This window comes from Neptunicoccus cionae (assembly GCF_014643735.1).
GTDB classification, from domain to species: Bacteria; Pseudomonadota; Alphaproteobacteria; order Rhodobacterales; family Rhodobacteraceae; genus Amylibacter; species Amylibacter cionae.
In genome coordinates, this window is sequence record NZ_BMKA01000001.1 from 1 (window position 1) to 115,343 (window position 115,343).

94 protein-coding genes, 1 tRNA gene and 3 pseudogenes (1 of these 98 running past the window's edge) are annotated in these 115,343 nt (G+C 56.9%); 55 read left to right on the forward strand and 43 right to left on the reverse strand.

Features of this window, described 5'->3' with window-relative positions; translation table 11 throughout:
* Nucleotides 1-108: 108 nt before the first annotated feature.
* The 5 genes from IEX10_RS00005 to ugpB form a co-directional block, all read right to left on the reverse strand.
* The gene (locus IEX10_RS00005; protein ID WP_188669697.1) at nt 109-618 is read right to left on the reverse strand and encodes a DUF421 domain-containing protein; all 510 of its coding nucleotides are present in this window, start codon (nt 616-618) and stop codon (nt 109-111) included.
* A gap of 99 nt (nt 619-717) precedes the next feature.
* The gene (gene ugpC, locus IEX10_RS00010) at nt 718-1,728 is read right to left on the reverse strand and encodes a sn-glycerol-3-phosphate ABC transporter ATP-binding protein UgpC (protein ID WP_188669699.1); all 1,011 of its coding nucleotides are present in this window, start codon (nt 1,726-1,728) and stop codon (nt 718-720) included.
* A 2-nt stretch (nt 1,729-1,730) separates the two neighbouring features.
* Entirely contained in the window at nt 1,731-2,567 is an 837-nt protein-coding gene (ugpE, locus tag IEX10_RS00015; protein WP_188671526.1) for a sn-glycerol-3-phosphate ABC transporter permease UgpE, read from the reverse strand.
* Between the two features lie 17 nt (nt 2,568-2,584).
* Entirely contained in the window at nt 2,585-3,466 is an 882-nt protein-coding gene (gene ugpA, locus IEX10_RS00020; protein ID WP_188669701.1) for a sn-glycerol-3-phosphate ABC transporter permease UgpA, read from the reverse strand.
* A 43-nt stretch (nt 3,467-3,509) separates the two neighbouring features.
* Nucleotides 3,510-4,820, reverse strand: coding sequence for a sn-glycerol-3-phosphate ABC transporter substrate-binding protein UgpB (ugpB, locus tag IEX10_RS00025; RefSeq protein ID WP_188669703.1), 1,311 nt, complete (start codon nt 4,818-4,820; stop codon nt 3,510-3,512).
* 325 nt (nt 4,821-5,145) lie between these two features.
* On the opposite strand from ugpB, the gene acs reads away from it, so the two are divergent.
* Nucleotides 5,146-7,107 (forward strand): acetate--CoA ligase, encoded by a 1,962-nt coding sequence (acs, locus tag IEX10_RS00030; protein ID WP_229678374.1) that lies wholly within the window; start codon nt 5,146-5,148, stop codon nt 7,105-7,107.
* Between the two features lie 46 nt (nt 7,108-7,153).
* On the opposite strand, the gene IEX10_RS00035 is transcribed toward acs, so the two are convergent.
* Nucleotides 7,154-8,062: a LysR family transcriptional regulator gene (locus IEX10_RS00035; protein WP_188669705.1), complete on the reverse strand. Its 909-nt coding sequence runs from the start codon at nt 8,060-8,062 to the stop codon at nt 7,154-7,156.
* 100 nt (nt 8,063-8,162) lie between these two features.
* On the opposite strand from IEX10_RS00035, the gene IEX10_RS00040 reads away from it, so the two are divergent.
* The 4 genes from IEX10_RS00040 (at nt 8,163) to IEX10_RS00055 (ending at nt 12,587) form a co-directional block, all read left to right on the forward strand.
* A complete protein-coding gene (locus IEX10_RS00040) occupies nt 8,163-9,692 on the forward strand; it encodes a DUF2817 domain-containing protein (RefSeq protein WP_188669707.1) in 1,530 nt (509 codons plus the stop codon).
* A 4-nt stretch (nt 9,693-9,696) separates the two neighbouring features.
* The gene (locus IEX10_RS00045) at nt 9,697-10,689 is read left to right on the forward strand and encodes a TRAP transporter substrate-binding protein (RefSeq protein WP_188669709.1); all 993 of its coding nucleotides are present in this window, start codon (nt 9,697-9,699) and stop codon (nt 10,687-10,689) included.
* A gap of 71 nt (nt 10,690-10,760) precedes the next feature.
* Nucleotides 10,761-11,267 carry a TRAP transporter small permease subunit gene (locus IEX10_RS00050; RefSeq protein ID WP_188669711.1) on the forward strand — a complete coding sequence of 169 codons (507 nt, stop codon included), beginning with the start codon at nt 10,761-10,763 and terminating at the stop codon, nt 11,265-11,267.
* 9 nt (nt 11,268-11,276) lie between these two features.
* Nucleotides 11,277-12,587, forward strand: a complete 1,311-nt coding sequence (locus IEX10_RS00055; RefSeq protein ID WP_188669712.1) for a TRAP transporter large permease — start codon at nt 11,277-11,279, stop codon at nt 12,585-12,587.
* 429 nt (nt 12,588-13,016) lie between these two features.
* On the opposite strand, the gene IEX10_RS00060 is transcribed toward IEX10_RS00055, so the two are convergent.
* Nucleotides 13,017-14,381 carry a M10 family metallopeptidase C-terminal domain-containing protein gene (locus IEX10_RS00060; protein WP_188669714.1) on the reverse strand — a complete coding sequence of 455 codons (1,365 nt, stop codon included), beginning with the start codon at nt 14,379-14,381 and terminating at the stop codon, nt 13,017-13,019.
* Nucleotides 14,382-15,162: 781 nt separating this feature from the next.
* Here IEX10_RS00060 and IEX10_RS20075 point away from each other — a divergent pair.
* Entirely contained in the window at nt 15,163-24,294 is a 9,132-nt protein-coding gene (locus IEX10_RS20075; protein ID WP_268237019.1) for a calcium-binding protein, read from the forward strand.
* Between the two features lie 2,148 nt (nt 24,295-26,442).
* Here IEX10_RS20075 and IEX10_RS00070 read toward each other — a convergent pair.
* The 3 genes and pseudogenes from IEX10_RS00070 to IEX10_RS00075 all read right to left on the reverse strand — a co-directional run.
* Nucleotides 26,443-26,747 (reverse strand): annotated as a pseudogene (locus IEX10_RS00070) (transposase); the annotation flags it as partial.
* 92 nt (nt 26,748-26,839) lie between these two features.
* Nucleotides 26,840-27,269 (reverse strand): annotated as a pseudogene (locus IEX10_RS19900) (transposase); the annotation flags it as partial.
* Complete coding sequence (locus tag IEX10_RS00075; RefSeq protein ID WP_188669720.1) at nt 27,181-27,501, reverse strand: helix-turn-helix domain-containing protein; 321 nt, start codon at nt 27,499-27,501, stop codon at nt 27,181-27,183. The gene IEX10_RS00075 and the pseudogene IEX10_RS19900, both read right to left, overlap by 89 nt.
* 328 nt (nt 27,502-27,829) lie before the next feature.
* Here IEX10_RS00075 and IEX10_RS00080 point away from each other — a divergent pair, with 328 nt between their 5' ends.
* Nucleotides 27,830-29,305 (forward strand): calcium-binding protein, encoded by a 1,476-nt coding sequence (locus IEX10_RS00080; RefSeq protein WP_188669722.1) that lies wholly within the window; start codon nt 27,830-27,832, stop codon nt 29,303-29,305.
* On the forward strand, nt 29,302-29,562 hold the full coding sequence (locus IEX10_RS00085; protein ID WP_188669724.1) for a hypothetical protein: 261 nt from the start codon (nt 29,302-29,304) through the stop codon (nt 29,560-29,562). Before IEX10_RS00080 ends, IEX10_RS00085 begins: the two co-directional genes overlap by 4 nt.
* Before the next feature lie 586 nt (nt 29,563-30,148).
* Here IEX10_RS00085 and IEX10_RS00090 read toward each other — a convergent pair.
* Nucleotides 30,149-30,694 (reverse strand): hypothetical protein, encoded by a 546-nt coding sequence (locus IEX10_RS00090; RefSeq protein WP_188669726.1) that lies wholly within the window; start codon nt 30,692-30,694, stop codon nt 30,149-30,151.
* Nucleotides 30,695-30,774: 80 nt separating this feature from the next.
* On the opposite strand from IEX10_RS00090, the gene IEX10_RS00095 reads away from it, so the two are divergent.
* Nucleotides 30,775-31,386 (forward strand): Crp/Fnr family transcriptional regulator, encoded by a 612-nt coding sequence (locus IEX10_RS00095; protein WP_188669728.1) that lies wholly within the window; start codon nt 30,775-30,777, stop codon nt 31,384-31,386.
* Between the two features lie 594 nt (nt 31,387-31,980).
* Here the strand turns inward: IEX10_RS00095 and IEX10_RS00100 are convergent.
* From IEX10_RS00100 to truA, 4 genes and pseudogenes are all read right to left on the reverse strand, one after another.
* Nucleotides 31,981-33,053, reverse strand: a pseudogene (locus tag IEX10_RS00100) (IS110 family RNA-guided transposase).
* A gap of 171 nt (nt 33,054-33,224) precedes the next feature.
* A complete protein-coding gene (locus IEX10_RS20160; protein ID WP_188669730.1) occupies nt 33,225-33,554 on the reverse strand; it encodes an Arm DNA-binding domain-containing protein in 330 nt (109 codons plus the stop codon).
* A 359-nt stretch (nt 33,555-33,913) separates the two neighbouring features.
* On the reverse strand, nt 33,914-36,910 hold the full coding sequence (locus IEX10_RS00110) for an aminotransferase class III-fold pyridoxal phosphate-dependent enzyme (protein WP_188669732.1): 2,997 nt from the start codon (nt 36,908-36,910) through the stop codon (nt 33,914-33,916).
* 2 nt (nt 36,911-36,912) lie between these two features.
* Complete coding sequence (gene truA / locus IEX10_RS00115) at nt 36,913-37,689, reverse strand: tRNA pseudouridine(38-40) synthase TruA (protein ID WP_188669734.1); 777 nt, start codon at nt 37,687-37,689, stop codon at nt 36,913-36,915.
* A gap of 114 nt (nt 37,690-37,803) precedes the next feature.
* On the opposite strand from truA, the gene IEX10_RS00120 reads away from it, so the two are divergent.
* Both IEX10_RS00120 and IEX10_RS00125 read left to right on the forward strand, forming a co-directional pair.
* The gene (locus IEX10_RS00120; protein WP_188671530.1) at nt 37,804-39,225 is read left to right on the forward strand and encodes a YcjX family GTP-binding protein; all 1,422 of its coding nucleotides are present in this window, start codon (nt 37,804-37,806) and stop codon (nt 39,223-39,225) included.
* Nucleotides 39,222-40,223: a YcjF family protein gene (locus tag IEX10_RS00125; protein ID WP_188669736.1), complete on the forward strand. Its 1,002-nt coding sequence runs from the start codon at nt 39,222-39,224 to the stop codon at nt 40,221-40,223. Before IEX10_RS00120 ends, IEX10_RS00125 begins: the two co-directional genes overlap by 4 nt.
* On the opposite strand, the gene IEX10_RS00130 is transcribed toward IEX10_RS00125, so the two are convergent.
* Together IEX10_RS00130 and IEX10_RS00135 are read right to left on the reverse strand one after the other, a co-directional pair.
* Entirely contained in the window at nt 40,224-40,637 is a 414-nt protein-coding gene (locus IEX10_RS00130; protein ID WP_188671532.1) for a group III truncated hemoglobin, read from the reverse strand. It lies immediately after the preceding gene.
* Between the two features lie 5 nt (nt 40,638-40,642).
* Nucleotides 40,643-40,798 (reverse strand): hypothetical protein, encoded by a 156-nt coding sequence (locus IEX10_RS00135; RefSeq protein ID WP_188669738.1) that lies wholly within the window; start codon nt 40,796-40,798, stop codon nt 40,643-40,645.
* An 87-nt stretch (nt 40,799-40,885) separates the two neighbouring features.
* On the opposite strand from IEX10_RS00135, the gene IEX10_RS00140 reads away from it, so the two are divergent.
* Together IEX10_RS00140 and ileS are read left to right on the forward strand one after the other, a co-directional pair.
* Nucleotides 40,886-41,308, forward strand: a complete 423-nt coding sequence (locus IEX10_RS00140) for an RrF2 family transcriptional regulator (protein ID WP_229678377.1) — start codon at nt 40,886-40,888, stop codon at nt 41,306-41,308.
* Between the two features lie 227 nt (nt 41,309-41,535).
* Nucleotides 41,536-44,439 (forward strand): isoleucine--tRNA ligase, encoded by a 2,904-nt coding sequence (gene ileS / locus IEX10_RS00145; protein ID WP_188669741.1) that lies wholly within the window; start codon nt 41,536-41,538, stop codon nt 44,437-44,439.
* A gap of 84 nt (nt 44,440-44,523) precedes the next feature.
* On the opposite strand, the gene IEX10_RS00150 is transcribed toward ileS, so the two are convergent.
* From IEX10_RS00150 to rbfA, 4 genes are read right to left on the reverse strand one after another with little or no spacing between them, the layout of a single operon-like run.
* A complete protein-coding gene (locus tag IEX10_RS00150) occupies nt 44,524-45,033 on the reverse strand; it encodes a DUF1643 domain-containing protein (RefSeq protein ID WP_188669743.1) in 510 nt (169 codons plus the stop codon).
* Nucleotides 45,023-45,940, reverse strand: a complete 918-nt coding sequence (truB, locus tag IEX10_RS00155; protein ID WP_188669746.1) for a tRNA pseudouridine(55) synthase TruB — start codon at nt 45,938-45,940, stop codon at nt 45,023-45,025. Before truB ends, IEX10_RS00150 begins: the two co-directional genes overlap by 11 nt.
* Before the next feature lie 12 nt (nt 45,941-45,952).
* Nucleotides 45,953-46,705 (reverse strand): phosphodiester glycosidase family protein, encoded by a 753-nt coding sequence (locus IEX10_RS00160; RefSeq protein ID WP_188671534.1) that lies wholly within the window; start codon nt 46,703-46,705, stop codon nt 45,953-45,955.
* A 51-nt stretch (nt 46,706-46,756) separates the two neighbouring features.
* On the reverse strand, nt 46,757-47,161 hold the full coding sequence (rbfA, locus tag IEX10_RS00165; protein ID WP_188669747.1) for a 30S ribosome-binding factor RbfA: 405 nt from the start codon (nt 47,159-47,161) through the stop codon (nt 46,757-46,759).
* Nucleotides 47,162-47,289: 128 nt separating this feature from the next.
* Here rbfA and dapB point away from each other — a divergent pair, with 128 nt between their 5' ends.
* On the forward strand, nt 47,290-48,099 hold the full coding sequence (dapB, locus tag IEX10_RS00170) for a 4-hydroxy-tetrahydrodipicolinate reductase (RefSeq protein WP_188669750.1): 810 nt from the start codon (nt 47,290-47,292) through the stop codon (nt 48,097-48,099).
* Nucleotides 48,100-48,127: 28 nt separating this feature from the next.
* Here the strand turns inward: dapB and IEX10_RS00175 are convergent, their stop codons facing one another.
* On the reverse strand, nt 48,128-48,310 hold the full coding sequence (locus tag IEX10_RS00175; protein ID WP_188669752.1) for a DUF1674 domain-containing protein: 183 nt from the start codon (nt 48,308-48,310) through the stop codon (nt 48,128-48,130).
* A 133-nt stretch (nt 48,311-48,443) separates the two neighbouring features.
* Here IEX10_RS00175 and IEX10_RS00180 point away from each other — a divergent pair, with 133 nt between their 5' ends.
* The 10 genes from IEX10_RS00180 (at nt 48,444) to IEX10_RS00225 (ending at nt 61,619) form a co-directional block, all read left to right on the forward strand.
* Nucleotides 48,444-49,730: an RsmB/NOP family class I SAM-dependent RNA methyltransferase gene (locus IEX10_RS00180; RefSeq protein WP_188669753.1), complete on the forward strand. Its 1,287-nt coding sequence runs from the start codon at nt 48,444-48,446 to the stop codon at nt 49,728-49,730.
* A 56-nt stretch (nt 49,731-49,786) separates the two neighbouring features.
* Entirely contained in the window at nt 49,787-51,514 is a 1,728-nt protein-coding gene (locus IEX10_RS00185) for a heparinase II/III family protein (protein WP_188669756.1), read from the forward strand.
* A 70-nt stretch (nt 51,515-51,584) separates the two neighbouring features.
* A complete protein-coding gene (gene purH, locus IEX10_RS00190; RefSeq protein ID WP_188669758.1) occupies nt 51,585-53,177 on the forward strand; it encodes a bifunctional phosphoribosylaminoimidazolecarboxamide formyltransferase/IMP cyclohydrolase in 1,593 nt (530 codons plus the stop codon).
* Nucleotides 53,178-53,192: 15 nt separating this feature from the next.
* Nucleotides 53,193-53,666: a signal peptidase II gene (locus IEX10_RS00195; RefSeq protein ID WP_188669760.1), complete on the forward strand. Its 474-nt coding sequence runs from the start codon at nt 53,193-53,195 to the stop codon at nt 53,664-53,666.
* Nucleotides 53,667-53,715: 49 nt separating this feature from the next.
* Nucleotides 53,716-54,261: a DUF3035 domain-containing protein gene (locus IEX10_RS00200; RefSeq protein ID WP_188669761.1), complete on the forward strand. Its 546-nt coding sequence runs from the start codon at nt 53,716-53,718 to the stop codon at nt 54,259-54,261.
* A gap of 104 nt (nt 54,262-54,365) precedes the next feature.
* Nucleotides 54,366-55,712 carry a M16 family metallopeptidase gene (locus IEX10_RS00205; RefSeq protein ID WP_188669763.1) on the forward strand — a complete coding sequence of 449 codons (1,347 nt, stop codon included), beginning with the start codon at nt 54,366-54,368 and terminating at the stop codon, nt 55,710-55,712.
* Nucleotides 55,709-57,025: a M16 family metallopeptidase gene (locus IEX10_RS00210; protein WP_188669765.1), complete on the forward strand. Its 1,317-nt coding sequence runs from the start codon at nt 55,709-55,711 to the stop codon at nt 57,023-57,025. The genes IEX10_RS00205 and IEX10_RS00210 overlap by 4 nt, the downstream gene beginning before the upstream one ends.
* Before the next feature lie 97 nt (nt 57,026-57,122).
* Complete coding sequence (gene mutL / locus IEX10_RS00215) at nt 57,123-59,006, forward strand: DNA mismatch repair endonuclease MutL (RefSeq protein ID WP_188669767.1); 1,884 nt, start codon at nt 57,123-57,125, stop codon at nt 59,004-59,006.
* Entirely contained in the window at nt 59,003-60,214 is a 1,212-nt protein-coding gene (locus IEX10_RS00220; protein ID WP_188669769.1) for a DNA recombination protein RmuC, read from the forward strand. Before mutL ends, IEX10_RS00220 begins: the two co-directional genes overlap by 4 nt.
* Before the next feature lie 85 nt (nt 60,215-60,299).
* Nucleotides 60,300-61,619, forward strand: a complete 1,320-nt coding sequence (locus IEX10_RS00225; protein ID WP_188669771.1) for a DUF3422 family protein — start codon at nt 60,300-60,302, stop codon at nt 61,617-61,619.
* Here the strand turns inward: IEX10_RS00225 and IEX10_RS00230 are convergent.
* Nucleotides 61,616-62,266: a ChrR family anti-sigma-E factor gene (locus tag IEX10_RS00230; protein WP_188669773.1), complete on the reverse strand. Its 651-nt coding sequence runs from the start codon at nt 62,264-62,266 to the stop codon at nt 61,616-61,618. The genes IEX10_RS00225 and IEX10_RS00230 overlap by 4 nt on opposite strands.
* Nucleotides 62,263-62,832, reverse strand: a complete 570-nt coding sequence (locus IEX10_RS00235) for a sigma-70 family RNA polymerase sigma factor (protein ID WP_229678378.1) — start codon at nt 62,830-62,832, stop codon at nt 62,263-62,265. Before IEX10_RS00235 ends, IEX10_RS00230 begins: the two co-directional genes overlap by 4 nt.
* A 219-nt stretch (nt 62,833-63,051) precedes the next feature.
* Here IEX10_RS00235 and IEX10_RS00240 point away from each other — a divergent pair, with 219 nt between their 5' ends.
* Genes IEX10_RS00240 through IEX10_RS00265 form a run of 6 tightly spaced genes read left to right on the forward strand, consistent with a single transcriptional unit; the run spans nt 63,052 to nt 68,170 of the window.
* Nucleotides 63,052-64,338, forward strand: coding sequence for an NAD(P)/FAD-dependent oxidoreductase (locus IEX10_RS00240; protein WP_188669777.1), 1,287 nt, complete (start codon nt 63,052-63,054; stop codon nt 64,336-64,338).
* Complete coding sequence (locus IEX10_RS00245) at nt 64,329-65,093, forward strand: DUF1365 domain-containing protein (protein WP_188669779.1); 765 nt, start codon at nt 64,329-64,331, stop codon at nt 65,091-65,093. The genes IEX10_RS00240 and IEX10_RS00245 overlap by 10 nt, the downstream gene beginning before the upstream one ends.
* Nucleotides 65,090-65,638, forward strand: a complete 549-nt coding sequence (locus tag IEX10_RS00250; RefSeq protein WP_188669781.1) for a hypothetical protein — start codon at nt 65,090-65,092, stop codon at nt 65,636-65,638. The genes IEX10_RS00245 and IEX10_RS00250 overlap by 4 nt, the downstream gene beginning before the upstream one ends.
* Nucleotides 65,639-66,886 carry an MFS transporter gene (locus IEX10_RS00255; RefSeq protein WP_188669783.1) on the forward strand — a complete coding sequence of 416 codons (1,248 nt, stop codon included), beginning with the start codon at nt 65,639-65,641 and terminating at the stop codon, nt 66,884-66,886.
* The gene (locus tag IEX10_RS00260; protein WP_188669785.1) at nt 66,879-67,439 is read left to right on the forward strand and encodes a DUF3833 domain-containing protein; all 561 of its coding nucleotides are present in this window, start codon (nt 66,879-66,881) and stop codon (nt 67,437-67,439) included. The genes IEX10_RS00255 and IEX10_RS00260 overlap by 8 nt, the downstream gene beginning before the upstream one ends.
* Nucleotides 67,439-68,170, forward strand: coding sequence for an SDR family NAD(P)-dependent oxidoreductase (locus tag IEX10_RS00265; RefSeq protein WP_188669787.1), 732 nt, complete (start codon nt 67,439-67,441; stop codon nt 68,168-68,170). The genes IEX10_RS00260 and IEX10_RS00265 overlap by 1 nt, the downstream gene beginning before the upstream one ends.
* Here the strand turns inward: IEX10_RS00265 and IEX10_RS00270 are convergent.
* Entirely contained in the window at nt 68,167-69,240 is a 1,074-nt protein-coding gene (locus IEX10_RS00270; RefSeq protein ID WP_188669789.1) for a saccharopine dehydrogenase, read from the reverse strand. The two genes, IEX10_RS00265 and IEX10_RS00270, sit on opposite strands and share 4 nt — an antisense overlap.
* 204 nt (nt 69,241-69,444) lie before the next feature.
* On the opposite strand from IEX10_RS00270, the gene fdhF reads away from it, so the two are divergent.
* Nucleotides 69,445-72,225 (forward strand): formate dehydrogenase subunit alpha, encoded by a 2,781-nt coding sequence (gene fdhF / locus IEX10_RS00275; RefSeq protein ID WP_188669791.1) that lies wholly within the window; start codon nt 69,445-69,447, stop codon nt 72,223-72,225.
* A gap of 180 nt (nt 72,226-72,405) precedes the next feature.
* Nucleotides 72,406-72,825, forward strand: coding sequence for a hypothetical protein (locus tag IEX10_RS00280; protein ID WP_188669793.1), 420 nt, complete (start codon nt 72,406-72,408; stop codon nt 72,823-72,825).
* Nucleotides 72,826-72,876: 51 nt separating this feature from the next.
* On the opposite strand, the gene glyA is transcribed toward IEX10_RS00280, so the two are convergent.
* Nucleotides 72,877-74,202, reverse strand: a complete 1,326-nt coding sequence (gene glyA, locus IEX10_RS00285; protein ID WP_188669795.1) for a serine hydroxymethyltransferase — start codon at nt 74,200-74,202, stop codon at nt 72,877-72,879.
* Nucleotides 74,203-74,303: 101 nt separating this feature from the next.
* Here glyA and IEX10_RS00290 point away from each other — a divergent pair, with 101 nt between their 5' ends.
* On the forward strand, nt 74,304-75,200 hold the full coding sequence (locus tag IEX10_RS00290) for a LysR family transcriptional regulator (protein ID WP_188669797.1): 897 nt from the start codon (nt 74,304-74,306) through the stop codon (nt 75,198-75,200).
* Here the strand turns inward: IEX10_RS00290 and IEX10_RS00295 are convergent, their stop codons facing one another.
* A complete protein-coding gene (locus IEX10_RS00295; protein WP_188669799.1) occupies nt 75,201-75,917 on the reverse strand; it encodes a response regulator transcription factor in 717 nt (238 codons plus the stop codon).
* Nucleotides 75,914-77,851, reverse strand: a complete 1,938-nt coding sequence (locus tag IEX10_RS00300) for a PAS-domain containing protein (protein ID WP_373287415.1) — start codon at nt 77,849-77,851, stop codon at nt 75,914-75,916. The genes IEX10_RS00295 and IEX10_RS00300 overlap by 4 nt, the downstream gene beginning before the upstream one ends.
* A gap of 194 nt (nt 77,852-78,045) precedes the next feature.
* Between IEX10_RS00300 and IEX10_RS00305 the strand changes: the two genes are divergently transcribed.
* The 8 genes from IEX10_RS00305 to IEX10_RS00340 all read left to right on the forward strand — a co-directional run bounded on the left by IEX10_RS00305 (nt 78,046) and on the right by IEX10_RS00340 (nt 87,533).
* Nucleotides 78,046-80,013, forward strand: a complete 1,968-nt coding sequence (locus tag IEX10_RS00305; RefSeq protein WP_229678379.1) for an AMP-binding protein — start codon at nt 78,046-78,048, stop codon at nt 80,011-80,013.
* A gap of 2 nt (nt 80,014-80,015) precedes the next feature.
* On the forward strand, nt 80,016-80,825 hold the full coding sequence (locus IEX10_RS00310) for an ABC transporter ATP-binding protein (RefSeq protein WP_188669805.1): 810 nt from the start codon (nt 80,016-80,018) through the stop codon (nt 80,823-80,825).
* Nucleotides 80,826-80,861: 36 nt separating this feature from the next.
* Nucleotides 80,862-81,860: a branched-chain amino acid ABC transporter permease gene (locus IEX10_RS00315; RefSeq protein ID WP_188669807.1), complete on the forward strand. Its 999-nt coding sequence runs from the start codon at nt 80,862-80,864 to the stop codon at nt 81,858-81,860.
* A 94-nt stretch (nt 81,861-81,954) separates the two neighbouring features.
* Entirely contained in the window at nt 81,955-83,031 is a 1,077-nt protein-coding gene (locus IEX10_RS00320; protein ID WP_188669809.1) for a branched-chain amino acid ABC transporter permease, read from the forward strand.
* Between the two features lie 64 nt (nt 83,032-83,095).
* Nucleotides 83,096-84,382: an ABC transporter substrate-binding protein gene (locus IEX10_RS00325; RefSeq protein WP_188669811.1), complete on the forward strand. Its 1,287-nt coding sequence runs from the start codon at nt 83,096-83,098 to the stop codon at nt 84,380-84,382.
* Nucleotides 84,383-84,456: 74 nt separating this feature from the next.
* Nucleotides 84,457-85,278 carry an ABC transporter ATP-binding protein gene (locus tag IEX10_RS00330; RefSeq protein ID WP_069301001.1) on the forward strand — a complete coding sequence of 274 codons (822 nt, stop codon included), beginning with the start codon at nt 84,457-84,459 and terminating at the stop codon, nt 85,276-85,278.
* 89 nt (nt 85,279-85,367) lie between these two features.
* Nucleotides 85,368-86,594, forward strand: coding sequence for a phenylacetate--CoA ligase family protein (locus IEX10_RS00335; protein WP_188669813.1), 1,227 nt, complete (start codon nt 85,368-85,370; stop codon nt 86,592-86,594).
* Between the two features lie 123 nt (nt 86,595-86,717).
* Nucleotides 86,718-87,533: an acyl-CoA thioesterase gene (locus tag IEX10_RS00340; protein ID WP_188669815.1), complete on the forward strand. Its 816-nt coding sequence runs from the start codon at nt 86,718-86,720 to the stop codon at nt 87,531-87,533.
* 94 nt (nt 87,534-87,627) lie between these two features.
* Here the strand turns inward: IEX10_RS00340 and ykgO are convergent, their stop codons facing one another.
* Nucleotides 87,628-87,753 carry a type B 50S ribosomal protein L36 gene (gene ykgO, locus IEX10_RS00345; RefSeq protein ID WP_072746485.1) on the reverse strand — a complete coding sequence of 42 codons (126 nt, stop codon included), beginning with the start codon at nt 87,751-87,753 and terminating at the stop codon, nt 87,628-87,630.
* A gap of 71 nt (nt 87,754-87,824) precedes the next feature.
* Nucleotides 87,825-87,899: transfer RNA gene (locus IEX10_RS00350), tRNA-Val, on the reverse strand.
* 129 nt (nt 87,900-88,028) lie between these two features.
* On the opposite strand from IEX10_RS00350, the gene IEX10_RS00355 reads away from it, so the two are divergent.
* Nucleotides 88,029-88,889, forward strand: a complete 861-nt coding sequence (locus IEX10_RS00355) for an N-formylglutamate amidohydrolase (protein WP_188669817.1) — start codon at nt 88,029-88,031, stop codon at nt 88,887-88,889.
* A gap of 13 nt (nt 88,890-88,902) precedes the next feature.
* Here IEX10_RS00355 and IEX10_RS00360 read toward each other — a convergent pair whose 3' ends face one another.
* The 4 genes from IEX10_RS00360 to gloB form a co-directional block, all read right to left on the reverse strand.
* Nucleotides 88,903-90,138, reverse strand: coding sequence for an adenylate/guanylate cyclase domain-containing protein (locus tag IEX10_RS00360; RefSeq protein WP_188669819.1), 1,236 nt, complete (start codon nt 90,136-90,138; stop codon nt 88,903-88,905).
* Nucleotides 90,139-90,276: 138 nt separating this feature from the next.
* Nucleotides 90,277-92,598 (reverse strand): ATP-dependent Clp protease ATP-binding subunit ClpA, encoded by a 2,322-nt coding sequence (gene clpA, locus IEX10_RS00365; RefSeq protein ID WP_188669821.1) that lies wholly within the window; start codon nt 92,596-92,598, stop codon nt 90,277-90,279.
* Between the two features lie 260 nt (nt 92,599-92,858).
* Nucleotides 92,859-93,635 (reverse strand): hypothetical protein, encoded by a 777-nt coding sequence (locus IEX10_RS00370; RefSeq protein ID WP_188669823.1) that lies wholly within the window; start codon nt 93,633-93,635, stop codon nt 92,859-92,861.
* Nucleotides 93,636-93,663: 28 nt separating this feature from the next.
* Entirely contained in the window at nt 93,664-94,431 is a 768-nt protein-coding gene (gene gloB / locus IEX10_RS00375; protein WP_188669825.1) for a hydroxyacylglutathione hydrolase, read from the reverse strand.
* A gap of 65 nt (nt 94,432-94,496) precedes the next feature.
* On the opposite strand from gloB, the gene IEX10_RS00380 reads away from it, so the two are divergent.
* The 8 genes from IEX10_RS00380 to IEX10_RS00415 all read left to right on the forward strand — a co-directional run bounded on the left by IEX10_RS00380 (nt 94,497) and on the right by IEX10_RS00415 (nt 102,410).
* Entirely contained in the window at nt 94,497-95,264 is a 768-nt protein-coding gene (locus tag IEX10_RS00380) for a class I SAM-dependent methyltransferase (RefSeq protein ID WP_188669827.1), read from the forward strand.
* 149 nt (nt 95,265-95,413) lie between these two features.
* Nucleotides 95,414-96,598, forward strand: coding sequence for a multidrug effflux MFS transporter (locus IEX10_RS00385; protein WP_188669829.1), 1,185 nt, complete (start codon nt 95,414-95,416; stop codon nt 96,596-96,598).
* 453 nt (nt 96,599-97,051) lie between these two features.
* On the forward strand, nt 97,052-97,612 hold the full coding sequence (locus IEX10_RS00390; protein ID WP_188669830.1) for a F0F1 ATP synthase subunit delta: 561 nt from the start codon (nt 97,052-97,054) through the stop codon (nt 97,610-97,612).
* Nucleotides 97,612-99,147 (forward strand): F0F1 ATP synthase subunit alpha, encoded by a 1,536-nt coding sequence (gene atpA / locus IEX10_RS00395; protein WP_188669832.1) that lies wholly within the window; start codon nt 97,612-97,614, stop codon nt 99,145-99,147. The genes IEX10_RS00390 and atpA overlap by 1 nt, the downstream gene beginning before the upstream one ends.
* Nucleotides 99,148-99,179: 32 nt before the next feature.
* Nucleotides 99,180-100,052, forward strand: a complete 873-nt coding sequence (locus IEX10_RS00400; RefSeq protein ID WP_188669834.1) for a F0F1 ATP synthase subunit gamma — start codon at nt 99,180-99,182, stop codon at nt 100,050-100,052.
* A gap of 17 nt (nt 100,053-100,069) precedes the next feature.
* Entirely contained in the window at nt 100,070-101,494 is a 1,425-nt protein-coding gene (gene atpD, locus IEX10_RS00405; protein ID WP_188669836.1) for a F0F1 ATP synthase subunit beta, read from the forward strand.
* A 67-nt stretch (nt 101,495-101,561) separates the two neighbouring features.
* Nucleotides 101,562-101,951 carry a F0F1 ATP synthase subunit epsilon gene (locus IEX10_RS00410; RefSeq protein WP_188669838.1) on the forward strand — a complete coding sequence of 130 codons (390 nt, stop codon included), beginning with the start codon at nt 101,562-101,564 and terminating at the stop codon, nt 101,949-101,951.
* Between the two features lie 99 nt (nt 101,952-102,050).
* Nucleotides 102,051-102,410: an H-type lectin domain-containing protein gene (locus tag IEX10_RS00415; protein ID WP_188669840.1), complete on the forward strand. Its 360-nt coding sequence runs from the start codon at nt 102,051-102,053 to the stop codon at nt 102,408-102,410.
* Between the two features lie 10 nt (nt 102,411-102,420).
* Here the strand turns inward: IEX10_RS00415 and IEX10_RS00420 are convergent, their stop codons facing one another.
* Complete coding sequence (locus IEX10_RS00420) at nt 102,421-103,812, reverse strand: aminotransferase-like domain-containing protein (RefSeq protein WP_188669842.1); 1,392 nt, start codon at nt 103,810-103,812, stop codon at nt 102,421-102,423.
* A gap of 92 nt (nt 103,813-103,904) precedes the next feature.
* Between IEX10_RS00420 and IEX10_RS00425 the strand changes: the two genes are divergently transcribed.
* Complete coding sequence (locus IEX10_RS00425; RefSeq protein ID WP_188669844.1) at nt 103,905-104,138, forward strand: DUF1127 domain-containing protein; 234 nt, start codon at nt 103,905-103,907, stop codon at nt 104,136-104,138.
* Between the two features lie 65 nt (nt 104,139-104,203).
* Here IEX10_RS00425 and IEX10_RS00430 read toward each other — a convergent pair whose 3' ends face one another.
* A complete protein-coding gene (locus IEX10_RS00430) occupies nt 104,204-105,214 on the reverse strand; it encodes a ribose-phosphate pyrophosphokinase (RefSeq protein WP_188669845.1) in 1,011 nt (336 codons plus the stop codon).
* A gap of 147 nt (nt 105,215-105,361) precedes the next feature.
* On the opposite strand from IEX10_RS00430, the gene IEX10_RS00435 reads away from it, so the two are divergent.
* Together IEX10_RS00435 and IEX10_RS00440 are read left to right on the forward strand one after the other, a co-directional pair.
* Nucleotides 105,362-105,958: a 2-hydroxychromene-2-carboxylate isomerase gene (locus IEX10_RS00435; protein WP_188669848.1), complete on the forward strand. Its 597-nt coding sequence runs from the start codon at nt 105,362-105,364 to the stop codon at nt 105,956-105,958.
* A gap of 5 nt (nt 105,959-105,963) precedes the next feature.
* Entirely contained in the window at nt 105,964-106,755 is a 792-nt protein-coding gene (locus tag IEX10_RS00440; RefSeq protein WP_188669849.1) for an alpha/beta fold hydrolase, read from the forward strand.
* 73 nt (nt 106,756-106,828) lie between these two features.
* On the opposite strand, the gene IEX10_RS00445 is transcribed toward IEX10_RS00440, so the two are convergent.
* Complete coding sequence (locus IEX10_RS00445; RefSeq protein ID WP_188669851.1) at nt 106,829-107,881, reverse strand: threonine aldolase family protein; 1,053 nt, start codon at nt 107,879-107,881, stop codon at nt 106,829-106,831.
* Nucleotides 107,881-108,351, reverse strand: a complete 471-nt coding sequence (locus IEX10_RS00450) for a YcgN family cysteine cluster protein (protein WP_188669853.1) — start codon at nt 108,349-108,351, stop codon at nt 107,881-107,883. The genes IEX10_RS00445 and IEX10_RS00450 overlap by 1 nt, the downstream gene beginning before the upstream one ends.
* A gap of 62 nt (nt 108,352-108,413) precedes the next feature.
* Here IEX10_RS00450 and IEX10_RS00455 point away from each other — a divergent pair, with 62 nt between their 5' ends.
* Nucleotides 108,414-109,085, forward strand: a complete 672-nt coding sequence (locus IEX10_RS00455; protein ID WP_188669856.1) for a DUF2161 domain-containing phosphodiesterase — start codon at nt 108,414-108,416, stop codon at nt 109,083-109,085.
* 32 nt (nt 109,086-109,117) lie between these two features.
* Here IEX10_RS00455 and IEX10_RS00460 read toward each other — a convergent pair whose 3' ends face one another.
* From IEX10_RS00460 to IEX10_RS00470, 3 genes are all read right to left on the reverse strand, one after another.
* Nucleotides 109,118-110,062, reverse strand: a complete 945-nt coding sequence (locus IEX10_RS00460; protein WP_188669858.1) for a bifunctional riboflavin kinase/FAD synthetase — start codon at nt 110,060-110,062, stop codon at nt 109,118-109,120.
* Nucleotides 110,063-110,087: 25 nt separating this feature from the next.
* Complete coding sequence (locus IEX10_RS00465; RefSeq protein ID WP_188669860.1) at nt 110,088-110,543, reverse strand: MaoC family dehydratase; 456 nt, start codon at nt 110,541-110,543, stop codon at nt 110,088-110,090.
* A gap of 108 nt (nt 110,544-110,651) precedes the next feature.
* Complete coding sequence (locus tag IEX10_RS00470; RefSeq protein ID WP_188669862.1) at nt 110,652-111,530, reverse strand: TIGR01459 family HAD-type hydrolase; 879 nt, start codon at nt 111,528-111,530, stop codon at nt 110,652-110,654.
* A gap of 269 nt (nt 111,531-111,799) precedes the next feature.
* Here IEX10_RS00470 and IEX10_RS00475 point away from each other — a divergent pair, with 269 nt between their 5' ends.
* Entirely contained in the window at nt 111,800-112,558 is a 759-nt protein-coding gene (locus IEX10_RS00475; RefSeq protein ID WP_188669864.1) for an enoyl-CoA hydratase, read from the forward strand.
* A gap of 152 nt (nt 112,559-112,710) precedes the next feature.
* On the opposite strand, the gene IEX10_RS00480 is transcribed toward IEX10_RS00475, so the two are convergent.
* On the reverse strand, nt 112,711-114,867 hold the full coding sequence (locus IEX10_RS00480) for a Hint domain-containing protein (protein WP_188669866.1): 2,157 nt from the start codon (nt 114,865-114,867) through the stop codon (nt 112,711-112,713).
* Nucleotides 114,801-115,343 carry the 3' portion of a hypothetical protein gene (locus IEX10_RS00485; RefSeq protein WP_188669868.1) on the reverse strand. It continues 234 nt past the right edge of the window, so the window shows 543 of its 777 coding nt (coding positions 235-777); its start codon lies beyond the right edge, outside the window — the gene reads right to left on this strand; the stop codon is at nt 114,801-114,803. Before IEX10_RS00485 ends, IEX10_RS00480 begins: the two co-directional genes overlap by 67 nt.

Sequence of the window (115,343 nt, forward strand, 5' to 3'; positions counted from 1 at the left end):
AGAGTAAGTCACTGCCAAACCTAGTAAGTATTCGATAAAAAAATCTCTAAACGATATAAGAATCAACCTAAAGCCGCCCAAAAGGGGCGGCTTTTGACGTTCTAAGGCCTAGATCAGCTTAACACCTTTTAGCACATCGGTATCGTTCCCAAGCAACACCGATATATCGCCGGTGGTCTCTAGCACCGCAGCCGAGACGCTTTGAATGTCTGTTGCGCCTGCTTCCCGTAATTTCGCGATTAGATCGTTTTCTGTGACCCGCGTGCGTTCCAGTGCGTTGTAAAGGATGATCCCGTCTTTCATCAAAAACACCGGTGTGTTTTGCACCGCCTGATCGAACCACGGGAGGTTGTGGCGCAGTTTGGACACGGCGTACTGGATTATGAACAGACTGGCCATCGCTGCCATGCTTTGTAGAAAGCCAACCGAGTCTTTGGATTGGGAGGCACCGGCAAGTAGGGAGCCCATTGCGACAGTCGTGACGAAGTCGAAGTTGGTCATCTTTGAAAAGGACCGCAGTCCGACCACCCTGACCATCAGAATGATCCAGAACAGTCCTAAGATGCCAAGAATGTTGCCCTTGGCGAGTGCATCGAGGTAAGGGCCGTCGAAAAACATCGTACCTCCTTTTAATGTCCTTAACGCGGGTTAAAACTGTCCCGCATCAAAGGATTAACCCTCGGCCCCGCGGAAGGTTGCATAGGAGGTGCGTTAAGGTCAGCAGCGCTTTCCGTTTTGATCGAACAGCATCCCGTCGCGATCCTGCCAGTTTAAGCCGACTTCCGATCCTTCGGCTGCGGTTGGGTCGCTTGCGGCTTGTCGGGAGGTGATCATCGTGCCATCTGCGAGTTGCAGGTGCACCAGTGTTTCCGCGCCGAGTGCTTCTGTATACATCACCGTGGCGTTCAGTCGGCCCATGCCATTGCTCACGACTTCCAAATGTTCCGGCCTTATACCGAGCTTGGCAGCATTGGGCGTTTCAACCTCCGCTAGCCCTGCATTCACAAAGTTTGTGGGCGGAGAGCCTATGAAGCCGGCCACAAATTCGGTCGCGGGGTTTGCGTAAACTTCCAGCGGCGCGCCGATCTGATCCGCCACACCACCGTTCATGACGATCATACGGTCGGCGAGGGTCATGGCCTCAACCTGATCGTGGGTGACGTAAAGCGATGTCACCCCGAGGCGGCGTTGCAATTGTTTGATCTCTAGCCGCATCTGAACCCGCAGTTTGGCATCGAGGTTGGACAAGGGTTCATCAAACAGGAAAACAGAGGGTTTGCGCACGATGGCACGTCCCATTGCCACCCGCTGGCGTTGCCCGCCGGACAGCTCTCGGGGGCGGCGTTTCAGGTAGGGTTCCAGTTGCAGCAGTTTGGCGGCGGTATCCACACGCTCGATGATTTCGGCCTTGGGGGTGCCGGCGATCTTCAGACCGTAGGCCATATTGTCAAACACGCTCATATGCGGGTAGAGCGCGTAATTCTGAAACACCATGGCAATGTCGCGGTCCATCGGTTCGCGCTCATTCACCACCGCTCCGTCGATCTGCACCTCGCCGGATGTGACGGTTTCCAAACCCGCCACCATCCGCAGCAGCGTGGATTTCCCGCAGCCTGACGGACCGACGATAACGATGAACTCTCCATCTTGGATGTCGATGTCCACGCCGTGGATCACCTCGGTTTTGCCGAATGATTTCTTAAGGGAATCGAGTTTGACAGTCGCCATTCTTATTTCTCGCTATCTACAAGGCCACGGATGAACAACCGCTGCATTCCGACCACGACGATCACAGGCGGGATCATCGCAAGGATCGAGGTGGCCATAATGACGGGCCAGTCTGCAAAATCGTCGCCGGATGGGAACATTTGTTTGATGCCCATGACGATGGTGTTCATGGAGGGATCAGTGGTGATCAGCAGCGGCCAGAGGTATTGGTTCCAGCCGTAGATGAACAGGATGACGAACAGGGCTGCGATGTTGGTGCGGCTCATCGGCAAAAGGATGTCGCGGAAAAATTGCATCGGGGTTGCGCCGTCTACGCGGGCAGCCTCGGCCAGTTCGTCCGGCACGGTCATAAAGAACTGGCGGAACAGAAAGGTTGCTGTGGCCGATGCAATCAGTGGAAAGATCAGGCCGGAGTAGCTGTTAAGCATGCCAAACCCTGCGACCACTTCGTAGGTGGGGACGATGCGGACCTCTACGGGCAGCATTAGCGTCAGGAAGATCAGCCAGAAAAATGTGCGTCTCCCGGGAAAGCGGAAATAGACGATGGCAAAGGCGGACAGCAGCGAGATGACGATCTTTCCAAGGGCGATGCCAAGGGCCATCACCATCGAATTAACCATCATCCATGCCACAGGCGCGTTGATGCCGGACACCAGCGCTTTGCGGTAGTTTTCAAAGAAGTGATCGCCGGGCAGTAGGGGCATCGGCGGTTCCATAATGTCGGCCTGCGTCACGGTCGACGCCACCAGCGCCAGCCAGATCGGGAAGAAGACAAACAACAGGCCGACGATCAGTCCCAGATGTGTCATCCACAGGCCAAAGCCGCGCTTTTCTACCATGCCAGTCCGATCCGCCATCAGTAATGCACCCGTCGTTCGATGAATTTGAATTGCACGATGGTCAGAAGGCCGACGATGAACAGAAGGATCACCGATTGCGCTGCGGAAGAGCCGAGATCCTGTCCGACAAACCCGTCTGCATAGACTTTGTAGACCAGAATCGTCGTCGATTGCTGCGGTCCGCCGCTGGTGATTGTGTGGATCACGCCAAAGGTTTCAAAGAAGGCGTAGACGATGTTCACCACCAGCAGGAAAAACGTGGTGGGGGAGAGGAGGGGAAAGACGATTGTGCGGAAGCGGGTCCAGAAACGGGCACCGTCTATTGCGGCGGCTTCGATTACGGATTTCGGGATCGCTTGCAATCCGGCGAGGAAGAACAAGAAGTTATAGCTGATCCGCCCCCATGCCGAGGCGACAACCACAAGGCCCATCGCCTCTTCGCCGTTCAGCACGTGGTTCCAGTCATAACCAAGCAAGCCCAGATACCAAGACACCACGCCAACGCGGGTGTTGAACATAAACAGCCACAAGACCCCCGCTACAGCCGGTGCGACGGCGTAGGGCCAGATCAGCAGCGTGCGATAGACGCCTGATCCTTTGATCAACCGGTCCGCCAATACCGCCAGATATAACGCGATGCCCATAGACACCACCGTCACAAGGATCGAAAAGATCGCAGTCGTTACAAAGGATGCACGGTAATAGGGATTGCCAAGCAGGTATTCAAAATTGCCAAGCCCCACGTATTTCATCGACAGACCAAACGGGTCCGGGATGAACAGGGACTGCCAGATTGCCTGACCTGCGGGATAAAAGAAAAAGACAGCCGTGATGACGATCTGCGGCAAAACCAGCAGAAGCGGCAACCAGAGCCCTTTGAACGTGACGCGTTTTTCCATGCGGTTCAGGGGCACCCCCGCGCGGGCGGGGGTGCCCTATGCCTTAGCGGCTGGTTTGTTCAAAACGGCGCAGCAGTTCGTCGCCACGCTGTTTTGCGCTATCAAGGGCGGTTTTCGCGTCCTTGTCACCAGACCAGACAGCCTCTAGTTCCTCGTCAATGATCCCGCGGATCTGATCGAAGGACCCAAGACGCAAACCTTTAGAGTTTTCCGTTGGCGCATTGGTGGTCATCTGCTTAACAGCCACATCGGTGCCGGGGTTTTCATCATAGAACCCTTGCTCGCGGGTCAGGTCTGCAGCTGCTGAGGTGATCGGCAGATAGCCAGTGTCTTGATGCCATTTGGCCTGCACTTCGGCAGAGCTGAGAAAGTTCAGAAATTCGGCCACGCCTTTGTATTCTTCATCCGACTGGCCTTCCATCACCCACAGGGACGCCCCGCCGATAATGGTGTTTTGCGGCGCGTCTACAGCGCTGGCCCAATAGGGCAGGGGGCGGACTTCGAAGTCAAACTTGGCCTCGGATTTGATCCCCGCGTAACCGGCAGAGCTTTCGGTGAACAGCGCACAATCGCCGGAGCGGAAGTTCGCGCCACCTTCATTGCGACGCCCTGCATAGATGAACTTACCTTCCTTGGCCCAGTCCCCCATCGCCTGAATATGGGCCACCTGCACATCGCCGTTCAGCGCAAGTTCGGTGTCCACACCGCCAAAGCCGTTGGCTTTGGTCGCAAAGGGCGTGTCGTGATAGGCAGACAGGTTTTCAAGATGAATCCAGCTCTGCCACGCCGTGGTCATCGGGCATTCGCTGCCCGCTTCTTTCAACTTGTCGAGCACGCCACCCACCTGTTCCCAAGTGGACATATCCGTGTCGGGGTCGATCCCTGCCTCTTCCAGCGCATCGCGGTTTACCCACAATACAGGCGTGGACGAATTGAACGGCAGCGACAGCATTTCGCCTTCGCTGGTGGTGTAATACCCTTTCACCGCGCCGATATAGGCGTCCGAATCGAAATCTGCGCCCGAATCGGCCATCACTTCATAAACCGGTTTGATCGCGCCTTTCGCGCCCATCATGGTTGCGGTGCCCACTTCAAACACCATCAGGATGTCGGGTTGCTCCCCCGCACGAAAGGCCGCGATGCCTGCGTTCAGGGTTTCTGAATAGTTGCCTTTATGGGTCGCCTCGACCACATAATCGGACTGGCTGTTGTTAAAAGTTTCAACCTGCGCGGCAACCAACTCGCCCAAGCGACCGGTAAAGGCGTGCCAGAACTCCACTTGGGTTTGCGCCGCCACAGGGGCCGCAACGAGAACTGCCGTGGCGGATCCCAATAGCAAATGTTTCAGTTTCATAAAAAATTTCCTCCTAGAGTTATCGGTGCAACTGCGAAAACCTTACCGTTTGGTCAAAACAAAAAGCAAGCATTGTGAGTCTAGATTGCCTTTGCTTTGGACCCGGAAAGGTGCCGTGGGGCGCACCGGAGCGGGCTGATAAGCGGTACTTAAGTCATGTTTCTTACAGTTTTGTGACGGTTTCCGTCATTTCTTTTACAAAATTCTTCTTCAAAACCGTTGCATTACAGACAGATTGACAGTTTTTAGTTAATTTCTGGCAGGCACTTGCAGAAGGAGAGGGTCTGCAGCCATTAATGCGGGACTTGTTAGGAGGAGGCAAGCTATGTCAGCACACAACAGCCCTATGGAGAAACATCCGATCCCGGAAGCGATTGCACGGGATGCGCATGTGAACGCGGATCAGTACAAGGCGATGTATGAAGCCTCTGTCAATGATCCCGAAGGATTCTGGCGCGAACAGGGGGCGGCCCTGAAGTGGTCCAAGCCATTTACCAAAGTCAAAAATACAACATTTGCCCATCCCGATGTGTCGATCAAATGGTTTGAAGACGGGGAAATGAACGTCTGTGAAAACTGTGTGGATCGTCATCTGGACACACGGGGCGATCAGGTTGCGATCATCTGGGAACCGGACAGCCCGACCGAAGCATCCAAACACATTACCTATTCCGAGCTGCACCGCGAGGTCAGCAAGCTGGCGAATGTCTATAAAACTCTTGGTGTGGAAAAGGGCGACCGTGTTGTTCTTTACATGCCGATGATCCCCGAAGCCGCCTATGCCATGCTGGCCTGCGCGCGGATCGGTGCGGTGCATTCCATCGTCTTTGGCGGCTTCTCGCCCGATGCGCTGGCGGCGCGGGTCAAAAGCTGCGATGCCAAGCTTCTGGTGACGGCGGATCAGGCCCCCCGTGGGGGCAAGGCGACCCCGCTTAAGGTGAATGCCGATGCTGCGATGGAAGTTTGCGGCGACGTGCAAACGCTGGTGGTGGAACGGACTGGCGCGGATGTTGGCCTTAAGGAGGGCCGTGATCATTCCTATGCCGCGCTGATGGCACAGGCCTCTGAGGACTGTCCGGCGGTTGCGGTGAACGCCGAAGATCCGCTGTTCATCCTTTACACCTCCGGTTCTACCGGTCAGCCCAAAGGCGTTGTGCATTCTTCTGCCGGTTATCTGGTTTATGCTGCGCTGACCCATAAATATGTGTTCGACTATAAGGACGACGATATTTTCTGGTGTACGGCGGATGTGGGCTGGGTCACGGGACACAGCTATATCGTTTACGGCCCGCTCGCCAACGGGGCGACGACGCTGATGTTTGAAGGGGTGCCAACCTATCCCGACGCCAGCCGCTTCTGGCAGGTCTGCGACGAACATAAAGTGACGCAGTTTTACACGGCGCCAACAGCTATCCGCGCGCTAATGGGGCTCGGGGATGAGTTCGTGACCAAATGTGATCTATCGTCCTTGCGGATTTTGGGCACAGTGGGCGAGCCGATCAACCCCGAAGCGTGGAATTGGTACAACGAGATCGTTGGTAAGGATAAATGCCCAATCGTGGATACATGGTGGCAGACCGAGACCGGCGGCCATTTGATGACCCCGCTGCCAGGTGCGATCGAAACCAAGCCGGGGTCGTGTACCCTGCCGTTTTTCGGGGTGCAGCCGGTGATCCTTGATCCCCAAACAGGCGAGGAGATCACCACGACCGAGGCTGAAGGCGTTTTGTGCATTAAGGACAGCTGGCCTGCCCAAATGCGCACGGTGTACGGCGATCACGACAGGTTCGTTTCGACCTATTTCTCCGACTACAAAGGCTATTATTTCACTGGTGACGGTTGTCGGCGGGATGCGGATGGCTACTACTGGATCACCGGACGGGTGGACGATGTTATCAACGTTTCTGGCCACCGTATGGGAACCGCCGAAGTGGAAAGCGCGCTTGTCGCCCATGAAAAAGTCGCCGAAAGCGCTGTGGTCGGCTATCCCCATGACATCAAAGGGCAGGGCATCTACGCCTATGTCACCCTGATGTCCGGAGAGGAGCCCAGCGAAGAATTGCGCAAGGAACTGTCTGACTGGGTGCGCAAGGAAATCGGCCCGATTGCAAAACCGGACCTAATCCAATGGGCGCCCGGCCTGCCAAAAACCCGTTCTGGCAAAATCATGCGTCGCATCCTGCGCAAGATTGCCGAGGATGATTTCGGCGCACTTGGCGATACCTCAACCCTCGCCGACCCAAGCGTGGTGGACGACCTGATCGAAAACCGCATGAATCGCGGATAAACAATTCACCGCCGCAGGAGTCCTGCGGCGGTGAATTTTTCCGGTCTTAGCTGTCAGCTTCAAATTCAGCCAATTCCCTGGCGCAGCTGCGTAGCATTCTTATGAATGTCTCCCGCTCTAATTCGAGACCTCTTCGGTTGTGGGTCGCAAAGTAATAAGGGGTGCGGATTTTTGGTTCGAAGGGGCGGGCGGTGATCGTACTGGCTGGCCAGAACCGTGCGCTGAAGGGTTCGATTATTCCAATCGCAAGACCCTGTCCAATTAGCGAATAGGCTGTCAACGACGTGTCGATTTCGTAAGTGTCTTTAAATGGCACTCCCATGTCTTCAAGGGTTTGGAACACTTCGCTCCAACTGGCCGGACCGTCTGACATGATGCGCAATATCGTTTCATTTGCGAGATCTTGCGGGCGGATTGTTTCTTTCGCGGCCAGAGGGTGCGCCGAAGGGACCACGCAGACCTGCCGCACATAGCCCATAAGTTCGCGTTTGCTGCCTGGCACTTTGGGAATCTGGGAGCCGATTGCGATGTCCACAGAAACATTCTGCAAGCGTAGGATAATCTGGGACAGACGGTGGGAATGAACGACGACCTTAACGTCAGGAAAACGTGTTTTAAATGCCTTTAACACTGGGGGCAGCAGTGTCGCAGCAAGCGAGTGGGTCACTGCGACACGCAACACCTGCCCCCCGTCGCCACGGATATGGCGCGCAGTGTTCTCCAACCGCTGAATCCCCATAAAGCTCTCTTCGACGGCCGCAAAGAAGGTCAAACCGTTGGGGGTTGGGACAAGCGTTCCTTGTTTCCGGTTGAACAAGCTGAAGTTCAAATCGGTCTCAAGATCAGAGATAAGACGGCTGACTGCCGGCTGGCTGATGTGCATCGCAGCGGCAGCCGCAACCATCGAACCACCGGTCATGACATGATTGAACGCTTCGAGTTGTCTGAATTTCATCCCGCTCGTATATAATATTTAGGTATATCTTATCAATTAAAATAAATTGATAAGATACCGCCCATTGGGCAAGTATCAGGGCACACAATAGGAGATCGACGTGCCTGCCGCCGAAAACAGCTTTTCAGCCACTTACACTATTGCCCGCCAGCGCTTCGTTAGTGCTGCGTTGGAGAAGGGGTTGGCCCATGAGGCTGTGATGCACCCCGAGCAGGACAGCCTGTTGCCTGCTGCTGTGGTTGACATCGTGCGCATCGGACCGCGCGATGCGCGCAAGGTTCTGTTTGTAACATCGGGTGTGCATGGCACTGAACTTACAGCGGGGTCGGGCATTCAGCTTCAATTGATTGACGTGTTTTGCGAAGCGCTGCCAGATGATTGCGCGATGGTGTTGGTTCACGGGGTCAATCCAGTGGGTTGCGCGCGCCTCTCGCGGACTGACGAGAACAACGTCGATCCCAACCGCAACATGGTGACGTCCTTCAATGATCTGCCTGAAAACCCGGATTATGCCGCATTGCACGATGATCTATGTCCGGCAGATTGGTGCAATGACGTGTCCCTGCGCGATCAGGGGCTGTTGGACTTTGTTGCAAAAAACGGCGAGCGGGCGTTGGTGCAAAATGTCCTAAAGGGGCAACACAGCCATCCTGACGGCCTGTTCTTTGGCGGCACGGTCGAAAGCTGGACAGTGCGTAATCTGACCCGGATCGTACGTGACCACGGGCAGGGGGCAAAGCAATTGGGGATCGTGGATCTTCACACAGGCGTTGGCCCTTATGGCTTTGGCGAAGTTATGCGTATGGACAAGCCTCCGGTTGCGGGGGCTGAATGGGAAAAAATCGGTAATCTGGTCTGTGACGTTCTTGACCGTGTAGACGTCGCGCGCCCGCCGCTGAAGATTATCATGGAATACGGGACTTATCCGTTCGAGCGTGTGTTGAACAATCTGCGGGCGGACAATTGGTTGCGCCATCACGGATCTGTTCATACCCCGCAGGGGCGTGAAATCAAAAAGAACTTGCAGGACGCGCTGTTCGCGGATGATCCTAAATGGCTCGGCGATGTTTCGCGGCAGGGTATCGACGTTTGTCGCCAAGCACTGAACGAGCTATCTCAGCTTGACGAGGTCGTGCAAAAATTCGAGCAGGGCATTGCAGGGGCCGTATCTGCTGACGCAATATTCCAGCACCTTGAAGATGCGGCGCAAAAGCATGTGGGCGTGACGCTGTTTACCGTGATGGATTACGTTGCAGACCGCAACATGGGGCGGCGGTGCTTTACAAACGATCCGGACAATTACCCTGCTTCGGGGTGGATACCCTTGCAAGACAACGCTTGGTTCGATTGTGTTATCCGCAAACAAAAGACTTACGTTGCAAACGATGCGGACCAGATCACGCGGGATTTTGCGGATGCAGATTTGATCGCAAGCCTTGGATGTGGCGCAATCGTAAATCTGCCGCTGATCGAGAATGGTCAGGTCGTCGCAACGGTTAACCTGCTGAACAAGGCGGGGCATTTCAACAACCAGAAGCTTGAGGAGGTGCATCGTTTCCTGTTGCCCTTGGCACGCATGGCTTACCGAGCATCGAGCAGGCTCACTCAACCCAACCCAACAACGGAGTAACCCAATGTTCTATTCAACCACCTCGCGTTTCATCGCGGTGGCATTTGCCACAGCGATGGCCTTGCCGACGGCTGCCGACACCACGTTGAATCTGGCCAATGAATACCAAGACACCACCTTTGCCGCGGTAGCGGATAAGTTTTTCATCGAACGTGTTGGCGAATTGACCGAAGGGTCGGTCAAAATCGATTACTATCCGGGTGGCTCGCTTGGCTTTAAATCGGTCGATCACTACGATTCAGTTGGCGACGGCGCAATTGACATTGCGGATACCTACATTGGCCAATTGTCAGGCATCAGCCCTGTCTTCAGTCTGCCCTCGATGCCATTCCTTGCCACGTCGAAAGATAAAGCTCTTGCGCTGGAAGCGACTTTGCGTCCCCACTACGACAGCGTGTTTGGCGATGCGAACCAGATGTATCTGTTCAGCACGCCTTGGCCACCCTCCGGTATCTGGACCGGCGAAGCTCTGGACTCCCCTGCCGGTCTGGAAGGAATAAAGGTCCGCGTCGCTGACGTGACATCCATGCAAACCTTCAAAGAAGCCGGTGCGAACCCGTTGCAGATCAGCTGGGCCGATGTGGTTCCGCAGCTGTCCGCCAATGCAATCGACGCGGTTATTTCATCTGCCGAAGGAGGCACCAACATCAAGCTTGGGGAATTTCTGCCACATTACACCGCAGTCGATTACGTTATTCCCGTTAATGTCGTGCATATGAACCTGGACGCTTACAGCAATCTGAGTGAAGCCGAGCAGGCAGCCGTCATGCAAGCGGCTGCTGATACCTCAGAGTTTATCTGGGGCAAGCTGGAAGAACGGCTGAGCAACACCTACGACGATCTGGCCGCACTTAAGGTTAACGTCGAGCGGGAGCCAAACGCTGAACTGATGGCGACACTGGAGCAAGCCAGTGCTGGCGCGTTGGACGAGTGGCTGGAGAAAATGGGTCCTGAGGGTCAGAATATTCTGGACGCCTACACCGCCACAGCAAAATAATGCAGCTTGCGGGCGGCTTTGACAGTGGTCAGGGCCGCCCGTTTTGTAAATCCGAACAAGGAACCCTGCCCATGACCCGAATGCTTGGTCTCTACGCGCGTTTTACCAGCCGCTTGTCAGATGTGGCCGCCCACTTCGCGATGCTCGCCATCGTTTTAATGGCAGGACACATCTTGCTTGAGATCATCCTGCGGGCGGTCTGGTCCACGTCTACATTCGTGATGGATGAATTCGTGGGTTACGAAGTGGCGGCCATGACGTTTCTGGGATTGGGGGCAGCGTTAGACGACAAGGTTTTGCTAAGGGTGAATATCCTGCTTTTACCGCTGAAAGGCTGGGTGCGGGCAAGCGCGGAAATTCTGAATGCTGCCGTCGCGCTAAGCGTGTTCGGCTTTGTCACCTTCTTCCTGATCCGCCAACTGATCCGCAGTTATGAACGCGGGACCACCTCAATCTCTATTCTGGAGGTGCCTTTGTGGATACCGCAGGGATTGGTGGTGATTGGCCTTCTGGTATTCTGCATACAGCTAACGGGCTTGATCGCCCAAGCGCTGCATGCGCCAGAAAATATCGAGTGAGGTGTCGCAATGGGTCCCTATGAAATAAGCCTGTTCGTTCTTGTGCTGCTGGTTGTTACGCTGGGTTCAGGCATTTGGATTATGGCATCTTTGGTGATCGTTGGATTGGTCAGCCAGTTCATCATCGCCGACTTCAGTTTTGTAAAGATGGGTACGATCTCTGCCACAATCATCTCTCGCAATTCCATGTCGTGGGAACTGTCCGCGATCCCGTTGTTTATCTGGATGGGGGAACTTCTGTTCCGAACGCGGCTCTCGCAGTCAATGTTTGAAGGGCTGACGCCCTTCGTTAATCGTATTCCGGGGCGGTTGCTGCACACCAGTGTTCTGGGCTCGACCATGTTTGCAGCGGTGTCAGGATCAAGCGCTGCAACCACCACCACTGTCGGACGCATCACAGTAGGAGAGTTGTTGGACCGCGGTTATGACAGGGCGCTGACCACAGGTTCGCTTGCAGGGGCAGGGACCCTAGGGCTGTTGATCCCGCCTTCCATTATCCTGATTATCTATGGCGTCATTTCTGAAGTGTCGATTATCCGTCTGTTTGCAGCGGGTGTGCTGCCCGGCCTGATGATAGCGTTTCTTTACAGCGGCTACATCGTGATCCGCGCGGTGATCGATCCCAACATCGCACCCAAGCGGGACGTCACCTATTCCACCCGCGATCTGTTCATTGCAGCACGCAAATTGCTGCCTGTGATTATATTGATGATGGTCATCCTTGGTGCGATCTATTCGGGCGTTGCCACACCGTCAGAGGCTGCCGCGATTGGTTTGGCAGCGACCATTGTCATCACTCTGGTTCTGCGTCAGCTAAGCTGGGAGGTGCTGTACTTGTCGCTCAAGAGTGCGGTCAAAGTTTCGGCGATGATCACCAGCCTTGTCGTTTGCGCGGCTGTTCTGGCGTCTTCAATGAGCTACGTGCGATTGCCGCAATCTATCGCCGAAATCATCGTTGATCTCGCCCCGAGCGAGTTTCAGTTGATCTTGTTGCTCGCGATATTCTACATCTTCTTGGGCTTGTTTCTGGATGGGACCTCCATCACCGTCATGAGCCTGCCAATCACTATGCCAATCGTGATGGCTGCAGGTGTTGATCCGATCTGGTTCGGGATTTTCTTGGTCATTATGATCGAACTCGGACAGATCACGCCGCCTGTGGGCTTCAACCTCTATCTGTTACAAAGCCTGACAGGGGATAGTTTGCCAAAAGTAGCGCGCGCCACTTTGCCGTTTTTTCTGCTGCTCTGCCTTGGGGTCGCGATCCTCTACGTGTTCCCGCAAATCGTGCTGTGGCTTCCCGAACGCATATACGGATAGCGCGTCTGCCTGATACGAAGGACGGGGTGCCTCCGGCGGCCATATCGTCAAGGTGCCACCGCATATTATTTCTTAGTTGGAATGTTTCGTATACAGGGGTATCTACGATTTTATCTAACTTTTCGCGGTTGAAGATCTAGCTACGCGCTGCAGACGAAGTCTCATCCGCCTTCATTCTCGGACCGTCTTCTTGAATGGGCAGAAACGCGAATTTTTCCGTTGTTTTGCCATGTAGTCAATAACTCAGAGCTTACTTCTGACCTTGGCTGTGCTTTGTCTGTAGGTCTGCCGTGCGCTCATGGTAACCTTTAGTAGCCCTCACTCCCTGTTTATAGAAAAGAAGGTTAGGATCGGACTTTCCTCTTGGTTGTACGATGCAAGGCCTGAACCGTTGAAGCAGACGTTCGCAGCTGCAAACTGCAGGTTGCCTCAGCTAACGTAGATGTCGTCTACGAGGAGGCTGATATCAGTCAAACCTCTGATGGTGAGTATATCGCCGCCGCCAAAGTCGATTATGGTATTTCCAAGTGCAACATTCGCAAATGCCAGAACACCTGCAATCATGTCTGCATCTGTAGGGTCACCTGTTGCCAAAATTCCCGCCAGAGTGTTCGCATGAAACTCGATTGAGTCCACATCATCGGCGAAATCCACAATTTCGTCGGCCCCACGGCTGAACACGAATACATCTTGGCCGCTGTGGCCAATCAGAATGTCGTTGCCTTGGCCACCCTTCATGATGTCCTTGCCAAGGCCGCCGTGCAATGTGTCGTTTCCTGCCCCTCCGAACAATCTATCGGCTCCTCGACCGCCCTGTAGCCCGTCGTCTCCAAATCTGCCTTTTAGGGTGTCATTTCCCTGAGCGCCCCAAAGCCGGTTGCCTATATCATTTCCGATTATTCGATCTGATCCCTCTGCGCCTCGCGCATTTTCGATGACTGTGCCAAAAGCGATGGCAGCCACATCCTGTCCGTTTTCAGAAGAAAACGCGCCCTGACGGAGATCTATTTTTACTGGGTCCGATCCAAATTGGCGGATCTTGTCAACACCCCCTGCATCCCAAATGACTTTGATACCGCTATCCGCAAAAGGCTGGTGCAGAGTGGGACCAGCGTCAGCGATGCTGTTAGGGCCCCACCATTGTTGAAGTGCAGCTACGTCGTAGAGCATCAATTCCGCCGGTTTAGCTTTAGATTCGGGGTTTTGGTTGTAGGACATTACCGTGAACTTGAAGTTATCCTCAACTGGAGGCAAAAATGGTAGCTGAGGTAGAATTATCCCTGGAATGTCGTAGTTGCCTGGATGTTTCAGGCCTAGAGCGTGGCCAATTTCATGCAGGATCAGGTCGAAATACTTCTCCTTTGCAAGGTCAAAGGCCTCAACAAACACCACGGCACCATCCCATTCGTATTGCGCCGGGGTGTCTTTGGTCGGGGCAATGAATTCAAAGTCCCCGCGACCACTTCCAAATACTGAGCTATCTGTGAATATGTCGGGAGACCTGTAGAAGCTGAACATGGGGTCTTCTGGGCCGTTATCTTCGACAAAATCCACGTTCAGGACCGCCTCAAATTTACTGAGCGCGCGGCGAACTGCAGCCTTTTGCGGCTCGGTGTAACTGACCGGGGGCGCAACGTCGTCCCAATAGAAACCTTCTTCTGCTCTTGTTTCAAATCGATACGTCAAGGTCAGCGGAGCGGTTTGAAACGCGGGGTCCCACCGAGACACCCCGAAATCGTCGGCAACCAAAAGAGTGTCGATGCGCGACTGAAGATTGGCAAGCTTAAGTGGCATTAGAGGATTCCAAACCTTGGGATCAGCGGATTTTTGAGCGCGATCTTGAATTTCGGTAGAACATGCGTTGCACGGAACGGTCGAGTTAAGCAATCCTGATCTTGTTGAAGCCGCGCTCGAACCGACGGGAGAATGCTAATGCCCGCTCTGAATTCCAATCGGAATTCCTTAATATTTAACTGCATTTAGAAAGAATGTCCGAACGATTCGCACTATAATCGCGACAAGGCTGTCATGTGCTCAACTTAGAGGTGATCGACCTTTCGGATTGGTTTCCCAACGCACTGCTATGGATAACTCTGTCGTCGCCCAGCGAATTTCGCCGCATTGTGATTGTTGATTTGACCTTAAGTCAGCTTCTAGCAACAGAAAAACCTGTTTGAAGCGGGGTTTGTCAATTTAATGAGACATCTTAATACTTACAAAAAATCACTAAAAGAGTGAAGTAAGTTTGCAATTTGGAGGTGGTCGCGGAATTTCTGACCGGTCGTTAAGGTGGGTGGCATGACGAGTGAAGTGATCCTGGATGCATCTCTCCTTCATTCTAGCAAGGCTGCAAACTGGCCGAAGAACTTGGTCCACTGCTTTCCGCCAATTTTATCGTAAGGGGTGCGAGCGGCACAGCTTACATCGTCTTCGGTTCGTTTGGATATTTAACATTTTTACTTTAAAATAGTCTGGGAAAATTATGGCCGTCCAAAATACCTCATTAGTTTTTGCGACCTTTGATCAACCACTTTATCGCGATATGTCTCCCCAAAGGGTCGATACCGGCGAAGCCATGATTTTGAGCACTGGTGGTAAGCAGGTTCGTGAAATCTGGAACTTTGATATTGGGGTGGTGGAGTCCAACGCCTCGCTTTATCTGGACTTTAAGTTTGGACTACAGCCATGGGTCGAACTTGGCAGCACCGGGACTTGGAGCGCGGAATACGGGATCGACGTTAACGTCGATTTGCCCAACGCAGTTATCATACCAGCCTATGCGTCTGGCACCCCGTTGGAAGACCGTGTCGGCGCAACAATGGCATTTGATTTCTCTGACTACGAGGTGGTGTACGGCATCGTCCGGACCGTTGGGTTTAGCACCGATGAGGACGCCGAGGAAGATGACCCACGGGCGCAATCCGGAATAGATTTGATTGTCAAATTTTCGGCTGGCGTCGAAGACTTCTATCTCAATGGGCCGTTGCCGTCGGTCGCTGGTGTTGTTGGCGCTGTTATTGACGGAGTGAAGTCCATTGGTGGTGCTATTTCAAGTGTTGGAAGTAGTATAGGCAGCGCTCTTGGTTTTGGTATTTTTAGTGATGCAATCAATTATGATCCAGATGAATTCAGTGCGTCGAACGTTTCGTTCTTTGACGTATCGCTCCAAGAGACTCTCTTTAATGTAGAAGCTGGGGAAGAAGAGTTTCGTCCATCGATCCCCAAAATCGGCGACTTTCTTGAGTTTTATCTCAAAGCACCGACCGGCGCTGACACCTTTGGACTAGAAGAAGGGACAGGGACCGTCACGGCGCGGGGTTCATCAAAGGAACGGTTCACCGGAATCGAAGGCGACATCGACGCAATTTTGTTAGAACTGGCTGGAAAAATTCCTGAACCCAATATCAAAGCAGCGGTCAAAGCGTTAAAAGCTACCGTTTTTTGGGAAGGTAATGTCTTAAATTGGGCTGCCGAAAACAGCGAGATCGAAGGCATTCCCAAAATTCCGGACTCTCTGGCCAACTTTGATTTGACGGTCGTGGATTTAACAGCGGGTCTTGGCCTGACATTGGCAGAAGAATTCACTGTCGATATCAACGATCCCGAGACAGGGACTCCAGACGTCCTGGTCCATCTAGTTGGTGAAGATGGAAGCGAAGCGCGCGGCAAGCTAGGTGACACCCTTTTTCTGACATCGCCCAAAGAGAACTACGGCAAAACCAAGGTTACCGCGACTTACACCTTGGGCAAAGTACAGGCTGAACATACAGCCCACATCGATCTGGACTTTTATTTCAACGTCAAGATTCTTGAAGGCTCCATCAAGGTTCTCGGTAAAGAAATTACGAGCTTTGGCCCGCTTTACGACAAAGATGTTGTCGAGTTGGAGATTGCGACTTTGGGTGAAGGTTGGTCTGAAAAATATACGGTCGATGGCCTTAGTTTTGGCACCCAGAGAGACACCTACGAAGTTTTTTACGTCGAACACCGTCTGGCACCTGTCGGTTGGGATCCAGAGAGCGCCTCGTTTGAAAATGATCTCTATGCCTACTTTGAAGGGGCTTATGAACAGGTCGAGGCAATCTTTGCCACCTACGACGCGATGACGTTTGATTTCGAACGTCCAACGGACGAGACTGCGGTGCCTAGTGACCGGATTGTAAACCTTACTGGGGACGAAACGATCGGTGGAGTCTTCTACGATTATAGAGGCAAATCCGTTGGGTACGCCTGGTCTGGATTTTTTGACACAGATGTTCAGCTGACCCACGACAACGGCGCAAGTCGGGTGCTTGTCGGCGCACAAATTGTGCCCGGAGCAGGTGGTGCTCCGGACAGTGATAATGCACTTAAAAGTGTAAGCGGCCTAACAGATTCAGGCGATATGTCTTTTGCCAAAGTCTCTACGACAAGCCATTTTACCAGAAAATACAGCGCCCTGATTTCAGCTGACGATACGGCCAAAGTGCACTATGAGGCCAACAATGGAAAATTTCTTGAGACGCGAAATGTTACGGACGTGTTGGGCGGGGATCTTGGCGATGTCATGTATTATCACTACGATAATACCCGTGACAGCGCCGGCGGCACGTTCTTTGATGGAGGTGGAAATAAGTTAGGCACCCACGACTTGTTCATCGGTGATTTCAGCGACACTTCAAGTCCGTTCTACTGGGATATAGCTGCGGCTGTGAATGCCGAAAATGACGGTGATGCCAGAACAAAGGGCGGTGTCACCTTCAAAGATCGACTTGGCCAGGATGTCGTCGTCCGCAACATCGAAGCGGCATTTCTGATGACCGGATCAGGCGACGACTATCTGGTGGGTGGACGGTATTCCGACGGGTTCCTAACGGGTGGCGGCGACGATATCGTGCGCCTGACAGGGTATATCGAACATGCCGGCTCTGATCCCGAAACCTTTGGCCGTCAGGATCTCGCGGACGATTATGTCCGTTTGGGCAGTGGCAAAGACACAGCTTTGGTTGAATTCGGTGATGTTCCCGTGCCTCATACTAACGCGTTTACCGACTACATTTTCGGTGGGAAGGGAGCTGACCATTTGTATGTGCGCAATGGTGAGCAGGGACTGCGCTATAATTTCCAGGTCGAAACGTCTTCGAGTGACGTAATTTATGCATTTTCAGGCAACGGGATCGGGTTCGACGCCGACCACAATCTGATCGGTGCCTACTTACATCTCTTTTCTCGCGATTATGAAGACAATTTCGGCGTCTTTTCCGACGACGAATTCTACGCAAAACAGCATTACCTGATGTTGAATGGCGGTAAAAACCAAGGCCAGATCCAAATCGCGCAGGATGTGGAATATATCAACGTCATGACATCGTCTGACGGTGTTGACGGTAAGGGTGGCGGCACAGGCAACGGCGACGATCTTGTCATTTTCATGAACGGCAAGGTCTATCAGGGGGGCGAGGGAACAGATACGTTCGCAGCCGATCTGACGACAAACGAAGTCTATACCAACGACCGTGGAGGCATTTTCCTCAACGTGGATTCCGTAAGGGGCGACGTGCCACAGCAAGCCTATTTTGGCGACACGGAAATCAGCGGTTTTGAGCGCCTTTACGTGGTGGGTACATCCGTCGGGGATGTGCTCGGTGGTGGGCGCCTTGAAGATTATCTTGATGGGGGCAAAGGCAACGACTTTTTGCATGGTGGCTTTGATACGGTTGCGGACCAATTGTACGGCGGCAAAGGGGATGATGGCTTTTTGTGGCAAGGCGGTGGCGATGATCTGATCGACGGTGGTGATGGTCTGGACACGCTCTATATCGGTGCATTCAACTCCCCTCTCGGAGCGGGCGAGGAAACCTTCGAAATGCGCGGCTCAACCTCTTATACGCTGTTAGACGCCGGTGGAGATGAGACCGCGTCACTAAGATCAAGCATTTCGACAAACACCGTCAGTTTCCGCGACTCAGTGGTTGATTTCCTTGACAAGGTTAAGAGTGCAGACAGCATGGCCATCAGTGGCGGCGACGGCAGCGTTGCCACAGTGCGTAATGTTGAAGTGATAAATGTTATTGCTTCTGACAGTGGCAACGATGTGGTGCTCTATCAAGGTGGCTCAACTTATATCGGTGGTAAAAGCATTAGCGGCAAAGACCGCGACGCATTTGTTGCGGATTTCCGTGATCAGGACATCGGGATCGAACTGGACCTGAGCGGTGACAGCACGACAGGCGAGTCGACCGGGTATCTGTTGGCGAACAGTGTTTATATCGAAGAGATGGAGCAAGGGTTCATCCTTGCCGGCGACGGCTTCGATATTCTGTCTGGCGGTGGGCTTGGTGATCTGTTTCTAGGTGGCGGTGGCAACGACGTATTGTTGGGCAATGGTGGCAACGACTGGATCGAAGGCGGTCTTGGCAACGATACAGTTTTCTACGACAGCTTTGGCTATGACGTGCTGTTTGGCGGGACCGAAAAAGAAAACACATATGTCGACGGTCGGCTCGTTCAAAATGTGGTAGAGAACGATAATCTGGTCATTACCGGTGGCACTTACGATATCCGCGTACGGCCCTACGATGCCGATGGAAACCTGATCCTGTCGACCAAGAATGGAATTGCATTTGCCCATACGGACCGTGACGACCTTACCGAGTTGGCACAAGCATCGCAGTCTGTTTCAGAATGGCAGGTCTATACACGGACGCCGGGAAGCCTGAGAAACACCACTGACCCATCTTTGTTAAACGTCCGGTATTCAGAATTTGAAAGCGTCGATATCGCTGGTGTTGAGGGTTTTGACGACTTGATTGTCTATCAAAACGGCACTGGATACACCGGCGGCGAAGGCGATGGTGACACGGGGGAGGCAGACCTCTTCCTGGGAGATTTTCGTGCATATTCTGAGGATTTGTCGTTTGATGGAAAATCCGCGTCCGGTGAAAGTTATGATATCGGACAGGGTACTCGGATCGCGGATTTTGAACGTTTCCACCTCATCCTCGGGGCGGGCGACGATACAGTAGAGGGCGGCGATCTTGATGATGCGGTCTTTGCCGGCGGCGGCAGCGACGTGCTGATTGGCGGTGCAGGGAACGACCACTTCTTTGGGCAAGCTGGCAACGACACCTTTGAACATACTTACGGAAAAGACGTTTTTGATGGCGGCGCTGGGAGCGGCGATATCCTGACCATATCGGGCCGCGCTGACGCGTTGTCGGTTGAGATGTTTGCTGCTGACGGTGGCAGCCTTTTGAACCTTAGCATGGACAGTGCAACACCGAGCTTTGCAGAGTTTCGCGCAGCGTTAACAGCGGCACCGGAAACGATCACCATGAGCCACGGGTCCAATTCAGTTTCGGTTTCTGGAATTGAGGAGTATTTAATTGCCGGTAGCGAGGCCAATGACGTACTTATCGGCGGCACCACGCAAGGTGTGTTATTCGGGGGTGGCGGCAAAGACGCGCTGATCGGGCAAGGTGGAAATGACTTTATGTCCGGCGGCGCGGGTTCGGATATTTATGTCTTTGGCGCAGATTTTGGCCAAGACGTGATCTTTGGCGAAACCCGGGGCAGTTCCCGTCTGATCTTTACTGAATTGTTCAAGGATGACTTGGATTTCACGCTTGATGGGATTGATTTGATCGTGTCCGACGGTGTCAATTCTGTTCGCATCAAGGACTACTTTGCCGAAGATGACACGTTCGGTCTGAATTTTGCCTTTGAAACGGCTGACGGAACGTTCACCAAGGACTTTAGTGATCTCGGCGCGATAAGCCCCGGCGCGCGCGTCAAAGGAGTGTCGGAGTTTGGCACCGATGACGATGACAAAGGCAAAGGCTCGGCTGACGCTGATGTGTTCCGCGGCTTCTCCGGCGATGACAGCTATTCATACACAGGTGGCGGGGATCTGTTCGACGGCGGCGCAGGGCGCGACAGCTATAGTTTTTCCGGGGCCCCTACGGGCGGTATTGTCGATCTGTTGGCATTTACGGCCACGGTTGGCGCTGCGGCCGAAGATCTGCTGGTCTCGATCGAAAACATAAGTGGATCGTCACACAAAGACAAAATTACTGGCAACCAGTTTAGCAATGTTCTGGCCGGAAACGGCGGAAATGATAAGATTTTCGGCAATAATGGCGGAGATCTTCTGCTCGGTGGAGCTGGTCGCGATAAAATTGATGGCGGCGATGATGATGATCAGGTCTTTGGCGGCGAAGGCAAAGACAAAGTGCTGGGGCAGGACGGCGCAGATGTCCTGTTCGGTGGCGAGGGTAAAGACAAACTTAAGGGGGGTGACGGTGACGATCTGCTGAGCGGTGACAGCGGGAAAGATCGGATATTTGGGGGTGACGGCGACGACATCCTGATCGCCACAGAGGGACGCGATTACATGCACGGTGGTGCAGGCCGCGATACCATTAGCTTTGCGCAACTGTACCAAGGCATGGTTGTGAAGCTAGACGACGGCAGCAGTGTGCGCAGTCGGGCGACAGAAGACCGCGCCAGTGCAACCGTTGCCAAGCTGTTCAGTATCGAAAATGTGCTTGGCTCGGATGAGGATGATAACATTTCAGGAAACGAATTCGCCAACCACCTTGACGGTGCTGCAGGTGACGACGTTTTGACCGGTCATGCAGGCGAAGACACACTGAACGGAGGGGCCGGCATCGACATGTTGGATTACAGCCGCGAAACAGGCACGTCGGGTGTGACCGTGGATTTGCAGCGCGTCGACCGCGAGTTTGCCATTGATACCCATGGCGACCGAGACATTGTTTCGCGAATAGAGGGCGCGCGCGGCACGGATCTAGTCGATATCCTGACGGGCGGCGACGATGGCAACATATTCTACGGGCTGGCTGGCGATGATACTCTCAAAGGTAAGTCCGGCAATGATATCCTGTCGGGTGGAGACGGCGACGACCATATAGAGGGTGGAACCGGGCAGGATATTATCACTGGCGGTAATGGCGACGATACGGTCTTTGGCGACAAAGGCGACGATCTGATTATGGGCGGCGCAGGCGATGATAGTATTTTCGGCGGCGAAGACGATCATGAGTCAGATGATTGGGACGGATTGTCCTATGCTACTATCACCACAGGTGTCAGCATTAACTTTAATCAACGCACTGTCACTGGTGTTGATGTTGGCAAGGACAAATACCGGGACATTGAATATTTAATTGGCAGCACAGGTGACGACACGGTAAGCGGCGGTAGCAACATCGATCATTATCACTATGTGGGCGGTTTCGATACCTACGACGGTGGTGGGAACCGCGATTCGGTGAGCTTCGAATACTATTCTGCATCGGTCTATGTCGATCTGACCCGGTCAGATGCAGCATGGACTGCAGATGGCAAAGAGCTGCCCGTTTTTGGGGATCTACGCCAGTTGATGGAGTTGAACAGTGTTAATCGAGCGACTGGCACCGCGTTTGATGATCATCTGATTGGCTATGAACTCGACAATCGTCTCTATGGTGGGGCGGGCAACGATGTGCTGAATGGCGGTATGAGTGCCGACCCCGGTTATGACGACCATCTCTTTGGCGGGGCAGGAAATGACACGCTGGTAGGGGCCATCGGTGTGGACGCCAGCTTTACTAGTGAAAACATTTATGACGGCGGTGAAGGTGGTGATACCGTTGATTTCTCTGGCTATGAAACCGGTGTTACCTTCTCGTTGGTCAATGGCGACGGCAACGACAAGATCGTCGCGGTTGAACGTCTGTTGGGCAGCGATCACGATGACGTTTTATTGGGCGACGACGCTGCCAATGTGCTGGACGGTGGCGCAGGTAACGACGATCTGGACGGCGGAATTGGCGATGATTTGATCTCCTATTCTGGCGGTGTGGATATAGTGCGCGGTGGCGCGGACAGCGACACCTTAGACTTTACCGGCTTTAAATCAGCTGTTGATGTGGATCTGGCTGCTGGCGAAGTCAAAACGGGGCGCACTAAAGTTTGGTCTGATGGAACGGCAGAGTTGATTGTCTCCCTTCCAGATTTGGATGTCGAAAATGCAATAGGATCGCGATTTGCGGATCGGCTAACTGGCACTGAGGGCGCAAACTTACTGGCGGGTGGCCGTGGCAATGATGTCCTTCGTGGGCTGGGCGGCGACGATATCTTCGCCTATGGCAGCGGACAGGATACTTGGACCGGAGGAGTTGGCCGCGATACCGCAACGTTTGCCATCCATACGCTGGGTGTAAACATTGATTTGAAGGACGGTGTAGCGAAGAACAACGACGAAAAGGCTAAATTACTGGTAACTATGTCCGAGATCGAAGATGCCGTTGGAACGGTGGAAGCCGATCAGATTACCGGCGATGCCAAGGCTAACCGTCTGGATGGGCTGACAGGCGACGATACGCTGAACGGCGGCGCTGGTGCAGACTGGCTGTCGGGTGGCGGTGGTCTGGATGTTCTTGCAGGGGGTGCGGGCGCCGATACCCTTGACGGAGGCGACGGACTGGACATCGCGGACTATGCACTTTCAACAGAGGCGGTGTCGATTGATCTTGCAACCGGCTTGGGATCAGACGGTCATGCAGAGGGCGATATTCTACGGCGTATTGAAGCTGTCCGAGGGTCGGAGTTCGCAGATACGATTTCCGGCAGCGATGCGGATGAAGTTATGATCGGCGAGAAGGGCGAAGATGTACTCTTGGGTAAATCTGGAAACGACACTTTGGTTGGTGGTCTTGGGGCTGATAAGCTGAACGGCGGTGATGGTATCGATTTGGTCAGCTTTGCCAGTGCGGGCGCTGCTGTGAAGGTGGATCTTGGCGCCGGTGAAGGAAGCCAAGGTGAGGCAAAAGGTGATACCTATAAAAAGATCGAGGCTGTTCTAGGTTCTGATCACGACGACCATCTGACCGGCACTGGCGGGAGAAATGGGTTGTTTGGCGGCAAAGGCGCTGATGAATTGTATGGGAAAGGTGGCGCTGATCTGTTGGTCGGAGATGGCGGTGGAGATGCGTTGTTTGGCGGGGCTGGAAATGATCAGTTGTTCGGTGGCGCGGGCAAAGACATCCTGTCTGGCGACACAGGAAACGACTTTATGGCCGGTGGTCTAGGAGACGATGTTTATGTGATCACCGACGACGAATTGGATGAAATCCAGGAATTGAAAGACGAAGGGCACGACCTTGTGGAAACGGCCGTCTCCTTCAGTCTGGATGCAAATCTAGAGGATTTGCGGCTAACAGGCAGCGCTTCTATCGACGGTATCGGTAATGCTTTGGGCAATCAAATCTTTGGCAACAACAATGCCAACCAATTGGACGGCCTCTCGGGCGATGACACATTGCGGGGCAATGATGGAGCTGATCAGCTTCAGGGCGGCAAGGGGAACGACCTGTTATTTGGTGGAGAAGGCGACGATACGCTGGGCGGAAACGCTGGCAAAGATACGCTGGAAGGCGGCGCTGGAAATGATCGTCTAACAGGCGGTGGGGGAAATGACGTCTTCGTCTTTGCGGATGGATTCGGCAGCGACGTGCTTGTCGATTTCAACTCCAAAAAGAACCTTGAACGCATCGACCTTAGCGACGTGACCTCCATCACGGATTTCAAAGATCTGGTCAAGGGCAGCAGTCCACATATGACACAAGTGGGCGCAGATGTGGTGATTGATGCTTTGGCGGGCAATTCAATCACGATACTGAACGTGTCTCTGGGCGCGATGAACAATGGAGATTTCATTTTCTAAAGGAGAACTCGCACACAGCCCTAATAGCTCGGTATCACTTACGGCTACCAAGAAGACAAAAGCATTTCCGAGTTCCGGCTTGCTGCTTTCGTTTGCTTCTCATGCATATGATTTCTTCTGCGTAGTGGTTCAGGTCAAAATGACCGCTCGCCTTGTGGATTGGCGGCACAGTGACCTGCAGCGCTGCTTGGAAACGATAGAGAATGCCCGACGTCGTGCAACGTGGTTGGGCTCGATCTACGCTTGCCGGTTCACCAGAGGAACCTGCGGCGCAGTCCCTTTGCTTAAGCCAAGCAACCGATTCCGCACCAGAGCCGCAACACTGCTCCCTGAGGCCGCTTGTTGAAGCTTACGATATTCGCGATCGGTCAACCGCACAGTGATCTGCTGATCCCGCTTGTTTCTTACACGCCGCCTCCCGCCTTTGCCCTTGGTTCCCATATCCATTCCCACCCGTTGGCAGACAAGGTGCAAGCACAGCGCGCACCGCATCCGAGTCGAGCGCCGTGAGGGAAGGCGAGCGTTTTTGCAGTGCAAAAACATGGCTCGCTATCCGCCAAACAACGTCTCTGGGAAAACAAGTGGTTAGGCAGGGTTAAGGGGGCGTATCCGGGTGAAATTGGTTGAGATCCAGAGCCAGATTTGCGACCATCGGCAACGGGAAAGCTATGATCAGGTTGAACTGTTTCGCATCTACTGGGCAGGATTTAGCGTAATTTAAGCTACTCTCAGTACCTGCTGAACAAGGTTAATTGTTTCATTTCTCAGCCAATAGACCACGGTCGATAGTCTGCCGCCAACCACTGGATTGCTTTGTTTGGATTCGGCCATAGTATCATCCTCTCCGGCAGTTTCAGGCATACTTCGCCGGAAAGAATGCACGGAGAGGAAAGTCATGAGACTATTCGGTCAGGCCCTTCTTGGTTCACGCGGCATCTTCGAGACAAAGCCTCACCGCAGTGCGTTCCCGGGCGGTCGACAGGTCCAGGGAAGGACATGTGTCAGGTCGATCAAATTGAGGGTCAAATCAAACCGGAAAGCCAAGCGGCAACAACCCACCGAGCGGTCGATCAGTGTTTGAGATTAACTACCCGAGAACTGGAGACCGACATATGACTGTCGGTGTTCCTGATCTCGAGTGAGCAAAATTTGTGGATGGCCCCGTTTAGCGCTTCTGCACAAGTCGGCCTCCAGCGTGTTCGAAATCCGACAGGCCAGAACCTTGCTGGTGTGACGGTCCTTGATGGCGGCGAGACAAGGGAACGCGCGCCGCATCGGTAGGTCGGTGATGTCCGAGCACCAACCTTGTTTCAAACGATCCACACGCAGGCCTTTCAGCAAGTAAGGATGAGTCTAGTGTCCCTCCGAGGGCCTGCCCCATATCACATACGCTTTGCATGTATTACCGGACAACGGGTGTTGGGCTTCTGGTCGTTCGGCATCAGTCCGTACGGCGTATCCGTTTCTCGTTCACCAGATGGCCGTCATTGCGCAACTGCCAGTTTGCGGGATTTGAGTTAAGTTTGTAAGTGGATCGGTATTGGTTTGCGCTACATTTTTTGTATTACGATTTCCACATTTTCTTGAAAGAAAATTTGATGTTTCGAGCATTAAATCTGTTGGCTGTTTTGAAAATTGCTTTGTTTTTGACCCTTACGCCCGTAACCTTATCAGAGGCTACATTTTAGGCAATTTTCAAGGGAACAGCCAGATTGCCGGCGCAATGGGGCAACGAGGGTTTCCTTATGTTGAGGAGTTATCTTCCGGATTACTGCCTGTGGACATGGGGTGCAAATTCTTCAATGATAAATTGCCCTCCGTAATTTATGGAGGCGAAAGCTAAATCAGCTTGCTTGAGACGGATTCACTGACAGGCGAGCCCTTATCCCAGACTTATGGGCACCTTTATGAACGCACGATAGAAGTTTCCTCATCACCATCAACCGTGCCGCTTCCCGCCTCGTTGCCTTTACTTTTGCTGGCGGCAGTTGGCTTAGGTATGATGTCACGTTTGAAGCGCCTTATGTCTAGGTTCGAAACCGGCTATCTCCACTGATCGTTGAAAATATATGTCTTCATTATGCCCACCTTTAGCGGTCGCAATACCTGCAATAGCTAGGCATGTCCGAATGCTAGTGTATCATCCATTTAATTTGCAACATTTCCGGCAGCTTTGAGGAGTTTCCGGCATTTTTCTGGTGGGAAGAGGTCACAGGTTTGCGCGACAGACTGGAATAATGCGTCGGAGGTCGTGCCTTGAGCCGTCTTAGGTGTGCTTTGAGTTTGGAATAGGCCATTGCAATCGGATTCAGGTCTGGGCTGTAGGGCGGAAGAAACAGTATCCAGTTGCCTTGCGCCTTCAGCACGTTCTGGGCGTATGCGGATTTGTGAGACGAAAGGTTATCGGCGATCACGACGTCGCCGGGCTTTTGCGTGTTCCAGTTGTCTGTCTCATCGGTCACTCCTCAGTGGTTATGATGAGACAGAAACACTCTCTTATCAAATAACGCTATTTGGACCCATAAGCGCAGACGTCAGACACCAGATCAGTACGACGTGATTGGTAACGATACGTGGATCGGTCAAATCGTAAAGCAACACACTCCTTTCGGATAGATACACGCCAGTCAGAACACATCCCGTCGACGAGCTCACGCTTTCGATTCCCCTCTCGGGATATTGCTGCGCAATACCCTGTCGGGCAACGGGCCTCAGAGCTTTCGTTTGATAACGTCCTACAACATCTCGCGATCCAACGTCAGATCCGCGACAACCCGTTTCAATCAATTTTTTTCGCCCTCAAGATCGCGCAGCCGCCGCATCTCTGCTGGCATAAAGCCTTCGTACTTTTTTCAGTTGAAATATGTCGCAGAGCTATTACGCGCTTTACGGGAAATCCCAGCCACCGTCGTGCCATCGCTGCCCTGCTTTACCATAAACGCTTTCTGCGCGTCCGTGAACTTGGATGCTTTCACCGCTTCCACTCCTTCTCTCAGCTAGGAAAGTAGCAGCCAGAAACTCTAACTCAAGATGGTCCAGTTTGCAGGGGGCAGTGCAATGGCGTCGTGCATCTTCAGCCAATGTCACGCCGTCGCTAATGCTCTCCTCAAAGATACGGATTTTTTCGTTATCAGACCAACGGTGGCGACGGCCGGTATCAGAGACCGACAAAACTTGAATGCGGAGGGTATCTTCGTGTGCGTCCATTAGAACACTTCACAAACGATTGCACAGATCAGCGGCCAGACGGCCCTCGGCGGAGGATTACCATATAAAGCTTACGGTCTTGTTCTACGCCGCAACGCGAAATAGCCGAGCGAGCGCGAGAACGTGAATGGGAGCTGGGAACCACCGGTCCCGGCGCGCCCGATCCGATTGGGCCCCTGCGCGAGCTTCCCTGCCGGGGCTCACAGGCTGTGGAGCCCGCTGATCATGCGGGTTACACACGGGGGGGGGGCGTGCCGGCCCGATTGCACTTGGCTGGAGCGGCTGGTCAGTTCTTGACTCGAATCGCCGCTGTCTGCACCGTTAACCCATGGTAAAAGCTTACGAAGTTTTCATCGTTACTGACGAACCTGGTCCCTATGTCTCGATTACCGATTTCAACCTGAACGCATTGGGCCGGCACAAGAATCTGGTGATCGAGGATCCGGACATCCCCGAGATCCCGTCTAAATGGGTGGTGCGCACCGACGAGGAACTGAGCCCTGATCAGGTGGCGCCTTTTCTCGGGTCGGTCGGCCGGGGCATTTTCGAGGCGGTTCTTATCGAGAAATATACCAGCCTGGCCGACTACGAGGTGCGCGGTTGGAGTGTATTTCAATTGGGCAAAGGAGGGTTGCTGCTCAACCCGCGAACTGCCGTTCCAGTCGGCAGCACGGAGCCGACCTCTGGCGACGACCAACTTGATCTGGACCTATTCCCGGTGGCGGGCCCGCTACGGATGCTTGCTGGCGACGACACAGTGCGCGGGTCCGACGGGCGCGACGTAGTCTATGGGGGCTCTGGAAACGACGAGTTATCAGGCGGTGCTGGAAGGGACGAGCTCTTCGGTCAGTCAGGCGTGGATGTCCTCAACGGCGGTGGCGGGGCCGACCGGCTGATTGGCGGCGGCGGCAATGACCGGCTTGCCGGTGGCGCCGGTAATGACAGGCTGGTTGGCGCAAACGGAGACGACGTGTTGATCGGTGGTGCTGGCCGTGACGTCCTGCAGGGGGCAAGGGGAGCGGACACCGCTGAATACGCAGGTGCGGCCGTCGCGGTGGACCTCGCCAAAAGTGGGTTCCAAAACACTCGCGGTGCTGGACATGACAAACTCGTAGGGATCGAGAACTTGTCCGGGACTGACGCAGCAGACCGGCTTTCCGGCGATGCGCGCGCAAACCGGATTGAGGGCGGCGGCGGCAATGACGTACTGAAGGGCCGCGAGGGCGGCGATCACCTCGATGGCGGCGATGGAGACGACGTCCTGTCCGGCGACGCCGGGCGCGACACCCTGCGCGGCGGGGGCGGAGATGACCGCCTGTCGGGCGGCGCGGGCCGAGACCTTCTGGACGGCGGCGCGGGTGAGGATTTCGCAGACTACTCTGGCAGAATAGCGGTGCGGGTAGACCTGCGCGAGACGGGTTTCCAGAAGATCGCTGGTCACGGGCGCGACAAATTCGTGTCTATCGAGGGCGTCATCGGGTCCGATCGGGGTGACACGTTGATTGGAGGCGACGATGACCGCGGGCGTTCCATTCTCCACGGCGGCGGCGGAAAGGACAAGTTCGTAATCCGTAACGGTGACAACTGGGTTCAGGGCGACGCGGGTGCCGATACGCTGAAGGCGCGGATCGAGGACGCCCGCTCGATTTTGTCGTTCGAAGGGGGCGGCGGCAACGACCGGGTGAAGGTGGACGCCACCGCTGCGATAACGTTCGTTGGAGATCTTGACGGTGGCGAGGGAAACGACTGGTTCGACCTGTCACTCGAAGGGAAACCGACGGGTTTACGAGCATACGAGCCGTGATCGCCGGCGGCGGCGGCGCGGACCGCTTCATATTCCGCGGTGCAGAGGCGGATGCGCAGATCGTAGACTTCGAGGATGGCAAGGATCTGATCCATATAGTTGACGCGGCAGACCAGTTCTCCGATCTGCAAATCGACCGCGGGGTAGGCTACCTGGATGTCACCCTTGCTGGCACGGCCGGAACAGAACTCCGCCTGCGGCTGATTGACCCCGCGTCCGAGCTGACGCTGACGGCGGAGGACTTCGACTTCGGCTGACCGCCTGCGGCGGCAGGGTCGGTTACAGACGTTACGTCGTCGCCCTCTATTCACAACTTAGATTTCCGATTTCGGATGACACCTCGGTTGGGCACCATCGTTGCACAAGCGGAGAGTGTCTCTGACTTACCACCCGCATTTTGCAGGATGGCGCTGTTCCGGCCCTGATGGACTGGGAACGGCATTTCGGCGATTTGCGCCTGCGTCTATGTATTCGCGGCGAGGGTCTGTTCCTTGGCGTCCTTTAGTGGCGCGTCCAAGGCCGAGACTTTCGATGTTGTCGGCTTCTTCGCCACCTCGATCTCCTAATCGATAAGATGAACAGAAATCCTCCCTTATCCAAACCCTCAAATCTGTCCAGCGGGTGCTGACGTCAGACACTAATTGGCAGCGTTAGTTGGCTTGGAGCTCCTTAATAACTTCATCGACAACGGCATAGCCTGGACCTGTCACGCTTTATTGCCGCCCTAAGTCGACCTTCGAGGTCGGCACGGCGAAGCTCGTCAGCGAGCCCAAACTGCATGTTTTCTGCGCCACACCGAAAGCCAGGTTTTAGAAAGCTGATGGGATGATCACCAGGGATCGGTCAGGCGTGGGGAGGTTTCCTTTCGAACGCCCAAGAGCCGAAACCAAACAATAGGATCAAGACAGCAGTCGTCGTTAAGCCCGACTTCACTATGGAAGCGACACTTGCCGCCATGACGGTGTTGGCTGATATTTCTGGCCAACTCAGGATCATAAGGCAGATGCCGGCGTTCTCCAGATAGTCAGCGATAGCTGCAGCAATAGAAAACCAAATTCCAATTCGAACAAGCTTTTGATTTACATCCCGCGAGCCAATCCATTTGAATAATGATATCAAGGTCATCGCCATTAGCGCAGGATAAACGAGATCTAGTGGAATTTGTCGCGTGAGATAGTACCACCTTCCCCTAATTCCCAAGGCATCGATCAGCGAATTTGCCAGTTCTACCGAATATCCGCCGGGGCGCATGTCGAAAGGGCGCAGGCCGGTCAAAGTCTCGATGTGCGCCAGAGTGCCATAGACCATCAGCAGATAGAATCCGGCGGCCGCTAGACCGAAGAGCGCTGCTTGCCGGCCGTACTGTTTAGTTGGTATCGTTATTTTCATTGGTTGTTCTCCTTACCATTCGCACCGACGTACCGAGGGTGAGCACAGCTGGCATTATCGTTTGATAGGGAATTCGCGATTTGGACCTTTTTACTTATCTGACATGTTCCCCGAACGCTTTGGGCAAAGTGACCGCGCGTAGGTTCGCGGCAGCATGGCGTGTTGAATATATGGAAAAGGGACGTCGCATTGCGACGCAAGGCGAACCAGACCCATTTGAACACATCATTCTTGATGGACGCGCCACGAGCCAAATCACCGATACCGAAGGCCGAACCGTTTGCGTCGGCTTCCACGCTGGTGCATGCGTGGTCGCACCAAATGTCTCGAGAACTAGGAGCGGTGCCTCGCTCGTTTCGATAGACGTGATTGCAGATGCACTAGTTGCGCAACTGGACAGCCGTGCTTTGACTTCGCTCATGCTGGCATCGGAGCCAATCCGCGAATGGGCAAACGGCATTTTGCAACAAGAGCTGGCCCGTAAAGTTGACCGAGAGTGGTGTCTTGCCGCGCTTGGAGGCGCAGAACGCCTTGCATGGTTTCGCAAGGGTTTTCCGCGCCACGAAGAGTTATTTGGCCATTATCTGATAGCATCTTTTCTCGGGATCACGCCGGTCACACTCAGTCGGCTTCGCAGTGCCGAGCGAGACGCGGCTGTTGATCAAAGGTTCGATTGCGGGAAACTCAGCTAATAAAGCAGACTTTGATAGCAACCTCAGCAAACGGTAACTCGCCCGCGTAACAGCCTTCGGTGGAGGCCGCAGCGCATTTCCGCTGTCCGCCTGATGCACCGCGTCCTGATTGAACTCTTCGTTGTACTTGCATGTCCCCATGTCGGCCTCCTTGCCCCAAAGTTAGGGGGCAAAGCGTCTACAAATCTACGGCCTCAGAGTTCTACAACCATACGCGCCCGCATTCTTCTCTTGGCGGCAAACCACCTGCTGTGGTCTATTGGCAGAGAATTGAAACGACCAAACCCGATCAGCAGGCGCAAAGAGTAGCTTAATTTACGCCAGATCCTGTCCAAGAGATGGGGAGCATGTATGAACTGCCTTCCCCTGCAAGCGTTTTGTTGATGTCCCCTTGACCCTGCTTCTATGTATTCGGTCTTTCGATGGGGCCATTCGATTTGCCCCTGACCAAGATGGGAAGTCGCGCGTCCTATGTCTCGTTAGCTCACTGGCACTCTGGGGGCCATGCTCCCCGTCAGACTGACCAGACGCCTATTGGTCGTTGGTCCATCTCCTCCTCGCTCGCAGATTCCTATATGTTGCGCGGTTGCGTGTCTATGCGCCCACAAGCGCCGCGGGACGATATCGCTCGCCTTTCGTCAATACGGCCCAGGCGATCCGCGCCATCCGTTGCCCGGCAACACTTGCTTTGCAGGTGTGAGAGGGATGTTGGCCATGGCAACGGCAGCGACATTCACGTGGGCCCGCTCTTTCAGCCCATCTGCCCATTGCGTTATGGGCGATGTTCGATCTCGCACGAGATGCAAAACGGTCCGCGCCCCATGGATGAACAGTTTGCGGAGGTATCGGTTGCCGTGCTTTGAGATGCCGATCAGCTTGGCTTTTCCACCTGTGGTGATCTGACGTGGCACGAGACCAAGCGTTACGCCGAAGGCGTGCTGGCAGCACGACGCGGCAAGATCGCGCCCTTTGGCAAAGCTGCTGCCGGTTCCAACAGCGGCCACAAGGGCGCTGGCAATCGTTGGGCCGACGCCAGGGATTTCCATCAAGCGCTGCATGTCGGCATCTGCCTTGGCCAGAGCCTTGATCTCGGTGTCGATCGCTTCGACCCGGTCGTTGATCGTGGCCAGCTCCGCCATCATGTCTGACAACATCGACAGGATACGGTGCGAAAGATCAGCGGTGCCTGTCGCAACCAATCTGACCAGCTCTTTTTGGAAGACGCGGCGACCTGCTGCGACCCGAATGCCGCGCTCCATAAGAAAGCCCCGGCCTTGATTGATAAGGCGTGTCCTTTCGGTCACCAGCCGCTCGCGGGCTCGGTGCAGAGCCTGAAGATCAAGCTGCTCTTCCGATTTGATCGCGACGAATAACATTGTCGGGCGCGTCGCGGCCTCGGCGATCGCCTCCGCATCACGGTCATCATTTTTGTGAACCTTGACGTAAGGCCGGACATAAAGCGGCGGCATCAGCCGACGCTACTGTCCGTGTTGAAGGCAAAAACGACCAATGTGATGCGCGCCGCCGCAAGCCTCCATCGCAACAATGCAAGGGTCCAAACCTTCCAGAAAGTCCAGCAACCGGTGCCTTTGAAGGCGCTTGCGGTACACGACCGCGCCTGTTGCGTCCAATCCCGCAAGGCTACAAACGGCCTTGCCCAGATCAATGCCCTATACTTCAATACCGATCAGAATGCTCCTCTCTCTCCACCTATGCGCGCAACAATAGCTGCGGTTTGGCAGGAAGACAGTTCATCCCATTAGCTCAGACACATACCAGTGATACAAAGGCTTATATGAATTACCTGAGAACTGACGCTTAGCATCAGTCCCCACCAATCAAATAACTCGCCCATGCCGCCAAGTATGGCCTCCGCCGTTCGAGGTAGTCAGCGCGGTTATAGGCACCCTCCACATCGTTGACGGCGAGGTGTCCGAGGCAGGCCTCAGCCACATCCCGTCCGACCCTTCATGCTTCAGCGTAGAGCGATGGGCTGCAAATGCAGCATTGGCTAGTACATGAAACCGACCTTCCTGTGCGCTTGCATGGTTTCTCTGCCGCCGCTTGATCTTGATTGGATCATCGCCGTTCGCCACAATCCGCCGCACATCATGGGCCGCTTTCCGCGCTTCTGCGAGAGACAGGAGGGGATAGGAGCCAAGCCCCATCTCGCGCTGCCGACCGAACAGCGAAAACCGGAAGGTCCATCGTGCCTGCCGTCTTTCCTCTTAAACAACCATAAGCCCTGTCCGTCGCAATGCTTGCCGGGCGGCAAGAATTTTAACTGCGCGACTGTAAAGAAATTGGATTTTGCCATAAGGGTACCTCCGAAATATCTACAAACGCAGATGGTACTGCCCGGAAACTTCCGGACCGCGCTGAGACGCTACCGCACTCTTATTAAAGCACGATTTACATCTCAGAGCGCTTGTGAGAGCGCTTGATGCGAAGGATATACCGCCTCCGGCGGGGATATTTGGGGAACATTGAAGCGGGTGTCAGGAGACTGGCACCCGTTTCTTTTTGGTTAGGGTTGGCAGGCTGTTTCTCTGAAGATGCGGTCGAGTTGGTGGAGGATGCGGTTTATGTCGTCGGCCTCGATCGTCAGGGGCGGGCGGATTTTCAGGACGTTGTGGTGTGCGCCTTCCGAACCGATCAGGATGCGGCTTTCCTTCATGCGGTTGATCACGCGGTCTGCGATTTCAGTGGCCGGAGCGCGGGTTTCGCGGTCTGTCACCAGGTCCACGCCGACGAACAGCCCCATGCCGCGCACATCGCCGATTACTGCGTGTTTTTCCTGAAGTTTGCGCAACCCGTCGAGCAGTTCTTTTCCGCGTTGGCGGGCGTTGTCTTGCAAGCCCTCGTCGTCCACGATCTTAAGCACTTCTGCGCCGATGCGGCAGGACAGGGTGGAGCCGCCAAAGGTTGAGAAATACTCCGGTCCTTTGGCAAAGCTGGCGGCGATTTCGGGTGTGGTGACAACAACGCCGATGGGGTGGCCGTTGCCGATGGGTTTACCGAGCACAACGATGTCGGGCGTGACGCCTTGTTGTTCAAAGGCGAAGTAATAATCGCCGAGCCGCCCCAGTCCGGTTTGAACCTCGTCCGCGATGCAGACGCCACCTGCGGCGCGGATTTTGGCGTAGACTTGTGGCAGGTAGCCTTGGGGTGGGATGATCTGGCCGCCGACGGACGGGAAGACTTCGCTGATCCAGCCGGAGACCTTGCTGCCCCGTGCTGTGACGGCGGCGATGGCCTCGTCGATTTGGGCGGCGTATTTATCGGCGCAGTCGGGATCATCGCGCCGGAAGGGACCGGCGAAATCATCGGCCACATCGACCAGTTGCACCCAGTCCGCCTGACCGACACCGCCTTTGGCGTTGAACTTGTATGCCGAGATCGCAATCGCGCCGGTTGTGTTGCCGTGGTAGCCGTGATTGGCGGTGACAATGTCTTTGCCGCCCGAATGGGCCGCGGCAAGGCGCAGCGCGAGTTCGTTTGCTTCGGTCCCTGAATTCACGAAAAAGCAGACCGACAGCGGATCGGGCATCTTCGCCAGCACCGTATCGGCGAAATCGGTTTGGGCGGGGTGCAGGTAGCGGGTGTTGGAGTTCATCCGCATCAACTGGTCCGCCGCGATTGCCTGAATGCGCGGATGGGCGTGGCCTACATGGGGGACGTTGTTATAGGCATCGAGATGGGGGCGGCCCCATTCGTCAAACAAGTGATGCTTCCAGCCGCGCAGGAACATGGCGGGATCGGAATAGCTGAGCTTTACGTTCTCGCCAAAGTGCTTGCGCCGTTTGCCGAGCGTTTCTGTTTTAGGCAGCGGTTTATAGGCCACCGCTTCGTCTGGCAGGTTCAGCAGGGCGGCAGGGTTGGGGCAAACCGCGCCCCACAGGTCCATCTCGTCGGGGTTGGCCACACCGGGCCAGTCGTGGCCCATGCCTTGTGTGGTCAGGGCCAGTTGGAAATGCACATGGGGCGCCCATCCGCCGTTTTCACTGGCATCGCCAAGGGCGCAGAATGCAGTGCCTTTCGCAACGGGGGCGCCGTGTTTGAGGCCGGACAGGCTGTCCGGTGCAAGATGCCCGTAGAGGGTGAAAAATGGCGTGCCATCGGATGCTTCGTGGCGCAGGATGATGACGCCGCCGTAATCCAGATGCGACGTGCGGTTCTCGATCACTTCCACCACACCATCAAGGGGGGCGTGCAGGGGCGTTTTGGCAGGGGCAAACACATCAATAGCCAGATGCACCGTGCGCCGGTCCGAGGATTTCCACGGTCCCTGTCGGAAGGCGGGTGCGGTATAGATCAGACGGGGTTCGCCCCAGAGGCCTATCCACATGTCTCCGGTGTCGTATTCTGAACCAAGGGTGGCGGCTTCGGCCAAGGGCATGTCGAATGGATTGCGCGGGGCTGCAACTGCAGCGACGGAGAGCGGGCCAAGCGGAGCATTGACCAGTGGTTTGCCCATCAGGGGCGCAAAGTTGCCGCGTTGGCTGTCCAGATAGGCGGCCACGCTGTCCGCGCCTACCACCACAGGCAGATCACACAGGGCGCGCAAATGGGCGCGGATCAGTCCGGTATCCAAATCTGTCCGCTCCAGATACCGCCACGCGGGGGCTTGGGATATTGTAACATACGGATCATCGGGGTTTGCGGCGGCTTCCAGTGTGGAGTTTACCACGCTCACCGCAAGGCGCATGCGCAGGAGAGGATAGAGCATATCCAGTTCCGGCGCGCTCAGCGGGTTGGCGCTGTGATACCCCCGCACCAAAGCGGCGAGTGCCCTTTGCGGTGTGTCGTGATCAAGCACGATATAGGCACCCGCAATGGCCAGATCGCAGATGCGGGGGCTGGCTGTCATATCGCCAAAGTCGATCAGGCCAGAGACTGCGCCATCCCGTGTGACCAGAATATTATAATCATTCAGATCGTTGTGGATCGCCTGCGTTGGCAGAGCATCCAACTGCGGCTTCAGATTGGAAAAATCCTGAAGGATATTCTCTATCAGTTTGCGTCGTGTGGGATCGTTCAGAGCCTCTGTATGCTGCGCAATCCAGTCGCCAGTGGGCAGGTGCCATTTGAAGGGAACATCGTGTTGGGGGTGGGTGAAACCCTGCAAGCCCGCGTCCATCTGGCCAAGGTAGCCGCCCAGTTGTTCGATCATGCCCAGCGATTTGGGCATGTGGTCCGCGTAACAGGCCCCCGAAAGGCGGGTTTGCAGCCAGACCAATCGCGCGGCGCCGGATTCATCGGCCAGCGTTGTGTAAAGATCACCCTCATTGGTGGGGATCAGCTCTGGCAGAGGGAGATCGGGATAGCTTGCCGACAGATGCCGGATCGCGGCGCATTGCATATCCACGAGATCAACCGGACAGCCTTCACGCATCACCTTGAAGATATAGTCCTTCCCATCCGCACGGGCCGCGAAGTTCAGATCGTATTCGCCATCCAGTCTTTTAAGATCGGCGGCGAGGTTGAAATGGGTCTTCAGGGCAGCTTGCCAATGGTGGGGCATATCTAAAATTCTTTCTTAAATGGATCGCTTGGATAAGTGACATCTGCGAGGTAGAGCCCGTGTGGCGGACAGACCGGCCCGCAGGCGGCGCGGTCTTGGGCGTTTAAAGCGTCGGACACATCGTCAGGGGACCATGATCCCGCGCCGACCCGTTCCAACGTGCCGACAAAGCTGCGCACCTGATTGTGCAGGAAACTGCGGGCGCGCACGAAGAAACGGTATTCAGTGCCATCGGGGTAGGGGTGTTCTGTCACCGTTAGTTCGTCAAGGGTGCGAACGGGGCTGTTGGCCTGACAGATGGTTGACCGAAAGGTGGTGAAATCATGCCGCCCGAGCAAACGGTTTGCACCTTCTTGCAGTGCGGTCACGTCCAGATCATGGCGCACTTGCCAAACGATTCCGGCGTCATGGGTGACGGGCGCACGCCGCGCCACAAGGCGGAAAATATACTTGCGTTCCAGCGCTGTGAACCGTGCGTGAAAGTCATCATCCACACGGGACGCATCTACGATGGCGACGGGATCGGGTTTTAGATGGTAATTCAGTGCTTCTGACAGGCGAAACGCCTCCCAGTCTTTTTCCAGATCTACATGGGCGACCTGCCCGTAGGCGTGGACCCCTGCATCTGTACGCCCTGCGCCCTGAATGCCTTCGTGGTTATTTTCCAGCTTGCGTAAGGCATCTTCTATGGCACCCTGTACGGAGTGCAGTCCGACCTGACGCTGCCAGCCGACGAAGGGCTTGCCGTGATATTCGATTTTAAGCGCGTAACGTGGCATAGCATTGCGATACCTTGGGAAAATCACTTTGCCAAGGGCTATGAATGGGACGTTGCCGTGCTTATCTAGGATCAGGGCGATAACGCGAAGCAGCAGGCGGAAGGACACGGCATTCTGGGCATCGGAACTTTGATCGACGGCTTAACGCGGCAGGTGGAACTGATCAGCGACGGCGTAAGTGAATCCCTGTTCGAGCCGGTGATCCGGCTGGGCGTGACCGGGCTGTCGCGGGCTGGGAAAACCGTGTTTATAACCTCGCTGGTGGCCAATCTGCTGGATCGTGGCCGGATGCCTGCCTTGCAAGCGGCCAGTCAGGGGCGGATCGAGGCGGCGTTTCTGCAACCCCAGCCCGACGATCTGGTGCCCCGCTTTGAATATGAAAAGCACCTTTCGGCGATGACCGGACCGAATCCGCACTGGCCCGAAAGCACGCGCGCAATTTCACAGCTGCGCCTGTCCCTGCGGGTGGCCCCCGCCGGAGTGCTGTCCGCGATCAAATCGGCGCGGACCATCCATCTTGATATTGTAGATTATCCCGGCGAATGGCTGTTGGACCTGCCGCTGATGGAACAATCGTTTGAGCAATGGTCACAGGGTGCGATTGCCCTTGCGCGCAAACCCTCTCGTGCGCCTTTCGCGGCAGAGTGGCTGGCGCTGCTGGACAAGCTCGACCCCGAGGTTGAACTGGACGAGCCGCAGGCGCAAGAACTCGCCGCTGCCTTTACGGCTTATTTGCAAGCGGCACGGGAATCCGGACTGTCTGCCTGTGCGCCGGGCCGGTTTTTAATGCCGGGCGATCTGGCAGGGTCTCCGGCGTTGACGTTTGCGCCACTGCCTGCCGGAAAATACCCGCGCAACTCTTTGGGGCGGGCGTTTGCGCGGCGCTATGAAACTTACAAATCCGGTGTCATCCGCCCGTTCTTCCGCGATCATTTTTCGCGAATAGACCGCCAAGTGGTGCTGGTAGATGCGCTGGGCGCGATCCATGCGGGGCCGCAGGCGGTGGGCGATTTGCGTGATGCGCTGGCCGACATCCTGTCCTGTTTTAAAACGGGGCGGAACGGCTTTCTTTCCGCACTGCGCGGCAAATCGGTGGAGCGTATCCTGTTTGCAGCCACCAAAGCGGATCACCTGCACCATCACCAACATCCAGCACTGACCACAATCATGGGCGCGCTGGTGCGCAGTGCGCGGGACAAGGCGACCTATCAGGGGGCACAAACCGATGCGATGGCGTTGGCGAGCCTGCGCACCACGGTAGAGGAAACACGCAACCATAATGGTGAGACGCTGGATCTGGTGCGGGGGCGGTTGCTGTCCAATGGAAAGCAGGCGGCGATGTATCCCGGCCAGTTGCCGGACGATCCGTCAGTTCTGCTGAAACCTGCCGAACAGGGGGCCGAACGCTGGCTTGACGGGGATTACGCCATCATGGGGTTTGCCCCTGCCGAAGTCACAATAAAATCAGGCGACGGGCCGCCCCATATCCGGCTGGACCGCGCTGCCGAATTCCTGATCGGGGACAAATTACTATGAGCCGTATACCCTCTAAACCTGTGTTGATTGATCTGGACGAGGCGCCCTCACAGGATCACACACCGGCCAGCGCGCCGCCGGTGCCGGATCTTGACCGGCCCCGTCACACGCCCGCCGCCGAAGTCGGTCTGCGCTTTGCGGCAAGTCGTCGTTCCGGCGTGGCACGGGTGTTTTGGTGGGCGCTCGGGGCGCTTTTGACCTTTATGATTGGCGTCTTTGTCTGGGATTTCGTTGAAACACTTGTGACGCGCAATGTCTGGCTGGGTCGTGTGGCGTTGGGCCTGCTGGCGCTGGTGATCGGTGCGCTTCTGGTTATGGCGGGGCGGGAACTGGCCACCCTGTCGCGCCTGCGCCGGATTGACGGATTGCGGGCCGAGGCAGAACATCTGGTGCAGGAAGGCACGCTGGCCGAGGTCCACAGCTACCAGCAGAAATTGCAGAGCCTTTATCGCGGTCGCGAAGAACTTCGCTGGGGGTTGGCGCGTTTGGCGGAACAAAAGGGCGATATTCTGGATGCGGACAGCGCCCTTGCCCAAAGCGAGAGCCTTTTGCTGCGTCCGCTGGATGATCTGGCACGCAGGCAGATCGAATCTGCGGCGCTGCAGGTGGCAACGGCAACCGCTGTTGTGCCACTGGCTTTCGCGGATGTGATAGTGGCGCTTAGCGCGAACCTGCGAATGATCCGCCAGATTGCGCAGATTTATGGCGGGCGTTCCGGCACACTCGGAAGTTGGCGGCTGACCAAAGCGGTCGCCGCCCATCTGGTGGCAACAGGCGCTGTGGCCATTGGGGATGATCTGATCGGGTCGGTGGCAGGGGGCGGGGTGCTGTCCAAACTGTCCCGCCGGTTCGGGGAAGGCGTGATTAACGGCGCGCTGACCGCCCGTGTAGGTGTGGCCGCGATCGAAGTCTGCCGCCCCATGCCATTTCAGGTGGAGTCCAAACCCCGCGTGACCAACATCATCAAACGCAGCCTGACGGGGTTGTTTGGCAACTGATCAGTGCAGAATCGGAGGGCCGCTTTGGGGGATGTTCATCTCAACCCCCATCCGCAACCCGCGCCCGATCCGGTGGGCAAGAGCCGACCATTGCGCGGCAATCTGATCGGGAAGTTCGCCGGCAAGTGTGTCGTCGAACAGATCTAGCCAGCGGGTAAACATCTCGGGCTTGATGGCGGAGATGCCGGAATGGACCATCATCGGGTTTCCGCTGTAGCTGCGTTCATGCAGAATCGCATTTGCCCAGAAGTCAGTGATTTTCGCTTCGTGGGTGCGCCATATAGCAGCGTCATCCGATAAGCTGTTCAAAAATACCGGCCCAATCACAGTGTCGCGCCGCACACGGGCGTAGAAGGTCGTCACCACCTGTTCGATCTGCGCACGGGTAAGCGGAATGCGCGGCGGTAAGGGCATTACTGTCAATTGAACATCCACACCACTATAAGACCCAGAGGCAACCAGAACAGCATGTTGAAGAAGGACCGCAACAGGCCGAGATCGCCTTTCGGGTCAATATCCAGATGCTCGCATATCTTGGTGCCGGGCCACAAGATCAGATCTGCCACACGTTCCATCAGATGATTCCTTAAATAAGTATTTCGGATGCCTATTTAATACGCCTTTCAAATGCGCATATCAAATGCTAATTATGTCACATGCAGATGACTAAGTTTACAGATTACGGATTGCGGGTGTTGATGGCGCTGGCCGTTACGCAGGAACGTGCCCTTGGCGGCGGACAAATCGCCGCGCAATACGGCATATCTCAACACCATGTGGCCAAGATAGCCACAGCGCTGGTGGCGGGGGGATTTGTGCTGTCGGAGCGGGGGCGGGGCGGTGGCTTGCGGCTGGCGCGTCCGGCAAAAGACATCCGCCTTGGTGCTGTGGTGCGGCATCTGTCCAAGTCCGATGTGCTGGTGGAATGTATGGGGCAGGGATCAAGCTGCTGCATCCTGCCGGCTTGTGGTTTGCGCAGCCCCTTGCAAGAGGCGCAAGAAGCGTTCTTTACCGTGCTCGACGGTTACACGGTTGCCGATACGGTGGCTCAGGGCGACTCTCTGCGCAAATTGTTGGCGGTATAGCAAGACAGCAACCGGTGGACCGTCGTGCAGCATGAAAAATGCCTGTGTTTGTTCGGCTGGACGGGGCGGTTCTACGGGGCTATAACGCGCCCATGAAATATATATTCGGCATCACCCTTCGAATTACCGGCCCGGCGCTCTGATCTTCAGAGCGGCCGGGAAAAGGCGCATGGATCCCCGCGCCGCCCTTGTAAAATGACATCAAGATAAAGACGGAGCCACAACTCATGTGTGCCGAAACCCCTGACTACAAAGACACCCTGCGCCTGCCGAAGACCGATTTTCCGATGCGGGCCGGACTGCCGAAACGTGAACCGGAATGGCTGGAGAAATGGTCCAAGCTGGACCTGTACCACAAACAACGGGCCGAGGCGGGCGACCGCACGCCGTTCATCCTGCATGACGGCCCGCCCTATGCCAACGGTCACCTGCACATCGGCCACGCGCTGAACAAGATCCTCAAGGACTTTATCGTGCGCAGCCAGCAGATGATGGGCAAAGACGCCCGCTATGTGCCGGGCTGGGATTGCCACGGTCTGCCGATTGAATGGAAGATCGAGGAACAGTACCGCAAGAAGGGCAAAAACAAGGACGATGTGCCTATCATCGAGTTACGTCAGGAATGCCGCAAGTTTGCTGAAGGCTGGATCGACATCCAACGCGAGGAGTTCAAACGCCTTGGTGTGCAAGGCAACTGGGAAGACCCTTATCTGACCATGAATTTCAGTTCCGAAGCGGTGATCGCTGAAGAATTCATGAAGTTCGTAATGAATGGTGCGCTGTATCAGGGGTCAAAGCCGGTGATGTGGTCCCCTATCGAAAAAACCGCCTTGGCCGAGGCTGAGGTGGAATATCACGATAAGGACAGCTTTACCGTCTGGGTGAAGTTCAAGGTGCAGGGCGATAGCGATCTGGCCGATGCTTTCGTTGTGATCTGGACAACGACCCCTTGGACCATGCCGTCGAATAAGGCTGTGGTTTACGGCAAGGACATTTCCTACGGATTGTACGAGGTCACTGGCACGCCTGAGGAATCATGGGCCAATGTTGGTGACCGTTTCCTGCTGGCAGATAATTTGGCCGCTGATGTGATGACCAAGGCGCGGCTGGAAGACGGGCAATACACCCGTGTGCGCGATGTGCCTGCGTCTGATCTGGAAGGTTTGGGCCTGCTGCATCCTCTGGCGGGGGCCGAAGGGGGCAACGGTGAATGGGACGATGTGCGCGATTTCCGTGCTGCGGACTTTGTAACTGACACTGAAGGCACAGGTTTCGTACACTGCGCCCCGTCCCACGGGATGGAGGAATACGAGCTGTTCCGCGACCTGAACATGCTGGAACAGGTCATCACCTACAACGTGATGGACGACGGTTCCTTCCGCGCCGATCTGCCGTTCTTTGGTGGCAAATACATCCTGAACCGCAAAGGCGGTGAGGGTGATGCGAATAAAGCTGTGATCGACAAGCTGGTCGAAGTCGGCGGGTTGCTTGCGCGTGGTAAGATCAAGCACAGCTATCCCCATTCGTGGCGCTCCAAAGCACCGGTGATCTATCGCAACACGCCCCAGTGGTTTGCTGCGATCGACAAACCTGTCGGGGGCGATGACACCTACGGCGAAACCATCCGCGAGCGGGCGTTGAATTCCATCGACCAACTGGTGAAATGGACCCCTGTGACGGGGCGTAACCGCCTGTACTCCATGATCGAATCCCGCCCTGACTGGGTTCTGTCCCGCCAACGGGCGTGGGGTGTGCCGCTGACTTGTTTCACCCGCAAGGGATCGTTGCCAACGGATGCAGATTACATCCTGCGCGACGATGCCGTGAACGCCCGTATCGCCGAAGCCTTCCGCGCTCAGGGTGCGGATTGCTGGTACGAAGACGGTGCCAAGGCGCGGTTCCTTGGGGATGACTACCCGCACGAGGATTGGGATCAGGTGTTTGACATTCTCGACGTGTGGTTTGACTCCGGCTCGACCCACTCTTTCGTGGTGCGGGATCGTGCAGACGGTTCGCCTGACGGGATTGCAGATGTCTATCTTGAAGGCACCGACCAGCATCGCGGCTGGTTCCATTCGTCGATGTTGCAGGCCTGTGGCACCAAGGGACGCGCGCCGTATAAGGCGGTTGTGACCCACGGGTTCACGCTCGATGAAAAGGGCATGAAGATGTCCAAATCCATCGGCAACACCATCGTGCCGGAAACCATCGTCAAACAATACGGCGCGGATATTCTGCGTCTGTGGGTGGCGCAAACCGACTTTACCGCCGACCAGCGGATCGGGCCGGAAATCCTGAAAGGCGTAGCAGACAGCTATCGCCGCCTGCGCAACACCATGCGGTTCCTGCTGGGCAATCTGGACGGGTTTAGCGATGCGGAAAAGGTGGAACCAGCTGATATGCCAGAGCTGGAGCGCTGGGTGCTGCATCGTCTGGCAGAGTTGGATCACGTGGTTCAAACCGGCTATAGCGCCTATAACTTCCAGAGTGTTTTGCAGCAGTTGTTCCAGTTCTGCACGGTTGATCTGTCTTCGGTCTATTTCGATATCCGCAAGGATGTTCTGTACTGTGATGGCGCGGACAGCCATGAACGGCGTTCGGCCCGCACGGTTCTGAACCTGCTGTTCGAGCGGCTGACAACTTGGCTGGCACCGATGCTGGTGTTCACGATGGAAGATGTCTGGCTGGAACGCTATCCGGGCGAAGAAAGCTCTGTCCATTTGCAGGATTTCCCCAACACGCCGGGCGAATGGCGGGACGAGGGTCTGGCCGCGAAATGGGAGAAAATCCGCCGTGTGCGCCGCGTTGTAACAGGCGCGATCGAGGTTCAGCGCCGCGATAAGGTGATCGGTGCTTCGCTAGAGGCCGCTCCGGTTGTGCATGTGCGCGACGCGGATGTCCTACAGGCGCTGAAATCCACGCCATTCGCGGATATCTGCATCACTTCGGCTGTGACACTGACAGATGATCCGATCCCTGCCGAGGCGTTCCGTATGCCCGATATCGATGGGGTCGGTGTTGTGTTTGAAACCGCCGAGGGCGAGAAATGCCAGCGCTGCTGGAAGATTCTGCCGGATGTGGGCACCCATGAGCATCCCGGTACCTGCGGGCGGTGTTCAGCTGCTTTGTAAGGGGCGCCGGGAAAATTCGGAGATTATTGATTGGGGCCCTTCGGGGCCCCTTTTGAGTATTTGGGGAACATTGAAGCCTATGGCTTAGTCCCAAATCTCCGGCTGTGTCGTGTAGGCGATGTAGAGTGGGTGTTTTGGGTGGCCGGCTTTGGACAGGCCGAGGTGGTAAAGCGGTTTGTCCTGCGCCCGCAGCAGCTGTTCCATCAGCGGACCGCGACCCAGATGGGCGCCGTGGGTGCCCCATGCGCAGACGATGCGGTCGGCGGTTTTGGCAGCGGCAAGGATTGCAGCATCGTTTTCAGGGCCGACCGGATCATGGGCGGCGCGCATATCGCGCGGATCAGTGGCGCGGTAAGCAAAGATGTTGCAGACGGTAAAGCCGCCAAAGCCCAAGGCGCGGGCGCGGCGTTCGCAGCGTTCCACAGTGGGATCGTTCTGTACCTCGGTCGCGGTGGACGGGTTGAGCATGACAAACAACACATGCCCGCCCGCATCAGACCACTTGCGCGTCAGCGTGTAGCGAAAGGCTTCGCAGTCGGAATAGACCGCGACCGACACCGCATCGCCTTTGGTGTGGTGCCGCTCAATTGTCATGGCGCACAAAGACGCGGGTGGGGTGCAGCTCTCCGGCTTTGTAGATGCCGATGGCGACGGGTTCACCGTTACAGGCCACCCATGCCTCGTCGCCGTATTCCAGATCCGATGTGATCACCATGCCCGGATTGCCATTGCGCAGGCGGGCGGCGTCCTCAACGCGGCAGGAAAGGGCAGGCAGGTCAGTAAGGCCGGTTTCCAGCGGCAGCAGATACTGGTCGAGTTCCGGTGTTTTTGCCAGTTCGTCGATGGTCTCAAGGCCGATCCCGTCAGAGGTTTCAAACGGGCCGGACCAGATGCGGCGCAGGGTCAGCACATGGCCGTAACAGCCGAGCTTTTCCCCCAGATCGCGCGCGATAGAGCGCACATAGCCGCCTTTGCCACAGACCAGTTCCAGTTCCACATGATCCGCATCAGGGCGGGACAGAAAGGACAGGTCTTCCACCCAGAGCGGGCGCGGCGCGAGTTCGAAATCCTCATCCCCGCCACGGGCCATTTTATAGGCGCGCTGTCCGTCCACCTTGACGGCGGAGAACTTGGGCGGGATTTGTTCTATGTCACCGACAAAACTGCCGAGGGCGGCTTTGATCTGTGCATCTGTGGGGCGGTCGTCGCTGCTGGCAATGACCTCGCCTTCGGTGTCATCAGTGTTGGTCGCCTGACCGAGCCGCACAGTAAAAGCATAAGCTTTCAGCGCGTCAGTAATGTAGGGCACGGTTTTGGTCGCCTCCCCCAGCGCCACGGCCAGAACGCCGGTAGCTTCAGGGTCAAGCGTGCCTGCGTGGCCCGCTTTATTCGCGTTCATCGCCCATTTCACCTTGTTCACAACTGCGGTGGAGGTGATGCCAGCGGGTTTGTCCACCACCAGCCAGCCCGAGATATCGCGGCCCTTGCGTTTACGTCCCATTTGCTTGCCCTGCTACTTGTCTGTCACAACACCGATGATCGGACCCAACGAGGTAAAGCCGAAATCCGAACGGTTAAGGTTGGGGGCATACAGGCGGGAAATGTTGCCGTCAAAGTAAAGTGCCTGTGGCAGCTTCAGATAATCGCGAAAAAAGCTGGCAAATGCGTGAAAATTGACCGGCGCGTTGGAAATCACGAAAGTTGCGGTCTTTCCGTCACGGCTGGTGCCCACCCCGTTGCGGATATAGCGGCTGTCGCTGTCGGGCAGGAAACGGGGGTGCAGTTTGCCATCAATCACCAGCATCGGGCCGGATTGGGTGGCATGGGTGCAAGTGGGTTGATCGTCGAGATAGCGCAGGGTTTCGATCACATCGGCGCGGCCCTGCCGGACACAAAACACCCCGTTTGGCAGCAGGCCAAAGTTCCCCGGACCAGCGTTCGGGATCACCCTTTGCAGTTCTGTGCCGTTCTCGATGTAGTGTCCCACCGGCGCGCGGTTTTCGTGATACATCCCCGCGTTCATCGCAAAGGCCAGCTTCTTGCCCTTGGCCAGCAACATCCGGTCGAGGCTGGCGAACTGGCCATAGGGTTTGCCCGCCTCCGTGTATAAATACAGTTCTAGCCGGTCTTGCGTCATATCAGCGGTGCAAACCGTATAGCTGACAGATTTATAACTGACATCGCGGCAAGGAGACTCGCCACTTTGGGCGTGGGCAGTTCCGGACAGTCCAGCAGCGCAGAGCAAGAGTGTAACCAGTGTTCGCATCATGCCGTTTTGCCTTTTGACTTTTGAGTTGCCGTGTCCTGCTGCGGTTTTTTACGACTCGTCTTTGTCCAGATCCTGCTTCACGCTGGATTGCTCCAACAGGCGGCGGGTTTCGTCCATCTGGTCAAAGGTGCGGTCGTAGACGAACTTCAGCTCTGGCGAGTATTTCAGATCTAGGTTTTTGTTGATCGAACGGCGTAGCTCGTAGGTGTTCTTGTTCAGCGCCTCAATCACCAGATCGGCGTTCACCCCGCCAAGAGGCAGCACGTGGACCACCGCCTTGCGCAGGTCGGGGGTGGGGCGGACCTCTCCGACCGTGATAGAGACATGGGCCAGATCGGGATCGTGGATGTCGCCACGGGACAGGGTTTCCGCAAGGCTGCGGCGGATCAGTTCCCCGACGCGCAGCTGGCGCTGGCTCGGGCCTGCGGATGAATCTTGTGTGCGTTTGGCCATGGTATCCTCTTTTTCAGCCCATTTATGGCAGAAACCCACAGCTTACAACATGGCTTTGCGTCACGGGGGCTTTGACTTTGCCTGTAGGCGGGGTAAAGCCGAACCAAGCACAGTATAGGAGCAAGTTCATGTCAGACCAACCAGCCATCGCGATCGTGGGCGCTTCGGGCCGTATGGGGCGGATGTTGATACAGACGGTTCTGGACAGCGATCAGGCCACCCTAGCGGGCGTGACAGAGCGTGCGGGACATGAATGGATCGGTAAGGATTTGGGCGCTTGCATGGGGGGCGCCGATTTGGGGGTCACAGTGTCGGATGACCCGCTGGAGGTATTCGCCAAAGCGCAGGCGGTGATTGATTTTACCAGCCCTGACGCCACCGTTGAACATGCGGCACTGGCGGCACAGGCCCGTGCGGTTCATGTGATCGGCACGACTGGTATGGATGACAGTCATCTGGCCAAACTGTCCGCGGCGGCGCGCCATGCGCCGATCATTCGCGCTGGCAACATGAGCCTTGGGGTCAATCTGCTGGTGCAGCTCACCAGAAAGGTTGCGCAGGCGCTGGATGAGGATTTCGACATCGAAGTGGTGGAGGCCCATCATCGCCACAAAGTAGACGCCCCAAGTGGTACGGCCCTGATGCTGGGCGAGGCGGCCGCCGAAGGGCGCGGCGTTGCGTTGGATGATGTGGCGGATCGCGGGCGGGACGGGATCACCGGCGCGCGCAAACGGGGTGACATCGGGTTCAGCGCCATTCGTGGTGGCGATGTGGTCGGGGAACACGATGTGATCTTTGCCGCTGAGGGGGAACGCATTGTGCTACGTCACCTTGCCACCGACCGGCGCATTTTTGCGCGCGGCGCGGTGAAGGCCGCGATCTGGGGGCAGGGCAAAAATCCGGGCGAATACGATATGATGGACGTGCTGGGGCTGTAACCAGCACGGCAAGAGTGTCGGAGGTTATTCAGAAATCCGACACGATGCCCTTCTTTTCCCAATCGCCAAAGCGGGTGGGTTCCGGTCCGTCCCGTCCGCCGAGTTCCGACGGCAGGTCTAGCGGTGCGGCTTCTGCCTTGCGGGCGGCGGCCTCGGCTAGTGCCCGCTCTGCTGCGGCTTGCAGTTTTTTCTGTTTTTCGTCGTCGCTCATTTGTGTCTGCCTGATGACTGGTCTAAAGCTGTCTTAACACTTTATCCGATCCGGATTGAATGTAAAAACACCCGATCCGCCCTGATGATCCGCTAATGGCGGGCAGGGACCGGACAGAACAAAGGGATACCGGATGGTAAAATCCTCCACATCGGCCCGGTTTGGTGCAGTTGCGCTGATACACGCGGTTCTTATGGATCACCAGATGCTGGGCGATTCGGTGCAGCGTGAAGACGGACCTCTGGCAAAACTGGTGCCCGCTGATCGTGCGCGCGCGCAGTCGCTTGCGGCCCTCACCTTGCGCCATATGCCCCGTATTGATGCGGTGCTGGCAGAGTTCATGGATCACAAGCCACCGTTGCGCGCGCTCAACGCTTTGCGGGTCTGCGCGGCTGAAATCGTTCTGGATGGTATTCCGGCCCACGGTGCTGTGAATGCCGCGGTGGAAATTGCACGGGCCAGTCAGAAGACCAAGCACCTTGCCGGAATGGTGAATGCCGTTGGGCGTAAACTGGGGGAGCTGGACGTGTCCGCGCTACAGGATATGCCGGTTCCTCAACTGCCCAAAGCCCTGCGCGGCGCGATTGTCAAAGCCTTCGGGCCAGAGGGGACAGAGGCCATTGAACGCGCCCATCTGGAACGCCCCCCTGTAGATTTGACCCTGCGTGATCCGTCCAAAGGGGCAGAGTGGGCCGAAAAGCTGGGCGCTGAACTGTTGCCGACTGGCAGCCTGCGTTTGCATCAGCCGGGGCAGATTTCCGCGCTCGACGGTTTTGAAGAGGGCGCGTGGTGGGTGCAAGACGCAGCTGCCGCCATGCCAGTGCGCCTGATGGGGGATATCAGCGGTAAACGAGTGCTCGACCTTTGCGCGGCACCCGGTGGTAAGACCATGCAGCTTTGCGCGGCAGGGGCAGATGTGACCGCACTGGATCTCTCGCCCGAACGGATGCACCGCGTGATGGAAAACACACGGCGCATGGGGTTCCGTCCGCGCATGGAAGTGGCCAATGCGATGCACTGGACACCGGACGAACCGTTCGACGCAATCCTGCTGGATGCGCCCTGTTCGGCCACTGGCACCATTCGCCGCCATCCTGACTTGCCCTATGTGCGGCCCTCGCTCGATCTCAAACCGCTGCTGGATCTGCAACAGAACATGTTGCAACGGGCGGCTGGCTGGCTGAAACCGGGCGGGCAGATGGTCTATGCCACTTGCAGCCTGATCCCCGCCGAAGGGGAACGCCAGATCGCCCGCGCGCTGGAACCGACCGATCTGGTCGAAGCGCCGGTCGATGCCGCCGCGCTGGGCCTGACACCTGAATGGCAGGTTTCAACCGGCGCGATCCGCCTGCGGCCGGATTACTGGCCGGAGCGGGGTGGCATGGATGGTTTTTATATGGCCCGCCTGCACAAGCAGTGATGACAGCATGGCGCTAACCCCCTATATCTTGTGGAGAATACGGGCGTGGGGCTGATATGACTGAAGGTGCGCGATTGCACTGGTATCCAATGGCGATGGCCGAGGCTTGTCGGCGGCGCTGGATGCGGTGGCGGGATTTCCTCGCCCTGCGCATGGCCCGTTTTGCGGCCCCAGCGAAAGCCTTTAAATCCCAACCCGATCCGCGATCCTATGGTCTGGCGACCCGTGGCTTGCAGGTGCTTGCAGGCAACCATCTGGTGCAGGGGGATGTGGTCGAACAGGGTAAGGGTGTGCTTTGGGGGGCCGCGCTGGATGATCCCGAAACGGCGGCAGAACTGCACGGGTTCAACTGGCTTGATGATGTGGTGGCAGTGGACACGCCCGAGGCCCGCAAACAGGCGCAGGTCTGGCTGTTCGACTGGATCGCGCGGTTCGGCGGCGGGCGTGGTGACGGCTGGGCGCCGGATGTGACAGGAAGGCGGGTGGTGCGCTGGATCAATCACGCGATCCTGATCCTGCACCATGCTGAACCTGACCAGTCCCGCGCCTATTTCGCAGCCCTTGGCCACCAGTCCCGCTTTCTGTTGAAACGCTGGAAGTCGGCCCATGCCGGATTTCCCCGGTTCGAGGCGCTGACGGGTCTTGTTTATTGCGGGCTGGCGCTGGAAGGGCAGGATCACGTGCTGGCACCGGCGCTGCGGGCGCTCGGGCGGGAATGCCAGCGGGAGATCGCACAGGATGGCGGTATCTCCAGTCGTAACCCCGAAGAGCTAATGGAAATCTTTACGCTGTTGTCCTCGGTCAATCAGGCGGTCAGTTCGGACGGGGATTATATCAATCCCGAAATTATCCGCGCGCTGCAACGGATGGCCCCTGCGATTCGGGCCTTGCGCTTTGGTGATGGCACGATGGCGCGGTTTCATGGCGGGGATACGGGGCAGGCGGACCGAATTGATCAGGCGCTGGCAGATGCGGGGATCGGATCACCAGCGCGGCAGGGGGGTGCGATGGGATTCGCACGGCTTTCGGCGGGGGGCACTGTGGTGCTGATGGATTCGGCGCGGCTTCCGGTGATTGGCGCACCGGAGCGGGCCCATGCCTCTACACTCGCGGTGGAGATGTACTCGGGCAAGCTGCCGGTTCTGGTCAGTATGGGCTCTGCCCGCGGGTTTTCGGCCAACCTTCACAGCGCCGCCCGCGCCACAGCGGCCCATAGTGCCGTGACAATAGCAGGGGCGTCCCTTGCGCGGTTTGCGGGTTCCGGTTTTGTGCGCCGGATTTACGGACAGCAACTGATTGATGCACCACGAAAAATCACGCTTCAGCGGGACAACAACCAGTTCGGAGAGGCGGTTTTGTGCAGTCACGACGGTTACGCCGCGTCCTTTGGCCTGACCCACAGCCGTGAAATCGCAGTGCTGCACACTGGGGCCGAGGTTCAGGGGCATGACCGCATCTTTGCGAAAACCACAGCAGAGAAAGTTCGCTTTGCAGCTGCGGCGGCGGACATGGGGCAGAACCGCGAACTGCCTTTTGCTGCGCATTTCCGCCTGCATCCTGACGCCCGCGTCGCCCTTGATATGGGGGATACAGTTGCCTCGGTCACTTTGCAGAACGGAGAGGTGTGGTTGTTGCGGGCTGACGGGCTGAAACTGACGCTGCATGACACGATCTATTTCGAGCAGGGCCGATTGGGTCCACGCGCGACAAAAGAGGTTGTGGCCACTTCCGCAGTTGTTGAGTATGAGGGCGTCATACGCTGGACCCTGTCGCGCCCGGCATGATTGAAAACCCTGTTTTTGGGGCGGATTTCAAAAGGGCGGCGGCCTATGACACAAGGAATGATCTGCTCTCATGTCACAAAACCTGCAACCCCTGCGCCGTGCGCTGCTGTCTGTATCTGATAAAACCGGATTGATCGAACTGGCTACGGCTCTGGATGCCAAAGGCGTGGAACTGCTGTCCACCGGCGGCACCGCCAAAGCGATCCGCGAGGCAGGTCTGCCGGTCAAGGATGTGTCCGACATAACAAAATTCCCCGAAATGATGGATGGTCGCGTTAAAACCCTGCACCCGATGGTGCATGGCGGCTTGCTGGCGCTGCGGGACAATGCCGATCATCAGGCAGCTATGGACGAACACGGCATTGGCGCAATCGACCTGCTGGTGGTGAACCTCTACCCGTTTGAAGCCACAGTAGCCGCAGGTGGCGATTACGAAACCTGCATTGAAAACATCGACATTGGCGGCCCCGCGATGATCCGCGCCGCTGCCAAGAACCACGGGTTTGTGTCTGTGGTGGTGGATGTTGAAGACTACGACGCGCTGCTGACTGAACTTGATGCAAATGACGGGCAAACCGGCATGGCCTTCCGTCAAACACTGGCCCAAACCGCCTATGCCCGCACCGGGGCTTATGACGCGGCTGTTTCGACTTGGATGGCAGGCGCGATCAAACAGGACGCGCCACGGCGCAAAGCGATTGCCGGCACACTTGCGCAAAGCCTGCGCTACGGGGAAAACCCGCACCAGTCTGCATCGTTTTACACAGACGGCAGCACGCGGCCTGGCGTGGCAACAGCCAAGCAACATCAGGGCAAGGAACTGTCCTACAACAACATCAACGACACGGATGCCGCGTTCGAGTTGGTGGCCGAATTCGATCCGGCAGACGGTCCGGCCTGTGCCATCATCAAACACGCCAACCCGTGTGGCGTGGCCCGTGGCGCGACGTTGGCCGAGGCGTATCAATCCGCATTTGATTGTGACCGCACGTCGGCTTTCGGCGGGATCATTGCGCTGAACCAGACACTGGACGGGGCAACCGCCAAACAGATCGTGGAAATCTTCACCGAGGTGGTTATCGCCCCTGAGGTAACAGACGAAGCGAAGGAAGTCTTTGCCGCGAAAAAGAACCTGCGTCTGCTGACAACCGGCGGTCTGCCGGATGTGCGCAGTGCGGGGCAGACGTGGAAACAGGTTTCCGGTGGCTATCTTATTCAGGACCGCGACAACGGGTTTATCACTGAATCCGATCTGAAGGTTGTAACCAAACGCGCGCCGGATGCGCAGGAATTGGCCGATCTGCTGCTGGCGTGGAAAATTGCCAAGCACGTCAAATCCAACGCGATTGTCTATGTGAAAGACGGTGCAACAGTTGGTGTGGGCGCTGGCCAGATGAGCCGCGTTGACAGCACACGTATTGCCGCGCGCAAATCGCAGGACATGGCCGAAGTGCTGGGTCTGGCAGAACCACTGACCAAAGGGTCGGTTGTGGCATCAGATGCGTTCTTTCCCTTTTCCGACGGTCTGTTGACTGCGGCCGAAGCAGGGGCAACGGCTGTGATCCAGCCCGGTGGTTCCATGCGCGATGACGAAGTAATCGCCGCCGCAGACGAGGCCGGACTGGCCATGGTCTTTACCGGCATGCGCCACTTCCGCCACTAAGCAAAGGATCAGAACATGCGGCGCATACTCACCATGAGCCTTGGTATTTTCGCTCTGGATCAGATCACGAAACTTTTCGTGGTCGAGCTTCTGGACCTGAAAACGCGGCTTGCGATTGATGTGCTGCCGCCCCTGGTCAACTTTCGCATGGCGTGGAACGAGGGCATCAACTTTGGTTTGATGTCTGGTCTTGAAGTGGATGCCATGCGCTGGTTCTTGATCGCGGTTTCCATTGTCATTTCAGGATGGGTGTTATGGTGGGGCCGCAATTTCAGCAGTTGGTTCGGTGCCTTTCTGATCGGCTGTATCGTCGGCGGGGCGCTGGGCAACACAGTGGACCGTGTGGTCTACGGGGCTGTTGCGGACTTCCTGAACATGTCGTGCTGTGGCTTTAGAAACCCGTTTTCCTTTAACGTTGCCGACATCGCTATTTTCATCGGGGCTTTTGGGCTAGTACTGTTTTCAGAGCGGCTCAACAGAAGGGCGTGACGGCGGATGAAATCTGCGATAAAACGACAAAAATTCCTTAGGTGACGATATGATAGCCTTTAAAAAGTCCGGTTTGAAGTGGATTGGCGCGCTTGCCTTGGTAGCAGCCGTGGCCGGGTGCGATACTTCTAAAGGGATCGGGCGGTTCTTTGCCGGTGGTGCCACAGATGCCGGACCCGACGAATTCGGGATCGTTCCGAACAAGCCGCTGACGCTGCCCGATGATCTGGCCGCTTTGCCTGAACCTGCACCCGGGACACGTAACCGTACCGACCTTTTGCCCGAACATGACGCAGTTGCGGCCCTTGGCGGACAACCGGCCCGTCTGGACAGCACGACTATTAACAGCGGTGAAGGCCCGCTTCTGGCAGCGGCAACGCGCAATGGCGCCGCACCGGAGATCCGTGAGGTTCTGGCCAAGGAAGACGCCCAATACCGTGAGGACAACGGCCCCTTGTTCCTGCAACGCCTGTTCAAAGTGGACACGTACTTGCAAGACTACGAGGATCAGACCCTCAAAGCGCGCCGCACGAATGATCTGATGCGGCGCAGCAATGTAAAGACACCATCGGTTTCACCGCAAAGTGATCGCTAGAGCCTGAATGCACGGGATGTTTACCGAATATTCACCGGCCTGCCGTTGAATGTAGCGGTTTAATACCTAAAGTTACTTTAACTTTCACTCACAATGGGGGCCCCATGATCTTCAGGGCTTTAGCTATCGTGTGTTCTGTGGCCATTGTGCCATTTGCAGCACAGGCCGAGACAGGCAAGGTTACGACATTCGAACTGGATAACGGGCTGAAGGGCATTGTGATCGAAGATCACCGCGCACCGATTGTCACCAATATGGTCTGGTATAACGTCGGCTCTGCGGATGAACCCCCCGGCATGACCGGCGTGGCGCATTTTCTGGAACATCTTATGTTCAAGGGCACAGACACCCTGAAACCTGGTGAGTTCAGCAAGACCGTCAAGGAAAATGGCGGCGTGGACAATGCCTTTACCTCGTATGATTACACCGGCTATTTCCAGCGCGTCGCAGTGGACCGTTTGCCCCTGATGATGCAGCTTGAGGCGGATCGGATGCGCAATCTGGTGCTGACCGAGGATGAAGTGATCACGGAACGGAATGTGGTGCTGGAAGAGCGGAACTCCCGTATTGAAAGTGATCCGCGTAGCCTGTTTCAGGAACAACGCCGTGCCATGACATTTATGAACCATCCATACCGCAATCCGGTGATCGGCTGGCGGCACGAGATTGAGGCGCTGAACCTTGATGATGCGATTGCGTTCTACCGGACGTATTACGCGCCGAACAATGCGACCCTTGTGGTGGCGGGCGATGTGACCCCCGAACAGGTCAAGGCACTGGCGCAGGAACACTTTGGCCCGCTGGAACCGTCGGACAACATCCCGCCACGGGTGCGTCCGCAGGAACCGCCACACCTGTCGGCGGTGCGGCTGAGCTTTAGCGATCCGCGCCAGTCCCAACCCTATCTGGTGCGCAGCTACCTTGCCCCCAAACGCCAGTCTGGCAATCAGGACGAAGCCGCTGCGCTGACGATCCTGTCTTACCTGCTGGGCGGTTCGGGCCTGTCGTCCGTTCTGGGACAAAAGTTACAACTGGACCAACAACTGGCAGTTTATACCGACGCTTGGTACGACTCGACCTCGTATGATCCTGAAACCTTCGGCATCTATGCCATGCCCCGTCCGGGTGTGTCGCTGGAGCAGTTAGAGGCGGCGATGGATACGGTTCTGGCGGATTTCCTGAAAGACGGTGTGGATATGGAGCATCTGAAGCGTTTGAAAACCCAGATCGCCGCCGAAGACATTTACGAATTGGACAACCAGTCCGATGTGGCCCGCACCTATGGTCGGGCGATCACGGCGGGGCTGACTGTAGAAGACGTGCAAAGCTGGTCCAAAACCCTGCAATCCGTCACGCCGGAACAGGTGATGGAGGCTGCGGCCAAGGTGCTTGATATGCGAAAATCGGTAACGGGTCTGATGCTGACCCCGACAGAGGAGCCTGCCCAATGATACGCAAGTTTGCTGCTGTATGTGTAATGGTCCTGATCGCGCTGCCCGCTGCGGCCCAGATCAAGATCGAAGAAGTCACCAGCGAAGGCGGGATCAAAGCCTGGCTGGTTAATGAGCCTTCCATTCCCTTTATCGCCCTGCAGATTGCCTTTCGCGGGGGAACATCGCTTGATACGCCGGAAAACCTCGGGGCTACCAATCTGATGATGGGGCTGCTGGAAGAGGGCACAGGGGATATGGATGCGGCGGCCTACCGTCGAGCCACGGAATCTTTGGCGGCGAATTTCAGTTTTGATGCGGGGCGGGATTCTGTGCGGATCAGCGCGCAGGTGCTGAAGTCCAACGCGGATGAAGCGCTTGACCTGCTGCGCAAAGCGATTGTGGAACCGGCCTTTAACGCCCCTGCAATCGAACGGGTACGCGGGCAGGTGATCACCGGATTGCAAAGCGCGTTGGAAGACCCCCAAGCCATTGCGCAAAAAACCATGTCGGAAATCGCTTTCGGGGATCACCCCTACGGGCGTCCCTCTGACGGGACGATTGAATCTGTTACAGCATTGACCCGTGATGATCTGGTGGCGGCCCATAAAGCGGCGCTGGGCAAGGATCATCTGGTGATCGGCGTCGTTGGTGATGTCACTGCCGCAGAGCTTGGCCCGATGCTGGACCGTCTGCTGGGCGCGCTGCCTGCAACCGGTGCGCCGCTGCCTGAAAAGGTTGAATTTGCGGCTCCGGCGGGTGTGACTGTTGTGGACTTTCCGTCGCCACAATCGGTTGCGATCTGGGCGCAGGACTCTGACATCAACATGCAGCACCCTGATTTCATGCCGGTCTATGTGATGAACCACATTCTGGGCGGTGGCGGTTTTGGCTCTCGTTTGACGGAAGAAGTGCGCGAAAAACGAGGGCTGACCTATGGCGTGTATTCCTATCTGAACTGGATGGAGGCGACGCAGTATTACGGCGGCTCCGTTGCTTCGGGCAATGGCACCATCGGGCAGGCAATTGACGTTATCCGCACCGAATGGGCGCGAATGGCGGAAGAGGGCGTGACTGAGGACGAGCTTGAAAAAGCGAAGAAGTACCTCACCGGCAGCTATGCTCTGCGCTTTGACGGGAACAGCCGGATCGCGCGGATTTTGGTCAGCAGCCAGCTTGATTATTTCCCGATTGATTACGCCAACACGCGCAATGACAGGGTGAATGCAGTCACGGTTGAGGATATCTCCCGCGTGGCGAAGGAAAACCTTAATTCAGATGCCCTGCAGTTCGTCGTGGTCGGGCAACCGGAAGGGGTGGACTCCACCCAGTAGCAGGTTTCGGCGCTTGGGCGCCGGACCGCAAAAACAGCCGCATCATTAACCAAATCCCCGTGTGCGAATCGCGGGGATTGCTGCTATTTGTAGTGGTATGAGTGTAGCAGACCCCAAAATACAGGCTGAAACAGCCCCGATACGCCGTCCCATCCGCCAGCTGGATGACGCCGCCGCTAACCGCATTGCCGCCGGAGAGGTTGTCGAACGCCCTGCAAGTGCGGTGAAAGAACTGGTGGAAAACGCAATCGACGCCAAAGCGCGCCGGATCGAAGTGGCTTACGCCGATGGCGGCAAGACCCTGCTGCGTGTCAGTGATGATGGCCACGGCATCCCCGAGGACCAGTTGCCACTGGCGCTGTCCCGCCATGCCACCTCGAAAATCGACGGTTCTGACCTGTTGAACATCCACACATTCGGCTTTCGCGGAGAGGCACTGCCTTCGCTCGGCGCGGTGGGGCGGTTGTCGATCACCTCAAGGGCAGAAGGCGCAGACTCTGCGGCGCAGATTACCGTTCACGGCGGCGAGATGTCCGCTTTGCGTCCTGCGGCTCTGTCGCGGGGCACAGTGGTGGAACTGCGTGACTTGTTTCACGCCACACCGGCGCGGTTGAAATTCCTGCGCACCGACCGTGCTGAAAGTGGCGCAATCATTGACGTGATAAAGCGGCTGGCGATGGCGGAACCGATGATCGGCTTCACCCTGCGCGATGTGTCAGGCGGCGGTGAGGGCCGCGTGGTGTTTCAAGCCGAAGCCCAAAGCGGCGATCTGTTTGATGCGCTGCATGCGCGGCTGGCTAAAATACTCGGTTCCGACTTCGCGGCCAATGCACTGCGGATAGACGCAGAGCGGGAAGGCATTGCGATCACCGGATTTGCTAGCTTGCCGACCTATTCGCGTGGTTCTGCTACGGCGCAGTATATGTTTGTGAACGGGAGACCGGTGCGTGACAAGGTGTTTTACGGCGCGATCCGCGGCGCCTATTCCGATTTCCTGCACCGTGAACGCCACCCCGCGCTGGCGCTGTTTCTGGAATGCGATCCGACGCTGGTGGACGTGAACGTGCATCCCGCTAAATCCGAGGTGCGTTTCCGTGATCCAGGTCTGGCCCGTGGTCTGATCGTCAGCGCGCTGCGTCATGGGCTGGCAGAGGCGGGGCACCGCGCGTCAACGACCGTGGCGGATGCAACGCTGGGGGCGTTTCGGCCTGAGAACCGGGCTGAAGCGCCGGTCTACCAGATGCAACCGCGCAGTGGTTTCATTCCGCAGGCCACGCCGCAAAGCTATGCGCCGCCGCAGAATTATGCGCCGATAGAACCGGCGCAGAGGGGATTTGCCGAAACTGCCCCCGCCTATTCCGCGCGGATGGAGCCTGTTACCGATACGCCTGCGGCAGCAGATCAGCCGCTGGGTGCGGCGCGCGCACAGGTGCATGAAAACTATGTGATCGCCCAGACGCCGGACGGGATTGTGATTGTTGACCAACACGCCGCCCACGAACGGCTGGTGTACGAGCGGTTGAAGAAACAGATGGCGCAGAACGGCGTTGCTGCGCAGGCGTTGCTGATCCCTGAAATTGTCGAGCTGGAGGCTGGCGCACAGGCCAGCGTTCTGTCCGCCGCCGATGATCTGGCGCAATTCGGGCTGGTGATTGAGGATTTCGGTGGCAACGCGGTCTGCGTGCGCGAAACGCCTGCTTTGCTGGGTGAAGTGGACGCGCAGGCGATGATCCGTGACATTGCCGATGAACTGGCCGATCTGGACCAGACCCAAACGGTGAAGGACCGCATTGAAGCGATCCTGTCCCGCGTGGCCTGTCACGGTTCGATCCGTTCGGGCCGGATGATGCGGGCGGAAGAGATGAACGCCCTGCTGCGCGAGATGGAGGCAACCCCCCATTCAGGACAGTGCAACCACGGTCGGCCCACCTATGTGGAGCTGAAACTTACCGACATTGAAAAACTCTTCGGGCGGCGATGATTGATTTGCAAAGCCTTGCCGCTGACCCATTGATGCTGTCCCTTCTGGCTGGCGGAGTTGCCCTGCTGCTGGTTGTGCTGTTGTTGCTCGTGGCGATGCGGGCGGCGGGGCGTGCTGCGCGGGCGACAGCGCCGCTCTCTAACCAGATGCTGGCCATGGGGGAGGGGCTGCGTATCCTGAACGAGAGCCAGCATGTTTTGAAAGGCGGGCTCGACAGCTTGTCCCAATCCCAGTCCCAAACCATGCAAACAGTTGAGGCGCGGCTTTCGGTTGTGCAACAGCAAATGCAGGAGAAACTGCACGAAAACGCCATGCGCTCGGCGCGGACTATGGCGGAACTGCAAGGGCAGATGCGCGACAGCTTGCAAGGCAGCAGCGAGAAAACCAACAAGTCCCTGACCCAGTTGCAAGAACGTTTGGCGACCATCGACAAGGCCCAGACCAATATTGAAAAACTGTCCGGCGACGTGTTGTCCTTGCAGGATATTCTGTCCAACAAACAGACGCGCGGGGCGTTCGGAGAAATCCAGTTGAACGAAATCGTGCGCAAAGCGATGCCGCCCGATGCCTATTCGTTTCAGCAAACTTTAAGCAACGGAAAGCGGGCGGATTGTCTGATCCATCTGCCAAAACCGCCCGGTCCTATTGTGATCGACAGCAAGTTCCCGCTGGAAGCTTATGAAGCGATCCGCGCTGCGGACAATCCGGCAGCGGCCCATCTGGCTGCGCGGGATATGCGCACGGCATTGCGGGCGCATATCAAGGCGATTTCGGAAAAGTATATTATCGAAGGGGAAACGGCTGAGGGCGCGCTGCTATTTCTGCCGTCCGAAGCGGTTTATGCGGAATTGCACGCGAACTTCCCCGAAGTGGTGCGCGAAGGTTTTGCCGCCCGCGTCTGGATCGTATCGCCGACCACTTGTATGGCGACGCTCAACACCATGCGGGCGGTGCTGAAAGATGCGCGGATGAAGGAACAGGCGGGGGCAATTCGCGCAGAGCTTGGGTTGTTGCATAAGGATGTGGACCGGCTAGTGAGCCGCGTGGGCAATCTTGACCGGCATTTCGGACAGGCCAGCAAGGATATAGAGGAAATCAAGATTTCTGCGGGCAAAGCCGGTGGGCGTGCGCGGCGGCTGGAAGCGTTTGATTTTGATCCGGTGGAACAGGAACGGGACGATCCCTTGACGTCTTTATCGGACCAATAAGTATAACGCTGCGTCAAGTTGCATCTTGCGCCAAAAGAAATCCGCGGTTTGATGGCAGAAGTCCGTTTCCGGAGTCAGGATTTTCATGCCGCTTTCTGCTATTGCCCGCCACCCCGACCGCGTTGCGTTAAGCAACGAGCTTCACGCGCGCCCGTTTCCGGTGCTCCGCGCGCCAAGTCGCGCAGCCTCTATTGCGATTGAACGGGATGCTGCCAGTTCTGACACCCATCGCGATCATTTGCTCGCCCTGCTGGACCGGTACGGCGCGCCCCATCCTGCACCCGACGCGGCCCATCACAGTGCCGATCTGGGGATGGTATACCTGAAATGGGAACGTCATTCGGAATTTTGCACCTTTACCCTGTTTGCAGACGGTGTGTCCGAAGTGCCTTTTGATGGCGGATTGTTCGATTATTTCCCAGACAACTGGCTTGCCGATGCGCCGGGGCGATTGCTTTCCTCTATTCTGGTGCGCCTCGAACATGCGGTATCACAAGAAGCAGTCGTGGCGCGGGTGTCCGAAGTCGGCACCGAATGGTTCCACTCCGAAGCGGTCGCGGCGTCCTTTGTGTTGGAACGGGATGCAGCGATTGTGGGGGATTTCCGGCTAGACCCGTTTGAACACATCCGGTTTGCGGTGTTCCAAGTAGGGGAGACCGGCGCGAACAGGATGGGGCGGATCGTTCAGCGCCTGATAGAGATCGAAACTTATAAAACCATGGCCATGCTGACCCTGCCCATCGCGCGAGACGTGTTTTCGCGGCTGTCCGATCTGGACCGCGATCTGGCACAAGTGGTGCGTGAAATGACAGACGCCCATGAAAACGCACAAGATGAACTGGATCGTCTGCTGGATATTTCCGGCAGGGTTGAGAATTTCTCAGCCGATACGGCCTATCGATTTACCGCCGCCGAAGCCTATTCGGCGCTGGTCCACGAAAGGGTCAAGGTTCTGCGCGAAGAGCGGTTGGCGGGCTATCAGTTGTTTTCGGAATTCATGATGCGCCGGTTTGAACCTGCCATGCGTACGTGCCGGTCGGCGTCGCGCAGGCTGGCGGATATTTCGGCGCGGGCGGCGCGGGCGTCTGACCTGCTGGCCACACGGGTGAGCGTGGATGCGGATGAACGCAACCGCCAGATCCTCAATCAGATGGACACCCGAGCAGCATTGCAACTGCGTTTGCAGGAGACGGTTGAGGGTCTGTCGGTTGTGGCGATCAGCTATTACGGGGTGAACCTTTTGGCCAAGCTGCTCGCGCCGATGGCCGAATACCTGTCGATTTCATCGAAATGGTTTAGTGCCGGACTGGTTTTGCCGGTCGTGTTTCTGGTCTGGCTGGCTGTGCGCAGAATCCGCAAGCAGGCAGAAGATCGTGCAAAAGCCGCGCCAGCCGAAAGCGGTTAAATCCGGAAGATCGGCTGAAGCAACCGCGGAATAAGGCTGTTGAACCGCAGTGGCGCATCCGTGGCAGCAAGGCAGATGCAGTCCGCTTCGGGCCCTGCGACGGGCTGGTGGTTCAAATCCTCATTCGCGATTTCGATGTCCCCACGGGCGAAGTGATCGACCTCATCGGAGAATGATCCCTGTAACACCAGCGTCAATTCCGTGCCTCGATGTCCGTGATCGGGGACCGCCGCACCCGCCGGGATAAATATCAACCGCGCCTGCGCCTTGCCGGTTGTGGGCAGAATGGCTTGTTTCACCCCGCCGCCAAGCGGGCGCCATTTGATCTTATCAACATCGCCGCCCACATAATCCTGCAAGGGTTCTGGCAGAACACCGGGTTTGGTTGCGCGGATCGCCGGTTTATCGGTGATCGCCTTGCCGGATTTTATCCGCGCCATCACGGATTGCAGCGCATCCGCACCCATTTCTGCGGCTTCGGTCTCTTCCATGACCACGCCGCCTACGGCTTCGTAACCGCCTAACATGGCGCGGCTCTCGTCCGAGAGGCTCAGATGGGTGGCGACAACGAGGTCGAAGGCCTCGGGCAGGATCCCAGCGGCATAGCCCATCAGAAGTTGTTCGTTCAAAAGATGCTTTACAGTCATTTCACAGGCTCGTTCAGTGTCTGGCGCAGACGTTCCAGCGCCAGCCTAATGCGGGATTTGATTGTACCAAGCGGTAGGCCGGTTTCTTCGGCCAGTTCGGAATGGGACAGATCGCCGTAATAGGCGCGTTTCACAATGTCTCTTTGCGTTTCTGGCAGCGCATTCAGGGCTGTTGCCAGATGTTCGGTTTCTTGGCTCAGCGCCAGTGCATCCGCCGCTTCGGGTTCGGGTTCCGGTCCCCAAGGCAAATCCTCGGGTTCGGGCCGCGCCGCACGACGGAAGGCGTCGATCTTTTTGTTACGCGCAATCGTGAAGATCCACGTAGCCGCAGAAGCGCGGGACGGATCAAACAGATGGGCCTTGTGCCACAGGGTAATCATCGTTTCCTGCGCACACTCTTCAGCCGTTGCCCCGCTGGCCCCTGATTTGATGAGGAAGCCTTTGATGCGTGGCGCGAAATGGCCGAACAGAGCTGCGAACGCCGCCTCGTCACGGTGATTGCGAACGCGCAGTATTTGCGCATTCCAATCGTCACCTTGACTGTGCCGCTGCTCAGTAGGGCTCATCTTCAACCTTCGCTTCGACACTCTATGCGGAATAGCGGCTTGGCTATCCTTTCGAGAGGCGTCGTTTTTTTCCATCAGTGATAAAGCGTGTAACATGAACTCTATACGCGCGCAAAATGCTGTTGGATCATAGTGGCAAAAATTATTTGTGGCCTTGGCAAAGTGATCCAATCGAAATCGCACTACGTATGGTTTGCACACCCTCAATAAGGAAGTCCCATGCCATTTGAATTCGCCCCTGTCGCTCCGGTCAAGATTGCTGTTATCGGCGCAGGTGTCTCGGGTATGGGGGCGGCACATCTGCTGTCAAAGATCCATAACGTGACCCTGCTGGAAACGGAAACGCGGCTAGGTGGACATGCCCGCACAGTGACGGCGGGCAAGAACGGCGACCAGCCGGTAGACACCGGATTTATCGTGTTCAACTACGCTAATTACCCGCGATTGACCGGTTTGTTTAATGAATTGGATGTTCCCGTCATCAAAAGCGACATGAGCTTTGGGGTGTCAGCGGATAATGGGCGCATTGAATACGCGCTGAACGATCTAGCCGCGTTATTTGCGCAGAAACGGAATATCGTAAATCCTCTGTTTCTGGGCATGTTGGTGGACATCATGCGGTTCAATTCTAAGGCGGTAGACATGGCCGCTGATCCAGATCTGACCTTGGGGGAGCTGATGGCCCGCTTGCGGTTGGGGGAGTGGTTCCAGAAATACTATCTACTGCCGTTTTCGGGTGCGATCTGGTCCACCCCATTGGAACAGATGCTGTCTTTCCCCGCCCAAGCGTTAACGCGGTTTTTCAAGAACCATAACCTGTTGAATATCTACGGACAGCACCAGTGGTACACGGTTAAGGGTGGCTCGGTCGAGTATGTGCGCAGACTGGAACTGGCGATGCGCCAGCAGGGCTGCGAAATTCGCACCGGCGCGAATGTGAAGGCCGTGCGCCGCAACGCTTCGGGTGTAGAGGTCCGCCTTGAGGGGGGCACGTGGGAACAGTTCGACCGTGTGGTCTTCGCCTGCCATTCAGATCAGGCGCTGGCGATGCTGACTGACCCAACGTCTGAAGAATCAGCGACGCTTGGTGCGATCGGCTATCAACTGAACCGCGCTGTTCTGCACGCGGATCCATCAATCATGCCCAAGCGTAAATCCTGCTGGGCAAGCTGGACCTACACGACCGGACAACAGAAAAAATCCGATCCGGTGGGCATTACCTATTGGATGAACACGCTGCAATCCATCCCCCATGACGACCTGCTGCTCAGCTCCCTGAACCCGACCAGTGCGATTCGCGAAGAACTGATTTATGAAGAAACCAGCTTCATGCATCCGGTGTTCGACCGTGGCGCATTGGAGGCGCAAAGCCGGATCAAGTCCTTGCAGGGCCTGAATAATACATGGTTTTGTGGTGCTTATCTGCGTAACGGCTTCCATGAGGACGGATATTCCAGCGCAGTGGATGTTGCCAACCACATGAAACTGATCCCGCAATGGGCGTAACCCCCGAACATATCTGTGCAACCACCTATCACGGGCGGCACGGGGCGGTTAAAAACGCCTTCCGCTACCGTGTGGATTACGTGTTGTCAGACCTGTCCGAGGACGCGCCAAAACCCTTTCTGTTTTCGCGCAACCGCGCCAATCTGACAGCCCTGCATGACGTGGATCACGGCGGAGCACGTGGGGCGGGGCAAGGTGTTAACTGGGTGCATGAAGTCCTCGCCGATCAGGGAATGGCCCATCTGGCGGATGGCAAAATCCTGTTGCTCGCACAGCCCAGGGTCTTTGGGCATGTGTTCAATCCTGTCAGTTTCTGGCTGGTGTTCGACCCGCAAAACACCCTGCGCGTTGTGATTGCCGAGGTGAATAACACCTACGGGGACCGTCACTCCTATCTGTGCCACCACGCTGATCTGGCGCCGATCCTGCCGACGGACCGGCTGAAGGCGCGCAAAGTATTTCATGTCTCGCCGTTTCAACCCGTCAGCGGCGAATACAGTTTCCGCTTTGACGTAACCGACGAACACATCGGCATCGTGATCGATTTTCGCAGCAAGGAAAGTGGTGTGATCGCCACTTTCCACGGCAGGCGGCGGCCCTTGTCCAATCGCTCCATTCTGGGGATGGCTGTGGCGCGGCCTTTCGGATCGCTGCGGGTCATCGGGTTGATCTACTGGCAGGCGCTGCGTTTGTGGTGGAAGGGGGCAGGCTTTCGCAACCGCCCCGACCCGCCGGAGCAGGAGGTGTCTTCATGAAATGTTCATTTATCACCGCCATAGTCATCCTGATCGGGCTGGTCTCGGGCTTGGTAGGTGCTGGGCAGGCCATAGCACAATCGGCGCCGGTGGAAGTTGCGCGATCGCTTGGCGGTGCATCGTTGAAAGGTACCGCCAGCGCGCGGTTGTGGGGCAAAAAACTCTATGATGCAGAACTTTGGACGGCTTCGGGCGGAACATTTGACCAGCGGGAACCCTTCGCGCTGACCCTGCGCTATGCCCATGCGTTCAGCGCCGATCTTCTGGCGCGGACTTCGGTAAAAGAGATCGTGCGGGTGGAAGGGGGGCGTCTATCGGATCACGGCGCTTTGGAGCAACGGCTGCGACGTTGCCTTGTGGATGTTGCTAAGGGTGTTCGGGTGACGGGCGTGTCTCAGGGACCGGATCGCGCCAGTCTCTTTGTGAACGGGCGCAAGACCTGTACGCTGACCTACCCGCGGCTGCGGGACCGCTTTTTTGGTATCTGGCTTGCGCCAACGTCCCGTGACGCGCGCTCGGCTTCCAGATTGAAGGGGCATAGCTGAATGGAGCATGGGACCCGCCTTGGTTTGCACCGGTATACGGCCTTTGCGGGTGTTCTCGCGGCGGCGGGACTGCCGCTTTATATACATGCGCCGAAATTCTATGTGGACCGTTACGACCTCAGCCTGTCTGCCATTGGTGTGGCGCTGCTGGGGCTTCGGGTGCTGGATTTTGCACAGGATCCGGTTCTGGGGTGGGTGGTAGATCACCTTGGGGCGTGGCGCGGCGTGTTTGCAGGCGGGATGACGGCACTGCTGGCGCTGGCTATGGTCGGGCTGTTCGCAGTGACAGCGCCGATCAACCCGTTGGTCTGGTTTACCTTATGTCTGGCGGTGCTGTTCACTGCATTCAGCGCCCTGTCGATCCTGTTTTATGCGCGCGGTATCTCTAAGGGAAATACGCTCGGTCCGGAGGGGCATCTACGGCTGGCTGGTTGGCGGGAGAGCGGCAGCCTTGCGGGCATTTGTCTGGCGGCGATCCTGCCAACATTGTTTCTTTATGCAGATTTCAGCGCCCCCTTGGCCCTGTTTGCGCTGGTGTTTTGCGGTGCAGCGGCGGCGGGTGCGGTCCTGATGCGTCAAGAGTGGCATGCCGATACGGAGCTACCGGAGCAAGGCAGCGTTGCTGCGCTTTTGGCTGACCCCATCCTGCGCCGGTTGTTGCTGGTTGGCCTACTGAACGCAGCGCCTGCCGCAGTCAGCGCCAGTCTGTTCCTGTTTTTTGTCGAATATCGACTGGGCCATGAAACCGCCGCCGGTCCGTTGCTGCTGGTGTTCTTTGTCGCGGCTGCCGTTTCGGTTCCGGTCTGGGCGCGGATTGCGGCGCTGCGCGGGGTCCGTTGGACCTTGTTGGCCGGAATGGGGTTGTCGATTATCGCCTTTAGTTTTGCCATCACGCTGGGGCAGGGGGATGTCTGGCCTTTCGCGCTGGTGTGTCTGGCGTCCGGCGCGGCGCTTGGCGCGGATATGACCCTGCTGCCAGCATTGTTTTCGGCGCGGGTGGAACGGGTCCACGGGGCGGGGGGGCAAGCCTTCGGTCTGTGGAATTTCTGCTCAAAACTCACGCTTGCGATCGCTGCAGCGACCGTGCTGCCGCTGCTGGATCAATCCGGTTTTTCGACCGTACTACCGAACCCACCACAGGTTCTATGGGTCTTGACCCTGACCTACGCGGTGATCCCGTCTGTTTTAAAATCCATTGCTTTAGTGGTCCTTTACTGGACCCCGATAGAGGAGAGCTGTCATGCCTGATCTTATCCTTTTCGCGCTTGGTGCTTGTGTTGTGCTGGTGCTGTTTTGGCTGAAGGAACGCTCCACCGGTTTCCAAGCGCAACGCCCGCAGGACTATTTGGATGGCGGGCCGGAATTCGATATCCGCCGCCATTTGAACGGGCCAATGTTGTGCGACGGGGTGCTTTACGGGCCGCTTGGCCGCGTGTCATCCCGTTTCACTGCACGGATGCACGGCAGTTGGGAAGGAAACACTGGCACGTTGGTTGAGAATTTTCACTATGACAGCGGCACCGAGCAGCGGCGCGAATGGAGCCTGACCAGTGCGAATGACGGCACGTTCAAAGCAACGGCACCGGACGTGATCGGCACGGGTGAAGGGGTGCAGATGGGATCTGCTATTCGGCTGAAATACCGCATCAAATTGACCGATAGCGCGGGCGGGCATGAGCTGGATGTCACCGACTGGATTTACCTGCTTGAGAACGGATCGCTGGTGAACCGCAGCCAGATGCGCAAGTTCGGGATCAAGGTCGCGGAACTGGTCGCAACCATCCGGCCGGAGCCAGCGTGATGGAGGCGGGACAACGATACTGGCTGGTCGGTGCATCGGAGGGTTTGGGGCGTGCAGTGGCACAAAAGCTGTCGGCGCGGGGTGTGGAACTGGCGTTGAGCGCGCGCAGTGAGGATCGCTTGAAAGACCTGTCCGACAGCCTGCCGACCAAGTCTAGCGTGCATCCGCTGGACGTGCGCAATCTGGATGAGGTGCGCAAGGTGGCGGACGATATCGGACCGCTCGACGGGGTGATTTTCGCCGCCGGTGTGTACTGGCCGATGGTAGCGGCAGATTGGGACGGCGAAGCGGTTGAAGCGATGTGCGATATCAACTTCACGGGCGCTGCGCGGGTGATGGGGGCCGTGGTGCCCCAGATGATCGCGCGGGATCGGGGCCACGTGGTGCTGATCGGCAGCCTGTCAGGGTTTCGCGGCCTTCCCGGCGCCATTGGCTACGGGGCGAGTAAGGCTGGAGTGATGCATCTGGCGGAAAACCTGCACGCTGAAACCGTTAAGACGAATGTGAAGGTGCAACTGGTTAATCCGGGCTTTATCAAGACCCGCCTGACCGACAAAAATGACTTTAAGATGCCCTTTGTCATGGAGCCGGAACAGGGCGCGGACCATGTGGTCGCGGCAATGGAGGCGTCCCGTTTCCAGACCAGTTTTCCAAGACTGTTTTCGTGGTTGTTTCGCGGTGCAAATTTCCTGCCTGCACCGCTTTATTACCGGTTGTTTGGTAAAGGCTAAACCTGCGCCACATGCGCATCAAACATTGCTTTTGCACCACTCCAGACGCCTTCGTCTATGGAGTTCAAAGTCAAAAGTGACGGCAAAAGCTGTGCTGCGTAGTCGTGCGAGCTTTCGACCGGCAACATCGAGGGCAAGTTATCAATCGCCGTCACATCTAGGGGCGGCGGACCAGCCGATACCCGCGTGAGGGGGGCGTCAAAGGTAGAGGATTCTTCGTAAATCGGAATCGGGTTATAGTCCGAACTCGGGTCGCAACTGACATCTGCGATCACCGACAGTTTGCGCGGGGCGTTCACAGCTGATTTCGGGACAAAGACAGGCACCTGCGGGTTGGCAAGGATACAGTTAACGAACAGGCTGTGGTCCAGAATTTCGGGAAACGGTCCGCCGTGCGCAGTTTCCGCCATGTCCCATTTTGTGACCGACAGCCCAAGGGATTGCGCCAGATCAACCGCGCCGCTGCCCACACGCCCCAGCGCACCGATCACGATCATATCCGGCTTCTCAGCGCCCTCTGCCAGCGCGGACTTAAGGTCTTGTTCCAGCTCGCTCAGCAGTGCGTTCCGTCCTTGATAGACGTTTATCCGATCAGGTCCGGGGCTATCGGCGGCCTGTTGTGCCGCCCAGACTTTTAACCCGACAGCCGCCCCCGCATAGCCTGCCCAATAGCCAAAGGCAGCAACGCGGCGGCCTGACGGATCTGTCAGATATTCAAGATCATACAGTGTGCCATCACCGTTTTTGAACCGGCGCAGCAAGGCCGGACCGTCCGCCTGTCCCTTATAGGCATGGCCGAACATGATGTGACGATGACGCAAATCAGGGCCGTCTGGATCCAGTTCTTTTAGTCCAAAGATGATCGCATCGTCTGGGGCGTTCTGCCAGTCTCCAGCGGCTGCAATGGCACAACCTGTGGCGCGGTAGGCGTCGATCGGGATGGCGCGGGCGTCGGAATCCTCCACTGTGACAGCGTGTCCCGCGGCGATAAAGGCTGCAACGCCTTCAGGGGTGATGCCGACCCTTTGTTCAGCAGGGCGTTGTTCTGCGCGGACCCATAGATGTACCATAAAGCGCCAATCCTTTGTTTCGGTGTTGTAAGGAACTCTGACGCAAAACTTGCTGCGCTTCCAGTGTGTACCGCACAAACGCCACGCTGCCTGTGCCAAGCCTTTGCGCGTAAACAGATGCTTATTGGTCGGTTCTTCGCTTTGCGAAACTGGCGGTGTGTGTTCTAACATCAGCAAATGCAAGATTACGGCGGAGGCTGCGCTATGGCAGATGCAATTGAGTTTACCCTTGATGGACAGGTGGTTCTGGCTGCGCCCGACGAAACGATCTGGGAGGTGGCGAAGCGGGAAGGCACGACGATTCCCCATCTGTGCCACTCTGGCGAAAAAGGCTACCGTTCGGATGGCAACTGCCGCGCCTGCATGGTTGAGGTGGACGGCGAACGCACGCTGGTGGCATCGTGTATCCGCAAACCAGCCGAAGGCATGGTGGTGAAATCCCAATCAGCACGGGCCAGTTCCGCCCGCAAGATGGTGATCGAGATGCTGATGGCGGACCAGCCAGCGCAAGAGCAGGCCCACGACAAGTCCTCTCACTTTTGGGATATGGCCGCACTTCAGGATGTCAGCGACAGCCGCTTTCCAGCGATGGAACCGGACCGGATTCCGCTGCTTGATGACAGCCATGTTGCGATGCGGGTCAATCTGGATGCCTGTATCCAGTGTAATCTATGTGTGCGGGCCTGCCGCGAAGTGCAGGTGAATGATGTGATCGGTATGGCGGGGCGCGGCCATGACAGCCAGATCGTCTTTGATATGAATGACCCGATGGGCGACAGCAGCTGTGTGGCGTGTGGTGAATGTGTGCAGGCCTGCCCGACAGGGGCGCTGATGCCTGCAACCGCACTGGATGCGCAGCAGGTCGGGGACAGTCAGGATTACGACCGTGAAGTCAAATCCGTCTGCCCGTTCTGCGGTGTGGGGTGCCAGATCAGCCTGAAGATCAAGGACGACAAGGTCGCTTGGGTCGATGGTATTGACGGGCCTGCAAACGAAGGGCGGCTGTGCGTGAAGGGGCGGTTCGGGTTTGATTATATCCACCATGAACACCGCCTGACCAAACCGCTGATCCGCCGCGATGATGCGCCTGCCAAAGGGCTGAACGTGCATCCCGACGCTTTGCATGAATTCTTCCGAGAGGCCACTTGGGAAGAGGCCATGACCGTCGCTGCCGGTGGACTGGCCAAGCTTCGGGATGAAAAGGGCGGTAAGTCTATCGCGGGTTTTGGGTCCGCCAAATGCTCCAATGAGGAAGCCTATCTGTTCCAGAAACTGATCCGTCAGGGGTTTGGCCACAACAATGTGGATCACTGCACGCGGCTGTGTCATGCCTCTAGTGTGGCGGCGCTGATGGAGAACGTCGGTTCGGGCGCGGTTTCGGCCACGTTCAACGAAATTGAAAACGCGGATGTGGCGATTGTGATCGGCGCGAACCCGATTGAGAATCACCCCGTTGCGGCCACCTATTTCAAACAATTCACCAAACGGGGCGGCAAACTGATCGTCATGGACCCGCGCGGTGTCGGGCTTGGCAAATACGCGACCCACCGGCTGAAATTCCGTCCGGGCACTGATGTGGCCATGCTAAACGCGATCATGCACACGATTGTGGAGGAAGAGCTTTACGACAAACAGTATATCGCCGCCTATACCGAGAACTGGGAGGCGCAGAAGGCTCATCTCAAGGACTTCCCGCCGGAGAAAATGGCGGAACTTTGCGGTGTCGAAGCTGAAGAGTTGAAAGAAGTAGCGCGTCTGTTTGCCGGTGCCAAGGCGGGGATGATTTTCTGGGGGATGGGAATTTCCCAACACATCCACGGCACAGATAATTCACGATGCCTGATTTCATTGGCGCTGATGACAGGGCAGGTGGGCCGTCCGGGAGCGGGCTTGCATCCGCTGCGGGGACAGAACAACGTGCAAGGGGCGTCTGATGCGGGGATGATCCCGATGTTCCTGCCCGATTACCAGCCCGTCGGCGAAGACGGCGTACGGTCTGCCTTTAATGAAATCTGGCAGTCGGACGTGGACTTTGGCGCTGAAAAGGGCCTGACGGTCGTCGAAATCATGGATGCGATCCACGACGGTAACATCCACGGCATGTATATTCTGGGCGAAAACCCTGCCATGTCCGACCCTGATGTAGAACACGCCCGCGACGCGCTCGCCAAGCTGGAGCATCTGGTGGTGCAGGATATCTTCCTGACTGAAACCGCGAACTACGCGGATGTGATCCTCCCTGCGAGTGCCTTTGCCGAAAAGACCGGCACTGTGACGAATACCAACCGTCAGGTGCAGATGGGCCGCCCCGCCGTGCCGCCGCCGGGTGAGGCGCGGGAAGACTGGGCGATCACCACCGATCTGGCGCAACGCTTGGGTCTGGACTGGACCTACACCCACCCGCGCGAGATTTTTGCCGAGATGAAAATGGGGATGGGTTCGCTCAACAACATCACGTGGGAGCGGTTGGAGAACGAGGCGGTCACTTATCCGTCCCTGTCGCCCACCGATCCGGGGCAGGCGATTGTTTTTGGCGATGGGTTCCCGCGCCCCGAAGGCCGTGCGAAATTCACCCCTGCCAGCATTATCCCGCCCGATGATGTGCCGGATGCGGAATATCCGATGATACTGACCACAGGTCGGCAGTTGGAACACTGGCACACCGGTTCCATGACCCGCCGCGCATCGGTTCTGGATGCGGTAGAGCCGGAGGCAAACTGCTCCCTCCACCCCAAAACCCTGCGTAAAATGGGTGTGCAGCCTGGGGGTATGATCCGCTTGTCCACGAAACGGGGCTCTATCGTGACCATGGCCCGTGCGGACCGTGCCGTGGCCGAGGATATGGTCTTTCTGCCCTTTGCCTATGTGGAAGCGGCGGCGAATATTCTGACCAATTCGGCACTTGATCCTTATGGGAAAATTCCCGAGTTCAAGTTTTCAGCCGTGCGGGTGGAAAAAGCGGAAGATGCTATCGCGGCGGAGTAATCCACCGCGCGGCGGGTTCTGAGTATTTTTGGAACATTGAAACGGGGGCTGTTGTGCGGCCCCGTAAGGGCGTGGTGGTGGTTGGGGTGTGATCATCAGCACGACGCGCTTTTTCCGAAAGTTTCGTAGAACGCGGGAATGGGTTATGCTCTGTGTATTTTATCACAGGAGCGTTGATTCATGATTAAGTTACGATATGCCCTACCGGCGGTTATGGTGATTATGACACAAGCCGCATTTTCTGATCCCATCCTTGCCTCTTATTATGCGACAATCGACAGGCAGGATTTCTATAATTCCAGTGGCGCCCCGCTGAAGGATGTCGGATCGGTCATCCAGCAAGATCGCGCCAACTTTCACCGCTTTGGTGTGCGGCACTCCGGGGATGAATCAGATCCTTATTTTGGCGATCGGGCCATGCGCGCACGCATTCCAGATCTGGTGCGCGCTGGTGGTGTGGATCATTATCTCAGGCAATTGCTCGGGCGCGGGTGGCAGGGCTACAGCCAGACTTGGCTCATCCAAATCTGCGGCACACCCGGACGGATAACACATCTGCGGATTGCTCCGGCGGATGGAGATGGTTATCCGGGTTGCTAACGTAAGATGGGGCCGCCTTGATCAAAGGCTACTGGGCGCCCCGCGCAAGCGTTACGAACCGTTTATATAATGCAGCTTGTTAAATCGCGCGCGCAAGGCTTTGGTTTCGGAGGCGAGTGTTTCGGGTGCATTTGCGTGTAGCGCTCGATTGAGAAGATCGGCCAGTTCGGGGACGTCTTTTGGTGTGACGCCCCAGCGGACGATTTCGGGGGTGCCGATGCGCAATCCGTTTAGATCGTTGCCCAGTTCCGTTATGGGCAGACCTATGCCGCAGGTCAGGAAGCCGGCTTTACGCAGTTTTTTGGAGGCGGTTTGCCCTCCGCCGAAAGCGGCGGCTTTGATTGCGAACTGATGGGATAGAGTGCCGCCTTTTGCTGCTTGAAACACAGGAACGTCCCTTTGGTGCAAGGCCGCTGCCAGCGCTTGGGCCACTGCGATCATCTGTGCTGCATAGGCTTTGCCGTGGTCGCGCCAGTCCAGTAGCGACATGGCCAGTGCCGCGGATTTGGCAGCGTCGAAATTGGCGGTCATGCCGGGGAAGGCAATGGCGTCAAGTTTTTCGGCAAGGTCGGGATCATTGCTGACAATCAACCCGCCCGCCGGTCCACCAAGGGATTTATAAGTGCTCATCGTCATGAGGTGCGCACCCTGTTCCAGCGGATCGGGCCATGCTTGCCCTGCGATAATACCGCATTGGTGAGCCGCATCAAACAGCAGCTTCGCGCCGACCTCATCTGCAATGGTGCGGATTTCAGCCACTGGATGGGGGAAGAGGTTCAGTGAACAGCCGATTGTGATCAATTTGGGTCGGGCATCTTGCGCCAGTTTGCGCAAGCCCTCCAGATCAACCGTGTAACCGTCCGCATCTACGGGCGCGTGCAGCACGTTCAGCCCATAAAGCCCCGCACAACCGGCAGTGTGATGTGTAACGTGGCCACCGACGCTGGCAGGCGGGGCGATGATTGTGTCACCGGGTTTGCAGGTGGCCATGAAGGCGTAGAGATTCGCGATGGCTCCGGAGGGCACGCGGATTTCAGCAAACTTCGCGCGGAAGACTTCGGCGGCGAGTTCGGCGCAGATCACCTCAATTTCTTCGATGGCTTCAAGCCCCATTTCGTATTTGTCACCCGGATAGCCGAGCGAGGGGCGTTCCCCTATTCCGCTGCTTAACAGGGCGGCAGCGCGGGGGTTGATCACATTGGTGGCAGGGTTGAGATTAAAGCAATCGGATTCGTGGATGGTGCGGTTATCCATAGCAAGGGTTTCAAGCCGCGCGGCAATATCGCCAGACGTCGCGGTCGCAGTTTCAGAGGCGATCTTTTGCACCAGCGTTTCAGAGGTTTCAGGCACCCAGTGCCGGTTGGTCAATGCGGTCATGGCGCAATCCTGTCTTTTTTTTTTTTCAGAATGAAAGCGGCGGCTTTCTTTTGCAAATCAGAATTGCTATGGGCTAGGCCTAGAAAAAATGGGTCTTCATTATGGCTGTTAATCCACCCCGTCCTTCGCTGCCATCGCTCAACGGATTGCGGGCCTTTGAATCTGCGGCGCGTCTGGGGGGATTTAAACAGGCCGCGGCAGAGCTGAATGTCTCTGCGGGGGCGGTGGCGCAGCATGTAAAAGCACTAGAGGGCTGGTGTGGCGGGGCGCTTTTTGTGCGCCACGCCCAAGGGGTCAGCCTGTCTTCTTTAGGTCAGCAAGTGCTGCCGGAGTTTATCGCGGCCTTTGACGGGATCAGCGCGGCGAGCCAGCGATTGCGCAGTCTGGCGGCGCCTAATAGCTTGAACATTGCCACCCTGCCAAGCGTGGCGCAATTGTTGCTGGCAGAATGGCTGCCCGATCTGCGCGTCGCCCTTCCAGAGGCACGGATCTCTGTTACAGCGATGGAAACTCCGCCGAACCTTTCACGGGAGCCGTTTGATCTGAGCATATTTTTCGGAGCTGCAGCAGAGGACAAGGGAGCCATCCTGCTGGCGGGGCCGGATCATTTGGTGCCGGTGTGCGCGCCGACCCTTGCGCAAGGCGTGTCCGATTTTCACGAGCTGATGGCGTTACCCCATATTTCAGACCAGTTCTGGCCGGACGATTGGGCGCGCTGGGCGCAGGCGGCTTTTCCCGATCAGAATTACAGCGGCACTGGGCCGAGCTATTCGCTTTATAGTGTTGCCGTGCGCGAGGCGGTGAACGGTGGCGGTGTGCTGATGGGGCATCAGACGTTGGTGGCGCCGCTTCTGGCGCGGGGTGATCTGGTGCCGGTTCTGCCGGTCAAGGTCCCACTGGAGCTGAACCTGATCCTGTGGCGCAATCCGGTGCTGGCGCAGTCTGGTCTGCTGGATCAACTGATCGCGCAAATCAGGGAGCTGGCAATGCGAGGGTAGTTACTGCCACTGCACATCGCCCAAAAAAATATAGCCCGCGCCGTAGATCGTTTTGATCAGCTTGGGGTTTTTCGGATCATCCCGCAGTTTGGTGCGCAGGCGGGACACGCGCACATCCATCGCGCGATCAAAGCTGTCTCCGGCTTCCCCGCCCAGTAGTTCCTGCATTTGTGCGCGGGTGATCAGGCGGTTCGGGGCCTCTAGGAACAGGCGCAGGACTTCGCCTTCGGCGTGGCTGAACGGGGTTGGCGCGCCGTCTTCGGGTTGCAACAGGAACTGGTCGAAATCAGCAGACCAACCTGCAAATCGCGCAATTCGGGATTTGGTTGTCGGGACCGAACGGCCCCGGCGCAACAAAGCGCGGGCGCGGGCAACCACCTCGGCAGGATCAAAGGGCTTGATGATGTAATCATCGGCACCTAGTTCCAGCCCTGTTATTTTGTCCTGTACCTGATTACGTCCTGAAATGATGATGATAGCAGCGCCGAGGTTGGTCGCCAAACGGTGCACCAGCGCCAGTCCGTCCTTATCGGGCAGGCCAAGATCTACCAGACAAATGTCAGGGTTCAGTCCCGCCATCGCTGCTTCGAATTCGGTTGCGCGGCTGAAACCGGCGGTGCGAAAACCCGCAGCCTCCAAAGCTTCGGCCAGCATCAGGCGGATTTGCGGCTCGTCGTCGAGGATTGTCACCAGCGGGGCGGATGGGGGGGTGGTCATGCCTGAACCTCGTCAAATTTTTCGGCCAGTTGTGCCTCTGCGAACGGTTTGTTGACCAGAGGAAACTGTGCTTCGGCTTGTTGGCGCACAGGATCGTCCGCGGGTAGCCCCGTCATCATAATGACCGGTACATTAATGCCTGTATCCAGCAGCGCACGGGCCATGTCGAGCCCTGTCATACCCTCGCCAAGCATGATGTCAGAGAGGACATGGCTAATTCCGGGGACCTGTGACAGGACCAGCGCCTCTTCGGCGGTGTCAGTTTCCAGAACCACATGCCCCATTGCCCGCAACATTTCGCGGGTGTTTTCACGCAGGTCATCCTTATCCTCTACCAGCAATACCATGCCCAGACCGGAAGTGAGAGAGCCATAGCGCAGGGGCAGTTGCACTGTAACCTTTGCCCCGCCCTCACTGCGGTTGTTGATGCGCACGCGTCCGCCCGAGAGTTGTGCAAAATCATATACCATGGTCAGGCCGAGCCCCGATCCTTCAGAAGCTTTAGAGGTAAAAAACGGATCAAGCGCGTTGCTTAGTCCTTGGTCCGAGAAACCCGGTCCGGTGTCACAAACAAGAAATTCGACCCACGTCGTGCCGCGCAGGCGGGCGGTGACAGAGATCGTGCCGTCGTCCTGCCCGTGGCCTAAAATTGCATCCCGCGCGTTTAACACAAGGTTCAGCAACCCGTCCTGCATAAATCCGCGATCAAGCATGACAGGACGCTCTATGCCTTCGTTTTCTATCTCTAGCGTGATGGTGTCGGGCAAGGCAGCTTTGGCGAGCGCGGAAAGATCCTCAAACAGCGCATCAATCCGAACGGCAGAAACCGACAGATCGCGGCGGCCCGATACGTCTGATAGCTTGTCCAGCAAGACTCCGCCGCGCAGGGCAGCGGCTTTGGTTGTGGCTATGGCCTCTGCCGCTTCGCCGGGCATGTTGTCCATCCGCTCCAATTGTCCCTGAAGGCCAAGGATGACCGTCAGCAAGTTGGCGAAGTCATGGGCCAGACCGCTGGTCAGTTGTGCGGCAAGTTCCCGTTTACGCGTCTGTTGCAGCGCGGCACGGGCCTGTGCCTCGGCGGTAATGTCCATCGACAATACGTAGGCTCCGACGATATCCCCATCGGGGTTGATATCCGGTGTAAAAGCCGCGCGAACGCGGCGGGTGCCTTCGTGTAAGTCGAATTCGCTAACATTGGCGTCGCCCGCCAACGCCTTGTCAAACATCGGACCAATCTGGCGGTGGGCATCCGGCCCAAGCGCTTCTTTCGTGCTCAGCCCGATAATATCGCGGGGGGAGGCGCCGATCACCTCGAACAGTTTGCGGTTGGAGTAGGTGTAAACCTTGTTGCGATCTACGTGGGCAATATGGGCAGGGGTCATTTCTGCTGTGACACGGGCGCGGGCCTCGGCGTCGATCAGGTCGCGCTTTGCTTCTTCAAGCGCACTGTTGGTCGCAGCCAGTCTTCGGATGGTTTCGGTCAGTTCTTCGGAACGGGTTATCAGATCCGCCGAGAGCTTTTCACCCTCGGAACGCAACATCGCTTCTTGTCGCTTGATCTGGGTGATGTCGGTGTAAACCGTGACCCAACCACCGGTGCGCAGGGGGCTGCCCTCCACCGAAATCCAGTCGCCGTTGGCCCGCTGGCGTTCCATATAGTGGGGTTCAAAATCGCGGGCTTGATCCACCCGCAACTGCACGAAACTCTCCAGATCATCGACGTGGCCATATTCTCCGCGTGATGCAAGATATCCGATGGTTTCGCGAAAACGGGCGCCGGTTTCCACCAGATGGTCTGGCAGGTCGAACATTTCCTGAAACCGCCGGTTAGAGACCGCCAGTTTAAGGTCCGCATCGTAAATCGTCAGCGCTTGCCCGATCAGGTTAAGCCCTGATCGCATCATCTGTGTGGTGGTTTGATCCGTCATATCTATCGCTAGCAGAGCAATCGCGCGGAAAGCCAGCGAAGAATGCGATTGTTACAATTTGATACAATTGCGCAAAATTTGAGAATAATTTTGACCGCAAGAATTGGGCAATCAATGATGATGCGTGGGGAATCATGGACCCTGCGCACACGCTCTCCACGTTTGGGAAACCGTGGAACGGGCAACTGGGAGGATATTCTGTGACATCTGGACCAACACCGACAGGTGAGCTCAATACGATTCCGCGCCTGCTGGCGCGGAATGCGTCTGTCTACGGCGACAAACCGGCCTACCGCGAAAAAGAATTCGGTATCTGGCAAAGCTGGAACTGGAAACAGGTTTCCGAGGAAATCAACGCTTTGGCGCTGGGCCTGCTGGATATGGGGCTGAACCAAGGAGATCACGTTGCTATCATCGGGCGCAACCGACCCTATTTTTACTGGGCAATGGTCGCGATCCAGTCCTGTGGCGCTGTGCCTGTGCCGCTTTATCGGGATGCTGTGGCCGAGGAGATGGCCTTTGTGCTGGACCATTGTTCCGCCCGTTTTGTGATCGCTGAAGATCAGGAGCAGGTGGATAAGGTGCTAGAAGTTCAGGAAGGCCTGAACATGCTGGAACAGGTGATCTATCTCGATCCACGCGGGATGCGCAAATATGATCGTAGCAAGTTGCACGACTATAAGGAAGTTCAGGCCAAGGGCCGTGCAAGCGGTCTGCAAGCCGAACTGGACGCCCGTCTGGCAGTTCAGGATTTTGATACAACTTGTGTGATGCTTTACACCTCTGGCACCACCGGACGACCCAAAGGCGTGGTGCTGTCCAACCGCAATATCGTAAAATCCGGTCAGGCCGTGTCCGAGTTTGACAACCTGCGCGTGGATGATCGGGTGCTGGCCTATCTGCCGATGGCTTGGGTCGGGGATTTCATCTTTACGGTGGGGCAGGGTTATTGGACCGGCTTTTGTGTGGCCTGTCCCGAAAGCCCTGATACCATGCAGGCGGACCTGCGGGAAATCGGCCCGACCTATTTCTTTGCGCCGCCCCGTTACTTTGAAGGGCTGCTGACCAATGTGATGATCCGCATGGAAGATGCGTCACCAATGAAGCAGCGCATGTTCAAGAAATACATGGATTTTGCAAAGGAAGTCGGCCCGAAACTGCTGGACGGTAAGCCCGTCACCTTCGGGGAGCGGATGAAATATGCGCTGGGCAATATACTGGTGTATGGCCCGCTGAAAAACACGCTCGGCCTAAGCCGTACGCGGGTTGGATACACTGCAGGGGAAGCGATCGGGCCGGAGATTTTCGATTTCTACCGCTCGCTCGGCATCAACCTGAAACAGCTTTACGGCCAGACAGAAGCGTCGGTTTTTGTCACCGTACAACCCGACGGAGAGGTCCGCGCCGATACAGTTGGTGTGCCTGCACCGGGTGTGGAGCTGAAAATCTCTGACACGGGAGAGGTCTTCTACCGCTCCCCCGGTGCCTTTGTGGAATATTACAAAAACCCCGAGAGCACCGCCGACACCAAAGACGCCGAGGGCTGGGTGGCCACGGGCGATGCGGGCTTTATCGAAAAAGACAGCGGCCATCTTCGGATCATCGACCGCGCCAAAGACGTGGGTAAAATGGCCGATGGCAAGATGTTCGCGCCGAAATATGTCGAGAACAAACTGAAGTTCTATCCTAATATTCTCGAAGCGGTGGTCTTCGGGAACGAGCGGGAAAAATGCTGTGCTTTCATCAACATCGACCTGTCGTCGGTGGGCAACTGGGCGGAACGCAACAACATCGCCTATTCGTCCTATCAGGAACTGGCAGGCCATCCGCAGGTTCTCTCTACGGTGCAGGAACACGTTGAGGCGGTGAATAAATCCGTTGCCGAAGACGAAATGTTGTCGGGCTGTCAGATCCACCGCTTCTGTATCCTGCACAAGCAACTGGATGCCGATGACGGTGAATTGACCCGCACTCAGAAAGTGCGCCGCCGGATCATTGAAGAGAAGTTCAAGGACATCATCGACGCGCTTTATGACGGGTCGGAGAAAATCTCCACCGAGACCGAAGTGACATATGAAGACGGGCGCAAAGGCTCCATCAAGGCAACGCTGGAACTGCGGGATGCAAAAGTGTTCCCAACGGCTGCGCAAAGGATAGCAGCGGAATGACTATGGCAGAGACATACCAAACACCCGACGGCCGCACCATTGGTGGTCAGGTCATGGAAATGAAGAACATCACCCTGCGTTTTGGCGGCGTGAAGGCGATTACCGATATCTCGTTTGATATCCGCGAAGGCGAGATCCGCGCGATCATCGGCCCGAACGGGGCGGGAAAATCGTCCATGTTGAACGTGATGAACGGTTTTTATCACCCACAAGAGGGCGAGGTTTGGTTCCACGGCAAGAAACGCGGGCCGATGAAGCCGCACCAGATCGCCAAGCAAGGCATCGCGCGGACGTTTCAAAACATCGCTTTGTTCAGCGGCATGTCCACGCTTGATAACATCATGACCGGACGGCTGACCCATATGAACACGGGCATCCTGAAGCAGGCGATGTGGTGGGGACCGGCGGAAAAGGAAGAAACCGAAAACCGCGAAGTGGTTGAGAAGGTGATCGACTTTCTGGAAATCCAGACGATCCGCAAAACGCCTGTTGGTCGTCTGCCCTATGGTTTGCAAAAGCGGGTGGAGCTCGGACGTGCGTTGGCCGCCGAACCCAAGCTGCTGCTGCTGGACGAACCGATGGCCGGCATGAACGTCGAGGAAAAAGAGGACATGAGCCGCTTTATTCTGGATGTGAACGATGAATTTGGCACCACAATCGCCCTGATCGAACACGATATGGGCGTGGTGATGGACATCGCCGACCGCGTGGTGGTGATGGATTACGGCAAGAAAATCGGCGACGGCTCGCCCGATGAAGTGCGCAACAATCAGGACGTGATTGATGCCTATCTGGGGGTGGCCCATGACTGATTTCGCGATAATGACAGACAAAGTGGAGACTATCCAATGAGCGCCGGTTTTTACTACGGGATGGAAGTTTTCCTTAACGGGCTGATGACAGGCGTGCTCTATTCGCTGGTGGCGCTCGGGTTTGTGCTGATCTTTAAATCATCCGGTATTTTCAATTACGCCCAAGGGGTTATGGCGCTGTTTGCGGCCTTGACGCTTGTGGGCTTGCAAGATGGACAGGTGCCTTTCGCCCATCTGATCAACTCGATCTTTGGGACGCAAGTTCACCATTTCGGCTGGCATCTTCCGGCCCTGCTGGCAATCCTCCTGACAGCGGGTGTGATGGTGATCCTCGCCATTGTGGTGGAGCGATACATCCTGCGCCATCTTGTGAACCAGCCCGATATTATCCTATTTATGGCGACCATCGGGCTGGCCTATTTCATGGAGGGTTTCGGCGATCTGATGTGGGGCTCCGAGATCAAGAAGCTGGATGTGGGTATTCCCCAAGGCGGCAATTTGTGGATCGAGGAAAGCACTGCCTTTCTGGGCGGTGACGATTTCTACGGCTTCTATCTCGACAGTCTGGACATTGTGGCCGCGGTGTTTGCAGGGCTTCTGGTTCTGTCGCTGGTGCTGTTTTCCCAATACACTAAAACCGGCCGCGCGTTGCGGGCTGTGGCGGATGATCACCAAGCGGCTTTGTCTGTTGGCATTTCCCTGCGGTTCATCTGGGTCGTGGTCTGGTCCATCGCCGGTTTCATCGCACTGGTTGCGGGGATCATGTGGGGCTCCAAATCCGGTGTGCAGTTCTCTCTGTCGCTGATTGCACTGAAGGCACTGCCGGTGCTGATGCTGGGCGGGTTCACCTCCATCCCCGGAGCGATTGTCGGTGGTCTGATCATCGGTGTGGGGGAAAAGATGTTTGAATTCCTCATTGGCGCGCCCTTCCTTGGCGGCGCAACCGAGAACTGGTTCGCTTATATGCTCGCGCTCGTCTTCCTTGTCTTCAGACCGCAGGGTCTGTTTGGCGACAAAATCATCGAAAGGGTGTGACGATGCAGCTTTTCGCAAATGCCGGAGCCTCCGGCGGGGATATTTTTAACCAGAAGAAGACCCATGGTCGCAGAATTCAAAAGGGGCAGCGCTGATGTTTTATCGTGAAGCGGGTGATTTCAAGACGTCTTACGCGGACGACAGCCAGACGTTCCCGATCAAGTTCGACCGGTATCGGTATTGGGTTGTTCTGGCCTTCGCCTTTCTGGTGGTGCCGTTCATCATCAATGATTACTGGCTGAACGCGGTTGTTCTGCCGTTTCTGATCTATTCGGTAGCGGCGATCGGGCTGAACATTCTTACCGGCTATTGCGGGCAAGTCAGCCTTGGCAGCGGCGGTTTCATGGCGGTGGGGGCTTATGCCTGCTACAAGTTCATGACCTCTTTTCCGGGGATGGATATTTTCTCGGTGATCCTGCTGTCCGGTTTTGTGACTGCGGCGGTGGGCATTCTGTTCGGTCTACCAAGCCTTCGGATCAAAGGGTTCTATCTGGCGGTGGCCACACTGGCGGCGCAGTTCTTTCTGGTCTGGCTGTTTAACAAGGTGCCTTGGTTCTACAACTATTCCGCGTCGGGCCAGATCAACGCGCCGGAGCGCACTGTTTTCGGATACGCGGTGACGGGTGCTGAAACGCAGGCTTGGGCAGTTTATCTGGTGGCGCTGGTTATTGTGGTGCTGCTGGCGGTTATTGCGCGGAACCTGACCCGTGGGTCATTGGGGCGCAAGTGGATGGCGATCCGTGATATGGATATCGCTGCCGAGATTATTGGCGTGAACCCGATGACTGCCAAGCTGTCGGCCTTTGCCATCAGCTCTTTCTACGTGGGTATAAGTGGCGCGATGTTCTTTGTGCTTTACCTTGGTGCTGTAGAAGTGGGTGAGGCGTTTGGGATCGGGAAATCCTTTATCATCCTGTTTATGGTCATCATCGGCGGGCTCGGGTCCATCTTTGGATCATTTGCAGGGGCTGCCTTTATGGTGCTGATGCCGGTGCTGCTGAAAAACGTGATGGTAGGGCAGTTGGGCTGGGCCACCGATCTGGCGGCGCATTTCGAATTTGTTATCGTGGGCGGGCTGATCATCGTGTTCCTTATTCTGGAACCGCATGGTCTGGCGCAACTATGGCGTCTGGCCAAAGAAAAACTGAGACTTTGGCCTTTCCCGCACTAGGGCCAAATTAATTGCGCCCTTTTGGGTGTGCATACTGTGTCAAAACCTTGGGAGGATAGAACACATGAAGTTTACGAAACTCGCAGCAGCAGCCGTGGCGGCTGTCATTACTGCGGCGCCGGTGATGGCGGATCTGGTGGTCCCATCGCTGAGCTACCGCACCGGACCTTATGCGGCTGGTGGTATCCCATTCGCTGATGGTTACGCGGATTACCTGACACTGCTCAACGAGCGCGACGGCGGTGTCGGCGGCGAGATGATCAAGGTCACCGAGTGCGAAACCGGCTATAACACCGAAAAAGGTGTGGAGTGCTATGAAGCCACAAAAGGCGAAGGCGCACTGGTTTACGAACCGCTGTCCACTGGCATCACCTATCAGTTGATCCCGAAAGCCACTGCGGATGACATTCCGGTTCACACATTGGGCTATGGCCGGACATCTGCCAAAAACGGCGATGTGTTCAGCCACGTGTTCAACTATCCTGCGAACTATTGGGACGGCGCGTCCGGCATGGTTAACTACCTGCTGGAAACCAACAATGATGACATCAGCGGCAAGACCATCGCGCTGGTTTATCACAATTCCGCTTTCGGCAAGGAGCCGATCCGCACACTGGAAGAACTGGGCAAGAAGCACGGCTTTAAACTGACCCTGCTGCCCGTTGACCACCCCGGTCAGGAGCAGAAATCCCAGTGGCTGCAAATCCGCCGCGAAAAACCCGACTATGTTCTGATGTGGGGTTGGGGCGTGATGAACCAGGTTGCGATTCAGGAAGCCGCAAACGTGCGTTTCCCGATGGAAAACTTCATTGGTATCTGGTGGTCCGGCGCGGAGCATGACGTTCTGCCTGCTGGCGAGGCTGCAAACGGGTATAAAGCTGTAACATTCCACGGTGTTGGCAGCGACTTCCCTGTTTACGACGACATCAAGAAACATGTGGTTGATGCGGGCAAGGCTGCGGGTTCCGGCGACAATGTTGGTTCGGTTCTGTACAACCGTGGTCTCTACGCAGCGATGCTTGCTGTTGAAGCGATCAAGGATGCGCAGGCTGCGACCGGCAAATCCGACATCACAGCGGGCGATCTGCGCGATGCGATGGAAGGTCTCGAAATCACCGAAGCGCGGATGGAAAGCCTTGGTCTGGGCGGTTTTGGCCCCGAGTTCAAAGTGACCTGTGAAAACCACGGCGGTGACGGCCTTGTGGGTGTTGCCCAGTGGGATGCCTCTGCGAAAACCTGGTCGCTCATTTCGGACTTCAAACCAACAGATGCGGAAGTGATCGATGCGCTGATCAAAGAAGATTCCGAAGCCTACGCTAAGGAAAACAACATCGAATCCCGCTGCAACTAAGGCGCGGTTTCAAACAATCACCGGGCGGAGTGTCCCGCCCGGTGAACCCAAATGTAAAAGCTTGGAAGTGAACGATGCTGGACGCTGGCAAAACCGAGACCCTGTTAGAGGTCAACAACATCGAAGTGATCTACAATCACGTTATTCTCGTTCTGAAAGGGGTGAGCCTCTCTGTGCCCAAAGGCGGGATTACAGCGCTGCTTGGTGGGAATGGTGCGGGTAAGACCACGACGCTTAAGGCGATTTCCAATCTTCTGCATTCGGAACGCGGTGAAGTGACCAAAGGGTCGATCCTGTACCGCGACGATCCTGTAGCCGACCTGTCGCCCGCCGAACTGGTGCGACGCGGGGTTATTCAGGTGATGGAAGGGCGGCATTGTTTCGAGCATCTGACCGTTGAGGAAAACCTTCTGACTGGCAGCTATACCCGCAACATCTCCCGTGCCCAGCTCGCGCAGGATCTGGATCTGGTCTACACCTATTTCCCGCGTCTCAAGGAACGGCGCAAGTCGCAGGCGGGCTATACCTCGGGCGGGGAGCAGCAAATGGTTGCTATTGGCCGTGCGTTGATGTCCAAGCCTGAAACTGTGTTGCTGGACGAGCCGTCGATGGGGTTGGCGCCCCAGCTGGTGGAAGAGATTTTCGGCATTGTAAAAAGCCTGAACGAGCAAGAGGGCGTGTCGTTCCTGCTGGCAGAGCAGAACACCAACGTCGCCCTGCGCTTTGCTCATTACGGTTACATACTAGAGAGCGGCCGTGTGGTGATGGACGGTCCTGCCGCCGAGTTGCGCGAAAATCCGGATGTGAAAGAATTCTATCTCGGCATGTCGGATGACGGGCGTAAGTCCTTCCGCGATGTGCGTAGTTACCGCCGCCGCAAACGTTGGCTGAGCTGATCCGGCGCGCTTTGGCGTAACGGGGATTGAGTATTTTAGGAACATTGAAGCCGCACCCGATGGGTCGCGGGGTGGAAGAGAGCAGTCTGATGGCATTTTACGACGAGTTGGAAACACGCAACGCAGAACAGCGGGCAGCGGATCTGGCCAAGGCCCTGCCGCGCCAGATCGCACAGGCGCAAGCCAACGCCAAAGGCTATGGTGCAGCGCTGGCGGATGTGGATGCGGCGCAGGTGGTGGATTTGGCCGCGTTGGCGAAACTGCCGGTTTTGCGCAAATCCGATTTGGTGGCAGCACAGAAATCGACACCGCCCTTTGGTGGGTATGCTGCGCACGGGGTTGCGGGGTTTGACCATGTGTTTCAATCGCCCGGTCCGATCTATGAACCGGGGATGCGCGGGCGTGACTGGTGGCGCATGGGGCGCGGACTGTTCGCAGCCGGTGTTGGCAAGAATGATGTGGTGCAGAACTGTTTTTCCTATCACCTGACCCCTGCGGGTATGATGTTTGAAAACGGCGCGGCGGCTGTTGGGGCAACGGTTCTGCCAGCAGGAACGGGTCAGACCGAATTGCAGGTTCAGGCGGCAGCGGCGCTTGGGGTGACGGCCTATACCGGTACGCCAGACTATCTGAAGGTGATCCTTGATAAGGCGGCTGAAATGGGCGTTGAACTGGGGCAGTTGAAGAAAGCTGTCGTGGGCGGCGGGGCGTTGTTCCCGAGCTTGCGGGCCGAATATGCCGATCGTGGGATTGCCTGTCTGCAAGGCTATGGCACCGCTGATCTGGGCTCTATCGCCTATGAAACTCCGGCGATGGAGGGGATGATCGTGGATGAGGGTGTGATTGTAGAGATTGTCACGCCGGGCACGGGCAACCCTGTGTCTGAAGGGGAGGTGGGCGAGGTTGTTGTGACCACGCTCAACCCTGATTATCCGCTGATCCGTTTTGCCACGGGCGACATGAGCGCGGTTCTGGCGGGGCAGTCCCCTTGCGGGCGCACCAACATGCGCATCAAGGGCTGGATGGGGCGTGCGGACCAGACGGCGAAGATCAAAGGTATGTTTGTGCGCCCTGAACAGGTGGCCGATCTGGTGGCGCGGCATGGTGAAGTGTCCAAGGCCCGCGTTGTCGTGACCCGTGACGGTGAGGCGGACAGCATGACAGTGCTGTGCGAGGCTGCGAACGGTGCGAACGTGGAGCAGATTGAAGCCTCAGTGCGCGATGTGCTAAAACTGCGCGGTCGCGTGGAGTTGCAAGCATCTGGAAGCCTGCCAAACGACGGCAAGGTGATCGACGACCAGCGCAGCTATGACTGACACCTGACCGCCCGTCCGGGTGACGTGGTGTCCGAATTGTCCGGCGCGCGCGGCATTGCTATAGCGATCTGAGAAACGTTGCAGGCGGGGAATGACCCGCTTGCCCAACAGATGGACGCTGCCATGCCGGATACCCACCCCTTTGACCTCGCCACTGCTCTGACAGCCACAGATACCGGTGTCTGGCGCGGTGCACCTGCACCGGATTATGCCAATATGGTCGGCTCTTTCGGCGGGGCCACAACCGCGACCGTGCTGAATGCGGTGCTGAGCGATGATCGCTGTCAGAGTGATCCGGTGTCCATGACCATCAACCTGCTGTCCGCGATGGGAACAGGCGGGTTCGAGGTTGTGTCCAAGCTGTGCCGGACCGGAAAATATACCCAGCACTGGACCCTTGAACTGGTGCAGGACGGGAACATCTGTGCCGCCGCAACTGTGGTCTGCGGACATCGCGGGGATACCTTTGCCTATCAGCCTGTGACGATGCCGGATGTGCCTCCGGCAGAGGCTGCCGGAATGCGGGACGGGCGCGGACCGCTGAAATGGCTGGAGCGCTACCGTTTTGGGTTTGTGTCCGGCGGGCCGGATTGGACCGGAAAACCGAAAGAGCAATTTGGTGCGTCGCGGACGGAAGTCTGGGTCGGGGATAACCCGCCACGGCCTATGGATTATTTGTCGTTGGCAGCCCTTGCGGACAGTTTCTTCCTGCGTCTTCTTCACGTGCGCGGCACAATGCAGCCGATGGGGTCGGTATCTATCACCACCCACTTTCTGGCGAATCGCGCGGATATCGCGGCACAGGGCAGTGCGCCGGTTCTCGGGGTGGCGGATGCGATGCGGTTTCAGGGGAATTTCCACGACCAGCAGATGCAGCTTTGGTCTACGGATGGCAAGGTGCTTGCCACGGGGACACAACTGGTGTGGTACCGCCAGTAGCCGCTCACGACGGGGGCGCTGCATTCATCACAGCCTACAAAAGCAAAAGGCCGCAGCGGGTGCTGCGGCCTTTTGAATACCATATGTCGGAAACTTAACCTTGGCGTGCTTTAAAGCGACGCTGGGTTTTGTTGATCACATATACGCGGCCCTTACGACGAACCACACGGCAATCCCGGTGGCGCGCTTTGAGCGAGCGGAGCGAGTTTTTGACCTTCATGGCCTTCTCCTTTTTCGCGGCGCGCGGGGAGGCGCCTTATTGTTTCAGTTATACCAGACCCGAGAGGGGAATGGTGGGCGTAACTGGGATTGAACCAGTGACCCCTTCGATGTCAACGAAGTGCTCTCCCGCTGAGCTATACGCCCGAATCCAAGCATCTGTCGAACCTGACAGAAATTCGTGTTCGCGGTCTATATGCGGGTTCGGGGATGGGTTCAAGAGGTTTTGCATCTCTAATCGCGCAATGGTATCAGTTGATGACAAGAGAGACCGCCATGACCCCTGTAGAATACCATTTGCACCTGCCCGAAACCATCACCTGCGGGGCGGTTTTTTCCTCTCCGCACAGCGGGCGGGACTATCCGGCGGCGTTTTTACAGGAATCGGTTTTGGATTCGGTTGCGATTCGAAGTTCGGAAGATGCCTTCGTGGATGAACTCTTCGGGGCAGTGACCGATTTCGGCGCGCCCCTGCTGTGCGCCTCGGCGCCGCGGGCCTATGTGGATTTGAATCGTGGCATCGACGAACTGGATTCCGCCGTGATTGAGGGCGTTCGTGCCTTTAAAGGGAATCCCCGCGTTGCATCAGGGCTGGGGGTGATTCCCCGTGTGGTGTCCGAAGGGCGCGCCCTGATCAGTGGTAAGATCAGCATCAACGAGGCTGAGGCGCGGCTGGAGCGGTACTACACGCCTTATCATGACCAGCTTGGCGATCTGCTGCAGACCGCCCGTGCGGCCTTTGGGCAGGTGCTGCTGGTGGACTGTCATTCGATGCCCCATGAAGCAGTGGCCAATGTATCTGGAATGTTCGGTCGCGCGCCGGATATCGTGCTTGGGGACCGGTTCGGTTCGTCCTGTGACAACGCCTTTGTCGAAGAGATTGAGAGCTTTCTGAAACAGGAAGGATTCCGTGTGGCGCGGAACACGCCCTTTGCGGGGGCCTATATTGCGCAGGCCTACGGGCGGCCGAGTTCGGGACAGCATTGTGTGCAGATTGAAATTGACCGCTCCCTGTATCTGGACGAGAAAACAGTGACCAAAAGTGACCGGTTTGATGATGTGCGCAGAAGTCTGGGCAGAGTTGCCGCACAGATTTGTCAGTTGACCGACTGGCCGATGCAGATGGCGGCGGAATAGCCATGGCGCGCGTCTAGCGCGCCCCTTCGAGATACCACAGATCCAGATCGCCTTTGCCTTTGATGCTGACTTTGCCCCGTTCTTCAAAGTTGAACTGGGACCCCAGAATAGCCTTTGTTTCCGCCGTGACTTGAATTTTGCCATTGGTGCCAAAGGTTTCCAGCCGCGCGGCTGTGTTCACGGTATCGCCCCAGACATCATAGAACGGTTTCTTGGTACCGATTACGCCCGCCACGACAGGGCCGGTATGAATGCCGATGCGCAATTCGATTGTTTCGCCCATCTCCTCGGCGAATTTGTTGGTTTCAGCGACCATATCAAGCGCCATGCGTGCCACCCGTTCGGCGTGATCAGGTTGGGGTTCAGGCATCCCCCCTGCAACCATAAACGCATCGCCCAGCGTTTTGATCTTTTCCAGCCCGTGGCGGTTGGCCAATTCGTCAAAGCGGGTGAAAAGCTGGTTGAGGAATTTCACCAGCATGTCGGGGCTTTGGTGGCTGGCACGGGGGGTAAACCCGACAATATCTGCAAACAGGATCGTTGCTTCTTCGTGGCTGTCCGCAATGGTGCGGCCCGGATTGCGCTTGAGCTGCGCTGCAATCGGGCCAGGCAGCATGTTGGCGAGCAGGGCCTCGGAGTATTCGTATTCCTTTTGCAGAGCTTCCTCGGCAAGGCTGGCCTGTTTGAAGCCGTAAAACACCATGCAAAATATGAACAGCATCGCGGTGGGGATCGAGAGGTAGTAAAACACATCAAGGAACCCGTCCGAGACGACGATGAACGGGGCAGGCTGGTCAAAATTGCGATCTGCGATGATGAAGCAGGCCAGCCCGAGCAGGATCGAAAGGATCGAAAGCGGGTTTTGCCGGATGCCAAAGATGGCAATCGCCGTCGTTGCGCCTGCCAGCAAGTAAAAATGCGCTCCGGAGCGGGCAGAAAACATCCACGCAATCGTCGTGGCAAACGCCAGCCAGAGTGTCAGATTATAAAGCCCCCCTGCATAAGGATTGGACGCATGCAGAAGGGGGGTCAGCTGGAAGGCGATTGCGCAGAACATGGTCAGGCAAATCGGAATCCACAAGGCCTCTGCATCGTAAAGGGCAAAGAGGATTGCATGAGGCACGGCAAGCGCGGTGATCAACATCACAAGAATGTTGGTCATGACAATCCGCCGCTTTGCCGGTCCTTCGAATTTCTCCGTGCCATAGGAGATCCAGCCAAGCAGGCGCGATTTTAAAAGATCGCCCACTTCGTCACCATTAATCTTTTGAATAAAAAAACCCTCACGTCATGGTGACGTAAGGGTAATTAGTACACAAGCGAATTTTGCTAGAAAGCTGGTAACAGTGGGAATTTCACAGCGTTTTCACGGAAATTTCCCGCTGGATCAATCTGCCGTCAACAAAGGTGGCTTGGATTTGGGGATACGCCGTTTTTCCGGTGGCTCCATCTTCAATTCCAGTTTGCCGTCCTTAACGGAAACTTTCACCAGCCCGCCTTTGGTCAGTTTACCAAACAGCAGTTCCTCGGCCAGCGGCTTTTTGACGTGTTCCTGAATCACACGGGCCAGAGGCCGCGCACCCATTTTGTCGTCATAGCCTTTTTCGCCAAGCCACGCAGAGGCCGCCGGTGTCAGTTCGAACACCACGTTACGGTCCATAAGCTGGGCTTCCAGTTGCAGGATGAATTTGTCCACAACTTTGGAGATGGTTTTCTTACCAAGCGGTGCAAAGGAAATGATCGCATCCAGACGGTTGCGGAATTCCGGTGTGAACAGTTTTTCAATCGCGGCGGTGTCTTCCCCTTCGCGTCGACCACGGCCAAAGCCAATTGATTCTTTCGCAGCATCGGCAGCGCCGGCGTTCGATGTCATGATCAACACCACGTTGCGGAAATCCGTTGTGCGGCCGTTGTGATCTGTCAGCTTGCCGTGGTCCATCACCTGCAACAGGATGTTGAATACATCGGGGTGGGCTTTCTCCACCTCGTCCAGCAGCAGCACACAGTGGGGGGTCTTATCCACGCCGTCTGTCAGCAGACCGCCCTGATCAAACCCGACATACCCCGGAGGCGCACCGATCAAACGGGAGATCGCGTGTTTTTCCATGTATTCGGACATATCAAAGCGCAGCAGTTCCACACCCAGTGTATCTGCCAGCTGTTTGGCCACCTCGGTTTTACCCACACCCGTCGGTCCGGCGAACAGATAGTTGCCGATGGGCTTTTCCGGTTCGCGCAAACCGGCACGGGACAGTTTGATCGCAGAGGTCAGCGCCTCGATTGCGGGGTTCTGGCCAAACACAACGCGCTTCAGGCTTGCATCTAGATCGCGCAGCACTTCGGCATCGTCTTTGGAGACGGTTTTCGGCGGAATGCGGGCAATTTTTGCTACGACTTCCTCGATCTGGGACACGTCGATCTTGGTCGTACGCTTATCCTCGGGGATGATGTGCTGGTGGGCACCGGCCTCGTCGATCACGTCGATCGCTTTGTCTGGCAGCTTGCGGTCATGGATGTAGCGCGCCGAAAGCTCTACCGCAGTGCGGATTGCTTCGGGGGTGTAGGTGATCTGGTGGTGTTCTTCGAAATGAGGCGTCAGCCCTTGAAGGATCTTAACCGCATCTTCGACAGAGGGTTCATTCACGTCGATCTTCTGGAACCGGCGCGACAGGGCGCGGTCCTTTTCAAAGTGCTGGCGGTATTCCTTATAGGTGGTGGACCCCATGCAGCGCAGTTTCCCCCCCTGAAGCGCCGGCTTCAGCAGGTTGGAGGCATCCATTGCGCCGCCAGATGTGGCACCGGCACCGATTACGGTGTGGATTTCGTCGATGAACAGAACCGCATCTTCGTGCTCTTCCATTTCGGTCATCACCGCCTTCAGGCGTTCCTCAAAATCCCCGCGATAGCGGGTACCGGCTAGCAATGCGCCCATATCAAGAGAGTAGATCGTGGCACCGGACAGGATTTCAGGGGTTTCGCCCTTGATGATTTTATTGGCGAGCCCTTCAGCTATGGCGGTTTTGCCCACACCGGGATCACCCACAAGAATCGGGTTGTTCTTACGGCGGCGGCAAAGCACCTGAATGCAGCGCTCTACTTCGTGGTCGCGCCCGATCAGCGGATCAATATCCCCTGCGGCAGCTTTCGCGTTCAGGTCCACGCAATATTTTTGCAGCGCGGTTTCTTCCTTGCTGCCCTCATCCGATTCAAAGTTCAGATCTTCGATGTCTTCAGAACCGTTCAAGGGGCGGGTGTCGGTAAAGCTCGGGTCTTTGGCAACACCATGAGAGATGAAGTTCACAGCATCGTAGCGGGTCATGTCCTGTTCTTGCAGGAAATAGGCCGCATGGCTTTCCCGTTCGGCGAAGATGGCAACCAGCACATTGGCGCCGGTGACTTCACTGCGTCCCGAGGATTGTACATGGATCGCGGCACGCTGAATCACCCGCTGGAAAGCGGTGGTAGGCGCGGCTTCGGACCCGTCGATTTCAGACACCAGACTGTCCAGTTCTGTATCGAGAAACTGGATGAGGGTGCTGCGCAATCCTTCGAGATCGACCTCACACGCGCGCATCACCTGCGCTGCATCGGTTTCATCGATCAGTGACAGCAGAAGGTGTTCCAGTGTTGCAAGCTCGTGCTTGCGATCATTGGCGTGCCCCAAGGCTGCGTGAATTGCGTTTTCTAGGCTGCTCGAAAAAGATGGCATAGATCTGGACTTTCATTTTTGCAGCGTTCCCCGAAAACGCTGGTTAACCCCATAGTTTAAACTTCGGCGAGTTTAAGAAACCTTCAAGGGTTTTTTCGAAAATTAACCGTAAAAATATGCCAAGAGAGTCTTTTCCGCCGCGTTCTGGCTTCGCTCTAGGCATTTCTACGGGACCAGACGAAAATGGTTCCGATCCGGTCCGGTTTCAAGGGCAAAGCAGCTACACGCTGCTGTGAGCACCCTTGTGATTTGGTGCCGCCTTAGCGTTTGACAGGCACCAGCAAGGTCTCCGGTCGCACCCGTTCAGCGTCTTTGAACAGAGAGAACGACTGGTTTACATAATTCACTGCCGCAGAGGTATGGTCAATGAAGCCTTCCAGTTCCGGCGTCATTTGTGCCTCTACCACTGACACAGACCGGTCCTGCGGATAGGTTTCAAACTGCACATAGAACCACGGCTGGCCCCGTTTCAGGATCAGGTCTTGCGCGGTGTCATGCCATTCAAACGCCCACATCAGGGGGCGGGGCCAGTTGTTAATCGCAAAGCGGCCGCCAAAGATGGTGCCCGGCAGCGGTGTCTTGGTGTAGTGCATGAATGCTGAAAGCTGGGTCATAAAGACCGGTTCATCAGCAATAAACGTGTAGGGCAGAGAGATTTGCACAGTGGGCCGGTCTGCATAACGCCATTCGTGTTCCGCCGTCAGATGCAATTTCTTGGACAGAACATTGCCGCGCACCGGACTGGCATCGCCGTTCATATTACGCAGGCCCGGTTTGCCCTTGTCGTCCCTAACAAACCGCAGGTGCAGGTCGTAGGGGGCGCGGATCATAAAGTAGCGGCTCTCCATATTGATGATGGCAGGGCAACGGGAGGCAGATTTCGCATGGTTGCGGTTCACCTCGGCAGAGCGGATGCGTTCGGGGGGATAATAAACCACACCGGAGCGTTGCTCGTTCAGCAGCCAACCCACCCGCACCGGACCGGAGCGCGGGGCAGGGTGGGCGTCTTTTGGTTCAAACCAGTCTTTAAGGGCCAAATCTATCGTCTCTTTACTAATGCAACTTTTAGAAGTTGTCTTTGCGGCTGCGGATTTCGGCGAATACCTCGGCGTCGCTGGCGTCTTCCATGCCAAGTGCCGCCTTCACCTTGGGGTGATTGGCGCGCAGGAACGGGTTTGTTGCCAGTTCCAGCCCCAGATTGGATGGCACGGTCGGCTCTCCTTTGGCGCGGGCGTCTTCAGTGGCTTTCATGCGGGCGAGGTAGCTTTCGTTGTCCGGTTCGATCGTCAGGGCGAATTTGCCGTTGCTGGTGGTGTATTCATGCCCCGAATAGATCGTCATGGCGCGGGGCAGGGTGTGAAACTTCTGCAAGGTGTTCCACTGCTGATCCATCGTGCCTTCAAACACCCGCCCGCAACCCCAAGCCATCAGACTGTCTGCGGTAAAGGCGGCGAGGGCCTCGTCAAAAATAAACGCGATATGGCCAAGTGTGTGGCCCGACACATCAATCACGCGGCAGGTTTCCGCGCCCAGTTGGAATGTGTCGCCATCCGACAGTTGCGTATCAAGCGGGGGCAGGCGGTAGGCATCCGGTGCGCCACCGGAAACAGAGGCGCCGGTTTCCTTGCGCAACTCCTCTACGCCCATGATATGATCGTCGTGGTGGTGCGTCAGCAGGATATGATCCAGCGACCATCCCTTTTCCTTTAGAACATCCAGAATAGGTTGCGCTTCGGGAACATCTACAACTGCAACCTGATCGCTTTCGGTTTCGCGCAGGACAAAGGCGTAGTTGTCTGACAAACAAGGAACTGTAATGATCTCTAGGGGCATAGTGTTGTGTTCCTCTTTTGGGTTTAACTTTCGGTTTAGTCTGGCCGAACTTGCAAGGTGATGCAATGCACTTGGATGTGGTCGATCTTCATTCCTTCTATTACCGCACCAAATTGGGGCGCATTGCCCAGCGTGCGCTGCGCGAACGCATCGTGGAGCTTTGGCCCAACACCAAAGGGCAGACCTTGGCAGGCTTTGGTTTTGCAGGTCCGATGCTGCGCCCGTTTCTGGCAGACAGTCGGCGCGTATTAAACCTGATGCCCGGACAGCAGGGGGTAATGCCCTGGCCCGACGGTATGCCGAACCATTCGGTGATGATTGAAGAAACCCAGTGGCCGATGGGCACGGGGGTCATCGACCGGCTGATTGTGCTGCACGGCTTGGAAACCTGCGAACGGCAGGCAGACCTGCTGGACGAGATCTGGCGTGTTCTTGGCCCTGGTGGACGGGCGCTGTTTGTGGTGCCGAACCGTTCGGGCCTTTGGGCGCGGCGGGACCAGACGCCCTTTGGCTTTGGACGGCCCTACAGCTTTAGCCAGCTTGAATCCCAGTTGCGCAAACACGGCTTTGTTCCAAGGCGACAGGTTTCGGCTCTGTTCCCGCTCCCCAGCCACCGCGCATCACTGGTGCGCTCTGCGCAGGTGTTTGAGCGTTTTGGCAGCAGGCTGTCATGGGTTCTGCCGGCAGGGGCAGTCATGATCGAAGTGACCAAACAGGTGCATGCCCCGACCCGCCCCGGATTAGGGGAGGCCGTGCGCCGTCCGTTAGAGGCGTTGGAGGGTATTGCTAAACCGGTAGGCAAGCCCGTGCGCGGACGCGATACGCTGGTGTAACTGACCCGTGATCGCCGTTTAGCGGGCGAAACGGGCAGTGCTGCTGACAGGACAGGTCAGTAGGCCGCCGCAGGGTTGTCTTTGCGCCTTGGCAAGCGCGGGGCTGCACCGTTAGGTAGAAGCCACCCACACAGTTTATGGATAAAACAATGTTTCGCATCGCACTTATACTCGGCCTGATGTCAGCCGTCGGCCCTTTTGCAATTGATATGTATCTGCCCGCCCTGCCGCTAATTGCACAGGATCTGAATGCCTCGGTCGCGGCGGTTCAGGGCACGATCACCGCCTTCTTTCTGGCCTTTGGCCTGTCGCAACTGGTTTACGGGCCTTGGTCCGATCAGGTGGGGCGCAAGGTGCCGATCTATGTCGGGTTGGCGATCTTTGTGCTCGGTTCTATCGGGTGTATCTGGGCGCCGACGATCGGTTGGCTGACGGCGTTCCGCTTTGTGCAGGGGCTGGGCGCGGCGGTTGTCATGGTACTGCCCCGTGCGATTGTGCGCGATCTATACACCGGCAATGACGGCACGCGGTTGATGGCGATGATTATGCTGGTGATCAGCGTGTCGCCCATGCTGGCGCCACTGGCAGGAAGCCTGCTGCTGTTGTTGACCGAATGGCGCGCGATGTTTGCGGTCTTTGTGGTGACGGCCGGTGCAAGCCTTCTTATGGCGCGGTTTGCCCTGCCTGAAACCCTGCCGCAAGATCATCGTGTGAAGGTTAATGCCGCCAATCTGCTGCGCGGCTGCAAAATCCTGCTGACAGATCGCAGCTTTATGGCGCTGACGCTGGTGGGGGCCTTTGGCATGGCCTCGTTCTTTGTCTTCATCGCCAGCGGGTCTTTCGTTTACACCGGCGAATTCGGTCTGTCGCCTATCGGTTTCAGCATCGCCTTCGCTATCAATGCTGTCGGCTTCTTTGGTGCCTCCCAGATGGCGGCCCCGATTGGAGAGCGTTTGGGCATGGTGCGGGTGGTGCGTCTGGCAGTTTTGGGATTCGCTGCGAGCACTCTGTTCCTGCTGGCGATGGGGCTGGCTGGTCTGGTGAACCTTTATGTAATGGTAGGTGTGCTGTTCTGTGCAAACGGGTTCCTTGGTTTGGTGATTCCAACGACGATGGTGCTCGCGCTGGAAGAGCACGGCGATATTGCGGGGCTGGCGTCCTCGCTTGGGGGGATGTTGCAGATGATGATCGGGGGCCTGATGGTCACGCTGGTCGGGCCGTTCTTTGACGGCACAGCGCTGCCAATGATTGCGGCGATCGCGGTCTGTGGCGTGCTGGCGCTGGGCGTGAGCAGTTCTATGATCCGCCCGCAAACCCTGCCTGCTGCATCCTAAGTTCGACTGGAACGAACAGGCAGGTAGCTCTGCCAAATGACACGGGGCGGCCTTGCAATGGGTCGCCCCGCGTGATTCCGCCGGTTTGACATTAATGGAGCCGGTCCCATGTTAAGCGGCCCTGTTTATCTGATAGGCCGCGTGACGGTACAAAAACAGTATTCCATTCCTCCCCGCGTCGGGATTCGACAAAATTGCGACTGATTTCATCCGGAATCGACATTTCAGGGCCAAAAAAATGCGCCTAATCGGGCGCAGATTGTCGCGTTTTTTGTTAAGTTGCTGAACTTATTATATATTCCCTGCAAGCCGCCGCGTAATGCTTAGTTGCGCGACGGAGATACCTTTGCTATCACCGCGCTGATTTGAAGAGGCAGGCATTCGCTTGCCTCTGACTTGTGCAAATCTGATGTCGCCGATGAGCGGTGGCAAGACAAAATCGGAAGGGTTTTCGTGTCTGACAAAGGTTCGATATCGTCAGGGATCGCTGTGCGCTATGCCACTGCTGTCTTTGAGCTGGCAAAAGAGGCCAATGAACTCCCCGCTTTGGAAAAAGATCTTGATACGTTGACAGCAGCGTTGGAGGAAAGCACCGATTTTGTCGAGCTGATCTCCAACCCCGTCTATACACGTGACGAGATGGCCGCTGCGGTTGCCGCCATTGGCAAGAAAATGAAACTGACTTCAACGGTTGCGAATACGCTCGGCCTGATGGCGCAAAAGCGCCGCCTGTTCGTGCTGCCCGCGTTGATTGATACCGTAAAAGGTATGATCGCCGACGAAAAAGGCGAAGTCAGCGCAGAGGTAACAGCTGCCAAAAAGCTGACCAAAGCACAGGAAGAAAAACTGACCAAGACGCTGAAAGCGTCTGTGGGCAAGGATGTGAATGTAAATGTAACCGTGGATGAAAGTCTCATCGGCGGTTTGATCGTTAAAGTGGGCTCGAAGATGATTGACTCGTCGATCAAATCCAAGCTCTCCAATCTTCAAAATGCAATGAAAGAGGTCGGATAATGGGTATCCAAGCTGCAGAAATCTCTGCGATCCTCAAGGACCAGATCAAGAGCTTTGGCGAAGAAGCCGAAGTGGCCGAAGTTGGCCGTGTTCTGTCCGTGGGTGATGGTATCGCGCGTGTACACGGGCTGGACAATGTTCAGGCTGGTGAGATGGTTGAATTCCCCGGCGGTATCCGCGGGATGGCGCTGAACCTTGAGAGCGACAACGTGGGTGTTGTTATCTTTGGTTCCGACCGCGACATTAAAGAGGGCGACGTTGTTAAGCGGACGAACTCTATCGTGGACGTTCCGGTTGGCCCCGAACTGCTGGGCCGCGTTGTAGACGGTCTGGGTAACCCGATTGACGGCAAAGGTCCGATCAACGCATCCCGCCGCGCACAAGCCGAAGTCAAAGCGCCGGGCATTATCCCGCGTAAATCGGTTCACGAGCCGATGTTGACTGGTCTGAAATCCGTTGACGCTCTGATCCCTGTTGGCCGTGGCCAGCGCGAGCTGATCATTGGGGACCGTCAGACAGGTAAAACAGCCATCGCGCTTGATACCATGCTGAACCAGAAGTCCTACAACGACGCTGCCAAAGACGATTCAGACAAACTGTTCTGTATCTACGTTGCGATCGGTCAAAAGCGTTCCACTGTTGCCCAGCTGGTGAAAAAGCTGGAAGAAACAGGCGCGATTGAATACTCCATCGTTGTTGCTGCGACTGCGTCCGACCCTGCACCTATGCAGTTCCTCGCACCTTATGCCGCGACTTCCATGGGTGAATACTTCCGTGAAAACGGCATGCACGGTCTGATGATTTATGATGACCTTACAAAACAAGCTGTGGCCTATCGTCAGATGTCCCTGCTTCTGCGTCGTCCACCAGGGCGTGAAGCTTACCCGGGTGACGTTTTCTACCTGCACTCTCGCTTGCTGGAACGCTCTGCGAAGATGAACGAAGAAAACGGTTCCGGCTCTTTGACTGCTCTGCCAGTGATCGAAACCCAAGGCGGCGACGTTTCTGCGTTTATTCCGACGAACGTGATCTCCATCACCGACGGTCAGATCTTCCTTGAAACCGAACTGTTCTACCAAGGCATCCGTCCTGCGCTGAACACAGGTCTGTCCGTTTCCCGTGTTGGTTCGTCCGCACAAACAAACGCGATGAAATCTGTTGCGGGTTCGATCAAACTGGAACTGGCCCAGTATCGTGAAATGGCTGCCTTCGCGCAGTTCGGCTCTGATCTGGACGCGTCCACACAGGCCCTGCTGAACCGTGGTGCCCGTTTGACCGAGCTGCTGAAACAGCCACAGTATTCGCCACTGACCAACGCTGAGCAGGTTGTTGTTCTGTACGCTGGTACGAACGGTTTCCTCGACAAGATCGCCGTGAGCGATGTAGGCCGCTTTGAAGCGGGTCTGCTGGCACACATGCGTGGCGCTGCCAAAGATGTTCTGGACTTCATCGCGAATGAAGACCCGAAAATCAAAGGTGACGCTGAAGAAAAAGTGAAAGCCGCCGTCGAAGCCTTTGCAAAAGACTTCGCTTAAACATTGGCCCTTAGGAACAAGGAGTTTGCTTGATGGCAAACCTTAAAGACCTAAAAATGCGGATCGAGAGTGTCAAAGGCACTCGGAAGATCACCAAGGCCATGCAGATGGTCGCAGCTGCAAAGCTGCGACGTGCCCAAGAAGCTGCCGAAGCGGCCCGCCCATTTGCGGATCGCATGAACGTAGTGATGGGTAATCTGGCTGGCGCTTCGGCAGGCTCTGAGAGCGCACCGAAGCTGCTGGCAGGCACTGGTAAGGACGACGTGCATTTGCTGATCGTTGCAACCTCCGAACGGGGGTTGTGCGGTGGGTTTAACTCGTCGATTGCAAAAGCTGCCCGTGTTGATGCTGAAAAGCTGTTGGCTGCTGGTAAAACCGTTAAAATTCTGACCGTCGGCAAAAAAGGCCGCGAGCAGATGAGACGGGAGTTTGCGGAACACATGATCGACCACGTCGATATGTCCGAGGTGAAACGTCTGGGTTACAACAACGCCCAGGATATCGCCAACGATGTCATGGCCCGTTTCAACGCCGGTGAGTTCGACGTGGCGACGATCTACTACAGCGAGTTCCAGTCGGTGATTTCCCAAATCCCGACCGCCTTGCAGTTGATCCCTGCTACGTTTGAAGCAGACGAGCAAGCTGAAGCACCGTTTTACGATTATGAGCCCGGCAAGGAAGACATCCTCGCCGATCTGTTGCCCCGTGCCCTGACAACATCGGTTTTTGCCGCTTTGTTGGAGAACGCCGCATCAGAGCAGGGCGCGCGGATGTCCGCTATGGACAACGCCACGCGCAACGCAGGTGAAATGATCGACAAACTGACCATTCAGTACAACCGTAGCCGCCAAGCCGCGATTACGAACGAACTGATCGAGATTATCTCGGGCGCTGAAGCGCTCTAAGAACGGAGAAACACATTATGGCAAATGCTGTAGGTAAAATTACGCAGGTGATCGGGGCGGTTGTTGACGTTCAGTTCGCAGACAACCTGCCAGAGATCCTGAACGCTCTGACTGTAGACAACAACGGCAACTCTCTGGTGCTGGAAGTTGCGCAGCATCTGGGTGAAAACACTGTACGGACTGTTGCGATGGACGCGACCGAAGGTTTGGTGCGCGGTCAAGACGTGACAGACACCGGCGGGCCGATCATGGTTCCGGTTGGAACGGCCACTCTGGGCCGCATCCTGAACGTCGTTGGCGAACCTGTGGACGAACAGGGTCCGGTGAAAACCGAAACAACCCGTTCGATCCACCAACCTGCGCCTGAATTCGCAGAGCAGTCCACTGCTTCTGAAATTCTGGTAACAGGCATCAAAGTTGTAGACCTGCTGGCGCCTTACACAAAAGGTGGTAAAATTGGTCTGTTCGGTGGTGCGGGTGTTGGTAAAACAGTTCTGATTATGGAATTGATCAACAACATCGCGAAAGTACACTCCGGTCTGTCCGTATTTGCGGGTGTGGGCGAGCGTACACGCGAAGGGAACGATCTGTATCACGAGATGATCGAATCCGGCGTTATCGTTCCTGACGATCTGGAAAAATCCAAAATTGCGCTGGTTTACGGCCAAATGAACGAGCCTCCAGGCGCGCGTATGCGGGTTGCCCTGTCCGGTCTGACACTGGCCGAGCAGTTCCGTGATGAAACCGGTGCAGACGTTCTGTTCTTCGTGGACAACATCTTCCGCTTCACACAAGCTGGTTCCGAGGTGTCCGCGCTTCTGGGTCGTATCCCTTCCGCTGTGGGCTACCAGCCGACACTGGCAACCGACATGGGTGCCATGCAGGAACGGATTACATCCACGAAATCCGGTTCGATTACATCTGTGCAAGCGGTTTACGTGCCTGCGGATGACCTTACCGACCCTGCGCCTGCGACATCCTTTGCCCACCTTGATGCGACAACCGTTCTGGACCGTGCAATTTCGGAAAAGGGTATCTACCCTGCTGTGGACCCGCTGGGTTCCACATCCCGTCTGCTTGATCCGCTGATCATCGGCGAAGAGCACTACAAGGTTGCAACTGACGTTCAGCAGGTTCTGCAACGCTACAAATCGCTGCAAGACATCATCGCCATCCTCGGGATGGACGAACTGTCCGAAGACGACAAACTGGCTGTGGCCCGTGCCCGTAAGATCGAGCGCTTCCTGTCGCAACCGTTCGACGTGGCCAAAGTGTTCACAGGTTCCGACGGTGTTCAGGTTCCTCTGGAAGACACAATCGCGTCCTTCAAGGCGGTTGTTGCAGGTGAATACGACCACCTTCCAGAAGCAGCCTTCTACATGGTTGGCGGCATCGACGAAGTGAAAGCCAAAGCCGAAAAGCTGGCAGCCGCTGCTGCCTAAGGCTACGCGAAACCCGTCTGACCGGAACAGCTCCGGTCAGACGCTTTAAACAAAGGATTGGTTCCAAATGGCTACCATGCAATTCGATCTGGTTTCCCCAGAACGCAAGCTGGCCTCGCTTGAAGCATCCGAGGTTCAAATCCCTGGTTCCGAAGGTGACTTCACTGCCATGGCCGATCACTCTCCTGTGCTGACCACCCTGCGCCCCGGCGTTCTGAAGGTCAAAGCGGGTTCGGATGTTAGCGAATACATCGTAACTGGTGGTTTCGTAGAAGTGTCCCCGAAGGCCACATCGGTACTGGCGGAACATGCCGTGCCAAAGGCAGAAGCAACTGCCGATTTTGTTAACGGTCTGGTTGAAGAAGCCGAAACCGCAGCGAAAAACGTGTCCGGCCCGGATCTGGACATGGCGAACAAGCGTATCGCTGATACACGGGCTTTGCTGGATTTGATCTAAATCCTGACAAAATGTCGCCAAAAACAATAGCTAAACCCCGCCCTTGACGCGGGGTTTTGTTGTTTTAGGCTTCGCGGTGAAATTGATATAAAGCGCGATATGAAAAAACTGTATTCGTCAGTAACAGGAATAGACCAAGGCTCGGTGCAACTCTTCTCGGATTTTGAAGACGGCGGAGAGATGTGGTCAGGGCAGGGGGATCGCGAGCGCTGGATGCCGGTTCAATTCTCAGAGCCGTTCAAAACCGTGCCGGCAGTGTTCATTTCGCTGCAACTGCTGGACCTTCACACAGGCGCCAACCACCGCACCGTCACAGTGGCTGAAAACATCACCGAGACCGGTTTTGACGCCGTTCTACGCACGTGGGGCGACACCCGCATCGCACGGGCCTCGGCGGCATGGATGGCGATCGGAGAGGTTAAGGGCGACGAGGACTGGGACATCGACTACGGCAGCTAGAGAACGGTCTCTATGCCATGTTCATGGACGGTGGCGTTTCTAGGATTGAAGCGATTGTTGTCAGCGCAGTTTCAAACTCGCTATCGGACAGTTTCGCGCCAAAAGTAATCCTTGCCGCATTCGGGGCTTTGCCGTCAAACAGGGCAAATTCATCGGCAGGGCGGATCAGGATGTTTTGCTGCTCGCAGGCCCGTTGTAGGGCAGAAGCCCGCCAGCCCGAAGGCATGTTAAGCCAGACAAACGGCACGGTCGGGCTCCAGTCGAGATGCCAGTGGCCAAGGATATTCGCCGTCATTCGTGCGCGGCGCTCGATGAACTCCAGCATAAGGGCGCGGATATGCGCCGCCTGACCGCTGGTGACCAACTCCTCCGCCAGATCGCAGATGACTTGGGACACCCCATAGCAGTTGGACAGCACAGTCGCGTGCGCGGCATCCCCTTGCCCCGGAGGTGTGACCAGATAGCCGATCCGCAAACCGGTGGCGACGGATTTTGACAACGCCCCAATATGCCAGACCCGTTCGGGCGCGATGGCATACATGGAGGGAAGCTCGGCGGCGGCAATCCCGAAGGCATCATCGTCAATAATCTTCAGATCATATTTTGCGGCAATACGGGACAGGGCAACACGCCGCTTCAGGCTGGTGGTTTGCGTCGTGGGGCTGTGGACTGCAAAGGAGCTCACCAGAACCTGCGGTCCGTGTTTGCGGCAGACCTGTTCCAGATCGTCGGGAATGATGCCTTCAGCGTCACGTTCGACCGACACGATACCCGCACGCAGCATATAGGCCGCGTGGCGCAGGCCCGGAAACACCAGTTCGTCACAGACGATCACCGGCGCGGGGCCGGCCAGAACTGTCTGTAAGGCGATCAGCATCGCATTTTGCGCCCCATAGGTGATCGCTACATCGGTTGGATCAGCGTGTACGCCGGTGTGGGCCAGCCAAGCAGTGATGGCTTTGGCGCTGCCAAGGGCGCGGTCCGGATCGGGGTAGTTCGCCAGATCATTGGTGCCCTCTGTGGCGATTCTGGTCAGGGCGGCGCGGATGATTCCGTCCTGCCCCAAATCGGGGGTTTTGGTGCCGCGCAGGTCCATGATTTCTTCCGCTGCGCCCAGATGCAGGGAATCCGGTGGCGGTGTGCGCTGGGTGTTTCGGGTCTGTGCCACATAAGTACCGCGCCCCACCGACGCTTCCAGCAATCCGTCATCCGTGGCGCGGCGATAGGCGCGGGCAACGGTGCCAGGGGTGATCTTCAGATCCCATGCCAGATCGCGGACGGTAGGCAGTTTACAACCAGGCGCGAGCTCTCCGGCGGCAATCGCTTCGCGGAGGGCATGAACCACGGCGAGGTATTTCGCTCCGGTCGCGGTTTCAAGGTCTGGTGGCCAAATTGTACCCATTACAATGTTTCCCTAGCGTTATGCGAAGCGTGATTGTATCACTTGATTGTACCATACGTACAAATTGTATCAACACAAAAATGGAGCGCGGTATGCCACAAGCAAACGCAAGTCACATCGCGCTGGCAGAGGATCTCTGTTCGCGCGCAACCATCCCTTTCACTGCAGGGCTCGCCCTGAAGGTGGCCTATCTGGTGCTGGTCTGGAAAGAGCGTAAACAGGCGCGAACGATCCTGCGCCATATGGAAAAGCACCGCCGTGAGGATATCGGGCTGAGCCTTGAACAGGTCTATCTCGAAGCCCGGAAGCCGTTCTGGCGCCGCTAAAACGGGCCGAACGGAAAAGGCCGGACCGCGTGTTTACCTCCGCAGTCCGGCCTTGATTTATTCACTTATTTATAGTGGCCGTCGTAGATCGGGCCGAGCGTTTCTTCGTCAAACAGGGACGAAACGCTGGTGCCATTAGAGATGTTCATAATCGCCTGTGCCAGCATCGGCGCGGTTGGAACGATGCGGATTTTGTCACAGGCGGCAACAGCCGGAGTGGCTTGGATGCTGTCGGTGATCACAAGTTGCTTCATCGACGAATTGGTGATCCGCTCTACCGCAGGGCCGGACAGAACGCCGTGGGTGATATAGGAGTGAACCTCCTTAGCGCCCATTTCGATCAGCGTATCGGCAGCTTTGCACAATGTACCCGCAGTATCGCAAATGTCGTCTACGATGATACACTTCTTGCCGGTTACATCCCCGATCACAGTCATTTCGGCAATTTCACCCGGCGCATTGCGGCGTTTGTCCACAATCGCCAGAGGTGCGCCAATCCGTTTGGCCAGCTCACGGGCGCGGGCCACACCGCCAACGTCCGGTGAAATCACCATGACATCGGACAGATCACCGAAATTGTGTTTCACGTCCAGCGCAAACACAGGGGCGGCGTAAAGGTTGTCCACCGGAATATCAAAGAAGCCCTGAATCTGCGTGGCGTGGAGATCCATGGTCAAGACCCGCTCGATCCCCGCTTCAGCGATCAGGTTGGCCACCAGTTTGGCCGAAATCGGAGTCCGCGCCTTGGTGCGACGATCCTGACGGGCATAACCGAAATAAGGGATCACAGCCGTGATGCGATCCGCCGAAGACCGGCGCAGCGCGTCCGAAATGATCAGCAGTTCCATCAGGTTGTCATTGGCCGGATTGGACGTGGATTGGATGATGAACATATCCTCGCCGCGCACGTTTTCATAGACTTCGACAAAGATTTCCTGATCGTTGAAACGCTCTATCCGGGCGTCGACCGGCTTCACCGCCTTGCCACGGTGCATGGACATGCGCCGTGAAATCGCCTCGGAGAGGGTTTTGTTGGAATTACCGGCGATCAGTTTCGGCTCGATATTGGATTTCATGGCAGAGGGTCCCTAGCAGCGGATTGGACGTTACAGGCAGGTGGTACGTAACAGTTCTGTTAGGCGAGGCCATAGCAAAGCGTCAGGGGTTTGCATAGGGAATTTGGCGGGCTAAGCAGGGTTAAATGCCACAAAGGACATATCAGCATGGCCCATATCGACTATTTTACAATCACGCTTTCCCCCTTTGCCTATCTCGCAGGCACCGGCCTTGAAGAGGTCGCGCAAAAGCACGGGGCGACGATCACCTACAAGCCGTTCAACCTCATGCAGGTGTTTGAACAGACCGGCGGCACCCCGCCCGCACAGCGCCACCCCGCGCGGCAGGCTTACCGGATGCAGGAACTGGCGCGGATTGCCAAACGCAATGACCTGCCGATCAACCTCAAACCGGCCCATTTCCCCACCAATGCAGCGCCAAGCTGTTATGCACTGATCGCCGCACAGGACGCAGGGGGCGGTGATCTTGGTGCGCTGTGCCACAGTTTCCTGCGGGCCTGCTGGGCCGAAGAAAAGGACGTGGCGCAAGATGATGTGGTGCGCGCCTGTCTGGAACAGGCGGGGTTTGATCCCAAACTGGCGGACAGCGGGTTGCTGGCCGGCGCCCAAACCTTTGAGAAAAACACCGAAGAAGCCTTGCAACGCAACGTCTTTGGTGCACCGAGCTACGTTGTGGGCGATCAAGTGTTCTGGGGCCAAGATCGTCTAAGCTATCTGGACGATTACCTGTCAGAAATAGGATAAGTCACGTGCCGGAATGTTACACCAGAACCGCAGGACAGGGGCCGCGCAAGGCCCTGTTCATCCACTGTTCCCTGTCATCAGGTAAAAGCCTGCTTCCCCTGATGGAGCATTTTGCCGATGAGATGACAATGGTTGCGGTGGATCTGCCCGGACAGGGGAAATCCGCGATGCCCGATCCGGCACGGGATTATCAGACCCAATGCGTTGAGGCCTGTATCGCCCTGATCGAAGAATCAGGCGGCCCGCAGGATCTGGTGGGGCATTCCTTCGGGGCAACGGTGGCACTGCGTCTTGCAGCGCTGCGCCCCGATCTGGTGCGCTCGCTCGTGTTGTTTGAGCCGGTTTACTTCGGGTTGCTGCGGGATGCGGACCATCCGGCTTATGAATCCCTACAATCCGATGAAGGCGCGTTCAATATCGCCATTGCCGAGGGTGACATGATGAAAGCGGCAGAGCTGTTCCTGACTCGCTGGGGCCTCCCCGGAGAGTGGGAACGTCTGCCCGACGTGGCCCGCAAGGTGATGTCCGAACGGATGTGGGTGATCCCCGCACAGCACCTCGCGATCATCGACAACAGCGAAATCCGGATGCGCTTGCACGAACTGGAAGATATCACCTGCCCGACACTGGTGATGCGCGGCGGTGACAGCCCCGAAGTGATGACAGCCGTGACAGAAGTGATTTCTAAGACCATGCCGCACTGCGATCTTGGTGCGCTGGACGGATCGGGGCATATGCTGCCCATCACCCACGCCGCCGATTGCGCCAAGCGCCTGCGCGGGTTCTGGGATTTGTGACGGACCGGTCCCTCCCCGATGGGAGGGATGCCTGCGGCGCGGATATTTTCCCCAAAAAGAGCTTGGGGTTGGTCTAGCCTTGTACCAGCGAGAGGAATTCGTCGATTTCTGCGTCTGTGGTGGACCAGCTGCACACAAGGCGGCAGGTCAGGATTTCGTCTGACGGGCCTGTTGCGGGGTGGTTTCCGGGCCAGGGGTGGTAGATGGCGCCGCCAGCTTGGGCCCTTTCATGGGCCGCGCGGGTCATGCCGCAGAACAACATGTTGGCTTGTCTCGGGTGGAGCATTTCAAAGCTGTTGGTGCGGGTCAGGCCGGCCTCTAGCCGTGCGGCGGCGGCGTTGGCTTGGCGGGCGAGTTTGAGCCAGAGGTCATCTGTCAGGTAAGCTTCCATCTGGGCCGAAAGATAGCGGTGTTTGGAAAACAGGTGGCCGCCCCGTTTGCGGCGCAACTCGAACTCCCACGCTTTGGCCGGATCAAAGATGATCACCGCTTCCACGCCCATCAGCCCGTTCTTGGTGCCGCCAAAGGAGACCACGTCGATACCGGCCTTCCATGTCATTTCCGCAGGGGTGCAGCCAAGGGCGACGAGCGCGTTGGTAAAGCGGGCGCCATCAAGATGGGTGCCGATGCCCAGTTCCTTTGCCGTGCTGCACAAGCGGGAGATTTCATCGACGGTATAGACCGTGCCCATTTCGGTGACATTGGTGATTGAAAGCGCGCCGCGCTGGATGTTGTGCACGCCGAGAACACCAGTGCTTTCGGCGCGGTTGCGGAACTGGTCAGCGTCGATCTTGGCGTCGGCCCCTTCGAGCAGGGTAAGTTTTGCGCCGCCAGTGAAAAACTCCGGCGCGCCGCATTCGTCTTCTTCGATGTGGGAGTGGCGGTGGCAGAAGACGGTCTGCCACGGCTGGGTCAGGACAGATAGGGACAGGGCGTTTGCGGTGGTGCCGGTGGAGACCAGATAGACGGCGGCCTCTGGTGCCTCGAATATCTCGCGGATGCGGGCGGTGACGCGGTCCATGATTTCGTCGTTGCCGTAGGAACTGGCGTAACCTTCGTTGGCTTTACCGAGCGCCTCCATCACTTCGGGGGCGGCGGGGGCGGCGTTGTCTGATGCGAAATACATTATTGGAACCCTTCCACGATATAGTCTTCGTAATCCTCTTCCTCTACGTCATATTCGGGCACTGTTTGGCCTGCAACCGAATTGCCGCTTTGGGCTGTGCTGCCTTGATCACCCGTCAGCAGCGGGTGCCACGCGGGCAAGCGTTTGCCCTCGTGCAGCAGGCGATAGGCGCAGGTGCTGGGCATCCAGTGGGCGTTGCGTTCGATGTTTTCCGGTGTCAGCACAACGCAGCCCGCAACCATTTGCTTGCGCAGGGGATAGTTGCCACAGGAGCAGGATTTGTCGTCGAACAGGCGGCAGGCAATATTGGTATAGGCCAGATCGCCGCTGTCTTCGTCTTCCAGTTTCAACAGGCAGCATTTTCCGCAGCCGTCGCACAGTGCTTCCCATTCGGGTTTGCTCATGTCCGCCAGATCGGTGGTGCGCCAGAAATTCTTGGCCAGTTGGCCCCGTTTGATGTGTTCGCTCATGCCCCTGTTCTTGAGCCGTTGGGCCGGATTGTCTAGGGTAAACAGAAAAAACGGAGCAGTTGATGCGGGAAACCGATCTCTACGAACCAGTCAAAGCCTTTCTGGAAGGGCAGGGGTATGAGGTGAAAGCCGAGGTGCGCGACTGCGATGTGGTGGCGGTGCGCGGCGGTGAAGACCCTGTGGTGGTGGAGCTGAAGCTGCAACTGTCGCTGGCGCTGTTGATGCAGGGTGTGGACCGGCAGGCGATCACCGATGCGGTTTATGTGGCGGTGCCTGCGGGGAAAACCGCCCGATGGCGCGGGCAGGTGAAGGATGCGGTGCGGCTGTGTCGGCGTCTGGGGTTGGGGTTGATGAGTGTGCGCAACGGGGCGGTGCTGGTGCATGTGGACCCGGGACCATATGCGCCGCGCAAGATGAAGCGGCGGCGGGAGTTGTTGTTAAAGGAATTTCAAAACCGTGTGGGCGATCCCAACACCGGCGGGCAGACCAAGCGCAAGATTATCACGGCTTACCGGCAGGATGCGTTGCGTCTGGCGCTGCATCTGTCAGTGGCTGGCACCGTGAAACCGGCGGTGGCGCGTAAGGAATTGGGTGTAGTAAAGGCCGCGGCGATCCTGCAATCGGATCACTACGGCTGGTTCGAGCGGGTCGAGCGCGGGGTTTATACGTTGCGGCCAATCGGGGCAGAAGCGTTAGAGACCTATGCGGATGTGGTCGCTTTGCTGAAAGCGTAAGGGTTTGAGTATTTCTGGAACATTGAAACGGGTTAGGCGTGGGCTGCCAGAATTTCGCGGGCTTTGGCGCAGTCTTGCTGCATTGCTGTGATCAGATCGTCCAGGCTGTCGAATTTCAGTTCGGGGCGCAGGAATTCCACCAGTGCCGTGGACAGGGTCGCGCCGTAAAGATCGCCTTTGAAGTCAAACAGATAGACTTCAAGGTTGGGGATGTCATTGTCAGCAAATGTGGGTCGGTCGCCCAGTGAGGCAGCCCCGTGGTAGTGGCCCTTGTGCGGACCGTCGAGCACATCTACCAGCACCGCATAGACGCCGTATTTTGGCAAATGCAGATCGGTCAGCGGAATGTTGGCTGTCGGGAAGCCGAGATCGCGGCCCCGTTGGAAGCCTTTTTCCACCACACCTTCGATGCGGTGCCAGTGGCCGAGCATGCGCGTGGCATCCTGCGGGCGGCCTTCGGACAAGGCCGCGCGGATGGCGGTTGATGAGTAATCCCCCTGCGCATCATTCACCAGCGGCGCGATGGTGGTGCCAAAGCCGTGGGTTTTGCCCATCTCGGCCAGCAAGTCCACATCGCCGCTACGCCCCTTTCCAAAGCGGAAATCAGCGCCGACCACCAGATGTTTGATGCCAAGCCCCTTTACCAGCACGTCCGTAACAAAGGTTTCGGCAGGGAGCGCGGCGAGTTCTTTGTTGAACGGAATCTCGTAAAGGTGATCAAGGCCCAGTTTATCAAACCGGTTGGCGCGGGTTTCTGCGGACATCAGTCGAAAGGCGGGTGCGTCTGGTTGAAACAGGCGGCGGGGGTGGGGTTCAAACGTGACCACACCGAGCGGCGCGCCGAGTTCGCCAGCCGCCGCGCGGGCCAGCGCCAGCACAGACTGGTGACCAAGGTGCACCCCGTCAAAGTTGCCCATCGCAACAGAAGCGCCTTTGGCAGTTTCGGGCAGATCGCGGAAAGTCTGGTGTCTTTGCATATGGCCTTGGACGGGCCTGTGCCCGTTACGTCTGGGTACGGCTCGGCGCGAGAACCAGCGCTTCACCCTTCAGAACAACCGTATCGCCCACTGTGCAGACACATTCAAGCGTAACCCGCCGTTTGGCCGCGTCAATTGCAGCCACAGTAACAGTGGCTGTCACATTGGCATCAGGGCGCACGGGGGCGGTGAACTTCAGATCCTGCTTCATATAGATCGTGCCATGGCCGGGCAATTGTTCCCCGATGACAGCAGAAATCAGCGAGGCCGACAGCATACCGTGAGCGATCCGGCCTTTGAACATGGTGTCCTTGGCGTAGTCGTCGTCCAAATGCACCGGATTGTGGTCAGTGCTGAGTTCGGCGAACATCTCGATCTCGCGGTCGCCAATGGTTTTAGAGATGGCGCGGGACATGCCCACTTCCATATCTTCCACAAAGATGGTTCCGATTTGGGGCGCGACGGAATTACTGTCTGGCATGGCGTTCTGTCCTGTGGCTGCTGTTTCTTCTGACTAGATCGAATTGCAGCGACAGGCAAGGCGCTTGCGCAACATATGTTCCGCAAGCTGCCGTTTCTTGTAATTTAATTACCGCAGGTGCCCGATTGTGGCGGCCGGGCTAAGGCTGTGGGACGATAGAAACGTCTCAAGCTTTTGCGGGTCGGGCTGTGGTGCGGTTGCGGTTTCTTCGGCTGCCAGACCGCCAGAGATGAACAGGCTGTCCATGTCTTCGTTGATCGCGCCAAGGATGTCTGTGTGGATGCCATCGCCAATACACAGGATGCGGCGGTTTTCTATTTCGCGGCCTGCGACCTCTGACAGGCGGCGACGGGCGAGGTCATAGATCGGCGGATGGGGTTTGCCGAAATAATGGGAAGTGCCGCCCCGCGCCGTGTATTCCGCTGCCAGCGCACCGGCGCAGTAAATCCGCTTGTCGCCGTGATCTACCACAATGTCAGGGTTGGCGCAGAGCAGGTCCAGACCGTTGTTTTTGGCTTCCAGAAAGATGGCGGCGTAATCGTCCGGTGTCTCGGTCTGGTCGTCGAACAATCCAGTGCAGACAATGGCTTCGGCCTTATCAAGCGGCACGCGGTTGATGTTTTCCAGTCCGGGGATCGACGGGTCAGGGGCAAAGAAGGGCAAGTCCCGTTCCGGCCCGATGTGAAAGACGTTGGTGCCGTAATGCCCCGATGCAAGCGCCGCGCGGGCGCTGTCGCCGCTGGTGGCGACGGATTGGTACAGATCACGCGCCACGCCGATCCCGTCAAGCTGGACTTCTACGGATGGGGCCGGGCGGGGGGAGTTCGTCAGCAACAGGACAATACCGCCGCTGTCGCGGTAAGTTTCAAGGGCGCGCACGGCCTCGGCAAAAGGGCGCTGGCCGTTGTGCAGGCAGCCCCAGAGATCGCAAAACACGGCGTCATAATTGGCGGATATTTCCGAGAGATTTTCGATGATACGTGTCATGGTGGCCCCTTCACTGTTTGGCGCGATCATTGCGAGATTGGCGGTCTTGGCAAGGTCAATTTCCCTAGATGTGGGGGCTGTGGAAGAATTTGACCAGTATTTCGGGGGAAAACTGCAAAGTCGTGCCATATGACGTGTAGTCAGGCGGGTTGTGGGAAAAAATGAACCGGATTAGGCTTTCAACGCCCGGACCCAAAGGCCTCGCCCCGCCGGTCCGGCCGGTTGCCATTGCCGCCCAGAAACAGGCGGCGCAGAGACAGGATACTTCGATGACAGACCATATCACCGTTCACACAGAGGATCGTGTGACGACCGTGACCATCACGCGGCCGGAAAAGCGCAACGCGATTACGCAGGCCATGTACGGCAAAATGGCAGATGCGCTGGAAGAATACGCGGCACAGGACGAAGCGCGGGCGCTGATCCTGACCGGCGCAGAAGATTACTTTACCGCTGGCAACGATCTGAAGGATTTCTCCATGTCGGATCGCGCCAAGGACGTTCCGCCGGTGGGGCGGTTCCTGAACGCGATTTCTACCTGTCCCAAGCCAGTGATTGCCGCTGTTAACGGGCCTGCAATCGGGATCGGGCTGACGATGCTTTTGCACTGCGATCTGGCTTATGCGGCTCAATCGGCCACCTTTGATGCGCCGTTTGTCAAACTTGGTCTGGTGCCGGAGGCGGCGTCTTCGATGCTGTTGTCGGCCTCTGTCGGGATGGCCGTGGCCAATGATATTCTGCTGGCTGGGCGTAAGCTGAGCGCGCAGGAGGCCCATGACTACGGGCTGGTGTCCCGCGTGTTTGCGGATGACGATCTGATCACAGAAACCCGCAAGATCGCGCTTCACATCGCGGCGAGCGCGCCTGTCGCCCTGCAACGCTCCAAGGAATTGATCCGCAACCAGCGTGATCAGGTGGCCGCGCAAATGGCAGCGGAAGGTAAGGTGTTTGTAGAGCAGCTCCGCTCTCCGGAATTTGCCGAAACAGTGGCCGCGATCATGCAAAAGCGCACGCCGAATTATTCCTGAACCAGCGCCGGCTGCCCACAAACAACGACGGCCCGCACAGATCAACTGGGCGGGCCTACGCGTAAGTGAGTCAAATGTGCCGCTCCGGTGGGCCGGAACGGCACGTCACTAAAAACCCGTCCGATATTTGCATAAAGGACGGGTTATCTCTTTTATTTGAACATCTTGGCTTCGAAAGCCTTCAGCGACAGGCGCGAGGACGTATAGGCTTCGCGGCCCTGTGCATGGGCGAGTTCAGGGAAAAGCTCCGTGATCTCGTCGCGCTGTTCGGCGGATACGCTGGCCATCGCCTGATCGCCCGGCTGGAAGCTTTCGGTCCATGCGCCATCGGACAGAACAACCTCGTGGTGGTCGAACATGAAGTGCACATAGGTAGCGTGTGAAGCGCTCACCAACGAGACACCTTTGTCTGCGTTCACTAGATGCTTGGCAGCGACCAGAACTTCCGGTTCGTTGAACAGCAGGCCGACTTCGGCGTTGTTCACCAGAACGCGGTGGTTTTGGCTGACCAGCATATCCCGTTCCGGCAGCCCGTTGCCAAGCGCGCCTTTGCGGATCAGAACCGGTTGCAGATGCGGGCTGGCTTGCAGCTCGGCCCCTGTCATTGGTTTGGAACCGATCCAGCGAACCTCTTGTGCACCATTGTCCCGAGTGATCACCCGATCCCCGACCTTAAGTGACTCAACCGGCTTCTCGCCTTGCATGGTCGCAATCAGCGTACCCGGTGTGAAACAGGGCGGAGGTGTCGTGTCGAGAATGTTCTCGATCTCGGTGAAGGTCAGCTCGCCGGTGACAGAACCACCCGGACGGTCGATGAACTGGACAGTCCCCGAGGTGGAGTCGCCATCCGGATCAACAGTCTCGTTGATGATCTTGTAGTGACCGACATTCGACAGGTCGAGCGTATCGTAGTCATCGCCGCCGCTGCCACCGTCTACGATATCGCCAATCGCATCTTCCGCAGAGTCGTAGTTGAACGTATCTTTGTCTGCGCCGCCGTAAGCTGCATCCGTACCGTGACCACCGCCGAAGATATCGTCGCCTCTGTCACCGAACATGGTGTCATCGTCGATACCGCCATAGATTTCGTCGTCATCCGCACCGCCGTAGATTACATCGTCGTCGTCGCGGCCATAGAGAACGTCATCACCGTCACCGCCAAAGATCGTGTCCATGCCATTGTCTGGGCGCAGGTCGGTTTCGTCCGGGATATCCAGAATATCCGTGCTTTCCAGCCCGCCGTAGACCACATCGTCGCCAGCGCCAGCCTCGATCACGTCGTTGCCTTCGCCACCAACGATCAGATCGTCGCCTTTGCCGCCGTCAATCGCATCGTCGTCGATGCCAGAGTAGATGGAATCATCGCCAGCACCACCAGAGATGCTATCCGCATCGTCGCCTGTGGTGATAATGTCGTTACCACCACCACCATAGACCGTGTCCATGTCGTTGGTTGGATCCGCGTCATCATCATAAAGGCCAGGATATCCGCGATCAGGTGTGCCGATGTCATTTGCAACATCCACGGGACCGGATGTGTCGATCACATCATCGCCTGCACTGCCGGTTGCTGTGTCAGAACCGTCACCACCGTAAAGCGTGTCGCCATCGCCGCCGCCGAACAATTCGTCGTCGCCGTTGCCACCAAAGAGCGTGTCATTCCCAGCGCGACCGCGCAGGATGTCGTCACCGTCTTCGCCGTAAATCTCGTCGTTGCCGCTGCCACCGTCAACACTGTCGTCGCCCGAGCCGCCTTCGATAAGGTCGTCACCGCCGCCGCCATAGATCTCGTCGTTGTCTTCACCACCGTAAAGCCGGTCATCGCCACCTTTGCCTTCGATGTAATCATCGCCCTTGCCGCCGAAAAATTCGTTGGTGAACGTGTCAGAGGAAGAGGTGCCTTCCTGATCAAATCCGATGAGCGTATCGTCAAAGTCCGAACCAATTGCCCCGTCGATGCCGCTGATGATGCTGTCATTGTCAGCGTCGCCACCTGAAAGGGAACCGGAGGAAAGATCGACAGTCACAGCAGAACCGCTGCTGGAATAGTCCAGATTGTCCTGACCTTCGCCGCCTTCAAAAATGTCAGAGCCTTCGCCGCCGACGAAGACATCATCGCCGTCACCGCCATAAAGCGTGTTGGTGCCGGTGCCGCCAGCAAGCACATCGTTGCCATTTCCACCGTAGACGGTGTCATCGCCGTCGCCCGCATCAACAATATCGTTGCCGGAATAGGCGTAGATCACATCGTTGTCGCCGTCAGCGCCATCAATGGTGTCGCATTGTTCATCAACATAGCCGGGCAGCATAATGTCGTCGCCGCTGGTGCCGTCAACCGGAGCAGCCGTTTTTGTGCCGCCAGTACCCGTGCCGCCAGTTCCGGTCCCGCCAGTACCGGTCCCACCAGTGCCAGTGCCACCTGTACCGGTCCCACCAGTACCCGTGCCGCCTGTGCCGGTCCCGCCAGTACCGGTCCCACCAGTACCCGTGCCACCTGTTCCGGTCCCGCCAGTACCCGTGCCACCTGTTCCGGTCCCGCCAGTACCCGTGCCACCTGTTCCGGTCCCGCCAGTACCCGTGCCACCTGTTCCGGTCCCACCAGTACCCGTGCCACCTGTTCCGGTCCCGCCAGTACCCGTGCCACCTGTTCCGGTCCCGCCAGTACCCGTGCCACCTGTACCGGTCCCACCAGTGCCCGTGCCACCTGTACCGGTCCCACCAGTGCCAGTGCCACCAGTACCCGTGCCACCTGTGCCGGTCCCACCAGTGCCCGTGCCACCTGTTC

Bases quoted from the DNA above. Each gene is read 5' to 3' on its own strand.
- IEX10_RS00005 (WP_188669697.1), bottom strand. From the start codon at position 618: ATGTTTTTCGACGGCCCTTACCTCGATGCACTCGCCAAGGGCAACATT.
- ugpC (WP_188669699.1), bottom strand. From the start codon at position 1,728: ATGGCGACTGTCAAACTCGATTCCCTTAAGAAATCATTCGGCAAAACC.
- ugpE (WP_188671526.1), bottom strand. From the start codon at position 2,567: ATGGTAGAAAAGCGCGGCTTTGGCCTGTGGATGACACATCTGGGACTG.
- ugpA (WP_188669701.1), bottom strand. From the start codon at position 3,466: ATGGAAAAACGCGTCACGTTCAAAGGGCTCTGGTTGCCGCTTCTGCTG.
- ugpB (WP_188669703.1), bottom strand. From the start codon at position 4,820: ATGAAACTGAAACATTTGCTATTGGGATCCGCCACGGCAGTTCTCGTT.
- acs (WP_229678374.1), top strand. From the start codon at position 5,146: ATGTCAGCACACAACAGCCCTATGGAGAAACATCCGATCCCGGAAGCG.
- IEX10_RS00035 (WP_188669705.1), bottom strand. From the start codon at position 8,062: ATGAAATTCAGACAACTCGAAGCGTTCAATCATGTCATGACCGGTGGT.
- IEX10_RS00045 (WP_188669709.1), top strand. From the start codon at position 9,697: ATGTTCTATTCAACCACCTCGCGTTTCATCGCGGTGGCATTTGCCACA.
- IEX10_RS00050 (WP_188669711.1), top strand. From the start codon at position 10,761: ATGACCCGAATGCTTGGTCTCTACGCGCGTTTTACCAGCCGCTTGTCA.
- IEX10_RS00055 (WP_188669712.1), top strand. From the start codon at position 11,277: ATGGGTCCCTATGAAATAAGCCTGTTCGTTCTTGTGCTGCTGGTTGTT.
- IEX10_RS00060 (WP_188669714.1), bottom strand. From the start codon at position 14,381: ATGCCACTTAAGCTTGCCAATCTTCAGTCGCGCATCGACACTCTTTTG.
- IEX10_RS20075 (WP_268237019.1), top strand. From the start codon at position 15,163: ATGATTTTGAGCACTGGTGGTAAGCAGGTTCGTGAAATCTGGAACTTT.
- IEX10_RS00075 (WP_188669720.1), bottom strand. From the start codon at position 27,501: ATGGACGCACACGAAGATACCCTCCGCATTCAAGTTTTGTCGGTCTCT.
- IEX10_RS00080 (WP_188669722.1), top strand. From the start codon at position 27,830: ATGGTAAAAGCTTACGAAGTTTTCATCGTTACTGACGAACCTGGTCCC.
- IEX10_RS00090 (WP_188669726.1), bottom strand. From the start codon at position 30,694: ATGAAAATAACGATACCAACTAAACAGTACGGCCGGCAAGCAGCGCTC.
- IEX10_RS20160 (WP_188669730.1), bottom strand. From the start codon at position 33,554: ATGGGGCTTGGCTCCTATCCCCTCCTGTCTCTCGCAGAAGCGCGGAAA.
- IEX10_RS00110 (WP_188669732.1), bottom strand. From the start codon at position 36,910: ATGCCCCACCATTGGCAAGCTGCCCTGAAGACCCATTTCAACCTCGCC.
- truA (WP_188669734.1), bottom strand. From the start codon at position 37,689: ATGCCACGTTACGCGCTTAAAATCGAATATCACGGCAAGCCCTTCGTC.
- IEX10_RS00125 (WP_188669736.1), top strand. From the start codon at position 39,222: ATGAGCCGTATACCCTCTAAACCTGTGTTGATTGATCTGGACGAGGCG.
- IEX10_RS00130 (WP_188671532.1), bottom strand. From the start codon at position 40,637: ATGCCCTTACCGCCGCGCATTCCGCTTACCCGTGCGCAGATCGAACAG.
- IEX10_RS00135 (WP_188669738.1), bottom strand. From the start codon at position 40,798: ATGGAACGTGTGGCAGATCTGATCTTGTGGCCCGGCACCAAGATATGC.
- IEX10_RS00140 (WP_229678377.1), top strand. From the start codon at position 40,886: ATGACTAAGTTTACAGATTACGGATTGCGGGTGTTGATGGCGCTGGCC.
- ileS (WP_188669741.1), top strand. From the start codon at position 41,536: ATGTGTGCCGAAACCCCTGACTACAAAGACACCCTGCGCCTGCCGAAG.
- IEX10_RS00150 (WP_188669743.1), bottom strand. From the start codon at position 45,033: ATGACAATTGAGCGGCACCACACCAAAGGCGATGCGGTGTCGGTCGCG.
- truB (WP_188669746.1), bottom strand. From the start codon at position 45,940: ATGGGACGTAAACGCAAGGGCCGCGATATCTCGGGCTGGCTGGTGGTG.
- IEX10_RS00160 (WP_188671534.1), bottom strand. From the start codon at position 46,705: ATGCGAACACTGGTTACACTCTTGCTCTGCGCTGCTGGACTGTCCGGA.
- rbfA (WP_188669747.1), bottom strand. From the start codon at position 47,161: ATGGCCAAACGCACACAAGATTCATCCGCAGGCCCGAGCCAGCGCCAG.
- dapB (WP_188669750.1), top strand. From the start codon at position 47,290: ATGTCAGACCAACCAGCCATCGCGATCGTGGGCGCTTCGGGCCGTATG.
- IEX10_RS00175 (WP_188669752.1), bottom strand. From the start codon at position 48,310: ATGAGCGACGACGAAAAACAGAAAAAACTGCAAGCCGCAGCAGAGCGG.
- IEX10_RS00180 (WP_188669753.1), top strand. From the start codon at position 48,444: ATGGTAAAATCCTCCACATCGGCCCGGTTTGGTGCAGTTGCGCTGATA.
- IEX10_RS00185 (WP_188669756.1), top strand. From the start codon at position 49,787: ATGACTGAAGGTGCGCGATTGCACTGGTATCCAATGGCGATGGCCGAG.
- purH (WP_188669758.1), top strand. From the start codon at position 51,585: ATGTCACAAAACCTGCAACCCCTGCGCCGTGCGCTGCTGTCTGTATCT.
- IEX10_RS00195 (WP_188669760.1), top strand. From the start codon at position 53,193: ATGCGGCGCATACTCACCATGAGCCTTGGTATTTTCGCTCTGGATCAG.
- IEX10_RS00200 (WP_188669761.1), top strand. From the start codon at position 53,716: ATGATAGCCTTTAAAAAGTCCGGTTTGAAGTGGATTGGCGCGCTTGCC.
- IEX10_RS00205 (WP_188669763.1), top strand. From the start codon at position 54,366: ATGATCTTCAGGGCTTTAGCTATCGTGTGTTCTGTGGCCATTGTGCCA.
- IEX10_RS00210 (WP_188669765.1), top strand. From the start codon at position 55,709: ATGATACGCAAGTTTGCTGCTGTATGTGTAATGGTCCTGATCGCGCTG.
- mutL (WP_188669767.1), top strand. From the start codon at position 57,123: ATGAGTGTAGCAGACCCCAAAATACAGGCTGAAACAGCCCCGATACGC.
- IEX10_RS00220 (WP_188669769.1), top strand. From the start codon at position 59,003: ATGATTGATTTGCAAAGCCTTGCCGCTGACCCATTGATGCTGTCCCTT.
- IEX10_RS00225 (WP_188669771.1), top strand. From the start codon at position 60,300: ATGCCGCTTTCTGCTATTGCCCGCCACCCCGACCGCGTTGCGTTAAGC.
- IEX10_RS00230 (WP_188669773.1), bottom strand. From the start codon at position 62,266: ATGACTGTAAAGCATCTTTTGAACGAACAACTTCTGATGGGCTATGCC.
- IEX10_RS00235 (WP_229678378.1), bottom strand. From the start codon at position 62,832: ATGAGCCCTACTGAGCAGCGGCACAGTCAAGGTGACGATTGGAATGCG.
- IEX10_RS00240 (WP_188669777.1), top strand. From the start codon at position 63,052: ATGCCATTTGAATTCGCCCCTGTCGCTCCGGTCAAGATTGCTGTTATC.
- IEX10_RS00245 (WP_188669779.1), top strand. From the start codon at position 64,329: ATGGGCGTAACCCCCGAACATATCTGTGCAACCACCTATCACGGGCGG.
- IEX10_RS00250 (WP_188669781.1), top strand. From the start codon at position 65,090: ATGAAATGTTCATTTATCACCGCCATAGTCATCCTGATCGGGCTGGTC.
- IEX10_RS00255 (WP_188669783.1), top strand. From the start codon at position 65,639: ATGGAGCATGGGACCCGCCTTGGTTTGCACCGGTATACGGCCTTTGCG.
- IEX10_RS00260 (WP_188669785.1), top strand. From the start codon at position 66,879: ATGCCTGATCTTATCCTTTTCGCGCTTGGTGCTTGTGTTGTGCTGGTG.
- IEX10_RS00265 (WP_188669787.1), top strand. From the start codon at position 67,439: ATGGAGGCGGGACAACGATACTGGCTGGTCGGTGCATCGGAGGGTTTG.
- IEX10_RS00270 (WP_188669789.1), bottom strand. From the start codon at position 69,240: ATGGTACATCTATGGGTCCGCGCAGAACAACGCCCTGCTGAACAAAGG.
- fdhF (WP_188669791.1), top strand. From the start codon at position 69,445: ATGGCAGATGCAATTGAGTTTACCCTTGATGGACAGGTGGTTCTGGCT.
- IEX10_RS00280 (WP_188669793.1), top strand. From the start codon at position 72,406: ATGATTAAGTTACGATATGCCCTACCGGCGGTTATGGTGATTATGACA.
- glyA (WP_188669795.1), bottom strand. From the start codon at position 74,202: ATGACCGCATTGACCAACCGGCACTGGGTGCCTGAAACCTCTGAAACG.
- IEX10_RS00290 (WP_188669797.1), top strand. From the start codon at position 74,304: ATGGCTGTTAATCCACCCCGTCCTTCGCTGCCATCGCTCAACGGATTG.
- IEX10_RS00295 (WP_188669799.1), bottom strand. From the start codon at position 75,917: ATGACCACCCCCCCATCCGCCCCGCTGGTGACAATCCTCGACGACGAG.
- IEX10_RS00310 (WP_188669805.1), top strand. From the start codon at position 80,016: ATGGCAGAGACATACCAAACACCCGACGGCCGCACCATTGGTGGTCAG.
- IEX10_RS00315 (WP_188669807.1), top strand. From the start codon at position 80,862: ATGAGCGCCGGTTTTTACTACGGGATGGAAGTTTTCCTTAACGGGCTG.
- IEX10_RS00320 (WP_188669809.1), top strand. From the start codon at position 81,955: ATGTTTTATCGTGAAGCGGGTGATTTCAAGACGTCTTACGCGGACGAC.
- IEX10_RS00325 (WP_188669811.1), top strand. From the start codon at position 83,096: ATGAAGTTTACGAAACTCGCAGCAGCAGCCGTGGCGGCTGTCATTACT.
- IEX10_RS00330 (WP_069301001.1), top strand. From the start codon at position 84,457: ATGCTGGACGCTGGCAAAACCGAGACCCTGTTAGAGGTCAACAACATC.
- IEX10_RS00335 (WP_188669813.1), top strand. From the start codon at position 85,368: ATGGCATTTTACGACGAGTTGGAAACACGCAACGCAGAACAGCGGGCA.
- IEX10_RS00340 (WP_188669815.1), top strand. From the start codon at position 86,718: ATGCCGGATACCCACCCCTTTGACCTCGCCACTGCTCTGACAGCCACA.
- ykgO (WP_072746485.1), bottom strand. From the start codon at position 87,753: ATGAAGGTCAAAAACTCGCTCCGCTCGCTCAAAGCGCGCCACCGGGAT.
- IEX10_RS00355 (WP_188669817.1), top strand. From the start codon at position 88,029: ATGACCCCTGTAGAATACCATTTGCACCTGCCCGAAACCATCACCTGC.
- clpA (WP_188669821.1), bottom strand. From the start codon at position 92,598: ATGCCATCTTTTTCGAGCAGCCTAGAAAACGCAATTCACGCAGCCTTG.
- gloB (WP_188669825.1), bottom strand. From the start codon at position 94,431: ATGCCCCTAGAGATCATTACAGTTCCTTGTTTGTCAGACAACTACGCC.
- IEX10_RS00380 (WP_188669827.1), top strand. From the start codon at position 94,497: ATGCACTTGGATGTGGTCGATCTTCATTCCTTCTATTACCGCACCAAA.
- IEX10_RS00385 (WP_188669829.1), top strand. From the start codon at position 95,414: ATGTTTCGCATCGCACTTATACTCGGCCTGATGTCAGCCGTCGGCCCT.
- atpA (WP_188669832.1), top strand. From the start codon at position 97,612: ATGGGTATCCAAGCTGCAGAAATCTCTGCGATCCTCAAGGACCAGATC.
- IEX10_RS00400 (WP_188669834.1), top strand. From the start codon at position 99,180: ATGGCAAACCTTAAAGACCTAAAAATGCGGATCGAGAGTGTCAAAGGC.
- atpD (WP_188669836.1), top strand. From the start codon at position 100,070: ATGGCAAATGCTGTAGGTAAAATTACGCAGGTGATCGGGGCGGTTGTT.
- IEX10_RS00410 (WP_188669838.1), top strand. From the start codon at position 101,562: ATGGCTACCATGCAATTCGATCTGGTTTCCCCAGAACGCAAGCTGGCC.
- IEX10_RS00415 (WP_188669840.1), top strand. From the start codon at position 102,051: ATGAAAAAACTGTATTCGTCAGTAACAGGAATAGACCAAGGCTCGGTG.
- IEX10_RS00420 (WP_188669842.1), bottom strand. From the start codon at position 103,812: ATGGGTACAATTTGGCCACCAGACCTTGAAACCGCGACCGGAGCGAAA.
- IEX10_RS00425 (WP_188669844.1), top strand. From the start codon at position 103,905: ATGCCACAAGCAAACGCAAGTCACATCGCGCTGGCAGAGGATCTCTGT.
- IEX10_RS00430 (WP_188669845.1), bottom strand. From the start codon at position 105,214: ATGAAATCCAATATCGAGCCGAAACTGATCGCCGGTAATTCCAACAAA.
- IEX10_RS00435 (WP_188669848.1), top strand. From the start codon at position 105,362: ATGGCCCATATCGACTATTTTACAATCACGCTTTCCCCCTTTGCCTAT.
- IEX10_RS00445 (WP_188669851.1), bottom strand. From the start codon at position 107,881: ATGTATTTCGCATCAGACAACGCCGCCCCCGCCGCCCCCGAAGTGATG.
- IEX10_RS00450 (WP_188669853.1), bottom strand. From the start codon at position 108,351: ATGAGCGAACACATCAAACGGGGCCAACTGGCCAAGAATTTCTGGCGC.
- IEX10_RS00455 (WP_188669856.1), top strand. From the start codon at position 108,414: ATGCGGGAAACCGATCTCTACGAACCAGTCAAAGCCTTTCTGGAAGGG.
- IEX10_RS00460 (WP_188669858.1), bottom strand. From the start codon at position 110,062: ATGCAAAGACACCAGACTTTCCGCGATCTGCCCGAAACTGCCAAAGGC.
- IEX10_RS00465 (WP_188669860.1), bottom strand. From the start codon at position 110,543: ATGCCAGACAGTAATTCCGTCGCGCCCCAAATCGGAACCATCTTTGTG.
- IEX10_RS00470 (WP_188669862.1), bottom strand. From the start codon at position 111,530: ATGACACGTATCATCGAAAATCTCTCGGAAATATCCGCCAATTATGAC.
- IEX10_RS00475 (WP_188669864.1), top strand. From the start codon at position 111,800: ATGACAGACCATATCACCGTTCACACAGAGGATCGTGTGACGACCGTG.
- IEX10_RS00480 (WP_188669866.1), bottom strand. From the start codon at position 114,867: ATGCTGCCCGGCTATGTTGATGAACAATGCGACACCATTGATGGCGCT.